General features: G+C 59.5%; 108 protein-coding genes and 1 pseudogene (1 of these 109 only partly in view). 52 read left to right on the top strand and 57 right to left on the bottom strand.

Going from position 1 to position 110,961, the window contains the following annotated elements:
• A protein-coding gene (gene groL / locus ACM6IQ_RS21015) for a chaperonin GroEL (RefSeq protein ID WP_017338536.1) crosses the window boundary here: on the top strand, nt 1-585 show its 3' portion. Its footprint begins 1,032 nt before the window's first position; the window shows 585 of its 1,617 coding nt (coding positions 1,033-1,617); its start codon lies off the left edge, out of view; it ends in the stop codon at nt 583-585.
• Between the two features lie 21 nt (nt 586-606).
• Here the strand turns inward: groL and ACM6IQ_RS21010 are convergent, their stop codons facing one another.
• On the bottom strand, nt 607-1,659 hold the full coding sequence (locus ACM6IQ_RS21010; protein ID WP_414879727.1) for a phosphotransferase: 1,053 nt from the start codon (nt 1,657-1,659) through the stop codon (nt 607-609).
• 260 nt (nt 1,660-1,919) lie between these two features.
• On the opposite strand from ACM6IQ_RS21010, the gene ACM6IQ_RS21005 reads away from it, so the two are divergent.
• The 8 genes from ACM6IQ_RS21005 to ACM6IQ_RS20970 all read left to right on the top strand — a co-directional run bounded on the left by ACM6IQ_RS21005 (nt 1,920) and on the right by ACM6IQ_RS20970 (nt 9,468).
• The gene (locus tag ACM6IQ_RS21005; RefSeq protein ID WP_414879726.1) at nt 1,920-2,807 is read left to right on the top strand and encodes a universal stress protein; all 888 of its coding nucleotides are present in this window, start codon (nt 1,920-1,922) and stop codon (nt 2,805-2,807) included.
• 31 nt (nt 2,808-2,838) lie between these two features.
• Nucleotides 2,839-4,602, top strand: coding sequence for an acetate--CoA ligase (gene acsA / locus ACM6IQ_RS21000; protein ID WP_414879725.1), 1,764 nt, complete (start codon nt 2,839-2,841; stop codon nt 4,600-4,602).
• The gene (gene pdhA, locus ACM6IQ_RS20995; RefSeq protein ID WP_414879724.1) at nt 4,599-5,582 is read left to right on the top strand and encodes a pyruvate dehydrogenase (acetyl-transferring) E1 component subunit alpha; all 984 of its coding nucleotides are present in this window, start codon (nt 4,599-4,601) and stop codon (nt 5,580-5,582) included. The genes acsA and pdhA overlap by 4 nt, the downstream gene beginning before the upstream one ends.
• On the top strand, nt 5,579-6,565 hold the full coding sequence (locus ACM6IQ_RS20990) for an alpha-ketoacid dehydrogenase subunit beta (RefSeq protein WP_414879723.1): 987 nt from the start codon (nt 5,579-5,581) through the stop codon (nt 6,563-6,565). Before pdhA ends, ACM6IQ_RS20990 begins: the two co-directional genes overlap by 4 nt.
• Before the next feature lie 46 nt (nt 6,566-6,611).
• The gene (locus ACM6IQ_RS20985; protein WP_414879722.1) at nt 6,612-7,730 is read left to right on the top strand and encodes a dihydrolipoamide acetyltransferase family protein; all 1,119 of its coding nucleotides are present in this window, start codon (nt 6,612-6,614) and stop codon (nt 7,728-7,730) included.
• Nucleotides 7,731-7,741: 11 nt separating this feature from the next.
• Complete coding sequence (locus ACM6IQ_RS20980; protein WP_017338543.1) at nt 7,742-7,984, top strand: acyl carrier protein; 243 nt, start codon at nt 7,742-7,744, stop codon at nt 7,982-7,984.
• Nucleotides 7,985-8,124: 140 nt separating this feature from the next.
• Nucleotides 8,125-8,685 carry a nitroreductase family protein gene (locus ACM6IQ_RS20975; protein ID WP_414879721.1) on the top strand — a complete coding sequence of 187 codons (561 nt, stop codon included), beginning with the start codon at nt 8,125-8,127 and terminating at the stop codon, nt 8,683-8,685.
• Between the two features lie 177 nt (nt 8,686-8,862).
• Complete coding sequence (locus ACM6IQ_RS20970) at nt 8,863-9,468, top strand: Spy/CpxP family protein refolding chaperone (protein WP_414879720.1); 606 nt, start codon at nt 8,863-8,865, stop codon at nt 9,466-9,468.
• Nucleotides 9,469-9,670: 202 nt separating this feature from the next.
• Here ACM6IQ_RS20970 and ACM6IQ_RS20965 read toward each other — a convergent pair whose 3' ends face one another.
• Complete coding sequence (locus ACM6IQ_RS20965; protein WP_414879719.1) at nt 9,671-10,882, bottom strand: acetate/propionate family kinase; 1,212 nt, start codon at nt 10,880-10,882, stop codon at nt 9,671-9,673.
• 352 nt (nt 10,883-11,234) lie between these two features.
• On the opposite strand from ACM6IQ_RS20965, the gene ppsA reads away from it, so the two are divergent.
• Together ppsA and glgP are read left to right on the top strand one after the other, a co-directional pair.
• Nucleotides 11,235-13,661, top strand: a complete 2,427-nt coding sequence (ppsA, locus tag ACM6IQ_RS20960; RefSeq protein WP_414879862.1) for a phosphoenolpyruvate synthase — start codon at nt 11,235-11,237, stop codon at nt 13,659-13,661.
• 65 nt (nt 13,662-13,726) lie between these two features.
• Nucleotides 13,727-16,228, top strand: a complete 2,502-nt coding sequence (gene glgP / locus ACM6IQ_RS20955; RefSeq protein WP_414879718.1) for an alpha-glucan family phosphorylase — start codon at nt 13,727-13,729, stop codon at nt 16,226-16,228.
• Between the two features lie 15 nt (nt 16,229-16,243).
• On the opposite strand, the gene ACM6IQ_RS20950 is transcribed toward glgP, so the two are convergent.
• The 3 genes from ACM6IQ_RS20950 to ACM6IQ_RS20940 form a co-directional block, all read right to left on the bottom strand.
• A complete protein-coding gene (locus tag ACM6IQ_RS20950; protein ID WP_414879861.1) occupies nt 16,244-16,777 on the bottom strand; it encodes a flavin reductase family protein in 534 nt (177 codons plus the stop codon).
• A gap of 51 nt (nt 16,778-16,828) precedes the next feature.
• Complete coding sequence (locus ACM6IQ_RS20945; RefSeq protein WP_414879717.1) at nt 16,829-17,794, bottom strand: ribose-phosphate diphosphokinase; 966 nt, start codon at nt 17,792-17,794, stop codon at nt 16,829-16,831.
• Between the two features lie 83 nt (nt 17,795-17,877).
• A complete protein-coding gene (locus tag ACM6IQ_RS20940) occupies nt 17,878-18,444 on the bottom strand; it encodes a phosphoribosyltransferase family protein (protein WP_031318863.1) in 567 nt (188 codons plus the stop codon).
• Nucleotides 18,445-18,699: 255 nt separating this feature from the next.
• Here ACM6IQ_RS20940 and ACM6IQ_RS20935 point away from each other — a divergent pair, with 255 nt between their 5' ends.
• The 3 genes from ACM6IQ_RS20935 to ACM6IQ_RS20925 are packed head-to-tail and all read left to right on the top strand — an operon-like array spanning nt 18,700 to nt 20,998.
• A complete protein-coding gene (locus ACM6IQ_RS20935) occupies nt 18,700-19,584 on the top strand; it encodes a universal stress protein (RefSeq protein WP_414879716.1) in 885 nt (294 codons plus the stop codon).
• A gap of 57 nt (nt 19,585-19,641) precedes the next feature.
• Entirely contained in the window at nt 19,642-20,349 is a 708-nt protein-coding gene (locus tag ACM6IQ_RS20930; RefSeq protein ID WP_017338554.1) for a phosphoribosyltransferase, read from the top strand.
• The gene (locus tag ACM6IQ_RS20925; RefSeq protein WP_414879715.1) at nt 20,342-20,998 is read left to right on the top strand and encodes a dienelactone hydrolase family protein; all 657 of its coding nucleotides are present in this window, start codon (nt 20,342-20,344) and stop codon (nt 20,996-20,998) included. Before ACM6IQ_RS20930 ends, ACM6IQ_RS20925 begins: the two co-directional genes overlap by 8 nt.
• Nucleotides 20,999-21,014: 16 nt before the next feature.
• On the opposite strand, the gene ACM6IQ_RS20920 is transcribed toward ACM6IQ_RS20925, so the two are convergent.
• Complete coding sequence (locus ACM6IQ_RS20920; RefSeq protein ID WP_414879714.1) at nt 21,015-22,382, bottom strand: erythromycin esterase family protein; 1,368 nt, start codon at nt 22,380-22,382, stop codon at nt 21,015-21,017.
• 409 nt (nt 22,383-22,791) lie between these two features.
• Here ACM6IQ_RS20920 and ACM6IQ_RS20915 point away from each other — a divergent pair, with 409 nt between their 5' ends.
• Entirely contained in the window at nt 22,792-23,448 is a 657-nt protein-coding gene (locus ACM6IQ_RS20915) for a c-type cytochrome (RefSeq protein WP_414879713.1), read from the top strand.
• A 29-nt stretch (nt 23,449-23,477) separates the two neighbouring features.
• On the opposite strand, the gene ACM6IQ_RS20910 is transcribed toward ACM6IQ_RS20915, so the two are convergent.
• Nucleotides 23,478-24,008 (bottom strand): GNAT family N-acetyltransferase, encoded by a 531-nt coding sequence (locus ACM6IQ_RS20910; RefSeq protein WP_414879712.1) that lies wholly within the window; start codon nt 24,006-24,008, stop codon nt 23,478-23,480.
• 159 nt (nt 24,009-24,167) lie between these two features.
• Here ACM6IQ_RS20910 and ACM6IQ_RS20905 point away from each other — a divergent pair.
• Nucleotides 24,168-24,944, top strand: a pseudogene (locus ACM6IQ_RS20905) (universal stress protein); the annotation flags it as partial.
• 91 nt (nt 24,945-25,035) lie between these two features.
• Here ACM6IQ_RS20905 and ACM6IQ_RS20900 read toward each other — a convergent pair.
• Together ACM6IQ_RS20900 and arcD are read right to left on the bottom strand one after the other, a co-directional pair.
• On the bottom strand, nt 25,036-25,578 hold the full coding sequence (locus ACM6IQ_RS20900) for an Hsp20/alpha crystallin family protein (RefSeq protein WP_414879711.1): 543 nt from the start codon (nt 25,576-25,578) through the stop codon (nt 25,036-25,038).
• Nucleotides 25,579-25,664: 86 nt separating this feature from the next.
• Complete coding sequence (gene arcD, locus ACM6IQ_RS20895; RefSeq protein WP_414879710.1) at nt 25,665-27,158, bottom strand: arginine-ornithine antiporter; 1,494 nt, start codon at nt 27,156-27,158, stop codon at nt 25,665-25,667.
• A gap of 275 nt (nt 27,159-27,433) precedes the next feature.
• Between arcD and ACM6IQ_RS20890 the strand changes: the two genes are divergently transcribed.
• Complete coding sequence (locus tag ACM6IQ_RS20890) at nt 27,434-29,716, top strand: heavy metal translocating P-type ATPase (protein WP_414879709.1); 2,283 nt, start codon at nt 27,434-27,436, stop codon at nt 29,714-29,716.
• Between the two features lie 63 nt (nt 29,717-29,779).
• Here ACM6IQ_RS20890 and ACM6IQ_RS20885 read toward each other — a convergent pair whose 3' ends face one another.
• Complete coding sequence (locus ACM6IQ_RS20885; protein WP_414879708.1) at nt 29,780-30,709, bottom strand: universal stress protein; 930 nt, start codon at nt 30,707-30,709, stop codon at nt 29,780-29,782.
• 271 nt (nt 30,710-30,980) lie between these two features.
• Here ACM6IQ_RS20885 and ACM6IQ_RS20880 point away from each other — a divergent pair, with 271 nt between their 5' ends.
• The 3 genes from ACM6IQ_RS20880 to ACM6IQ_RS20870 all read left to right on the top strand — a co-directional run bounded on the left by ACM6IQ_RS20880 (nt 30,981) and on the right by ACM6IQ_RS20870 (nt 34,368).
• Nucleotides 30,981-32,054 (top strand): NAD(P)-dependent alcohol dehydrogenase, encoded by a 1,074-nt coding sequence (locus ACM6IQ_RS20880; protein ID WP_414879707.1) that lies wholly within the window; start codon nt 30,981-30,983, stop codon nt 32,052-32,054.
• 49 nt (nt 32,055-32,103) lie between these two features.
• Complete coding sequence (locus ACM6IQ_RS20875) at nt 32,104-33,342, top strand: MgtC/SapB family protein (protein ID WP_414879706.1); 1,239 nt, start codon at nt 32,104-32,106, stop codon at nt 33,340-33,342.
• Nucleotides 33,343-33,444: 102 nt separating this feature from the next.
• Nucleotides 33,445-34,368, top strand: a complete 924-nt coding sequence (locus ACM6IQ_RS20870) for a universal stress protein (RefSeq protein WP_017338566.1) — start codon at nt 33,445-33,447, stop codon at nt 34,366-34,368.
• Nucleotides 34,369-34,420: 52 nt separating this feature from the next.
• Here the strand turns inward: ACM6IQ_RS20870 and ACM6IQ_RS20865 are convergent, their stop codons facing one another.
• Nucleotides 34,421-34,984, bottom strand: coding sequence for a GNAT family N-acetyltransferase (locus ACM6IQ_RS20865; protein WP_031318866.1), 564 nt, complete (start codon nt 34,982-34,984; stop codon nt 34,421-34,423).
• A 226-nt stretch (nt 34,985-35,210) separates the two neighbouring features.
• Here ACM6IQ_RS20865 and ACM6IQ_RS20860 point away from each other — a divergent pair, with 226 nt between their 5' ends.
• The gene (locus ACM6IQ_RS20860; protein ID WP_414879705.1) at nt 35,211-36,122 is read left to right on the top strand and encodes a universal stress protein; all 912 of its coding nucleotides are present in this window, start codon (nt 35,211-35,213) and stop codon (nt 36,120-36,122) included.
• Here the strand turns inward: ACM6IQ_RS20860 and ACM6IQ_RS20855 are convergent.
• On the bottom strand, nt 36,112-37,095 hold the full coding sequence (locus tag ACM6IQ_RS20855) for a zinc-dependent alcohol dehydrogenase family protein (protein ID WP_414879704.1): 984 nt from the start codon (nt 37,093-37,095) through the stop codon (nt 36,112-36,114). The genes ACM6IQ_RS20860 and ACM6IQ_RS20855 overlap by 11 nt on opposite strands.
• Nucleotides 37,096-37,119: 24 nt before the next feature.
• Nucleotides 37,120-37,863: a fumarate/nitrate reduction transcriptional regulator Fnr gene (gene fnr, locus ACM6IQ_RS20850; protein ID WP_017338570.1), complete on the bottom strand. Its 744-nt coding sequence runs from the start codon at nt 37,861-37,863 to the stop codon at nt 37,120-37,122.
• Between the two features lie 254 nt (nt 37,864-38,117).
• On the opposite strand from fnr, the gene ACM6IQ_RS20845 reads away from it, so the two are divergent.
• Together ACM6IQ_RS20845 and ACM6IQ_RS20840 are read left to right on the top strand one after the other, a co-directional pair.
• Nucleotides 38,118-40,493: a phosphoketolase gene (locus tag ACM6IQ_RS20845; protein ID WP_414879703.1), complete on the top strand. Its 2,376-nt coding sequence runs from the start codon at nt 38,118-38,120 to the stop codon at nt 40,491-40,493.
• Between the two features lie 56 nt (nt 40,494-40,549).
• The gene (locus ACM6IQ_RS20840) at nt 40,550-41,434 is read left to right on the top strand and encodes a universal stress protein (protein WP_017338572.1); all 885 of its coding nucleotides are present in this window, start codon (nt 40,550-40,552) and stop codon (nt 41,432-41,434) included.
• Nucleotides 41,435-41,463: 29 nt separating this feature from the next.
• On the opposite strand, the gene ACM6IQ_RS20835 is transcribed toward ACM6IQ_RS20840, so the two are convergent.
• The 3 genes from ACM6IQ_RS20835 to ACM6IQ_RS20825 all read right to left on the bottom strand — a co-directional run bounded on the left by ACM6IQ_RS20835 (nt 41,464) and on the right by ACM6IQ_RS20825 (nt 44,502).
• Nucleotides 41,464-41,889, bottom strand: a complete 426-nt coding sequence (locus ACM6IQ_RS20835) for a potassium channel family protein (protein WP_017338573.1) — start codon at nt 41,887-41,889, stop codon at nt 41,464-41,466.
• Nucleotides 41,890-41,955: 66 nt separating this feature from the next.
• The gene (gene ftsH, locus ACM6IQ_RS20830; protein WP_017338574.1) at nt 41,956-43,797 is read right to left on the bottom strand and encodes an ATP-dependent zinc metalloprotease FtsH; all 1,842 of its coding nucleotides are present in this window, start codon (nt 43,795-43,797) and stop codon (nt 41,956-41,958) included.
• A 57-nt stretch (nt 43,798-43,854) separates the two neighbouring features.
• Nucleotides 43,855-44,502, bottom strand: a complete 648-nt coding sequence (locus ACM6IQ_RS20825) for a BON domain-containing protein (protein WP_017338575.1) — start codon at nt 44,500-44,502, stop codon at nt 43,855-43,857.
• A gap of 228 nt (nt 44,503-44,730) precedes the next feature.
• On the opposite strand from ACM6IQ_RS20825, the gene ACM6IQ_RS20820 reads away from it, so the two are divergent.
• The 3 genes from ACM6IQ_RS20820 to ACM6IQ_RS20810 all read left to right on the top strand — a co-directional run bounded on the left by ACM6IQ_RS20820 (nt 44,731) and on the right by ACM6IQ_RS20810 (nt 47,400).
• Entirely contained in the window at nt 44,731-44,985 is a 255-nt protein-coding gene (locus tag ACM6IQ_RS20820) for an Lpp/OprI family alanine-zipper lipoprotein (RefSeq protein ID WP_017338576.1), read from the top strand.
• Between the two features lie 34 nt (nt 44,986-45,019).
• Nucleotides 45,020-45,955 (top strand): universal stress protein, encoded by a 936-nt coding sequence (locus ACM6IQ_RS20815; protein WP_414879702.1) that lies wholly within the window; start codon nt 45,020-45,022, stop codon nt 45,953-45,955.
• A gap of 83 nt (nt 45,956-46,038) precedes the next feature.
• A complete protein-coding gene (locus ACM6IQ_RS20810; protein WP_414879701.1) occupies nt 46,039-47,400 on the top strand; it encodes an MBL fold metallo-hydrolase RNA specificity domain-containing protein in 1,362 nt (453 codons plus the stop codon).
• Nucleotides 47,401-47,508: 108 nt separating this feature from the next.
• Here the strand turns inward: ACM6IQ_RS20810 and ACM6IQ_RS20805 are convergent, their stop codons facing one another.
• Nucleotides 47,509-48,060, bottom strand: coding sequence for a cytochrome b (locus ACM6IQ_RS20805; RefSeq protein WP_017338579.1), 552 nt, complete (start codon nt 48,058-48,060; stop codon nt 47,509-47,511).
• Between the two features lie 209 nt (nt 48,061-48,269).
• Here ACM6IQ_RS20805 and ACM6IQ_RS20800 point away from each other — a divergent pair, with 209 nt between their 5' ends.
• From ACM6IQ_RS20800 to ACM6IQ_RS20770, 7 genes are read left to right on the top strand one after another with little or no spacing between them, the layout of a single operon-like run.
• A complete protein-coding gene (locus ACM6IQ_RS20800; RefSeq protein WP_017338580.1) occupies nt 48,270-48,947 on the top strand; it encodes a thermostable hemolysin in 678 nt (225 codons plus the stop codon).
• The gene (locus ACM6IQ_RS20795) at nt 48,937-50,418 is read left to right on the top strand and encodes an AMP-binding protein (protein WP_414879700.1); all 1,482 of its coding nucleotides are present in this window, start codon (nt 48,937-48,939) and stop codon (nt 50,416-50,418) included. Before ACM6IQ_RS20800 ends, ACM6IQ_RS20795 begins: the two co-directional genes overlap by 11 nt.
• Complete coding sequence (locus tag ACM6IQ_RS20790) at nt 50,415-51,089, top strand: TenA family transcriptional regulator (protein WP_414879699.1); 675 nt, start codon at nt 50,415-50,417, stop codon at nt 51,087-51,089. The genes ACM6IQ_RS20795 and ACM6IQ_RS20790 overlap by 4 nt, the downstream gene beginning before the upstream one ends.
• Nucleotides 51,076-51,885: an SDR family oxidoreductase gene (locus ACM6IQ_RS20785; protein WP_017338583.1), complete on the top strand. Its 810-nt coding sequence runs from the start codon at nt 51,076-51,078 to the stop codon at nt 51,883-51,885. Before ACM6IQ_RS20790 ends, ACM6IQ_RS20785 begins: the two co-directional genes overlap by 14 nt.
• Nucleotides 51,882-52,526: a tetratricopeptide repeat protein gene (locus tag ACM6IQ_RS20780; RefSeq protein ID WP_017338584.1), complete on the top strand. Its 645-nt coding sequence runs from the start codon at nt 51,882-51,884 to the stop codon at nt 52,524-52,526. The genes ACM6IQ_RS20785 and ACM6IQ_RS20780 overlap by 4 nt, the downstream gene beginning before the upstream one ends.
• An 11-nt stretch (nt 52,527-52,537) precedes the next feature.
• On the top strand, nt 52,538-53,200 hold the full coding sequence (locus tag ACM6IQ_RS20775) for a response regulator (protein WP_017338585.1): 663 nt from the start codon (nt 52,538-52,540) through the stop codon (nt 53,198-53,200).
• Nucleotides 53,197-54,564 (top strand): ATP-binding protein, encoded by a 1,368-nt coding sequence (locus ACM6IQ_RS20770; RefSeq protein WP_017338586.1) that lies wholly within the window; start codon nt 53,197-53,199, stop codon nt 54,562-54,564. Before ACM6IQ_RS20775 ends, ACM6IQ_RS20770 begins: the two co-directional genes overlap by 4 nt.
• Nucleotides 54,565-54,623: 59 nt before the next feature.
• Here ACM6IQ_RS20770 and ACM6IQ_RS20765 read toward each other — a convergent pair whose 3' ends face one another.
• Nucleotides 54,624-54,827 carry a hypothetical protein gene (locus ACM6IQ_RS20765; protein WP_017338587.1) on the bottom strand — a complete coding sequence of 68 codons (204 nt, stop codon included), beginning with the start codon at nt 54,825-54,827 and terminating at the stop codon, nt 54,624-54,626.
• A gap of 368 nt (nt 54,828-55,195) precedes the next feature.
• The gene (locus ACM6IQ_RS20760) at nt 55,196-56,032 is read right to left on the bottom strand and encodes an NAD(P)H-binding protein (protein ID WP_414879698.1); all 837 of its coding nucleotides are present in this window, start codon (nt 56,030-56,032) and stop codon (nt 55,196-55,198) included.
• A 153-nt stretch (nt 56,033-56,185) separates the two neighbouring features.
• On the opposite strand from ACM6IQ_RS20760, the gene ACM6IQ_RS20755 reads away from it, so the two are divergent.
• Nucleotides 56,186-56,869: a TetR/AcrR family transcriptional regulator gene (locus tag ACM6IQ_RS20755; protein ID WP_414879697.1), complete on the top strand. Its 684-nt coding sequence runs from the start codon at nt 56,186-56,188 to the stop codon at nt 56,867-56,869.
• On the opposite strand, the gene ACM6IQ_RS20750 is transcribed toward ACM6IQ_RS20755, so the two are convergent.
• The 8 genes from ACM6IQ_RS20750 to ACM6IQ_RS20715 form a co-directional block, all read right to left on the bottom strand.
• Nucleotides 56,866-57,150 (bottom strand): hypothetical protein, encoded by a 285-nt coding sequence (locus tag ACM6IQ_RS20750; RefSeq protein ID WP_017338590.1) that lies wholly within the window; start codon nt 57,148-57,150, stop codon nt 56,866-56,868. The genes ACM6IQ_RS20755 and ACM6IQ_RS20750 overlap by 4 nt on opposite strands.
• Before the next feature lie 294 nt (nt 57,151-57,444).
• Nucleotides 57,445-57,675, bottom strand: a complete 231-nt coding sequence (locus ACM6IQ_RS20745) for a hypothetical protein (protein WP_414879696.1) — start codon at nt 57,673-57,675, stop codon at nt 57,445-57,447.
• A gap of 114 nt (nt 57,676-57,789) precedes the next feature.
• Complete coding sequence (locus ACM6IQ_RS20740; RefSeq protein ID WP_017338592.1) at nt 57,790-58,011, bottom strand: hypothetical protein; 222 nt, start codon at nt 58,009-58,011, stop codon at nt 57,790-57,792.
• 71 nt (nt 58,012-58,082) lie between these two features.
• Nucleotides 58,083-59,123 (bottom strand): DNA topoisomerase IB, encoded by a 1,041-nt coding sequence (locus ACM6IQ_RS20735; protein WP_017338593.1) that lies wholly within the window; start codon nt 59,121-59,123, stop codon nt 58,083-58,085.
• Nucleotides 59,124-59,198: 75 nt separating this feature from the next.
• A complete protein-coding gene (gene modC / locus ACM6IQ_RS20730) occupies nt 59,199-60,278 on the bottom strand; it encodes a molybdenum ABC transporter ATP-binding protein (RefSeq protein WP_414879695.1) in 1,080 nt (359 codons plus the stop codon).
• Between the two features lie 3 nt (nt 60,279-60,281).
• On the bottom strand, nt 60,282-60,962 hold the full coding sequence (gene modB / locus ACM6IQ_RS20725; RefSeq protein WP_017338595.1) for a molybdate ABC transporter permease subunit: 681 nt from the start codon (nt 60,960-60,962) through the stop codon (nt 60,282-60,284).
• The gene (modA, locus tag ACM6IQ_RS20720; RefSeq protein WP_414879694.1) at nt 60,963-61,730 is read right to left on the bottom strand and encodes a molybdate ABC transporter substrate-binding protein; all 768 of its coding nucleotides are present in this window, start codon (nt 61,728-61,730) and stop codon (nt 60,963-60,965) included. It abuts the gene before it with no gap.
• Between the two features lie 265 nt (nt 61,731-61,995).
• Nucleotides 61,996-63,060 (bottom strand): NAD(P)H-dependent flavin oxidoreductase, encoded by a 1,065-nt coding sequence (locus tag ACM6IQ_RS20715; RefSeq protein ID WP_017338597.1) that lies wholly within the window; start codon nt 63,058-63,060, stop codon nt 61,996-61,998.
• Between the two features lie 197 nt (nt 63,061-63,257).
• Between ACM6IQ_RS20715 and ACM6IQ_RS20710 the strand changes: the two genes are divergently transcribed.
• A complete protein-coding gene (locus tag ACM6IQ_RS20710; protein ID WP_017338598.1) occupies nt 63,258-64,241 on the top strand; it encodes an MDR family oxidoreductase in 984 nt (327 codons plus the stop codon).
• Nucleotides 64,242-64,254: 13 nt separating this feature from the next.
• On the opposite strand, the gene ada is transcribed toward ACM6IQ_RS20710, so the two are convergent.
• The 6 genes from ada to ACM6IQ_RS20680 all read right to left on the bottom strand — a co-directional run bounded on the left by ada (nt 64,255) and on the right by ACM6IQ_RS20680 (nt 67,890).
• Nucleotides 64,255-65,298, bottom strand: coding sequence for a bifunctional DNA-binding transcriptional regulator/O6-methylguanine-DNA methyltransferase Ada (gene ada, locus ACM6IQ_RS20705; protein ID WP_414879693.1), 1,044 nt, complete (start codon nt 65,296-65,298; stop codon nt 64,255-64,257).
• A gap of 86 nt (nt 65,299-65,384) precedes the next feature.
• Complete coding sequence (gene alkB, locus ACM6IQ_RS20700) at nt 65,385-66,050, bottom strand: DNA oxidative demethylase AlkB (RefSeq protein ID WP_414879692.1); 666 nt, start codon at nt 66,048-66,050, stop codon at nt 65,385-65,387.
• A gap of 4 nt (nt 66,051-66,054) precedes the next feature.
• Complete coding sequence (locus tag ACM6IQ_RS20695) at nt 66,055-66,759, bottom strand: 2OG-Fe(II) oxygenase (RefSeq protein ID WP_414879691.1); 705 nt, start codon at nt 66,757-66,759, stop codon at nt 66,055-66,057.
• Nucleotides 66,756-67,256 carry a methylated-DNA--[protein]-cysteine S-methyltransferase gene (locus ACM6IQ_RS20690; protein WP_414879690.1) on the bottom strand — a complete coding sequence of 167 codons (501 nt, stop codon included), beginning with the start codon at nt 67,254-67,256 and terminating at the stop codon, nt 66,756-66,758. Before ACM6IQ_RS20690 ends, ACM6IQ_RS20695 begins: the two co-directional genes overlap by 4 nt.
• Before the next feature lie 125 nt (nt 67,257-67,381).
• Nucleotides 67,382-67,552, bottom strand: a complete 171-nt coding sequence (locus ACM6IQ_RS20685) for a hypothetical protein (protein ID WP_162491062.1) — start codon at nt 67,550-67,552, stop codon at nt 67,382-67,384.
• A gap of 35 nt (nt 67,553-67,587) precedes the next feature.
• Nucleotides 67,588-67,890, bottom strand: a complete 303-nt coding sequence (locus tag ACM6IQ_RS20680) for a DUF1883 domain-containing protein (protein ID WP_017338604.1) — start codon at nt 67,888-67,890, stop codon at nt 67,588-67,590.
• 212 nt (nt 67,891-68,102) lie between these two features.
• On the opposite strand from ACM6IQ_RS20680, the gene ACM6IQ_RS20675 reads away from it, so the two are divergent.
• Both ACM6IQ_RS20675 and ACM6IQ_RS20670 read left to right on the top strand, forming a co-directional pair.
• Nucleotides 68,103-68,462, top strand: a complete 360-nt coding sequence (locus ACM6IQ_RS20675) for a hypothetical protein (protein WP_017338606.1) — start codon at nt 68,103-68,105, stop codon at nt 68,460-68,462.
• A gap of 72 nt (nt 68,463-68,534) precedes the next feature.
• The gene (locus ACM6IQ_RS20670) at nt 68,535-68,765 is read left to right on the top strand and encodes a hypothetical protein (protein ID WP_017338607.1); all 231 of its coding nucleotides are present in this window, start codon (nt 68,535-68,537) and stop codon (nt 68,763-68,765) included.
• 12 nt (nt 68,766-68,777) lie between these two features.
• Here ACM6IQ_RS20670 and ACM6IQ_RS20665 read toward each other — a convergent pair whose 3' ends face one another.
• Both ACM6IQ_RS20665 and ACM6IQ_RS20660 read right to left on the bottom strand, forming a co-directional pair.
• The gene (locus tag ACM6IQ_RS20665; protein WP_017338608.1) at nt 68,778-69,059 is read right to left on the bottom strand and encodes a hypothetical protein; all 282 of its coding nucleotides are present in this window, start codon (nt 69,057-69,059) and stop codon (nt 68,778-68,780) included.
• Nucleotides 69,060-69,199: 140 nt separating this feature from the next.
• A complete protein-coding gene (locus ACM6IQ_RS20660; protein WP_414879689.1) occupies nt 69,200-69,388 on the bottom strand; it encodes a hypothetical protein in 189 nt (62 codons plus the stop codon).
• A gap of 280 nt (nt 69,389-69,668) precedes the next feature.
• On the opposite strand from ACM6IQ_RS20660, the gene galU reads away from it, so the two are divergent.
• Both galU and gorA read left to right on the top strand, forming a co-directional pair.
• Nucleotides 69,669-70,508: a UTP--glucose-1-phosphate uridylyltransferase GalU gene (galU, locus tag ACM6IQ_RS20655; protein WP_017338610.1), complete on the top strand. Its 840-nt coding sequence runs from the start codon at nt 69,669-69,671 to the stop codon at nt 70,506-70,508.
• Nucleotides 70,509-70,638: 130 nt separating this feature from the next.
• Nucleotides 70,639-71,997: a glutathione-disulfide reductase gene (gorA, locus tag ACM6IQ_RS20650; RefSeq protein ID WP_017338611.1), complete on the top strand. Its 1,359-nt coding sequence runs from the start codon at nt 70,639-70,641 to the stop codon at nt 71,995-71,997.
• On the opposite strand, the gene ACM6IQ_RS20645 is transcribed toward gorA, so the two are convergent.
• A complete protein-coding gene (locus ACM6IQ_RS20645) occupies nt 71,994-73,004 on the bottom strand; it encodes a DNA-binding protein (RefSeq protein WP_414879688.1) in 1,011 nt (336 codons plus the stop codon). The two genes, gorA and ACM6IQ_RS20645, sit on opposite strands and share 4 nt — an antisense overlap.
• 177 nt (nt 73,005-73,181) lie before the next feature.
• On the opposite strand from ACM6IQ_RS20645, the gene ACM6IQ_RS20640 reads away from it, so the two are divergent.
• The 3 genes from ACM6IQ_RS20640 (at nt 73,182) to ahpF (ending at nt 76,511) form a co-directional block, all read left to right on the top strand.
• Entirely contained in the window at nt 73,182-74,120 is a 939-nt protein-coding gene (locus ACM6IQ_RS20640) for a site-specific integrase (protein ID WP_414879687.1), read from the top strand.
• Nucleotides 74,121-74,258: 138 nt separating this feature from the next.
• Nucleotides 74,259-74,822: an alkyl hydroperoxide reductase subunit C gene (ahpC, locus tag ACM6IQ_RS20635; RefSeq protein WP_017338614.1), complete on the top strand. Its 564-nt coding sequence runs from the start codon at nt 74,259-74,261 to the stop codon at nt 74,820-74,822.
• Nucleotides 74,823-74,945: 123 nt separating this feature from the next.
• On the top strand, nt 74,946-76,511 hold the full coding sequence (gene ahpF, locus ACM6IQ_RS20630) for an alkyl hydroperoxide reductase subunit F (RefSeq protein WP_017338615.1): 1,566 nt from the start codon (nt 74,946-74,948) through the stop codon (nt 76,509-76,511).
• A gap of 149 nt (nt 76,512-76,660) precedes the next feature.
• Here ahpF and gloA read toward each other — a convergent pair whose 3' ends face one another.
• The gene (gene gloA / locus ACM6IQ_RS20625) at nt 76,661-77,182 is read right to left on the bottom strand and encodes a lactoylglutathione lyase (RefSeq protein ID WP_017338616.1); all 522 of its coding nucleotides are present in this window, start codon (nt 77,180-77,182) and stop codon (nt 76,661-76,663) included.
• A gap of 144 nt (nt 77,183-77,326) precedes the next feature.
• Here gloA and ACM6IQ_RS20620 point away from each other — a divergent pair, with 144 nt between their 5' ends.
• Nucleotides 77,327-77,851 carry a DUF4946 domain-containing protein gene (locus ACM6IQ_RS20620; protein ID WP_017338617.1) on the top strand — a complete coding sequence of 175 codons (525 nt, stop codon included), beginning with the start codon at nt 77,327-77,329 and terminating at the stop codon, nt 77,849-77,851.
• 165 nt (nt 77,852-78,016) lie between these two features.
• Here ACM6IQ_RS20620 and ACM6IQ_RS20615 read toward each other — a convergent pair whose 3' ends face one another.
• From ACM6IQ_RS20615 to ACM6IQ_RS20605, 3 genes are all read right to left on the bottom strand, one after another.
• Nucleotides 78,017-78,382 (bottom strand): histone-like nucleoid-structuring protein, MvaT/MvaU family, encoded by a 366-nt coding sequence (locus ACM6IQ_RS20615; RefSeq protein WP_008075430.1) that lies wholly within the window; start codon nt 78,380-78,382, stop codon nt 78,017-78,019.
• A 234-nt stretch (nt 78,383-78,616) separates the two neighbouring features.
• Entirely contained in the window at nt 78,617-80,152 is a 1,536-nt protein-coding gene (locus tag ACM6IQ_RS20610; protein WP_414879686.1) for an EAL domain-containing protein, read from the bottom strand.
• A 115-nt stretch (nt 80,153-80,267) separates the two neighbouring features.
• On the bottom strand, nt 80,268-81,140 hold the full coding sequence (locus ACM6IQ_RS20605) for a LysR family transcriptional regulator (RefSeq protein WP_414879685.1): 873 nt from the start codon (nt 81,138-81,140) through the stop codon (nt 80,268-80,270).
• A 78-nt stretch (nt 81,141-81,218) separates the two neighbouring features.
• Between ACM6IQ_RS20605 and ACM6IQ_RS20600 the strand changes: the two genes are divergently transcribed.
• Together ACM6IQ_RS20600 and hppD are read left to right on the top strand one after the other, a co-directional pair.
• Nucleotides 81,219-82,163 carry a DMT family transporter gene (locus ACM6IQ_RS20600; protein WP_414879684.1) on the top strand — a complete coding sequence of 315 codons (945 nt, stop codon included), beginning with the start codon at nt 81,219-81,221 and terminating at the stop codon, nt 82,161-82,163.
• Nucleotides 82,164-82,412: 249 nt separating this feature from the next.
• Complete coding sequence (gene hppD / locus ACM6IQ_RS20595; RefSeq protein WP_017338621.1) at nt 82,413-83,489, top strand: 4-hydroxyphenylpyruvate dioxygenase; 1,077 nt, start codon at nt 82,413-82,415, stop codon at nt 83,487-83,489.
• A 125-nt stretch (nt 83,490-83,614) separates the two neighbouring features.
• Here hppD and rarD read toward each other — a convergent pair whose 3' ends face one another.
• The 3 genes from rarD to ACM6IQ_RS20580 all read right to left on the bottom strand — a co-directional run bounded on the left by rarD (nt 83,615) and on the right by ACM6IQ_RS20580 (nt 87,212).
• On the bottom strand, nt 83,615-84,496 hold the full coding sequence (rarD, locus tag ACM6IQ_RS20590; protein ID WP_414879683.1) for an EamA family transporter RarD: 882 nt from the start codon (nt 84,494-84,496) through the stop codon (nt 83,615-83,617).
• A gap of 194 nt (nt 84,497-84,690) precedes the next feature.
• On the bottom strand, nt 84,691-85,704 hold the full coding sequence (locus ACM6IQ_RS20585) for an aldo/keto reductase (RefSeq protein WP_017338623.1): 1,014 nt from the start codon (nt 85,702-85,704) through the stop codon (nt 84,691-84,693).
• 197 nt (nt 85,705-85,901) lie between these two features.
• The gene (locus ACM6IQ_RS20580) at nt 85,902-87,212 is read right to left on the bottom strand and encodes an MFS transporter (protein WP_414879682.1); all 1,311 of its coding nucleotides are present in this window, start codon (nt 87,210-87,212) and stop codon (nt 85,902-85,904) included.
• Nucleotides 87,213-87,383: 171 nt separating this feature from the next.
• On the opposite strand from ACM6IQ_RS20580, the gene ACM6IQ_RS20575 reads away from it, so the two are divergent.
• The 4 genes from ACM6IQ_RS20575 (at nt 87,384) to ACM6IQ_RS20560 (ending at nt 93,019) form a co-directional block, all read left to right on the top strand.
• On the top strand, nt 87,384-88,511 hold the full coding sequence (locus ACM6IQ_RS20575; RefSeq protein ID WP_017338625.1) for a sugar diacid recognition domain-containing protein: 1,128 nt from the start codon (nt 87,384-87,386) through the stop codon (nt 88,509-88,511).
• Between the two features lie 171 nt (nt 88,512-88,682).
• Nucleotides 88,683-89,825: a glycerate kinase gene (locus ACM6IQ_RS20570; RefSeq protein WP_414879681.1), complete on the top strand. Its 1,143-nt coding sequence runs from the start codon at nt 88,683-88,685 to the stop codon at nt 89,823-89,825.
• A gap of 339 nt (nt 89,826-90,164) precedes the next feature.
• On the top strand, nt 90,165-91,790 hold the full coding sequence (locus ACM6IQ_RS20565; RefSeq protein WP_414879680.1) for a methyl-accepting chemotaxis protein: 1,626 nt from the start codon (nt 90,165-90,167) through the stop codon (nt 91,788-91,790).
• 41 nt (nt 91,791-91,831) lie between these two features.
• Nucleotides 91,832-93,019 carry a pyridoxal phosphate-dependent aminotransferase gene (locus tag ACM6IQ_RS20560; protein WP_414879679.1) on the top strand — a complete coding sequence of 396 codons (1,188 nt, stop codon included), beginning with the start codon at nt 91,832-91,834 and terminating at the stop codon, nt 93,017-93,019.
• Nucleotides 93,020-93,140: 121 nt separating this feature from the next.
• Here the strand turns inward: ACM6IQ_RS20560 and ACM6IQ_RS20555 are convergent, their stop codons facing one another.
• From ACM6IQ_RS20555 to ACM6IQ_RS20510, 10 genes are all read right to left on the bottom strand, one after another.
• Nucleotides 93,141-94,118 carry a 2-hydroxyacid dehydrogenase gene (locus ACM6IQ_RS20555; RefSeq protein ID WP_414879860.1) on the bottom strand — a complete coding sequence of 326 codons (978 nt, stop codon included), beginning with the start codon at nt 94,116-94,118 and terminating at the stop codon, nt 93,141-93,143.
• A gap of 21 nt (nt 94,119-94,139) precedes the next feature.
• Nucleotides 94,140-95,438: an MFS transporter gene (locus ACM6IQ_RS20550; protein WP_017338630.1), complete on the bottom strand. Its 1,299-nt coding sequence runs from the start codon at nt 95,436-95,438 to the stop codon at nt 94,140-94,142.
• An 86-nt stretch (nt 95,439-95,524) separates the two neighbouring features.
• Entirely contained in the window at nt 95,525-96,529 is a 1,005-nt protein-coding gene (locus ACM6IQ_RS20545) for a sugar kinase (RefSeq protein ID WP_017338631.1), read from the bottom strand.
• Complete coding sequence (locus ACM6IQ_RS20540) at nt 96,522-97,304, bottom strand: sugar phosphate isomerase/epimerase family protein (RefSeq protein ID WP_414879678.1); 783 nt, start codon at nt 97,302-97,304, stop codon at nt 96,522-96,524. The genes ACM6IQ_RS20545 and ACM6IQ_RS20540 overlap by 8 nt, the downstream gene beginning before the upstream one ends.
• 151 nt (nt 97,305-97,455) lie before the next feature.
• Complete coding sequence (locus ACM6IQ_RS20535; RefSeq protein ID WP_414879677.1) at nt 97,456-98,481, bottom strand: LacI family DNA-binding transcriptional regulator; 1,026 nt, start codon at nt 98,479-98,481, stop codon at nt 97,456-97,458.
• Nucleotides 98,482-98,619: 138 nt separating this feature from the next.
• Nucleotides 98,620-99,228, bottom strand: coding sequence for a LysE family translocator (locus tag ACM6IQ_RS20530; protein ID WP_414879676.1), 609 nt, complete (start codon nt 99,226-99,228; stop codon nt 98,620-98,622).
• Nucleotides 99,229-99,280: 52 nt separating this feature from the next.
• Entirely contained in the window at nt 99,281-100,120 is an 840-nt protein-coding gene (locus tag ACM6IQ_RS20525) for an AraC family ligand binding domain-containing protein (protein ID WP_414879675.1), read from the bottom strand.
• A gap of 76 nt (nt 100,121-100,196) precedes the next feature.
• Nucleotides 100,197-100,838: a DUF1345 domain-containing protein gene (locus tag ACM6IQ_RS20520; protein WP_017338636.1), complete on the bottom strand. Its 642-nt coding sequence runs from the start codon at nt 100,836-100,838 to the stop codon at nt 100,197-100,199.
• Between the two features lie 163 nt (nt 100,839-101,001).
• Nucleotides 101,002-104,100, bottom strand: a complete 3,099-nt coding sequence (locus ACM6IQ_RS20515; protein ID WP_414879674.1) for a multidrug efflux RND transporter permease subunit — start codon at nt 104,098-104,100, stop codon at nt 101,002-101,004.
• A 15-nt stretch (nt 104,101-104,115) separates the two neighbouring features.
• The gene (locus ACM6IQ_RS20510; RefSeq protein ID WP_017338638.1) at nt 104,116-105,273 is read right to left on the bottom strand and encodes an efflux RND transporter periplasmic adaptor subunit; all 1,158 of its coding nucleotides are present in this window, start codon (nt 105,271-105,273) and stop codon (nt 104,116-104,118) included.
• A 293-nt stretch (nt 105,274-105,566) separates the two neighbouring features.
• Between ACM6IQ_RS20510 and ACM6IQ_RS20505 the strand changes: the two genes are divergently transcribed.
• Both ACM6IQ_RS20505 and ACM6IQ_RS20500 read left to right on the top strand, forming a co-directional pair.
• The gene (locus ACM6IQ_RS20505; protein ID WP_017338639.1) at nt 105,567-106,268 is read left to right on the top strand and encodes a response regulator transcription factor; all 702 of its coding nucleotides are present in this window, start codon (nt 105,567-105,569) and stop codon (nt 106,266-106,268) included.
• 4 nt (nt 106,269-106,272) lie between these two features.
• The gene (locus ACM6IQ_RS20500) at nt 106,273-107,574 is read left to right on the top strand and encodes an ATP-binding protein (protein ID WP_017338640.1); all 1,302 of its coding nucleotides are present in this window, start codon (nt 106,273-106,275) and stop codon (nt 107,572-107,574) included.
• Nucleotides 107,575-107,612: 38 nt separating this feature from the next.
• Here the strand turns inward: ACM6IQ_RS20500 and ACM6IQ_RS20495 are convergent, their stop codons facing one another.
• The 4 genes from ACM6IQ_RS20495 to ACM6IQ_RS20480 are packed head-to-tail and all read right to left on the bottom strand — an operon-like array spanning nt 107,613 to nt 110,037.
• Nucleotides 107,613-108,380: an anti-sigma factor family protein gene (locus ACM6IQ_RS20495; protein ID WP_414879673.1), complete on the bottom strand. Its 768-nt coding sequence runs from the start codon at nt 108,378-108,380 to the stop codon at nt 107,613-107,615.
• Nucleotides 108,377-108,874 carry an RNA polymerase sigma factor gene (locus ACM6IQ_RS20490; RefSeq protein ID WP_202967131.1) on the bottom strand — a complete coding sequence of 166 codons (498 nt, stop codon included), beginning with the start codon at nt 108,872-108,874 and terminating at the stop codon, nt 108,377-108,379. The genes ACM6IQ_RS20495 and ACM6IQ_RS20490 overlap by 4 nt, the downstream gene beginning before the upstream one ends.
• Before the next feature lie 46 nt (nt 108,875-108,920).
• Nucleotides 108,921-109,451, bottom strand: a complete 531-nt coding sequence (locus ACM6IQ_RS20485; RefSeq protein WP_414879672.1) for a tetratricopeptide repeat protein — start codon at nt 109,449-109,451, stop codon at nt 108,921-108,923.
• A 25-nt stretch (nt 109,452-109,476) separates the two neighbouring features.
• Complete coding sequence (locus ACM6IQ_RS20480; RefSeq protein ID WP_017338644.1) at nt 109,477-110,037, bottom strand: cytochrome b; 561 nt, start codon at nt 110,035-110,037, stop codon at nt 109,477-109,479.
• A 137-nt stretch (nt 110,038-110,174) separates the two neighbouring features.
• Here ACM6IQ_RS20480 and ACM6IQ_RS20475 point away from each other — a divergent pair, with 137 nt between their 5' ends.
• Entirely contained in the window at nt 110,175-110,945 is a 771-nt protein-coding gene (locus tag ACM6IQ_RS20475; RefSeq protein ID WP_414879671.1) for a class I SAM-dependent methyltransferase, read from the top strand.
• Nucleotides 110,946-110,961: the final 16 nt, after the last annotated feature.

Raw genomic sequence — 110,961 nt, 5'->3', positions numbered from 1 at the left:
CGTTTGCAGCAGATTCGAACGCAAATAGACAGTACCACCAGCGATTACGACCGTGAAAAGCTTCAGGAACGACTGGCGAGGCTGTCTGGCGGTGTTGCGGTGATCCGGGTCGGGGCGCCTTCCGAAGCCGAAATGAAGGCGCGCAAGGATGCGCTGGATGATGCCATCTCAGCGACCCGGGCAGCGATCGCCGAAGGCATTGTGCCGGGGGGTGGTCTTGCGTTGCTCAAGGCCGTCCCGATTCTCGCGGCCGAAGAGGCCCGTTATGAAGGCGATGCCAGGACCGGCTTGCAGATTCTTCGCCGGGCGCTGGAAGCTCCGGCCAGACTCATCGCTGAAAATTCGGCAGTGGATGCCGGCGTCGTGATTGCGCGCATGCTCGCCGAACCTGGGAACATTGGCTTCGATGCGTCCGCCAATTGCTATGTCGACATGTACGAAGCCGGCATCATCGACCCGACCAAGGTGGTGCGTATTGCCCTCGAAAATGCCGTTTCAGTCGCCAGTATCTTGCTGCTGACCGAGGCGACCATGACTGATATTCCGGAAAAGGAATCACCTGCCCAGCCGTCTTTCCCTGAATGAAAATCCCGTAGCGGACAAAGCTCATGTGTAGGAGGCTGCCTCGGTCATCGTCAGGTGATTGAGGATCGGGTTTTCGCCGTGCAAATAACTCAGGGCCTGGTGCATCAATTGGACAGCTTGTTGTTTTTTTTCGTATCGCTTGGCCGGATCGGCATGACGTAGCGCTGCCCCCGCGAGGGAGAAGGAGCGCGTGGCAGCCCGCAAAGAAAGGAAAAACGCCAAGGGTTTGCAGTCTTCCTGCGCATCACTGTGGTTGAGGTAGCTGGACAACAGCCGTGCTCCCAGCCTGTTCAGGCCATGGTGTTGCAGGTCCATCAGCACAAAAGCCAGGTCGTAGAGCACATCGATGCAGGCAAGCCGCTCACTGAACTCGATACCATCGAAGAGTGTGGGCTGGCCGTCGAGCAGGCAGATATTGGCCAAGCGCATATCACCATGGCAGCGTCGAACGCGGCCCTCACGGCGGCGACCTTCGAGGCAGCCGGTCAACGACTCCAGCTGGGTCCGGGAGGTGTGAGCAATCGCGGTGACTGTCGCGAAATCGAGGAGAGGCGAGTAGCGAGACATTTCCCGATGATTTTTCTCGATTTCTTCATACAGGTCCAAAATGCGACCGAAAGAAGGGTTGATTTGTGCACTGGCATGAAAGCGGGCGATCTCCGCCCCCAACTGTTCCAGCATCGGTTCAGTCAGGCGTCCTTCAACGGCCATGCGGTCAAACAGCCGATCCTGAGCGAAACGACGCATCACCACGAGCCAGTCAACCACGGGGCTGCAACCATTGAGTGCCAGTTGGCCATTGGTCTGGCGATTGATCGGACACAGGCTCAAGTACAGCGTCGGCGCTGTCCGTCGATTCAACAGTAGCTCTGCCTCACAGGCGTTTTTGCGGCTTTCCAGGCTTAAGAAATCCAGCTCGGCAAACGCCACGGCGCGTTTGAGTTTGTAGGCGCGGTCGGCGTGCAGAAAAATCACCGAACCATGGGTCTCGATACGCTCCACTGGCTGGTTTGACGTGCCGTAGCTGGACGGCCTGGAGAGAAAGGCAATGACCTCGTCTTGCAGGGTGTTCATTCTCGCCACCACGCCGTCTGCGGACTTTTCGGCAGTGTGAAGAAGCGAAGGCCCGCTCCGATTGATATTGATCAAGTACGCTGGAATGAAAGGCTGCGTGTCTCACGGGCCTCACGCCGGTATTTGATATTTATCAACGTCAGGCACATTGCAGCGGAGCAACCTGAATCAACGTTGGTGCTTGGTCCTGCGTGGACGCAATGGCTGAGCCCTACGAGGATCAGCGGCAAGCGTTGAAGCGCTCTGCCTGGAGTCAGACCATGAGCCAGTATCAACATTTGTTACTCATCATCCACCTGGCCCTGCGCCATTCTCCGGCAATCGACCATGCCGCAGCGCTCGCCAGGGCCAGCGGTGCACGTTTGCATATTGCGGCGTTGATCCCGGCGTTGAACCTGTTGTCGCTGCTCGAAGAAGGCGACCGGGAAAAGGCGCGGGAACGCTACCTGCAGGACCATCGTGATTGGCTGAGCGATCAGGCCAGACATCTGCGTGGCAGCGGGGTCGTGGTGACCACCGAGGTGGCTTGGGCTGATGACATGGAGCAAGACATCCTGGATCACGTCAAGGAATTGCAGCCCGACCTTTTGATCAAGGAAATCCAGCAAGAATCAGCGCTCAAGCGCACGTTTTTCACCCCGCTGGACTGGCACTTGCTGCGCCACTGTCCGGTACCGGTTTATCTGGTAGGCGGGACTCACCATGCGCTGCCGCGCAAGATTGTGGCGGCGGTTGATGCGGCGGCGGGTGGGCCTGAGAACAGCGAACTCAATGACCGCATTATCCAACAGGCCTCCAGCCTCGCCATACAGTGTGATGCCGAGTTGCACCTGCTGTTTGCCTGTGACATTAGGGAAGATTGCCTGGAGGAATTGGGCGGGAGCTTAAAACTGTCGGAGCTGACCCAGGGGCTGCGCAAAGAGCTGGAAAAATCGTTCCTGAAATTCGCCGGTCGGTACGGTGTGCCTGCTAACCGGCGGCATTTCATTCTGGGACATCCTGTCTCGGCGCTGAGCGAGTTTGCCAACAAGCACGACGTGGATGTGATTGTGTTGGGCAGAGTCCAGTACCACGGGATGGAGAAACTACTGGGCAGCACGACAGAACATATTCTGTATCAGGTGCCCTGCAGCGTCCTGGCGGTCTAGGGACGGACCGACGACTCAAGGGGGGGCAATCATGCATCCAGCGATCATTAAGAAAACCCTGGCCAACTTGCCGCTAGCGCCAAATTGGCTCGATAGTGTGAAAGCTCGCGAGGCCTTTTCCTGGCAGGTGGAAGCCAGTGCTCTGGCCGGTTTGCCGGGCGGCGGTTTGAACCTTGCGTATGAGGCCGTGGATCGGCATGCGCAGGGTGCGCATCGACGGCATACGGCACTGCGCATTCTTGACCGCAATGGAGGTAGTCGCGACATCAGCTACGCCCAACTGAGCCTCCTGACCAACCGATTTGCCAATGTATTGAAAAAACTGGGCGTGATGCCCGGCGAACGATTATTTGTACTCTGTGGCCGGGGGCTGGAACTTTATCTGGGCGTGCTCGGTGGCCTGAAACTCGGTTGCGTGGTGTCTCCCTTGTTCTGTGCGTTCGGTCCCGAACCCATCGAAACCCGTATGCGTCTTGGCGAAGCCAGTGTGTTGCTGACCAGCGAACCCCTCTACCGGCGCAAGGTCGCGGCCATACGCGAGCGTTTGCCGGCACTCAAACAGGTGCTGCTGTATGACGAAAACGGCGGCGATACGGCGCAGATCGAGGGGACGCTCAATCTGCATCAACTGCTGGCGCAGGCAGATGAAGCCTTCGCCGTTGCCAATACGACCGCCGACAGCCCGGCACTTTTACACTTCACCAGCGGCACGACGGGCACCCCAAAAGGCGTGTTGCATGTCCATGGCGCGGCGCTGACCCACCGCGTCACCGGAAAATACGCCTTGGACTTGCACCCCGATGATGTCTATTGGTGCAGCGCCGATCCGGGTTGGGTGACCGGCACTTCCTATGGGATCTTTGCCCCGTTGTTGCTGGGCGTCACCAGTGTGGTCGAGGGCAATGAATTCGATGCCGAGCGTTGGTACCGGATACTTGAGAAGCAACAGGTGACAGTCTGGTATACCGCCCCGACGGCCATTCGCCTGTTGATGAAAGCAGGCGAAGCCTTGGCGCGCGGCCATCATTTTCCGAGTCTGCGGTTTATTGCCAGTGTCGGCGAGCCGCTCAATCCCGAGGCGGTCTGGTGGGGCAAAGAGGTGCTTGGGCTGCCGATCCACGACAATTGGTGGCAGACCGAAACCGGCGGCATCATGATTGCCAACACGCTCGCCATGCCCATCAAGCCAGGCTCCATGGGTAAGCCTTTGCCGGGTGTCGAGGCGGCCATCGTCGTTCGAGGAGAAGAGGGCGGTCTGGTGTTTCTGGGTGACAACGAGGTCGGTGACCTTGCCTTGAAACAGCCATGGCCTGCCATGTTCCGTGCCTACCTGGGGCAGGAGGAGCGTTACCGTCACTGCTTTGTCGGTGAGTGGTACCTGAGCGGCGATCTCGTGCGTCGCGATGCCGACGGTTACTACTGGTTCATTGGTCGCAGTGACGATGTCATCAAGTCGGCGGGTCACCTGATCGGTCCGTTCGAGGTTGAAAGCTCTCTCATGGAACACCCGGCCGTGGCCGAGGCCGCAGTGATTGGCAAGCCCGATCCGCTGTTGGGCGAAACCGTGAAGGCCTTTGTTTCACTCAAGCGTGGTTTCACTGCCAGCCAGGCCTTGCACGACGAGTTGCTCGGTCACGGACGCAAGCGCCTCGGGGCGGTCGTTGCGCCCAAGGAACTGGAATTTGTGGAAGTGCTTCCGCACACCCGTAGCGGAAAACTCATGCGGCGTCTGCTCAAGGCCCGGGAACTGGGGTTGCCTGAAGGCGATACGTCCAGCATGGAGAGCCCGTCATGAGCCTCCCATCGCGGTCCCAGGACATTGCTCTCGACCTGCTGCGGGACATGGTGCGCATCCGTCGTCTTGAGGAGCGGGCTGGCGAGTTGTATGGGGAGGGCAAGATTCGTGGCTTTCTGCACCTGTACATCGGCGAAGAAGCGGTAGCTGTCGGCGTTCTGCATGCACTGGCAGCCAACGATGCGGTGGTTGCGACGTATCGCGAACATGGCCACGCCCTGATCAAGGGCGTCGCCATGAAGGCGATCATGGCCGAGATGTATGGGCGCCAGGAAGGATGCTCGCGAGGGCGCGGCGGCTCAATGCACCTGTTTGATGCCACGGCACGATTCTTCGGCGGCAATGCCATCGTGGCGGGAGGCTTGCCCCTGACGGTCGGCCTGGCGCTCGCTGAACGCATGCAAGGTGGATCGCGTCTCTCAGCCTGTTTCTTTGGTGAAGGCGCGATGGCGGAAGGGGCCTTCCATGAGTCCATCAACCTGGCCGCATTGTGGCAGCTGCCGATGCTGTTTTGCTGCGAAAACAACCTCTATGCGATGGGGACTGCCCTGGACCGTTCGCAGTCGCAAACGGACCTGTGTGCGAAAGCCTCGGCCTACAAAGTCGATAGCCGGTCTGTCGATGGCATGGACGTGATCGCGGTCTACGAAGCCGCTCGTGATGCGGTTGAACACATCCGTGCGGGGCGTGGGCCTTTTTTTCTGGAGTTCCGCACCTATCGGTTTCGTGCCCACTCGATGTTCGACCCACAGCTGTATCGTGACAAGGACGAGGTGGAGCAATGGAAGACCCATGGGCCGATCCATACGTTCAGTGCACAGCTCAAGGCCGAGGGCCTATTAGACGAGCCCGGATTTCTGGCGATCCAGGCCCAGGTGGACGCTGAAGTAGAAGCCGCCGTTACCTATGCCGAAAGCGGTAGCCTGGAGCCGCTCGAGGATCTGTCCCGCGATGTCTACACCCCAAGGGCGGCGCCATGAGCATTCGTATGAGCTATCGCGAAGCGCTGCGCGAGGCAATACGTGAGGCGCTGCAGCGGGACCCGCGGGTATTTCTGATGGGCGAAGACGTCGGTCGCTACGGTGGCAGTTATGCCGTGTCCCTGGGGTTGCTTGAGGCGTTCGGCCCCGAGCGCATCAGAGACGCGCCATTGTCCGAGCTGGGTTTCGTGGGCGCTGGAATAGGGGCGGCTTTGGGGGGCATGCGACCGATTGTCGAAATCATGACCGTGAACTTCAGTCTGCTCGCCCTCGATCCGTTGATGAATACGGCTGCTGCCTTGAGGCACATGTCCGGTGGACAGTTCTCCGTGCCCTTGGTTGTGCGCATGGCGACAGGCGCCGGACGCCAGCTTGCGGCGCAACACTCGCACAGCCTGGAAGGCTGGTACGCCCATATTCCCGGGCTGAAAATCCTGGCGCCGGCGACCATCGAAGATGCGCGCGGCATGCTCTGGCCAGCGCTGCTGGATCCGGACCCGGTGCTAATATTCGAACACGCCCAGCTCTACAACCTGGAGGGGGATGCGGGCGAGTGGGAGACGGTGGACATCAGCTCCGCCAAGGTACGCCGAACCGGCAAGGACCTGACCCTGATCACTTATGGCGGCACACTCGGCAAGACCTTGGACGCTGCGCAGGTACTGGCCGGGGAGGGCATTGATTGCGAAGTCATCGACCTGCGGGTCCTGCGCCCTCTGGATGACAAGACTTTGATGGCTTCTGTCTGCAAGACCCGTCGGGCCCTGGTGGTTGATGAGGGGTGGCGCAGCGGCAGTCTATCCGCCGAGATCATTACGCGGATCATAGAACAAGGCTTTTTCGAGCTGGATGCACCGCCGGCACGGGTGTGCAGCGCCGAAGTGCCGATACCTTATCCCCGGCATCTGGAAGAGGCGGCCCTGCCACAAGTGTCGACGATCGTCGCGGCTGCTCATGAGCTGTGCCAGGGGACATCAGGGTGAGCGCGATGACGTGGTGTCTTCGAGTATCGCCCCGGGAGGGTCAACGATGATCGAATTCAAATTGCCCTCTCTGGGGGCTGATATGGATGAAGGCACGTTGCTGGAATGGAAAGTCCATCCGGGCGATGTGGTCAAGCCGGGCCAGGTGATTGCCGTCGTCGATACCGCCAAGGCCGCCATCGATGTCGAGTGCTGGCATGAGGGCACAGTGTCGCAACTGCTGATCGATATCGGCGCCAAAGTCCCGGTCGGTACCACCATCGCCTGGTTGTTGGAACCGGGCGAAGATCCGCACAGTGCGCGACGAACAACGACCGCGGCGCCGCTGCTGATCGAAGAGCAGGCATCGTCCGGCAGACGCCCGCGGATATCTCCCGCGGCGCGCAAGCGTGCTGCCGAGCTAGGCGTCAGCACCGCTGATATGAAAGGCCATGGTCCACATGGAGTCGTTACCCTGGAGGACATCGAGGCTGCCGCTCATGTGGCGCATCCGCCGGACCCCGACCAGGCCATGCGGCACGCCATTGCGGCGGCCATGACTCGTTCAAAACGCGAGATTCCCCATTACTACCTCAGCGAAACCATCGCCCTGGATAACGCCATGGCCTGGCTGCAGGCACACAATGCGCAAAGCACAATTCAAGAGCGCCTGCTGCCCGGTGTCTTGCTGCTCAAAGCGGTGGCGCTGGCCTTGCACGACTATCCGCAGCTCAATGGTTTCTGGCTGGATAACGCCTTCAAGCCCGCACTCGATACCGACCTTGGGGTGGCAATCACCCTGCGCCAGGGTGGCCTGGTCGCCCCGGTGCTGCATCATGTGGCAGACGCCTCCCTGACTCATTTAATGAGTGAACTGGCCAGCCTGGTCGAGCGCGCCCGAAGCGGTTCCCTGCGCAGCTCCGAGCTGGGAGGCGCCGGGATGACGGTCACGCAACTCGGCGACCAGGGTGTAGACAGCGTATTCGGGGTGATCTACCCACCCCAGGTGGCCTTGGTCGGTTTCGGTCGTATCAGTGAGCGGCCCTGGGTTAAAGAGGGCCAGTTGTGTGTCATGCCGACCGTCATTTGCAGTTTGTCCGCCGATCATCGAGTCAGCGACGGTCATTACGGCGCACGTTTTCTCGGCGAAGTCCGTCGCTTGCTGCAGACGCCAGAGGCGCTTTGAGGAGAGGACATATGAACCCGCAAATGATCCGCGAAGAAGTATTGAAAGCCTTGAAAGGCATTGCCCCGGAACTTGAAATCGAGCAGTTGCGATCTGATCGGTCGCTGCGCGAAGAGGTTGATCTGGATTCCATGGATTGGCTTCGTTTCATTGAGGCTCTGAATCGGAGTCTGGGAATTGCAATTCCTGAAAGCGATTACCAAACCGTGGACACCCTGGACAAACTCATCACCTACCTGGGGCAAAAGGGATGAGGGTGCCGAGCAGTGGCTGCGGGGCGTTGAATGCTTGCGCTGCCTCCGGTGTAGCGGTTCCGCCTTGATTTGATCTAAATCAACAGCAAGTCCATGCGGGTGGACGACCTTATGAGTGGCCCTTTATCAGGTAGGCACTCATGAACATTGACAAGGCAATCTCCGGCCGGCGCTCTGCGCGTGAATACACGAAGCAAGCCGTTGATGAGAACGTCCTGCGGCGCTTGATCAGTGCAGCTGCCCAGGCGCCCAGCGCAATGAACCAACAACCGTGGGCCTTCACGGTGATTCGCGACCAGGCACTGCTGGACCGGATCTCCCGTGAAGCGAAAGCGTACATGCTCAAGACGATGCCGGCAGGCTTCCATTCCGAGCACTTCCATACGTTGCTCAATGATGAAAACTTTCAGATCTTCTATCACGCGCCTGCACTCATCCTGATTTCGGGAAACGCGCCGAGTCCCTGGATCGTCGAAGACTGTGCACTGGCTGCCGAGAACCTGATGCTCGCCGCGTATGCAGAAGGCCTTGCCACCTGCTGGATCGGTTTTGCGCAGAGCTATCTCAATACGCCGGATGGCAAGCATGCCCTGGGCCTGCCGGCCGAGTGGACGCCAGTGGCCCCCATTATCGTTGGCCACCCGAAATCTGCGCCTGGACCCATCTTGCACAAGGCGCCGGAGATTCGCTGGATTGGCTGATCGCAAAACACTCTACCGTCCACGTCGGCAGCGTCGTCATTGTGCACGGTGGCTGCCACTATCGACCGTCTAGCCGCAGCCTCGTTTGTCTGGCTGTTTTCTGATGTGGATCAGATTGTCCACCTGTCCGGCTCCTAATCTCGAACCATTCCCACCATGGTGTTGAGAAGAACTGAAATGAACAAATCAAGCTTGATCGGCCAATACATGTTGATAGCAGCGAGCGTTTTCCTGTTGCCATCCACCGGCGTCTTCGCCAACCCACCCATGTCACCGCAAGGTGGCATGTCCCATCATTCCCAGGACGTCGATTGGGTCAAACATACGCAGCAGACCCTGGATGATCTGAAAGCCAAGCTCAATCTCAAGCCAGAGCAAATGCCTGCCTGGGAGACATGGGCTACCGGGGTCATCACGGATGCCAATCAGCAACTGGAAATGCACAAGACCCGGCACGACGAGATGGCGAAATCGAAGCAAGCGCTGATTGATGCAACGACGCCGGAAAGAATGGCAAAAGGGATAGAGCGGCTGCGCGCACACACCAACTGGATGCAGGCGAAATTGGTGCGTCTGGATGCTGCTCAGGCGCGGACCAAAACGTTTTATGACGCTCTGGAAACTGAACAGAAAACCATATTCGACCTGTTCTGGGCAGTGATGCATCGCAGGCATGCTGGCTATGGCGGCGCGCAGATGCCAATGCAAATGCCGATGCACATGCCAATGCACATGCCAAAACCGCAAATGGACGGCGACCAGGACCCAACAGACCCGCAGTAGGCGCTGACTGACTGTTCGATTGGGTGAACATCATGAAAATCGACACGGTAAAACGTTGCGCGTAGACAGGGCTAGTCCTATCCCCGGACAAAAAAACCTTCCCGGTTTCCCGGCCAGGGGCAGGGCAGTCAGGGGATTCACTCGCCTTGGATTGGCCCTACCGCTTGCATGGCTTCAGGCTTTTTGGCAGCGAGATGCTCGGTTACCGTTGCCGGTTGACTGGCTCGGTCAGGCGGAGGGCGTCGAGCGCCGTGACCCATTCTTCGTTGGTGGGCTCGACCACCACCTTGACTCGGCTGGCCGGGGTCGAGATCACTGGGGCATTGGCCTGGTTCGCCGTTTCGTCCAGTTCGACGCCCAGATACTGCAGGCCAGCGCACATACGAGAGCGAATCGCCGCGTTGTGTTCGCCAATACCAGCCGTGAACACCAGCATGTCCAGACCACCCAGTGCCGCGACCAAGGCACCGGCTTCGTGGATGAAGCGGCGCAGGTACAGCGCAAGGGCCATGGCCGCGCGAGGCTCAGTGGCTTCGACTTTGAGCAATTCGCGAGGGTCGCTGGAAATCCCGGAAACGCCCAGAAGGCCAGACTCGTGATACAGAATATGGCTGACCCGCTCGAGGCTAAGCTTCCAGGTTTCCATCAGGAAAATCACGGCGCCAGGGTCCAGCGCCCCGCAGCGCGAGCCCATCATCAAACCGTCCAGCGCTGAGAAACCCATGGTGGTGGCGACGCTTTTCAAGTCCCGCATGCCACACAGGCTGGCACCGCTGCCCAGGTGCGCGACCAGTGTCCGGCCACGCGCCTGATCGCCATAGCGCTCGGCCAGCGCAATGGATTGGTAGCGATAGGAAAGCCCGTGAAACCCGTAACGACGCAAGCCGCTTTCCCAGGCCGACCAAGGCAGCGGCAGGATTTTCTCCACGTCTGGCAGGGTCTGGTGGAAGGCGGTATCGAAACACACCACGTGTGGCAGGTCGGGGCGGGTTTGCAGCAGTGTTTCGATGGCCTCCAGCGCAAAGGGCTGATGCAGAGGGGCTAGCGGGATGTAGCTTTTAAGGTCGGCCAGTACCTGCGTGTCGATCAATACCGGTTTGGAGTATTTAATCCCTCCATGCACGACGCGGTGGGCGATGGCCATGATCGAACGGCCTACCAGTCGAGTGTGCAGCCGCTCACGAATATACCCAAGGGCATCGTGATAAGGGTGCTTGTCATCAAGGGGCAGTGGCTGATCGTCGCCGTCGTTTTCGCTGACCACCGAGTTTGGCCCCGTGATGCCGTCGACCTTTGCGCGCCACAATGGTGTGCGAGCCAAAGGGCTGCAGGTCGCGTCGAACAGGGCAAACTTGATGCTCGACGACCCCGCATTGAGGACCAGGATCACTTCACCGGTATCTGTGTCGTTCATGGCAGGTTTACCCGTGTTACAGGCCTTCGCGGGCGGCGAGGCCTTTGTGCTGGCGATACTGCTTGTCGATCCAACGCCTCGCGGCCTGGAGCAAGTCGACGGCGGTCCTGGGGTTGGTAACGGCAAGGAAACTGTAGCGCGTTTCCCTTTGAGGGGGGATGGTCGGACGTGGCGACCCGGACGGGTGTTGCTGCTCAAAGGGCGCTCATTGATCTAGATCAACACCCGCAGACAGCATCAAGCCATAAAGCCTGTATCAAGTTCTATTTGGCGTTGTTGAGCGCTGGCGCGGGGGAAGCGCAGCCCTCAAACGAAAGAGGGCCGCCCCCCAATCAAATGGAGAAACATCGTGATGTATTCACATATCCGCTGGTTCAAAGAGCTGGGTATCAACGATGTATCGCTGGTCGGGGGCAAGAACGCCTCGCTGGGCGAGATGTACCAGAACCTCACGACCGAGGGGGTATGCGTCCCCAACGGTTTTGCCATCACCGTTGAAGCGTATCGTTATGTGCTTGATCACAATAGCGCCTGGCAGCCTCTGCATGCGGCACTGGACGGACTCGACCCCGACAACATCAAGGATTTGCAGGCGCGTGGTGAAAAGGCCAGGGCGATCGTATATGGCTGTTCATTGCCGGAAGATCTGAAGACGGCGATTTTGCAAAGTTATGCCCAACTCAAACAGGAATACGGCGAAAACATTTCATTGGCGGTGCGTTCCTCGGCGACCGCTGAGGATTCGCCACAAGCCTCATTTGCCGGGCAGAACGACACCTATCTCAATATCGCCCGTGACGATGATCTGCTCGATGCCTACAAACGTTGCCTGGCGTCCAACTTTACCGACCGCTCCATCCATTACAAATACGACAATGGCTTTGATTACTACAAGGTCTATCTCGCCGTCGTGGTCATGAAGATGGTGCGTAGCGATATCGGGGCCAGTGGCGTGATGTTTTCGCTGGACACGGAAACAGGCTTCAGGGATGTCGTCTTCATCAATGCCGCGCTGGGACTCGGCGAGAATGTCGTGCAGGGCACGATAGACCCGGACAGCTTCTATGTGCACAAACCCTGCTTTCTCCAGGGTTATCGTGCTGTCTTGAAGCGCAGCCTGGGTAGCAAAGCAAAGAAGATGATTTTTGCCGGCGAGCTCAATACCGGCAATATCGCGGTGGAATACACCAAGAATATTGACACGCCCCTCGAAGAACGAACCCGCTTCTGCATCTCCGATGCTGATGTGATGGTGTTGGCCGACTATGCCATCAAGGTTGAAAACCACTATTCGGGCAAAGCCGGTTTTTACAAGCCCATGGATATGGAATGGGCCAAAGACGGGATCGATGGCCGCTTATACATGGTGCAGGCGCGACCGGAAACGGTGGAGTCGCAAAAGAACGGTAGCGTGCTTGAGATTTACCATCTCAAGCAAAGATCGACAGTGCTGCTCAAGGGTCGGGCGGTCGGTACCCGAATTGGCGCCGGCAAGGCGCGTGTCATCAACGATGCCAAGCATCTGAGTGAGTTTCAACCGGGCGAGGTGCTGGTCTCAGAGAACACGGCACCCGACTGGGAACCTGTCATGAAGACCGCCGCGGCTATCGTGACGAGCAGGGGCGGCCGTACTTGTCACGCCGCCATCGTGTCGCGTGAACTGGGCATTCCCGCCATCGTGGGAACCGCAAACGCGGCAGAGAAAATAGAAACCGGCACACCGATCACCATTAGCTGCGCCGAAGGCGAAACCGGACATGTCTATGAAGGCATTCTGGATTTTGACATTCAGCACACCGATCTCAGCCAGCTGGGACATCCAGAAACGAAGATTATGATGAACCTGGGCAATCCTGATCAGGCCTTTAGTCTTGCCTCGCTACCGGTGGATGGCATTGGTCTGGCGCGTATGGAATTCATTATCAATGAATACATCAAGGTGCATCCGATGGCGCTTGTGCACCCTGAAAAAGTGGATGAAGCAACACGTGAAAAGATCGCTGCCCTGAGTGTTGCTTACAGTGATCCTGCGGATTTTTTCGTCAAGACCTTGGCCGAAGGCGTCGCCACTATAGCTGCGGCGGTGTATCCAAAACCCTGCGTAGTGCGCATGAGCGACTTCAAAAGCAATGAATACGCGACCCTGCTGGGCGGAAAGTATTTCGAGCCGGAAGAAGACAACCCGATGATCGGTTTTCGTGGCGCGTCCCGTTATACCCATAGTGCCTATGCCGAAGGTTTTGCGCTGGAATGCGCGGCAATGAAGCGGGTTCGCGACGAGATAGGCCTGACTAACGTCAAATTGATGATTCCTTTTTGCCGCAGAGTGGAGGAGGGCGAAAAGGTGTTGGCAGCGATGGCCAGCCATGGCCTCAAGCGCGGAGAAAACGGACTGGAGGTCTACGTCATGTGCGAGATCCCCAACAACGTCATCCTGATTGACGCCTTCGCCAAACTGTTCGACGGATTCTCCATCGGCTCCAATGACCTGACCCAGTTGACCCTCGGCGTGGATCGCGATTCGGAAATCGTCGCCTTCGATTTCGATGAACGCGATCCGGGTGTGAAACAGATGATTCGCCTGGCGGTGGAGGGCGCAAAACGTAACGGCCGCCACTCCGGCATCTGCGGACAGGCGCCGTCTGACTATCCCGAGATGGCTGAATTTCTGGTGGAAATCGGCATTGACTCGATAAGCCTCAATCCGGATGCAGTGCTCGCCACGACTCGGCATGTTCTGGCGGTGGAAAAGCGCCTGTCACTCAATCGCAAACCGTAAAACCGTTGCCTCATGGCTCGCATGATCAAGATCCGCAGAACTGCCGATTACAACGAGGTGTCGACGTGTATGCCTTCTTGCCACGTGAGTTGCCGGAGCAACTCTCCCCACTGACCGAGCTCGCACTTAACCTGCGCTGGACCTGGAACCATGCACTTGACGACCTGTGGAAGTCGATTGACCCAGAACTTTGGGAGCGTACCCATAATCCGTGGATGATTCTGCAGAATGCTTCGCAGCAGCGTCTTGACGAACTCTGCCGAGATGCCCATTTCTCGCAGAAACTGGCGCACGCCATCGCAGAGCATCGGCGTTATCTCGACGACTCAGGCTGGTATGCACAGCGGCAAGCGGCAAGCGATTCGGCGCGGATCGCTTATTTCAGCATGGAATATGGTCTGAGTGAGGCCTTTCCGCTCTACGCCGGCGGACTCGGTGTGCTTGCAGGAGATTACCTCAAGACGGCGAGCGACATGGGCGCTCCGATACTTGGGGTGGGTTTGCTCTATCAGGAAGGCTATTTTCGGCAATACATCGACGCGCAAGGCAGGCAGCATGAGGCCTATCCTTACAACGACGCCACCAGCCTGCCGATTCAGCCAACTATCGGCAATGAAGGCGCATGGCTGAAAATCGTGCTGCAACTTCCCGGTCGCACTTTGTATGTGCGTATATGGCAGGCCATTGTCGGACGTACGCGCCTGTATCTACTGGACAGTAACGATCTGCGCAATGGTGCCGCCGATCGCGGTATCACCTCTAAGTTGTACGGCGGCGGCTCGGAAATGCGTTTGCTCCAGGAAGTGGTGCTCGGCATCGGTGGCTGGGCGGTACTGGACGCACTGGGTATCGACGTTGACGTGTGCCACCTTAACGAAGGTCATGCTGCACTGATTGTGCTGGAACGTGCCCGTCGCTTTATGCACAAGACGGGAACATCCTTCTGGGAGGCATGGTGGGCAACGCGTGCAGGTAATGTATTCACAACGCATACGCCAGTGGCAGCGGGTTTCGATTCATTTCCGCCCGCACTCGTTTACAAGTATGCGCGTGAGTATCTCGAGGACTGTCGCATTTCATTGCGCGAACTTCTGGCGTTGGGCCGGCGTGATCCGGCGGACGACGATGAGCCGTTCAACATGGCTTTCCTGGCATTGCGTGGGTGCGCTCAGTGCAATGCAGTGAGTCGTTTGCATGGTGAAGTCAGCCGTCGATTGTTCAGTGATCTTTATCCACGCTGGCCGCTTCATGAGATACCTGTAGGGCATATTACCAACGGCGTCCATGTGCCATCCTGGGATTCAGTGTGGTCCGATCACCTGTGGACTAGCACCTGTGGCAAGGAGCGTTGGCTCGGCACGGTGGAGTCTCTCTCGGGGACGGTCTCCAATAGTGATGATATGGCCTTGTGGACGATGGCCGCCGAGCAACGCCGCGATCTGGTGCATTACACGCGTAACCGTTTGGCATGGCATCTTGGACAGCGTGGCGAGTCACCGCAGCAGGTCGAAGACGCCGCGCAGGTGCTCGATCCCAATTGCCTTACGCTCGGCTTCGCGCGGCGATTCACCGACTATAAGCGACCGAATCTGTTGCTACATGACCCGGAGCGCTTGAGTCGCCTGCTAACCGATGAGCATCGACCGGTCCAGCTGATCATCGCCGGCAAAGCCCATCCCGGTGACGAGCAGGGCAAGCAGCTGATCCAGGCATGGATGGAGTTTGTTCATCGTCCGAATCTGCGAAGGCATGTCGTGTTCCTGGAGGATTACGACATTGAACTGGCCCAGCATTTGGTGCAAGGCGTCGATGTCTGGATCAATACACCGCGCCGACCATGGGAAGCCTGCGGCACCAGTGGTATGAAGGTTCTGGTCAATGGCGGACTGAACCTGTCCCAACTGGACGGCTGGTGGGCGGAGGCTTACCAGTCCAGCTGCGGTTGGGCGATAGGCGATGATGCCCCAAGCGACGATGTAGCCGACGCCGAGTGCTTGTACCGCCTGCTCGAAGAAGAAGTAGTACCCAGCTTTTACACGCGCGACACGCAGGGAATTCCACGAGGATGGGTGCAGCGTATGCGCGCCAGCATGTCGCAATTGGGGCCGCAATTCAGCAGCAATCGCATGCTGCTCGAATACCTGGATGGTTGTTACCAACCGGCGATTCAGGCTTTCCGGTGCCGTAGCAAGGATAAGGCCGGGCTCGCACGTGCGCTTCATGCCTGGCAGAAGGCGGTTGCCTCGGGATGGGACAAAATACATTTCGGCACGGTCGATGCGAAACACGACGGCGAGCGGCTGTACATCAGCGTGCCGGTCTATCTGGGGGAGATCGCCCCGGAGTGGGTAAGGGTCGAACTCTATGCCGCCTTGTGCGATGAACACCCGGCAGAATGCCTGACGATGAACGCCGTCGGGCCCATTTTCGGCGCCATCCAGGGCTATATCTTTTCCATCTCGGTCGCTGCTACGCGGCCCGTGGATTGCTACACCCCACGGGTGCGCGCCTGGCACTCAGAAGCCTTTCTGCCGGCGGAAAATGCTCTTATTGCGTGGCAACGATGACGCCGACCCGCACTCCTAGACACCCTCTGGAAGTTTCGATTGCATCATTTCTCTTCTATCCAGTTTGCGTCCGTCCACGACGAAGGAACCATCCCCCACCGAATGAAGGGTTCGTGTCTCTTTGCGTGAGTCGTCGAGGTAGGCGGCGAGGCCTTCGAGGATAACGATATTGTGTTTCTCGATGATATCGACAACCTTGCATTCGATATTGGCCAGGCATTCCTTAATCAAGGGTGCCCTGACATGTTTGCCTTTCACGGGCGTGAATCCGAATGTTGCGAACTTGTCAGTGTCGGCACCGGAACAGGTTCCCACGGCGATAACGCGATCCAGCAGATCGACGGTCGGGATTGAAATGACACACGCCTTGGTGTTCAGAAGCGCAGCGTATGAATAGTTCCAAGGGCCGGTGGTCATGGCGAAAATCGGTGTGAAACCCATCACCATGGTCCAGGAGATGGTCATGATGTTGTTCTTCTGGCCATCATTTGTGGTGACGAAGACAACCGGGCCAGGTTCCATCAGTGTGAATGCTTTGTTGATGTTCATCTTTTTCAACGGCCGGCACTCCCCATTGTCTTTGATCGGCGCTTCATCTGCTCAGACGGAACCCAATGCGCCATTTTCGGCCAGCAAGCTGGCTATCAGGGCGCTGGTGTCGAGTACGTGCAAGCGCTGCGTCACGCACTCGGGGGGCAAGCGAAAAGGAGGTACGGAGTCAGAGATCGCAACGTGCTCGAATAGCGGCGGCTCGAACAGGTTGCTGCCCGCAGTGAACAAGCCATGGGTCGCCGCTGCGAACAGCCGGGTGGCTCCCGCCTTTTGACAGGCAAGGCCGGCATGCCTCAGCGTTTCGCCGGTACTGATCAGGTCGTCGAAAACAATGGCGGCCTTACCCGAGACTTCGCCAACCAGGAGAGTGCCTGTCAGAGTCGTGTGAGCACGGTGCTTTTCCATCAGCGCACTGCCCACTGAACGTCCCAGTTGTCGTTCGAGGGCCTGACGAAATTGCTCGGCGCGCTTGGCACCACCGGAATCCGGAGACACCGCCACCACCTCGGCGTCGCCGACGAACCTGGCGAAATGCTCGGCGAATAATTCTGTGCACTGCACGTTCCACGCAGGAATGCGAAAGGCATTGTCGAACGCCGCCGGATTATGCACTTCCAGGGCAACCAGGCGATCCACGTGGCAGGCTTCAATCATGGTCGCCAGGTAGCGAGTGATCGTCGGGTCTTGAGGCTGGCTGCGGCGATCTTTGCGTCCGTAGCAGAGGTAGGGCGTTACCGCCTGCACATGGCGAGCGCCGGCATCCTTGAGGGCTGCGCAAAAGAACAACAGGCGACACAACTTATCGTTAGCGCTCTGTCGATCATCTCCATACAACGAATGGAACACCACGACCTCGCGACCGTTAACCGGCTCCAGCGGTCGGCATTTATGTTCGCCATCTTCATAATTGCGCTCTTCATGAAGGGCCAGTTGGCAGCCAAGCCGCTGCGCGACGAAGGCTGCATAGTGCTCACTGCCTTGCAGGGCAAAAAGAAGCGGGCGATCTGAGAGCATGCATCGGCTCCTTTGAGGCTTATCGAACAGGCCTCAACTGGATGGCTAACGTGGACATCAAGTACCTGGCAATCCTTGTGCCTTCATCGGGCAGCACCATGACGTAACACCTCAATGCAGAACTCCATTTCGTAGGGCGGAACGTTGCATTCGACGATGTCATGGGCGGCAACTTGCAGGTGCACGCCGATAATGTCGGCATGGATCGGCTGCTGGCAGACATGCCGGTCAACCAGTACCGCAGTGTAGACCCGACGAGCGCCCAGTTGCGCCAGATAGGCACACGTGCGCAGGAGTGAATGGCCCTCAAACAGCACATCATCGACAACGAGCAGGGTGGTGTTGGCAAGGTCCAGTTCGCCCAGAAGCGGGTTCTCGGTCAATTCCGTGTGTGCATGCAGCACCTTGAGGTCATCGGCATAACGCTTGACCTTCAGGGGGTAAAGCGGCAGCTCTGGCTGGCCGGTCTGACGTGAAAGATGCTGCTGTAAACGCTGTGCCAGCGGCTCGCCACGGCGCTGGATGCCAATCAGTGCCGCTTGAACGGGCGGTAACAATATCGACGCTTGGCGCGCCATGCCCTGCAGTACACCATCGAGTTCATCGCTGTCGTACAAGCGCAACCGCTGACTCGCCAGTAGGGTCGACATAGCCGTCTCCAGTCGAAAACCGATGGACAGCAAAAAATGCTGCCCCATAGCCAACCTAATCCCGCCCGGTTCGGCCCTATTGATATTGATCAAGTCGGGTGAAATGAAATCCCATTCCATGAGCGTTCGTCCGGTGATCGATCTTGCGCAGGGACTTGATATAAATCAACGCCAGGGCGACATCAACGGAGGACTCTGAATCAAACGCTGGTGCTTGATCCGGCGCGTCGAGTCCCACCTGTCTGGAGTCAGATCATGAGCCAATATCAACGCTTGTTACTCATCGTCAACCCGGTCCTGCGCCATTCCCCTGCGATAAACCATGCGGCCGCCCTCGCCAAGGCCAGCGGCGCGAGCTTGCATATCGCTGCGTTTGTAATGCCCTTGGAGATTCTGTCTCTGCTTGAAGAAGGCGTGCAGGAAAAGGCTCGGGAGAGCTATCTTCAGGACCATCGCGACTGGTTGACGAACCAGGCCACCAAACTCCGCGCGCTCGGGCTCGAAATAACGACGGAGGTGACGTGGGCCGATGACTTGGAACAAGACATTCTTGATCACGTCACGGAAATGCAGCCCGACCTGCTGATCAAGGAAGTGCAGCACGAATCAGCGCTCAAACGCGCGTTCTTCACCCCGCTGGACTGGCATTTGTTGCGCGACAGCCCGATACCGGTCTATCTGGTGGGCGGCAGTGGCCATGCCTTGCCGCGCAAGGTCGTGGCGGCGGTTGACACTTCAGATGCCGAGTCGCGAAACACCGAGCTGAACGAGCGGATCATTCAGCAAGCGACCAACCTTGCGTTGCAGTGCGATGCCGAGTTGCACCTGCTGTATGCCTGTGATCTTTCGGGGATCTATCTGTCGGACATGGGAGGGCTGGCGCTTCCAGACATCACCAAAGAGTTGCGCACAACCGAGGAACAATCGTTCATCAAATTGGCCAATCGGTACGGCGTACCCTCTGATCGCCGGCATTTTATTCTCGGTCACCCGGTCTCGGCGCTGAGCGATTTTGCCAGCGAGCAGCAGGTGGATGTGATCGTGATGGGCAGAGTCCAGTACCACGGCCTGGAGAAGCTGCTGGGCAGCACAACCGAACATATTCTGTACCAGGTGCCCTGCAGCGTTCTGGCGGTCTAGATCGGGCAAGGCCAGTTGTAACGAAACGACAGGCGTCATCGCCTGAGGAGGTTTTTCATGAGTCAAAGCCCCTCATTGCAAACCACGTTGAAGGACCGGGTAGAAGCCGGCCAGCGTCTGGTGGAACCGTTGCTCAAATATGCACATCGACCCGATGTCATCATCCTCGCCTTGCCCCGTGGCGGCGTTCCCGTCGCTTATGAAGTGGCCAAGGCCCTGGACGTGCGCCTGGACCTGATGCTGGTCCGCAAGCTGGGCGTTCCATCCCACCCGGAGTTCGCCATGGGCGCCATTGCCAGTGGCGGTATCCAAATCATCAATAACGACGCATTGCAGGCAAACCCGATTACTCCGGCCGCGTTCGATGCCGTGCTCGCGCGCGAAACACAGGAACTGTTGCGTCGTGAGCAGGTGTACCGCGGAACCCGCCCACCCGTGCGATTGAAGGATCAGGTGGTGATCCTGATCGACGACGGCCTGGCAACCGGGGCCTCGATGATGGCGGCAATCCACGCGGCGCGAAAGCAAGCACCGGCTCGCATCGTCGTCGCCGTGCCGGTGGCGCCGCTGGAAACCGTGGAGGCGCTGCGCAGTGAAGTCAATGAAGTCATCTGCCCACTCATTCCCGAATGGATGATGTCGATCGGATACTGGTACTTGAGCTTCCCCCAGACTTCAGACGAAGAGGTTATTGATTTGTTGACGCGGTCCTGGCGGCGAGAGTCTGCTGCCAGTGCCTCGGCTCAGGAGAGCGTCGATGATTGAGGTGCACTATCGGCAGCTGGACGTGAAGGACGTTGAGTTATCAGCCGATTTGCGCCTGCCGGTCAACGCCAGCGCGCTGGTGGTCTTCGTCCATGGCAGCGGCAGCGGTCGTACAAGTCCGCGTAATCAATATGTTGCAGAGTCGCTGGCCAGACGGGGGCTGGCGTCGCTGCTGTTCGACCTGCTCACGGAGCCGGAGCAACGCCTGGACAACCTCACCGGTGAACTTCGTTTCGATATCGCCTTGCTTGCCAGGCGGCTGGTGGAGGTCATCGACTGGGTCAGTCGGGACGCGGAATTGCACGCGCTACGAATCGGTCTGTTTGGCGCGAGCACCGGTGCTGCGGCGGCCTTGTTGGCCGCGGCCTTGCGGCCGGAGGTGGTGCATGCGGTGGTCAGCCGGGGCGGGCGCACCGATCTGGCGGGTGCGGCATTGACCCAGGTGAGGGCACCCACTTTGCAGATCGTTGGCGCCCGGGACCCGATGGTGCTTGAGCTGAATGAGCAAAGCAGTCGTGCCTTGCGGTGTGAACAACAGCTGGAAATCGTGGCGGGCGCTACCCATCTTTTCGAGGAGCCCGGGGCCCTTGAGGACGTCGCCAGACTTGCTGGCGACTGGTTCGAGCACCATCTGCACGGCCCCGACTGACAACTCTGGATCGGTGTCACACGCCAAACGGATAGGTTTCATCTTCCGGTTCGAGTTCCTGGCTTTTTGGCAGCGCCAGTGCTGTCACGGGTTGGGTCTGTTCAATCCAGATCATGGCGTCGAACTGTTCGGCCAACATCGCTTCGAAGTAATGACTGCCACGCTCGGTTTCGGGGCGGTAAATCACCCCGATGGCCCGTTCCAGCAACGGTTTGGACAACACCCGGCGCAGCTCTTTGCGCGTTGGGTCTCGCCAGTCGGTCAATGACGCCGGTACACCCGCCTTGAGGAACTGATGCTCCCAACTGTCCGGGCGAGAGGGCAGGACGTCCTTGATGAGCATGTCGCCGTCCCAGTCATCGGCCGCGGTCACCTTGCCACGGTCGGTGCTCATACCGATCAGCACGGCATCGCGCCCATAGGCACTGCGGCACAGCTGACCGATGTTGAACTGACCCTTCCAGCCCATCTCCGTCGCGGCCGCGTTGCCGATATGAGAATTGTGCGCCCAGACCACGGCTTTGGCTTGCGGGCCCCGGTGCTCAAGCAGTGCACGAAGTGTGTCGAACATGTGCCGGTCACGCAGGTTCCACGAGGCGGTCGACCCTCGATAAATCGCACGGTAATACTGTTCCGCTGCCTGCACCACCCGAGCGTTCTGCGCCGCATTGAAGAACGCCTCGTCGTTCTGGATGAGCCCGGCCAGTTGTTCGGCCAGCATGGCATTGAGCTGGTCGACCACCGGCTGCTCACAGGGCATCAAGCCGCCACGTTCGACGAAGTGGCCATACAACGCGGGATCATCCTGCCATGGGGTCAGACAGCCATAGCGCCGCCGGGCTTCGTGGGCCAGCTTTGGGTCGATCCGGTCCAGATAGCTCAGCACCTCATGAATGGAGTTGCGCAGGCTGTAAACGTCCAGCCCGCGGAACTCGACACGACGTTCAGAGACGAGGGTGTGGTTGTATTGATGCAGCCAGTGGGCGAATGCTCTCACGTCGGTGTTGCGCCACATCCAGGTCGGGAATCGGCTGAAGATGTGACGTTTCCACGCCGAGGGCGCCAATCCCCGGACATACTGGTCGACATGACCCGCGTCCGGCCAGTCCGCTTCAACGGCCACGATGTTGAACCCATGCTGCTCAATCAGCCTTTGGGTGATCGCTGCCCGGGTTCGATAAAAATCGCTGGTGCCATGACTGGCTTCGCCGATCATCACCACCCGCGCATCCGCATAGCGATCGAACATTTCACCAAAGGCGGAGGAATCCAGTGCCGGCAGAGGCTCGGCGTATTGGTGCAGAAGAGGTGCGATGGCGGCCTGGTCAATGCGCCGATGTGAGCCATACAGGTTATCCAGCATGTCTTGGGAGGGTGTGTTCATGACTGTCGTCCCCGCAAAGGTGGGTTACTGCCAGCGGTATTGCGCTTGCGCTCAACCGCCCGAAATCAGTCCGCAGGTCCACGACACATTGTGTTTAAACGCAAGCTTTTGTGTCGCTTCATCACCTGTTTGATTATTCCTACACCTTGATCCAGATGAACAATTGAGTTTCGTCAATAAAGGGTGCAAAGCCTTGAGAGAAGCTGTCTGCATCAAGTATTCGTTGGCTGCCGACTATGATCTGACGCGATGGGCGTTATTCCGAAAGCAGGATTGGAAGGCTCATTTCCCTCTGACCTTGTAAATGGTCGGCGTCTGGCTAGGCTCCAGCCTAGGGCTGTCTTCAGGAGAGGGAATTGAACGGTAGGTGAAGGATGGTATTCATCCGCTAAAAGCAGGGGCGTAGATCATGGAAGCATTGGGTACGAAGAGTATTTTCAACCGCTCACGTCTGACGCTTGCCCTCTGCGTAGGTGCGCTCATGGGCTGCACCAGCACGAGTGAAGAGACATCGCAAACCACGTCGGCCATGTCCGGTATCGCCATGGCGGACCAGGTTTGCGCCCAATGCCATGGACTGACGGGAGAGTCCTTCTCGCCAACATTCCCCAAGTTGGCCGGGCAGCAAAAAGAGTACCTGAAGTTGCAGCTGGCTGACTTCAAGGACCATGCACGCAGTGATAAAACCGGGACTCAGTACATGTGGGGCTTTAACCATCTGACGCAGACCCAGATAGCCGAACTGGCCGACTACTTTTCGAGTCAGAGCCCCATGAAGGCGGATGCAGACACGCCCGATGCCCGCGGTGAATTGATCTTTCGCCAGGGCTTGCCTGAGGCGGGCGTCGCGCAGTGCAGTTCGTGCCACGGTGCCGGCGGTCAGGGAGGTGGCCAGATTCCCCGCGTGGCGGGTCAACATGCCGCTTATGCGAGTCGCCAGATCAAGGTGCTTCAACAGACCGAACTGCGGCCCCGGGACGCCCTGATGAAGAAAAATCACTCACTGTCTGAGGCGGATGCCGAATCTGTCGCCCATTACATGGCAACGCTGGGGGCAAAAAAATAATGGCTTACGCCGACAGCGCTCAAGTCGTTTTACAGGTACAGGCAGTGAATCACTTGGCGGGTATCGAAGGGATCGTCGCGCGTTTCGAAGCCAAGGGATCTGGCCAGGTCGCGCATCGGCGCATTGCTGGAGGCGTCGACCGCATATATCTGGTGAAAACCGTTCTTGCGCGCGGCCGTGATCAAATGTTCCATCAGTAACGTGCCCAGCCCCAGATGCTGCCATTGATCGGCAACTGTCACCATACACTCACACTTATATTCGCCCGTGGTGGCATAACGGCTGACGCCGATCTCGATCAATTGGCCATTTTCGTGGACCAGCGCGATGTATGCCAGGCACTGCTTGTTGCCGGGTTCGTTGACCTGCGCGAGAAAGCGCATGTGCCGGGACTCAGGGCATAGGTGTTTGATGAAGCTGTACTCACGCTCGCGGTCTTTTTCCGTCAGTTGCCGGATCAACACGTGACGACCATCCTTGAGCGCTTCGATCCAGTATTTTCCGGTGACTTTGGCATAGGCTTCGGAAGATCGATCATTATGGTCTTTGACAGTGAGCATGATGCGATCCCTCCCGCCGTCTTCAAAGGTCGGCGCGCAGTGACAAACCACGCGATTCACTTCTTTCTACACCCCTGGCTGCGCCTGAATATGATCTGGATCAGACTCTTATGACAGTGCGCTCAATGCTCCATGGGCGCCGGCTCGATAAAGGCTCGGGAAGAGAACAGAGACGAGGAGGGTGATCAGCGATATCAGCGTCATTATCTCCACTGGAAGGACCAAACACTTCAGCGCCTCAATGCCCAGGGATTGGAGGTGAACGTGCAAGTTGTCTTCACCTGCGATCCACTGCTCGACATCTTGAAATGTGTCGAGGCGCTCAAGCCCGACCTGGTCATCAAGGATGTCACACTGGACCCGGTACTTGGACGGGCGTTCGTCACACCTCTGGATTACCATTTGCTGCGCGGATGTCCCGTTGCGTTACACCTGGTCAACCAGGTCCGTCATGAGTTGCCTCGTCGGATCGTCGCCGCTGTGGACCCGTTCGATACGGTCACACAAATCCATGATGTGAACGATGCCATTATTCAGGCGGCTCATACGCTGGCCGCGCAATGCCACGCATCGCTGCACCTGCTTTACGCCTATGACTTATCGCCTGCATTTAATGGCGATACGCCGCTGATCAGCGGCTGCTGGAATATGGCCTTCATGGATGAGTTGCGAGAGTCCCTTCATCAGGCGTTCAACACCCTGGCTGAGCGCTATGGAATTGCTCCAGAGCACCGGCATTTTTTCATGGGTCTGCCGACGCCGGTGATCAGTGCATTTGTCGATGAATACCAGGCAGACGTCGTGGTGATGGGCACCGTGCATCGTGTGGGCACTCATCGATTCATCGGCAGCACTATGGAGCGCGCGCTGTATTCGTTGCAGGGCAGCATTCTGGCGGTCAGACAATCAGACTCGCACGTCGAAGAGAACAGGTGATCGCGGCGTTGACCCGCGCCTTGCTTCAGCCTTTTTAAATGAACAAAAAAACCCCCGCCGGTTTCCCGGCAGGGGCTGGGCAGCCTGGGATTCACTCGCCTTTGATTGGCACGACTTTATCCGCTTTCATGGCTTCGGGCTTTTTCGGCAGCGAGATGCTCAGCACGCCTTTGCTGAAACTCGCGTCGATCTTCTCGGCATCGACACCTTTGGGCAAGTTGAACACCCGCTCGAAGGAGCCATAGTGACGCTCGCTGAGGTGATAGCCCTTCCTTTTTTCTTCCTTGTCCTCTTTCTTTTCGCCTTTGATGATCAGGCTGCCGTTGGACAGTTTGATCTCAATGTTTTTCTGATCCATACCGGGAAGCTCAGCTGTGATTTCGTAGCTTTTGTCTTTCTCGGAGATGTCCACGGCAGGCAGACCGTGACCGATCAGTTCGCGCCGCCAGAGCGGCTCGACATCGAACAACCCGCGACCGAATGGCGACAGTCCCGAGCCGCGATTGAAGTCTTCGAACAGGTGATCAACCTGCTGCCGGAGCTTTTCCAGAGGGCGCCAGAGGTCTGTTGTCACGGGATGCTGACTGGCTTTGTCGTCGGTATGAACCGGCACTTTTTTTTCACTGTTGCTCATTTTGAATTCCTCCTCTTGGGTAATAGAGGTGGATCGCAAACCGTTTGGCGGTCCACCACGACAGAACAAGCACGCAACACCGGGCCCTACAAGGTCAGTGTCCCGGACCACAGCATCCAGCCGGCAAAGGCTGCAGCCGTCCAGATAATGATTAACAGCCCCGTCTCGGGACCGCTGAGCGGTTGTCCCTGGCGAGCCTTCATGGTGGCCAGGTAAATCAACGAACCGGGGGCGTAGAGCAAAGCGCTGAGCAACATGTATTTAGGCCCGGCGGCATACAGCAGCCACACGCAATACAGCGTCGCGACCAAGGCAATGGCCATGTCGCGCAGTTGCTGGCCTCGGTGGCCGGCGTAGGTCTCGCCCTGCCAGGTCAGTTTCAGCGCGTACAGACCGCTGAACAGGTACGGCAGCAAAATCATCGAGGTGGCCAGGGAAATCAGCGCGAGGTAACTGGCGCTCGAGTACAGCGTCAGCAACAGGAACAGTTGAATGCAGCCGTTGGTGATCCACAGCGCATTGGCTGGCACACCCTGGGTGTTTTCCACGGCGAGTGGCCCCGGCATGACCTTTTCCTTGGCCGGTGTGAACACCGATTCCGCTGCCAGCAATGTCCAGGCGAGCAGGGCGCCACCCACCGAAATGATCAAGCCGATGCTGATGAGCACCGCGCCCCACGGTCCGGCGACCGCCTGAAGCACGCCCGCCATCGAAGGGTTTTTCAAGGCGGCGAGTTCCGGTTGTTTGAGAATGCCCAGCGACAGCAGCGACACCGCAATCAGCAGCAACAGGGTGATGACAAAACCGATGACCGTGGCGCGACCGACATTGGCCCGTTCTGCGGCACGGGCGGAGAACACGTTGGCGCCTTCGATCCCGATGAACACCCAGACGGTCACCAGCATGGTGCTTTTGACTTGATCGAGGGTGCTGCCCAGTGCGGGCGAGCCCCAGAAATCGACGTTGAAGGTTTCACGCTGGAAAGCGGCGATCACCAGGCCGATAAACAGCAGCAACGGAACGATCTTGGCTACCGTGGTCAACGCGTTGGCCCGGGCCGCGGTGCGCATCCCTCTGAGGATCATCCAGTGCAACGACCACAGCACCACGGACGCGCCGGCAATCGCCGCTTTGTTGTTGCCTTCACCGAACAGCGGGAAGAAGTAACTCAGCGCCGCGAACAAAATCACCAGGTAGCTGACGTTGCCGATCCAGGCGCTGATCCAGTAGCCCCAGGCGGAGTTGAAGCCGAGGAACTCGCCGCCTAATGCGCGGGCGTAGGCGAATACACCGTTGTCCAGGGCAGGTTGGCGGTTGGACAGGGTTTGGTAGACCAAAGCGAGCGACAGCATGCCGACGCCCGTGATCAGCCAGCCAATCAGGATCGCCCCGGCCCCCGCACTGGCCGCCATGTTCTGCGGCAGGCTGAAAATGCCGCTGCCAATCATCGAACCGACCACCAGGGCAATCAGCAGGCTCAAAGACAGGCGCTTGGGTTCCACCTTTCGCAAACTGCCTGCAAGGGGTTGTGTGGCAGTCGGCGGAATGACCGGTTGGGTGCCTTGCAGATGCGTAGCCATGGGAGCCTCCACGAAACGAAAGTTTCTGCACACATCGAATGCGATGGTGCGAATGCTGACTCTAATTTCTACGTGTCCGTCCAAGGCGTGTTTGATTCAGATCAGTAAGACGGCATACGCCTGGTTTGTGCTGGTACAACCTGGACTTAGGGTGTGTCCGCCGCCGAAATTCAGGCGCCCCGGGGACACGAAAGACATTCGCGTCCTAAGCTCTACCTCGATGACAGATATTTTTACAGCGAGGCCTGCAAATCGCTTTCGAGGAACTCACTTCGATGCTCAGTAAGTGGCTGGACCCCGTTCTGTTGCTGCTCACCGCACTGACGCTGCTGGCCGGCGGCATTGCGTATGTTGCGCAAGAACCTGATTGGGCATCGAGGTGCTGGGCCGCAGGAAGCCTGGTGATGGCTGCGGTACTGCTCGTTGAAATCGCCCGGCGCCTGGCCCGGCGCGAGGCCGGTGTCGACCTGATCGCACTGCTATCGATCACTGCCGCCCTGGTCTTTGAGCAGACACTGGTGGCGGCGGTGATTGCCTTGATGCTGGCGACCGGACGGACCCTGGAGTTTTTCACCAGGCAACGCGCTGACCGTGAGCTGCGTGCGCTCATCGACCGGGCGCCACGCTTTGCCTGGCTGCAGGAGGAGGGCGGCTTGCGTGAGGTCCCCGTTGAGCAGGTCCAGCCGCATCAAACATTGCTGGTGCGGCTGGGGGAAGTGATACCGGTCGACGGTCGGCTGCTAAGTCCTGCGGCGATTCTGGACGAATCGGCGCTCAGTGGTGAGTCGCTGCCCGTCACCCGTCGAGAAGGTGAGCAACTGCCCAGCGGCGTTTCCAACGTCGGTGCGCCCATCCTGCTGATCGCCACCCGAACAGCCGCACAGAGTACCTACGCCGGTATCGTGCGGCTGGCCGAGGAGGCACGTCGTTCGCGCGCACCTTTCGTGCGACTGGCCGACCGCTATGCCTTGTTCTTCATCCCGCTGACATTGCTGATTGCCGGATTGGCCTGGCAATTGAGCGGCGATCCTTTGCGAGCGTTGGCGGTTCTGGTGGTGGCCACGCCTTGCCCTTTGATTCTGGCGGTGCCGATTGCCTTCATGTCAGGTATTTCGAGGGCGGCGCGGCGCGGGATCCTGATCAAGGACGGCGCGACCCTGGAAGCGCTGGCCGGGGTCAAGCAGGTGTTTCTCGACAAGACCGGCACGCTGACCAGCGGCCATGCCCGCCTGCAGTCGATAGAGGTCAACGGGTTGGGCGATCCGCAACGCCTGCTCGGCCTGGCCGCTTCGCTGGCGCAAGCCTCGACGCATCCTGTTTGCCAGGCAATTGTTGAAGCGGCGCATCAGCGTCAATTGTCGCTCAGTGTCCCGCAGGCGGTAGAAGAAAGCCCAGGCTCCGGGCTTTGTGGGCGCGTCGATGGCGTGCAGGTGCGTTTCGGCACGTTGCCTTTTGCTCACAAAGACGCCGCTGCAACCGACTGGGTCGCCGCGATGCTGCGCCACATGGATTACCTGGCATGCAGCGGAAGCTTCATCGACGTGGACGGGGAACTCGCGGGCCTGCTGGTTTTCTCGGACAAGGTTCGGCGCGAAACGCCGCAGACGCTGCGTCGACTGCGCAATAGAGGCATCGAAAAGATCGTCATGCTCACCGGGGATCGCCTGGAAACTGCGGAGATGATTGCGCTGTCTGCCGGGATTGACGAGTTACGTGCCGGGTTGACCCCTGAGGAAAAAGTGCGAGCTGTACAGCAAGGTTGCCTGCACACCAGCACACTGATGGTCGGCGATGGCATCAACGATGCTCCCGCGCTGGCGGCGGCCAACGTCGGCGTGGCCATGGGGGCGGGCGGTGCCACGGCTTCTGCGCAAGCCGCTGGCGTTGTGCTGTTGGTGGATCGCCTGGATCGCTTGGTCGAGGCGTTGGACATTGCCCGACGAACCCGCTACATCGCACGCCAAGGCGTGCTGGTCGGCATGGGGATGTCATTGCTGGCCATGGCAGCGGCAGCCCTCGGCTATCTGCCGCCGCTGATTGGCGCCGTGGTGCAGGAGGGCATTGACGTGGTGATCATCATTAACGCCTTGCGGGCATTGGGGCCGTCGTGGGAGCTGAGGAAACGAAAGCTTGCCGCAGAGCATATCGATCGCCTGCAAGATGAACACCAGCAACTCGCCGCCGTACTGAGCGATCTGCACCAACTGGCCAATGACTTTGCCCAGCGCCCACTTGCGCAAGCACAGACCGACCTGATGCAACTGGTCGACAAGTTGCAAACATCACTGGCGGAGCATGAACGCGAAGATGAAAACACACTGTACCCGCTGTTGACGCGAAGCATGCCGGGCGAGGATCCGATGTCGGCGATGAGCCACGCACACCGGGAGATTTTTCGCCTTATCCACTTACTGGCGCGCATGAGCAGCGACTTCAGTTCCGCCCCCGCAACGGCATCAGCTGATGAGATTCAGCATCAGCTGATTCGCCTGGATACCCTCGTGCGACTGCACTTTGATCAGGAGGAGGAACTGTTTCGTTATCTGGACTGGCGCTAGACAGGCGAGTCAGGCACAAAACACCCGACTCGTCCCCTGACGTTTCGAACGTCCAGATCGGGTTTATTCCTCAATCAATTCCTGTGGCGAAACCACCCAGACGCTACACGGCATCTTGTACAGCAGATGTTCCACTGTACTGCCGACCAACCTGTCCATGACACGACGCCCGGCCCGGCCCATGACAATCATGTCGATGTCATAAGCGGTTGCGTAGCTGCCAAGCACCTTGGCCGGGTTGCCCATGATCATGTGCTGGCGCTCCGGCGGGATGCCGTTGCGCTCCGACAGTTCGCGGAAGGCATCAGCCTGTGCATCGAACAGGGTTTTGGCTTTGCTGGAAGAGAAAAACGTCGAGCCATCGCGGAAACCGAATTCATCCGCACTGATGGATGAAAGATCATGGGCATAGATGACGTCGAGTTCTGCATGACAGGTGCTCGCCAGTTTTGCGGCATCTTGCAGAATCCTGTCATTGAAACCCTCGTACTGCCCATCGCGATGGAAAGGGTCGACGGCTGCGACGATCTTGTGCGGCAAGGCGTGGCGCATATTGCTGACAAAATGCAAAGGCACCGGGCATTCGCGCAGCAGATGAATATCCAGCGGAGTAAACATCAGGCGTGACAGGAGCGATTCGTGTTCCAGCCCCTTGATCAGCGCCGCCATGGGCTGTTCTTTGAGATGGATGAGGATTTCCTGCAAGGGTCTTTCCACCCAGACCACTTCAGTGGTGACGTGTACGCCGATTTTGCGCAACGGACGAGCCTGGTCTTCCAGCCATTGGCGATGGCGTTCAACGTAGCCCAGTCGCATCTGTTCCAGCGCTTGTTCATTGACCATTCCGGCGGTCGCCAGCCCTTCGAGATAGTCGAACGCCACGATGTGCAATGACGCGTCCGACGCTTTGGCCAGCGCGGCGGCCCGGTCGAAAGCGGGGCTGTTTTCCATCAAGGGCGAGGCGACCAACATGAAACGCGTTTGATCAGGCATGACCATTCTCCCGTGGATAATCGTGCAAGTGCTTGCCAATGCAGCGATGCAATTGGGAAGTGAAGCTTTGCGATGATCATGCGGCCGGTCGGGGAAGGGGGGATTGATCTTTGTCAAACGCGAGGGGCAATGACCCTGTCGCCCGACGTACGGTTATCCGCTGCGTTCAGAGACCAAATTGTTGACCATTGTCAACCTGTCGTCTGGCATCCCGGCGCAGTCTTGGCGGCGTGCTGAACGCTTGCGCACGCAGAACGAAAGAGGGATCACCATGGCGACCATGAAAGCGGCAGTTTTCGTTGAAAAAAACCGGATCGTGCTGCAGGACAAGCCCGTCCCCGAGGTCGGGCCGCTGGATGCACTGGTCCGTATCACCACCACGACCCTTTGCGGTACCGACGTGCACATCTTGCGCGGCGAATACCCGGTGGCCAAAGGGCTGACCGTGGGTCATGAGCCGGTGGGTGTCATCGAACGGCTGGGCTCCCAGGTGCGCGGCTTCGTCGAGGGGCAGCGAGTCATTGCCGGCGCCATCACGCCCAGCGGGCAGAGTTACGCGTGCCTGTGCGGCTGTGCCTCGCAGGATGGCCCTGACACCCGTCATGGCTTTCGCGCCACGGGTGGCTGGAAATTCGGCAACATCATTGATGGCTGCCAGGCCGAGTACGTGCTGGTGCCGGACGCAGTTGCCAATTTATGCCCGATTCCCGACGGCCTCAGCGATGAGCAGGTGCTGATGTGCCCGGACATCATGTCCACCGGTTTTTCCGGGGCGGAGCGCGGCGAGGTGAGCATCGGCGATACCGTTGCCGTTTTTGCCCTCGGGCCGATTGGCCTCTGCGCAGTGGCCGGCGCGCGTCTGAAGGGCGCGACGACCATCATTGGCGTCGATGCCGTGGCCGAGCGCATGAGCGTTGCGCGGCAGTTGGGCGCGACCCATGTGGTCAATTTCAAGGACGGCAACGTCGTCGAGCAAATCATGGCCCTGACCGATGGCCGTGGCGTCGATGTGTCCATTGAGGCGCTGGGCACCCAAGGGACGTTCGAGTCTGCACTGCGGGTGTTGCGTCCGGGTGGCCGGCTGTCGAGCCTCGGGGTTTATTCCACTGACCTGCGCATTCCCCTCGATGCCTTCGCAGCAGGACTGGGGGACTTGAGCATCGTCACCACCCTGTGTCCCGGCGGCAAAGAACGCATGCGTCGCTTGATGGCGGTGGTGAACAGCGGCGGTGTCGACCTGTCTCCCCTGGTGACTCACCGTTTCAAACTCGACGACATTGAAGCGGCTTATGAGTTGTTCGCTCACCAGCGGGACGGTGTGATGAAGGTGGCGATTACCCCGTGAGGAAGGTGATTCTGGCCGGGAAGGCAACGCCTGCGCAGATGACCACCCCATGAATGAAACCCTCGGCATGACGGGAGCAGCGGCGGCGCTGGGAATCGGCATGCTCGTCGGTCTTGAACGCGAGCGGCACAAAGGACAAGGAGAGAGCCGTGCCTGTGCCGGGTTGCGCACCTTCGCGATTACCGCGCTGTTGGGCTATGTGGCGATGCAGGTCGGCGGCGGTCTGCTGGTAGGCATCGTGGCGGTCACGCTGGGCTTGCTGGTCACCGTGGCGTACTGGCGCAGCCTGAGCGATGACCCGGGCGTGACCAGCGAAGTCGCATTGCTCACCGTGTTGGTCCTGGGGGCGCTGTGTAGCACCAGGCTCGAACTGGCCATTGCCATTGCCGTGGTGGTGACGGGGTTGTTGACGTATCGACAGAAACTGCACCACTTTGCCCGTAGCCAGTTGACTGATGCGGAGATGCGCGACGGTCTGGTCCTGCTGACTGCCGCTCTGGTGGTGCTGCCACTGGTGCCTGATCGCTTCATTGGCCCCTATGCCGCCATCAATCTGCGCACCATTTGCACCCTGACGGTGTTGCTCATGGTGGTGGGCGCGGTGGGGCATGTTGCTGTTCGTACGTTGGGTACCCGTTATGGCTATGCGATCAGCGCCATTGCCTCCGGATTTGCCTCGAGCACCGTGACCATCGCCGCTATGGGCCACATTGCCGCCAAGGAGCCGGACAACATCAAGGTCTTGAGCGCAGCGGCGATATTCTCCAACCTCGCGACCTTCATCCAGGTCGGCCTGATCCTGGGCACGGTCGACACCGATCTGTTACGTCATATCTGGGCCCCGTTAATGTGCGGTGCCGCCGCCACGGCGCTGTATGGCCTGTGCTTGATGTTTCCCCGGCCTGCGACCGGCGCGAGCCAACCGATCAAGGTCGGCGGTGCGTTTAATCTCAAGCTGGCCCTGCTCGTCACATTGGCCATGACCGGCATCACTTTCCTGTCGTCGGTGATGCTCAGCCTCTACGGCGAAGTGGGCGTGATGCTGACGGCGACCTTGACCGGCTTTGCCGATGCCCATTCATCGACAGCGTCGATTGCCACATTAGCCAAGTCGGGCCAGATGCCGTTCGACGCCATTGCCGTCCCGACGTTAATCGCCGTCAGCAGTAACTCCCTGAGCAAATGCCTGGTGGCGTGGGTCAGTGGCGGTCGACCGTTCGCCGCTTATCTCATCCCGGGGCAGGTATTGCTGACGCTGGCGATGTGGGCCGGAATCTTGCTGCTCTGAAGGTACATCTCGCGTTGGGCTGATAAAGATCAAGTTGACTGAATCGGGACCGCTCAATCTGTATGCCTACGCAATCCAGAAGGCCGTATGCCGAGGTGTCCAATGTCGCAGACTCAGCGTTTATTGTTAATAGCTCCCTCAGCCATGACCCGTACACCGGCGTTCGACCGGGCCGCGGCGTTGGCGCGGGCGATGCAAATGCCGTTGCACATCGTGGCATTTGACTACTCGCAGGCACTGGCGGTGGCTGGCCTGTTTGCGCCCGAACAAATGAACCGTGCACGTGACGGCTATCTGCAGACCCACCGGCAGTGGCTCACGGAACAGGCCGGGTTGATGAGCAGGCACGGTGTGGAAGTCACCAGCGAAGTGGTGTGGGTGCAGCACCCGTATGAGGAAATCATGCAATTCGTCAACGAGATGCCGTTGGCACTGATCATCAAGGATGCGCAGGAAGAGTCGGCGCTCAAGCGTGTGTTTTTCACGCCGCTGGATTGGCAACTGTTGCGCGATTGCCCGGTACCTGTGCATCTGGTGACCAACGCCCTCAATCCGCGCCCGCACAGCGTATTGGCCATCGTCGATGTGCTGCGCAGCGAAGACCAGGACCTGGTGTTCAACGACCAGATCATTGATGCCGCCACCAAACTGGCCGAGGTGTGTGATGCCCGCCTGGAGCTGTTGCACGCCTACGACTGGACCGCCGTGTATGCCCAGGACATTGGTTTTGGGGCGCTGCCATTGGCCGTCGGCATCTATGAAACCCTGGGCTCGGCGCAGCACGAAGCGTTTGCGGCTTTGGCCGAACGCCATGGCGTACCACCGGAATGTCGGCACTTCATCGAGGGAATCCCGGTGAACAGTATTTGTGAGTTCGCCGCCGACCATCACACCGATGTCATCGTGATGGGGACGGTGCAACACAAGGGACTTAACAAACTATTGGGAACCACGGCCGAGCAACTGTTACAGCGCGCGCCGTGCAGTGTGCTGGCGATCAAGCCGGGCCGGATGCTGCAGTCCTGAGAATGGATCGCCCCGCGATGAAACGTTGGCCGTAACATCGCGGGGCGAGGGTTTACAGGGAAAGACGATGAATGACTTGGCGGCTGTCATCGGGGTCATTGTGTGTTTCGAAGCCCAGGGCTTTGGCCAGGTCGCGCATCGGCGTATTGCTGGAGGCGTCCACTGAATACATCTGGCGAAAACCGTTCTGGCGCGCGGCTTTGATCAAATGCTCCATCAGGAGTGTACCCAGGCCCAGGTGCATCCATTCATCTGCGACCGTCACGGCGCATTCACATTCAAGTCCGCCGGTGGCGGCATACCGGCTGACGCCGATCTCGACCAGTTTGCCGTTGTCATGGACCAGGGCGATAAAGGCCAGGCGTTTGTCGTTGTCGGTATCCATCAACTGATCGAGCAAAGCGCCGGTGGGCTCGTTGATCTGCGCCAGAAAACGCATGTGGCGAGACTCGGGAGAGAGCCGTTTGATAAAGTCGTATTCGCGCTCGCGGTCTTTTTCCGCCAGCGGCCGGATCAATACGTGGCGGCCATCCTTGAGTTCTTCAATCCAGTACCTTCCGGTGACTGCAGCATAGGCAGCCGCCGCCCGGTCATTGTGGTCTTTGACGGTGAGCATGGGGTCGTCCTCCAACGGGTTTGAAAAGGGGCGCGCGGTGATGAACCGCACCGTTCGTTCCTTTCTACGCCGCTGTCGGCGCTTGAATCTGATCTGGATCAGAGACTCGTGATCAAGCGCATTCATTTGTACCTGGTTGACGTAAATCAACCTGGGGCAGGGGGCAGCGGGTGCAGTCTGGGATACCTGCCGGCCCTTGCGAGCCGGTGTCGAATCGAGGTGTGTGATGGGTCAATATCAACGATTGTTGCTGATCGCCGACCAAACCTTGCATCAATCCCCGGCGCTGTTACGTGCTGTCGCCCTGGCCAAGGAAAGCGGGGCGGCCTTGGCCGTGCGAGCCTTTGTCGAACCGGCGCCGGTGGTGCATTTGTGGGAAGAGAAAGTCGATGACGCGAGGTATCAGGGCTATTTGCGCCGCTATCGTCGCTGGGCGGCCGACGAGATGGACCGGCTCAATGACGCGGGGCTGGAGGTGACCGTCGAAGTGGTGTTCACCACCCATCCGCTGCTGGACATCCTCAAGACCGTCGAAGACCTCAAACCCGACTTGCTGATCAAGGACGTGACCCTTGAACCGCTGCTCAAGCGGGTGTTCATTACCCCGCTCGATTGCCACTTGCTGCGCGAATGCCCGGTTCCGGTTCATCTGGTCAACCAGGCACGGTACAGCTTGCCGCACCGCATCGTGGCGGCGGTAGATCCGTTCGATCCCTCAACCCAGATCAGCGGCCTCAATGACAGCATCATCCAGGCCGCCAACGCGTTAGCCCTGCAATGTGACGCGCCGCTGCACCTGCTTTACGCCTATGACTTGTCGTCAGCCTTCAATGGCGACACGCCGCTGGCGGGCGGTGGCTGGGGCGTGGACTATATCGAAGAGCTGCGCGAGTCGTTGCACCGGGCCTTTGTCACCCTGGCGGATCGCTACGGTGTGCCACCCGAGCGTCGGCATTTCGTCATGGGGTTGCCGGTGCCGGTGATCAGCGAATTCGTCGAGCAATTCCTGGTGGATGTGGTGGTGATGGGGACTGTGCACCGGGTGGGCATCGACCGAATGATCGGCAGTAACACCGAGCGGGCACTGTACTCGGTGCCAGGGAGCATTCTGGCCGTGGGGCAGGGCGTCAAGGCGTGAGGACGATGGCACCGTTGAACTGACCCGCCCTTAAACAGGCCAGGGCCTCGTTGGCGTCGTCGAGGGCGAACCGGGTGACGTCGCATTGCACGGGCGTGTGTTGCAGCTCCGCGAAAAACGCGGTGCCGTCTTCTCGCGTCAGGTTGGCCACCGAGCGGACGCAGCGCTCGCCCCACAGCAGCCGATAGGGAAACGCCGGAATGTCACTCATGTGAATACCGGCGCACACCACACAGCCACCCTTGGCCGTCACCGCCAGCGCCGCCGGTACCAGCGCGCCGACGGGGGCGAAAATCAGGCTGGCATCGAGCAGATGCGGCGGCGATTGATCCGAAGGACCGGCCCATGTGGCGCCCAGGGAGCGTGCATAGGTCTGGCTTGCCAGGTCGTCCGGTCGGGTGAAAGCGTACACCTGCTGGCCCCGGCCCTGCGCCACCTGAATGGCCAAATGAGCGGCAGCGCCGAAACCATAGAGCCCGAGGTGGCGTGCATCCTTGACCATTTGCAAGGCCCTGAAGCCGATCAGCCCGGCACACAGCAGCGGCGCCGCTTGCAGGTCCGACAGTGCCGGCGGAATGTGAAAACAGAAACGCGGGTCGGCTACGGTGTATTCCGCGTAGCCACCGTCCAGATGACAACCGGTGAACTGCGCGTGATCGCAAAGATTCTCCCGGCCCGAGCGGCAAAACCCGCATTCACCGCACGTCCAGCCCAGCCAGGGAACGCCCACTCGTTGGCCAATCCAGGCGGGGTCGACGTCAGCGCCTACCTCAGTGACTTCGCCGACGATTTCATGCCCCGGCACTCGCGGCAGCACCGCTTGTGGCAACTCGCCGTCCACCAGGTGCAGGTCGGTGCGGCATACGCCACAGGCCAGGACTTTGATTAATAGTTGGTGTGCGCCAGGTGTCGGGACAGGGCGCTCTTCCCGTTGCAGCGGCTGGCCGGGAACATGCAGAACCATGGCACGCATGACGATTCTCCCGACGTGCAGGTGTTAGCGAGGGGAGCGATGACAGCCTGCGACCAGCTGCTTGAGCCCTTCCATGTTCTGGATTTTGACGTCTCGGCCCGATATTTCTACCAGCCCCTGATCCCGCAGGTGCGCAATGCCCCGGCAGATGGTTTCCAGCCGCAGCCCCAGGTAGGAGCCGATTTCTTCGCGACGCATTTTCAGCACGAAGTCCCTGGAGGAATAGCCACGGATACTGAAACGTTGCGACAGGTTCAGCAGAAAAGCCGCCAGCCGCTCATCCGAGTTCATATTGCCCATCAGCATCAACATGCTGTGATCACGCACGATTTCACGGCTCAGGAGCCGGTTGAGGTTGTGCTGCAGCGACGGCAGGTTGTGGGCGAGCTTCTCCAGTTGCGCGAAGTGGATGGGGCAGACTTCGCTGTCCTCGAGGGCAAACGCATTGCAGGCGTGCTCATCGGCGCTGATGGCGTCCAGACCGAGCATCTCGCCGGGTATGTGAAACCCCGTGACCTGTTCACGACCATCGACGGATAACACGCTGGTCTTGAACGAGCCGATACGAACCGCGTAAAGCGAACGCAGTGGATCACCCGTGCGGTACAACGCGGCACCCTTTTTAACCTTGAAGCGCTGCACGATCAGCGTATCCAGCCGCTCGACTTCCGCGCCACTCAAGCCAATCGGCAGGCACAACTCCAATACGCTGCAGTTGGAACAGGCGGCCTTTAGGTAATGAACTTGAAGTGGACGAGTTTCAGGCATGAGGGGAGACGCCATCTAGGAGTTTTCTAAGCATAGATGGTGAGTCTTCGAGCGCGAACCTCATTGGGGTGATCGCCGAGGTAATCGACGAACGGGGAGGAATCCACGTCCTGCGTGCCAATGTTCAGAGCGTTCCCACGCCATTGAGCTTGATCGTCGGCGATGAGAATTGATGTAAATCAAGTCTTGAGCGTTTCAGGCACCCAGAATCCATGAATGGCGATGGGTAGGCCGGGCCGTTGGCGGAGGACTTCATGAGCGATTTTCTGAGTGACGAGCAACTGGAAGGGCTGGATGCCTATTGGCGGGCCTCCAATTATCTGGCGGTCGGGCAGATCTACCTCAAAGACAACCCTTTGCTGAAGCTGCCCCTGACCCTGGCACATGTCAAACCCCGGCTGCTGGGCCATTGGGGCACGACGCCGGGGCTGAACCTGATCTACACCCACCTCAATCGGCTGATCAAACAGTACGACCTGAACATGCTCTTCGTTGCCGGCCCCGGTCATGGTGGGCCGGCGGTTGTGGCACAGACTTATCTGGAAGGGACGTATACCGAGTTTTATCCTTCGGTGGAGTGCAATGCCAACGGTCTGGTTCGCTTGTTTCGGCAGTTTTCATGGCCTTACGGAATATCCAGCCATGTCTCGGCGCAGATTCCGGGGTCGATCCATGAAGGCGGCGAACTGGGCTATAGCCTGGCCCATGCCTATGGTGCCGCGTTTGATAACCCTGACTTGATCGTCGCTTGTGTGATTGGTGATGGTGAGGCCGAAACCGGTACGCTGGCGGCCAGTTGGCACTCCAACAAGTTCCTCAACCCCGCGCGTGACGGGGCGGTGTTGCCGATCCTGCACCTCAACGGCTACAAAATTGCCAATCCCACGGTGCTGGCCAGAATCAGTGAGGATGAGCTGTCGGCCTTGATGTATGGCTATGGCTACGATCCGTATTTCGTTGAAGGCGATGATCCGGCGCACGTGCATCAGGCCCTGGCCCGGACGCTGGATACGATCGTGCTGAAAATCCGCGAGATTCAGCGCGAAGCGCGTCAGCCTCGGCAGTCCGCAGCGCCGGAACGGCCGCTGTGGCCCATGCTGGTGTTGCGCACGCCCAAAGGCTGGACCGGCCCGAAATTCGTCGATGGTCACCGCGTTGAAGGCACCTGGCGCGCGCATCAGGTGCCCTTGGCCGATTTTCAGCAGGCGATTCATCTGCGCCAACTGGAGGAGTGGCTCAACAGTTATCGTCCCGATGAGCTGTTTGATGCCAATGGTGCCTTGCTGCCCGAAATCGCTGCACTGGCACCGACCGGGCACCGGCGCATGAGTGCCAATCCCCATGCCAACGGTGGCGAGCTGTTGCGGGCGCTGGACCTGCCCCCGTTCATCGACTATGCGGTGAAACTCGAGGTTCCTGGCAGCCTGCGCGCAGAGGCCACGCGGGTGCTGGGCACGTTTTTGCGCGATGTAATGAAAAACAGTCTGCTATCGAAAAACTTCCGTCTGTTCGGCCCCGATGAAACGGCGTCGAATCGACTGGATGCGGTCTACGAGGTCAGCGCCAAAGCATGGATGGAGCCGCTGGAGCCAGACGATGTGAACCTGGCGGCCGACGGTCGGGTCATGGAAATCCTCAGTGAACAGGTGTGCGAAGGCTGGCTGGAAGGCTATTTGCTGACCGGACGCCATGGTTTGCTGTCCTGTTATGAGGCGTTCATCCATATCGTCGACTCCATGGTCAATCAACACGCCAAATGGCTGAAAACAGCTGCCGAGGTACCGTGGCGTAAACCCGTTGCTTCGCTCAATTACTTGCTGACATCCCACGTCTGGCGCCAGGACCACAACGGTTTCTCCCACCAGGACCCGGGGTTCATCGACTTGGTGGCCAACAAAAAGTCGGACGTGGTGCGGATCTATCTACCCCCCGATGCCAATTGCCTGCTGTCGGTGGCTGACCACTGCCTGAGAAGCCGCGATTACATCAACGTCATCGTCGCCGGCAAGCAACCGGAATGGCAGTGGCTGGATATCGATGCAGCCATCCGGCATTGCCAGGCGGGTATCGGTCGATGGGACTGGGCGTGTTGCGAGGAGGGTGATCCGGATGTGGTGATGGCCTGCGCCGGTGACGTGCCAACCCTGGAAACCCTGGCGGCGGTGACTTTGTTACGCGAGTACGTACCGGATGTGCGGGTGAGGGTGATCAACGTCGTGGATTTGATGGTATTGCAGCCGTCGTATCAGCACCCCCACGGTTTATCGGACAGCGCGTTCGATGAGTTGTTTACAGTGGACAAACCGGTGATTTTTGCCTTTCACGGCTACCCGGCGCTCATCCACCGGCTGCTGTACAAGCGCACCAGCCATGAGAATTTCCACGTGCGCGGTTTCAAGGAGGAAGGCGCGACCACGACACCGTTCGACATGGCGGTGATCAACAATCTGGATCGTTATCGGTTGGCGCTGGACGTAATCGAGCGGGTGCCCCGGCTGCACGATCACGTGCAAATCGCGCAATCGCGCTACTGGTCCACCATGGAAAAACACAAGCTCTATCTCATCGAGCACGGGCTGGACATGCCCGAGGTGCTGAACTGGCAATGGACGCCCATGGCAGGTCACTGAATCCGGCGCCCCAGGCAGCCGCTGCAACCGAACACTCACCTGAGTAGAGGTAGATCATGAGCCAGTATCAAAAGTTATTACTCATCATCAACCCGGCCTTGCGCCAGTCCCCCGCGATCAATCATGCGGCTGCGCTGGCCAAGGCCAGCGGCGCAAGTTTGCATATCGCGGCGCTCCTGAAATCGCTGGATCGCCTGTCGTTTCTTGAACAGGGAAATCGGGAACAGGCGCGGGAGAGCTACCTGCAGGAACACCGCGACTGGCTCAAGGCTCAGGCAAGCAATCTGCGTGGCCGTGGGCTCGAAGTCACCACCGAAGTGGCCTGGGCCGATGACATGGAGCAGGACATCCTCGCTCATGTCATGGAAATGCAGCCCGACCTGCTGATCAAGGAAGTCCAGCATGAATCAGTGCTTAAACGTGCCTTTTTCACCCCGCTTGACTGGTACCTGCTGCGGCACTGCCCGATACCGGTATATCTCGTGGGCGGCAGTGGCTTCGGCTTGCCGCGCAAGATTGTGGCGGCGGTCGAAGTGTCGGAGACCGAGTCTCCCGACAACGAACTCAACGAGCGGATTATTCAGCAAGCGACGGGTCTGGCCATGCAGTGTGGAGCTGAATTGCATTTGCTGTACGCCTGCGATATCTCGGCCGGTTTTCTGGCGGACATGGACGGCCTGACCTTGGCTGACCTCACCAAGGCCTTACGCAAAGACCTGGAAAAAAACTTCCTCAAGCTGGCGAGCCGGTATGGCGTATCCGCCGATCATCGACATTTCATTATGGGACACCCCGTTTCGGCCCTGAGCGAGTTCGCCAATGAGCAGAATGTCGATGTCATCGTGATGGGAAAAGTCCAGTCACGCGGAGTGAACAAGCTGTTGGGCAGTACGACCGAACACATTCTGTATCAGGTGCCTTGCTGCATTCTGGCGGTATAGCGGGCTGCGAGCAGTGGTAAAGGAAGGGCTCATTTACGCTTCCAGTATTTCTGCATTTCCAGAAACAGAAAGGACGCGGTCCAGGTAATGAGTACCAGGCCGGTCAGTGCCTGCAGGCCGGTCAGGTACTTGAGATTGCCCACCGGTGAAATGTCGCCGAAGCCGATGGTCGTGTAGGTGGTAAAGGAAAAGTACACACAGTCCATCAGCGAGCCATCGAAATTACCGGTCAGGCTGCCCCAATCGCCGGAGCGCACCATCAGGTAATAGACCAGTGCGAAGCACCAGACTTCAAGCGCATGGGCTACCAGCGCTCCGAATACCCCGACGACAATCCTGAAACGGCTCCACAGCTTGAGCCGCGGCAGCCAATCGTTCAGGCGCAGCAGGCATTCGTAGTGGATTACCACGACGACGATGACCACCAGTGTATTGATCAACGTGACGGCCAGCATGGTGAACCTCCGGCGATAGCGGATGCATGGCGGTCCGCAATAAGCGGTGTCGACAAGACCGGGGCCTCAGGGTGATGTCACGTTCAGGCGGGCGAGTTGCGGAGCGGGTTTGACCGGCATCAGCGCTGGAAACTCTTCGGGCGTCAGTGTCTCCTTTTCCAGCAGCAGATGCGCGCCGGCGTCCAGATCGGCTCGACGACTGTTGAGCAAGGCTTTGGCCCGCCCATAGGCTTCATCCAGCAGGGCACGAATGCCCAGGTCGATTTCCCTGGCCGTTTGTTCCGAATAGTCTTTCTCGCCAACACCTCGCAACTGTTCACCCAGGTAGGTCGCGTTTTGTCGCTCCAGTACCGATTGGCCGAGCTCGCTACTCATGCCAAAGCGTGTGATCAATTGTCGGGCGATATCCGTGGCGCGGGCCAGGTCATCGGCGGCCCCGGTGGAAATTTGGCCATAGGCGAGGTATTCGGCAGCGCGCCCGGCCATCAGCACGACAATCCGGTCCTTGAGCATCTGGCAACTGATGAGGAAGTGATCTTCGGTCGGTCGCTGCAGCGTATAGCCCAGCGAGCCAATGGCGCGGGGCACAATCGAGACTTTATGGACGGGGTCCATGGCAGGCAGGCTGCTGGCGGCCAGGGCATGCCCCATCTCGTGATAGGCCACCACCTGACGCTCGTCAGGGCGCAGCAGGCTGCTCTTGCGTTCAACCCCCGCAACGATGCGCTCCACGGCGGCCGTGAAATCGTTGAGGCTGACGGCTTCGGCACCACGACGAGTGGCCACGATGGCGGCTTCGTTGACCAGGTTGGCCAGGTCTGCACCGGTGAAACCGGTGGTGATGTCGGCGATACGCTCGCCATCGAGGTCGGGCTCGATTTTGATTTTCTGGAGATGGACCTTGAGGATCGCCTGCCGGCCTTTGCGGTCGGGACGATCGACCAGGATCTGCCGGTCGATTCGCCCGGCTCTCAGTAGCGCCGGGTCGAGCACCTCCGGACGGTTGGTTGCGGCCAGCAATACCACGCCTTCACGGGGATCGAATCCGTCCAGTTCTGCCAATAACTGGTTGAGGGTCTGTTCTTTTTCATCATTGCCGCCAAACGCGCCGACGCCGCGCATTTTGCCCAGTGCATCCAGTTCATCGATGAAGATGATGCAGGGCGCCGCCTGCCGCGCTTGCTCGAACAAATCGTGCACGCGGGCGGCACCGACCCCGACGAACATTTCGACAAATTCCGACCCCGAGATCGAGAAAAACGGCACACCGGCTTCACCGGCGATGGCCTTGGCTACCAGGGTCTTGCCTGTGCCCGGCGGGCCGACCAGCAATGTTCCCTTGGGAATGTGCGCGCCCAGACGCCCGTATTTGGCTTTGTCCTTGAGGAACGAAACGATTTCCACCAGTTCGGCTTTGGCTTCATCGATGCCCGCCACATCGGCAAAGGTCACCCCGGTATCGCGCTGGACGAATACCTTGGCCCGGGATTTACCGATACTCATCAGCCCACCGATGCCTTGTTTTTCCGCCATGCTGCGAAACAGGAAATGCCAGATCACCATGATCAGGACAAAGGGCAGCAACCAGCCCAGCAGACCGCTCAGGAAGGTGTTTTCATTGACCCCGGTAAACCCGACTCCTGAGTGAGCAAGGTCGGTTGCCAATGCCGGATCCACGCGCACCGTCGTAAACAGGTTGTGCCCGTCGATGGGATCCTGCAGTTTGCCGCTGATCTGATCCTTCTCGATCCGCAAATCGCTGACTTTTTGCTCGTTCAGCAGTTGCAGGAATTGACTGTATGGAATGCTCTGCACAATACGACGTTCGACAAACAGAAATTGCACGAGGGTGAGCACGACAAACGCAATCGCGAAGTAAGACAAGTTCCATTGGTGGTTCTTTTTCATGGCCTTCGCTCAGAAAGGAGGCAAACGGGCAGATCGCAGGTTCCCTGGGTGATCGGCTCAGGCAAGACGCAAATGATCGTTCACCTCCCTCACGCCTGGCACGGACCAGGCCGCCCGTTCGGCTATTCGACGCTGGCGCCACAAATGAACGTTGCCTTCCAGACTCACAACATCCCCATCGACCTTGACGTGAATCTCCTTGGCGTCGACTTCGGCGTTGCGCTTGAGCGCTTCTTCAATGCGGTGCTGGATATCGACCACATCCACCCGGGGGACGAGGGTGAGACGATTGTCCACGCCAACCACGCCGGACAACTTGCGCACGGCTCGCTCGACGATTTCTTTCTGGTACTGCCAGTCCACTTCACCCTCAAGGGTGATCCAGCCATTCTGCACGATGACTTTAATGTCACCGTCGGGTAGGTCGGCACTCCAGCTGATGATGTTCAAGGCGCGGTTCGCGATGGTGTCGTCCGCTGTACCGGCGCCTTTGTCCAGCCTGACCTGGATTTCTTCGGCAACAGCGCGTACCCCTTTGATGCCTTTTACCGCACGTTCTGCACTGACTTTCTGAGCATAGCTGTTGACGTGACCGGAGAGCGTGACGATGCCATTGTCCACGGCAACGCCAATGCTCGCGGCGTCGATTTCCGGCTTGAATTCAAGTTCTTCCAAAATGGTTTTACGCAGGCTCAGGTCGTTCATGACGGTGTCCTCTGTTGATGAGGTTTGACGGGGCGCACGTGCCCGGTTGGTTTTTTTTACGCCTGAGCGGTGCAAAGACATTGAGCTAAATCAACAAGGCTTCAGTGAGTGCCTCACTCATCGCCAGCGAGCCATTAGTTGACAAAAATCAGAGTGCGCAGGCGATGGCGTCTGATACTTGGGGCAGTTCTCTGAAGGTTTCCAGTCGCGATAAACCGAGGCAAAGTCATGAACAAGCGCGTGTCTTTTGTATTGCTGAGCATTCTGTTGGCAACGGCGGCCGGTTGTAGTAGTCAGCACACCCAGGAAATCGACGCACGATTGGAGTCCGCGGAAAATAACGCCGCGACTGCACGGCTGCGGGCCGATGAGGCGTACCTGAAGGCACAGTTGGCTATCGAGATAGCCAGTCAGGCGCAACGCACGGCCGATGAGGCGAATGTGCGTGCCAGCCGGATGGCCGGCAAGGTGCCACGCCAGTGAGTAGCGATGACACGAAGCGCCGACGAGGTATGTGATGTTGAAGCTCAAACGTATCCTGTTGATTGCCCCCGCCGAAATGACCCGCACGCCGGCGTTTGAGCGGGCGCAGGCACTGGCCTGTGCAACCGGTGCGTTGTTGCACATCGTTGCGTTCGACTATGTCCAGGCGCTGGCGGTAGCCGGGCTGTTTGACCATGATGCGATGGCCCAGGCACGGGAGGGCTATTTGCAGGTGCATCGACACTGGCTGGAGCAGCAAGCCAGGTTTCAACGGTGCGGGGGGTTGCAGGTGACCACGGAGGTGGTCTGGGCGAAATCGAGCCCGGCGCACCTGCTTGAGTACGTAAATGACTTCCATGCGGACCTGGTGATCAAGGACACCCATTATGTGCCAGCACTCGACCGGGCTTTTCACCAACCCCTCGACTGGCGGTTGCTGCGTGATTGTCCGGCTCACTTGCATCTGGTGACTGAGGCCAGGAATCCCAAACCGCTCAAAATACTTTGCACAGTCGATCTGTCTCATCTGGAGGATATGACTCAAGGGCTGAACGACCGGGTGCTCGATCTGGGCTCGACGCTGGCAGCATCCTGCGGTGCCGCCTTGTCCCTGCTGAGCGTTAACAGTTGGTCCGTGGTGGGCGATTCAGCGGTAAGCGTGCCGACCGTGACGCTGGCTCACAGTTTGAGAGACGCGGTCAACGATGCGCAGCAGGAGGCTTTTGAAGCGCTTGCCGATCGTTACGGTATTCAAGCAACACACCGACATCTCCTGACGGGTATCCCGCACACAGTCATTACACAGTTCGCCCGGCAGAATGCCTTTGACATGGTGGTGCTTGGCGCGGTCTATCAACACGGCATCGACAGGTTCGTCGGCAGTACCGCCGAGAGCGTGCTGAACCGGGCGCCCTGCAGTTTGACCATCGTCAAACCCTTGCCCAGGCTCGACGGATTCAGCGACCGGTAACGCTCGCCGTTGATAAAAATCAACTGCACCTGACCCCTGAAGAGCGATCAATGGTGCTCCCCTGAATGTTCATGGAGACGGCCATGCGAATGACATTTCTCGGTGCGGCAGGCACGGTCACCGGCAGCAAATACCTGCTGGAACATCGCGACCAACATGTACTGATCGATTGCGGCCTGTTCCAGGGCTATAAACAGCTTCGGTTGCATAACTGGGACCCATTCCAGCTCCCGGTTGGCGACCTCGGCGCCATCGTGCTGACCCATGCCCACCTGGATCACAGCGGCTACCTGCCTGTATTGGTGCGCAATGGTTATCGCGGGCCGGTGTATGCCACACCCGCCACCTGTGAACTGGTGAGAATCCTGCTATTGGACAGTGGCCGCCTGCAGGAAGAGGCCGCCGAGTTCGCCAACCGGCATGGTTTCTCCCGGCACAACCCGGCATTGCCGCTGTATACCGAGCAAGATGCCGAGCGGGCACTGAAACTGTTACACCCCGTGGAGTTACATCACCGGGTCAACATTGTCCCGGGCATGAGCATTCAGTTTCGTTGTGCCGGGCATATATTGGGCGCGGCAACGGTGGAGGTGATCGCCGACGGCATCACGCTGGTGTGCTCAGGCGATCTGGGGCGGCCAGATGATCCATTGATGTTCGCGCCTGAAACGGTCGAGCAGGCTGATTACTTGCTGGTGGAGTCGACCTACGGCGATCGCAAGCATCCGGTCGAGCCGCCGGAGGCGCAATTGGCCGAAGTCATCACCCGCACCGCGCTGCGCCATGGCATCACCTTGGTACCATCGTTCGCCGTGGGCCGCGCCCAGTTGCTGATGTACCACCTGTATCGGCTGAAACAGCGACACGCGATTCCCGATGTGCCGATCTATCTCAACAGCCCGATGGCCACGGACGTCACCAGTTTGTACCAGCGTTTTCGCAGCGAGCACCGGTTATCCCTCGAGGAATGCGAAGGCATGTGTCATATCGCCAAGTTCGTGCGCAGCACCAAGGACTCGATCGAGCTGGATCGCCAGCGCACGCCGGCGGTGATTATCGCTGCCAGTGGCATGGCCACGGGGGGACGGGTGATCCACCACCTCAAGGCGCTGGCCCCCAACCCGATCAACACGCTGCTGATGCCGGGTTTCCAGGCCGGCGGTACCCGTGGCGCGCAAATTGTCGCGGGCGCTCCTTCGGTGCGCATCCATGGCAAGGATGTGCCGATCAGGGCCGAGGTGGTGCCGATACAAACCCTGTCCGCGCATGCTGACGCCGATGAAATCATGCAGTGGCTGCGCGGGTTCAAGCGGCCGCCCAGACACACCTATGTCGTGCACGGAGAACCCAATGCCTCGGATGTACTGCGCCGACGTATCAGCCTTGAACTGGGGTGGTCGGTTTCGGTGCCGGAATATCGCGACAGTGTTGAACTGGCTCCCTGAGCCGGCTCGGGTAAAGGGTGTGACGAAAATAGAAAAACCCCGGCCGCTTTCACGGCCGGGGTGTTGTAAAACGATGCCTTGCGAAGGTCAATTGACCAGGCATTGGCGCTAGGGCAGGAAGCGTTTGGGCAGCATGCGTGTAAGGGTGTTGTCACGCACCCAGTAGTGATGGAAAACGCCTGCGCAAGCATGCAAGCCAATCAGCCAGTACCCGGCGGTACCTACCCACTCATGCCAGTGTTTCAACTGCTTCGCCATATCGGGGTCGACTGCGATGGGCGAGGGCAGTGTGAAATCAAAATACGGTATCGGTTTTCCGGCAGCACTGAGCATTAGCCAGCCGAGCAGGGGTGTCGCGATCATCAGTGCATAAAGCGCAAGATGGGTCAGGTGCGCCATCGCGGTCTGCCAGGCCGGAGGGCGGGGCGAGATGGGCGGGCGTTTTTGCAAACGAGCGAGTAACCGGACCCATACCAAGGAGAAGATTGCCAGTCCAAACAATGCATGGGTGCCCAGCAATGGGCTCCTCAATGGATGCTGGCGGGGGAGCAAGCCTTTGAGCTCGATACAGGCATAGACGCCGACAAACAGCCCGAGCATCAGCCAGTGCAAGGTGATTGAAAGTGCTGCATACCGCTGTGGTTCTGAGTGTCTTGTCATATAGGGCCTCTTGCGGGATTGTCCTGGCTGCCGAGTCATTCACGCAGCCAGCAACGGGTTTGGCTGCTGAATCGAGTGGCGAGAACTCTGCCTGCCCAGTCTTAAGGCAATCTGAAGACAGCGTTTGCACTGACATGAGTCCACCTTCAGATTCCGTTAAGAAATGCCTTGGATACTTCTCCCACACTTAACCCGGGAGGCGTCTTCCAATGCCCGATTTTGAATGGAATATTCCTCTACCCCTGCGCTTCGGCCACGCCGAAACGCCGACGATGAGTCTGGCCAGAGCGTTGCCTGACACCCTCGAGCGCCCAGTCTTCGAAGCCTTCATTCAGCAACGCTTTCGTAAGGCACACGGCGCCGATATACGTCACTTCATGCCCGAGCTGTTCGGCATGAGCGATGCAACAGGCACGCTCTGCGCGGTTGCCGGTGTGCGCCGGGCCAACGACGAATCGTTGTTTCTGGAACGTTACCTGGACGAGTCGATCGAGCCGCTGATCAGTGCCACTGCCGACCGCCCTGTGGATCGCAGCGGCATCGTCGAGGTCGGCAACCTGGCTGCCAGCGACACCGGCAGTGCGCGAATGAGCATCATCGCCATCACGTACCTGCTGGCTTTGGGCGGCCTGGAATGGGTGGCGTTCACCGGCAATATCGGCCTGGTGAACAGCTTTCATCGCCTGGGTCTGAAGCCCGTAACCCTCTGCGCTGCCGATCCCTCGCGGCTGGGCGATGACCGTCACAGCTGGGGCAGTTACTACGAGAGCAAACCCTGGGTGCACGTCGGCAACATACGCGCCGGCTTCATCCATTTGCGCAACATTGGCATGTTCAATCGCCTGGGGTTGCCATTGTCCATCGAGGAATCCAGCCATGTCGCCTGAACTGCAGCGGTTCAAGCAAACCCTGCGCAGCCATGCCGAGCGCAAGTCCAACGCCATCGCCTTGTGGGGCGATCACCTGAAAGTGGATTACGCCACGTTGTATGCCGAAGTGGTGTATCGCCAGCAGCGCTTGCGCGATGAAAACATCAAGGTGGTTGCCCTGGCGCTGGACAATGGCGTCGACGCCATGCTCTGGGACCTGGCCGCGCTGTTCGAAGGCCTGACCTGCCTGACGTTGCCCCCTTTTTTCAGCCCGGCTCAACGCATCCATTGCCTGGAACAGAGCCAGGCCGGGCTGGTGATTGCCGAGCCGGAACTGGCGGACGAACTGCAAAGCGCCGGGTACGAGAAAAACGGCGAGTTCTGGCGCCGCACCTTCAACGGCCCGAACCGGATGCCGGAAGGGACCGCCAAACTGACGTTCACCTCCGGTACCACCGGTACACCCAAAGGCGTGTGCCTCAGCGCCGAGAGCCTGTTAACGGTCGCACGCGAACTGGATCAAGCGAGCAAACCCGCTGACCCGCAACATCACCTGGCCCTGTTGCCCTTGGCGATCCTGCTGGAAAACCTCGGCTGCTATGCCGCGCTGTATGCCGGCGCCACCTTGAGCGTACCGAGCCAGAAAACCCTGGGCATTCAGGGCGCCAGCGGTGTGGATGTGCCACGCCTGCTCGGTTGCCTGGCCACACGTGCCCCCGAAAGCCTGATCCTGGTGCCGCAATTGCTGTTGATGCTGGTCAGCGCCGCCGAACAAAAAGCCTTCAATCCTTATCCATTGCGTTTTGCCGCGGTGGGTGGGGCACGGGTCAGCGAAGAATTACTGCACCGTGCGCAACGGATCGGTCTGCCGGTGTACGAAGGCTACGGGCTGTCGGAGTGTGCCTCGGTGGTCTGCCTCAATCGGCCCGAGGCCCGACGTCCCGGCAGTGTCGGCCAGCCACTTCCCCACGTAGAGATTCGCCTGGCACAGGATGGCGAGGTGCTGGTCAAGGGCGCGACGCTGCTCGGTTACCTGGGTGAGGCGCCGCACACCGATGAGTGGTGGCCGACCGGGGATCTTGGTGAATTCGACCCTGACGGTTTTCTCTACCTGAAAGGGCGCAAGAAACATCAATTCGTCACCAGTTTCGGACGCAACGTCAATCCGGAATGGGTTGAGGCCGAATTGACCCAGCGCCGCCATATCGCCCAGGCCTTCGTGTACGGCGAAGCCATGCCGCGAAACCATGCGTTGCTCTGGCCCCATCGACCGGATTGCACGGACGAAGAACTGGCCGCTGCCGTCGCACAGGCCAACGAAGCCTTGCCCGATTACGCCCAGGTCCATCACTGGACCCGTCTTGATCAACCCTTCACTCCCGCCAATGGCCTGCTCACCGCCAATGGCCGCCCACGCCGTGACGCCATCGTCGAGCGTTACCGGGCGCAACTGACTGAATCAGCACTTTCCGAGGTATCCGCATCATGAGTTTTTTCGACACGCTGCAAGAAGCCACGCAACAAGAACGCCATACATTGTTCAATCTGCCGATCATCCGCGACGCGCTTGAGGGCAAGGTCAGCCTGGAAAGCTATCGTGCGTTCCTGGCGCAAGCCTATTACCACGTGCGCCACACCGTGCCGTTGATGATGGCCTGCGGCGCCCGTCTGCCGACACGCCTGGAATGGCTGCGTAAAGCGGTGTGCGAGTACATCGAGGACGAATACGGTCACGAACAATGGATATTGGACGATATCGAAGCCTGCGGCGGCGACAGGAACGCGGTGCGCGACGGTCGTCCATCCATGCCGATTGAGTTGATGGTCAGCTTTCTCTACGACCTGATTGCTCGCGACAACCCGGTCGGCCTGTTCGGCATGGTCAACGTGCTGGAAGGCACCAGCATCGCCCTGGCCACCCACGCTGCCGGCAGCATTCGCGATCGACTGGGCTTGCCGGAGAGCGCCTTCAGCTACCTCAGCTCCCATGGCTCCCTGGACATCGAACACATGCAGACCTATCGCCGGCTGATGAACACCCTCGACGATCCGGCGGATCAGGCGGCCGTGATCCACGCCTCCAAAGTGGTGTACACGCTCTACACCGATATGTTCCGTGGTTTGCCGCGCGACGGGGAGAACCTGCATGCGCCTGTCTGAAGCTCGCGTGGTGCTGACCGGCGCCAGCGGTGGCATTGGCCTGGCGATCGCGTCTGCCTTGTGTGCCAGCGGTGCACACGTATTGGCGGTGACCCGGCATCGCGAATCCCTGGAACCGTTGCTGGCTCGCTATCCGCAGCACTTGTGCTGGATCGGCGCGGACCTGACCGTTCTGTCCGACCGGCGCAAGGTGTTGACCGCGGCGGAGTCTATTGGCGGAATCAATCTGCTGATCAACGCCGCCGGGGTCAACCACTTCGCCATGCTTGAACAACTGGAGGACAGCGACATCCACGCCATGCTGGCGGTGAACATCAGCGCGCCGATCTGCCTGACCAAGTTGCTGTTGCCGCTGCTCAAGAAAGCCGAGAGCGCGATGGTGGTGAACGTCGGTTCGACCTATGGATCGATCGGTTACCCCGGCTACGCCAGCTATTGCGCCACCAAGTTCGCCTTGCGCGGCTTTTCCGAAGCCCTGCGCCGTGAACTGGCGGACACCCGGGTCGGCGTTCTCTACGTCGCGCCACGCGCCACCCGCACGAGCATGAACAGCCCGGCGGCGCAGGCCTTGAATGACGCTCTGAAATCCAATGTCGATGCTCCCCAGACAGTCGCCTCGGCGGTGATCCACGCGATTGCCGGCGACCGTCGCGATTTGTACCTGGGCTGGCCGGAGCGCTTTTTCGTGCGCCTGAACAGCCTGCTGCCCAATTTGGTCGACCGAGGCTTGCGCAAGCAATTGCCGCTGATCCGTCGCCTGAGTCAGAAGCCCGATAACGAGAACCTCAAGCCATGAAAAAATTCACCGTTTGCCTGCTGCTCACCGCCCTGAGCCAAAGCGTCTGGGCGCTGGACACCGCTGACCAGCAACGCCTGACCGGCATCCAGCAAAGTTGGGCGCACATTCAATACGAAATGCCGGCCGACCAACGCACCGCAGCGTTTGAAAAGCTCGCGGGCCAGGCGGCTGCGTTTACCCGGGAGCGCCAATCGGTGGCCGAAGCCTGGATCTGGTCCGGTATAGTCAGCAGCAGTTGGGCCGGAGCCCAAGGCGGATTGGGTGCGTTGAGCAAGGTCAAGGACGCGAAGGTCGATCTGGAGAAAGCGCTGGCGCTGGACCCCAAAGCGCTGCAAGGCTCGGCCTATACCAGCCTTGGCGCTCTGTATGACCGCGTTCCCGGCTGGCCCATCGGTTTTGGTGATTCGGACAAGGCCGAGCAGCTACTCAAACAGGCCTTGCAACTTAACCCGAACGGCATCGATAGTCTGTACTTCTGGGGTGATCACCTCTACCGTCAAAAACGCTACGGCGAAGCCAGAAGCGCGCTGCAAAAAGCCCTGCAAGCGGAGCCAAGGCCGGGCCGGGAAACCGCCGATGCCGGACGCCGCAAGGAAATCGAAGCGTTGCTGGTGGACGTGAACAAGAAACTCGACTGACAGGAGTTCGTGTGCGCTTATTACTGATCGAGGATGACGTAGCGTTGGGCGAAGGCATCCATCAGGCTCTGGGGCGAGAAGGTTACACCGTTGACTGGGTGCAGGACGGCAGCAGTGCCTTGCACTCGCTGCTCAGTGAAACCTTCGATCTTGCGGTGCTCGACCTTGGCTTGCCGCGTATGGACGGCCTCGAGGTACTGCGGCGTTTGCGTGACAGCGGCTCGAATTTGCCGGTGCTGATCCTTACCGCGCGGGATGCCACCGAAGACCGTATCGCCGGACTGGATGCCGGCGCTGACGATTACCTGATCAAACCCTTCGACCTGGCCGAGCTGAAGGCGCGCCTGCGAGCGTTGCTGCGGCGCAGCGCCGGTCGCGCCCAGGTGTTGATCGAACACGCCGGCATCAGCCTTAATCCTGGCACCCAGCAAGTCAGCTACCAGGGAGAACCGGTGGCACTGACGCCAAAGGAATATCAACTGCTCCATGAATTGCTCTCGCCACCGGGCCGAGTCATGACCCGCGATCATCTGATGCAGCTGCTGTATGGCTGGAACGAAGAAGCCGAGAGCAACACCCTGGAAGTGCATATCCATCACTTGCGAAAGAAATTCTCAACCGACCTGATTCGCACCATCCGCGGTGTCGGATATCTGGTGGAGGAGCGCCGATGACCTCGATCAGGCGTCGCACCCTGACGCTGATCATCGGTCTGTTGCTCGCTGGTATTACGATGATGAGCGTGCTCAACCTGCACGACAGCAATCACGAAATCGCCGAAGTCTATGATGCTCAGCTGGCTCAGAATGCGCGACTGCTGCAAGGGGTCATGCGTATGCCCATGGCCAGCAGGGAACACTCCGATCTGTATCAGGCCTTCAACAAGGCCTTGAGTGAAGCGGAACCGAGAGTCGACGGTCATCCCTATGAAACCAAGATTGCCTTCCAGGTCTGGAATCCCAAGGGCGAAGTGCTGGTGCATACCGCCAGCGCGCCGTCTTTCGGCACACCCCCGGGGACGCCAGGATTCAGTGATGTGGTGGATCTGAACCACCGTCACTGGCGTGCGTTCATGCTCGAAGACAAACAGAACGGCCTGCGCATCTGGGTTGGCGAGCGAGACGATGTGCGTTCGGACCTGGTGGACCGGATCGTACGCCATACGCTGGGGCCCAATATCCTGGGCAGTTTGTTGTTGGCGTCGATGATCTGGCTGGCGATCGGCTGGGGTTTGAAACCGTTGGTCGATATGGCCGCGACATTGCGTGCGCGGCATCCAGGCTCACTGGAACCCTTGCAACTGATGCCGTTACCTACCGAGCTTGAGCCCATGCAGGCGGCCCTCAACCGCATGCTCGCGCAGATTCAGGAAGTCATGGGGCGGGAGCGGCGCTTTATCGCTGACGCCGCCCATGAAATGCGCACGCCATTAGCGGTGCTCAGGGTCCATGCACAGAACCTGATGGAGGCGGGCAGTGAGGAGGAACGTTGCGAGTCCCTCGAACATTTGATCGCCGGCGTCGACCGTGCCAGCCGACTGGTCAACCAATTACTGACCATGGCTCGACTTGAACCGCAATCAGCGATTCGTATACCCCCCACCATTGATCTGGTCGCCACCGTGCGCGCTAGCCTGGTTCAGATGACCCCCTGGTTGTTGAACAAGGGGCTCGAGCTGGCTTTCGATGTCAGCGACGAAATCGGCCCGGTCAGAGTTGATTCCGCAGCCATCGATATCGCCTTGAACAATTTGGTGACCAACGCTGCAAACTTTTCCCCGGAGCACGGCTTGATCACGGTAAGGCTGAATAAAAAAGCAGATCACTATGAACTGTCTGTCGAGGACGAGGGACCGGGGATTAACGAGGAAGATCGTGATCGGCTTTTCGAGCGTTTCTACAGCCGTGGCAATGATCAGGGGGCGGGCTTGGGTTTGAATATCGTTCAGGCGATCGCCGATCGCCTGGGAGGACAGATTCGGTTAGAAAATCGCGCCTCGAAAGGGTTGTGCGCCACGTTGGAATTCCACTGTTTTTGACGCCGCTGCTTTAGCGCGCGTCTGCGAGTCAGCCCTTGGGACTGGAGCGTCAGAGCCTGTTACTCAGGACCTTCGATGTCCTGTTTCCCGCGCCGCTCGATGCCGGTAGGGCTTCCGGAGTCAACGAGCCTTCTCTCCAGCAGAATATTCTGCAGTGCCTGGCGATCTGCCGGCTCCAGCTGATGCGCTCTTTCCTTAAGCTCCAGCAAGATCGGGCTGGAATAGGTGCGGTAGGTTTTCTCCGCCGTACGAATCGGTGTCATTTAATCCCTCCTTGATCACCTGCACACTCAGGTTGGCGCGTTGCGATGCGTTAGAAATCCTAGTTGAGGAAACGGTTTATCGCCAAAAAAGGATCGCACCAAAAAGGGGGGGATTCTGGCAAACCTTGAGCCCTGGCTGAGCGGTGGTCGTTAATCGCGGATTACCCGGAAGCAAAGGGGATTTGGAAGGTGGCTGGAGACGTGATCTGCGTGACGTATAAAAAGTTTGGGAAAGAATGAAACACCGTACGCAGCGACGGTGTTTCAGTTTGGTTGATCGATGAATAAAAGGACCACTGATAATAAATTCAGTGTGCATTAACCGATGCACACCGATTCACCTCATGGTCGCGCGGAGCGCTTCAATATCACTCTTCGCTTGCCCAGACACCTGTGGCGGCAGTGCGTCGAACATAGTCGCTGAAGTCCCGTGCCGGGCGACCCAGCGCACGCTGTACGCCATCGGCCACAGGTGTATTGCGGCCGTCGAGTATGGTTGTGAAGAGATAAAGCACCAGATCGATCAGTTCGGCGGGTACCTGCGCCTGTTCCAACGCCTGCCGATAGGCGTCCGGCGGTACCGCAACGAACGCAATGCCCCGTTCCGTCTCACGGGCAATTTCAGCGACAGCCTCCGCGAAGGTCAATGCTCGCGGACCCGTCAGTTCATACAGTTGGCCTGCGTGTCCCGGCTTGGTCAGTGCAACGACCGCGATCTCGGCGATGTCTTCCACGTCGACAAAGGGCTCGGCGATGTTGCCGACGGGGAGGGCCAGTTCTCCTTGCAAAATCGGCTCGAGAAAATGGGCTTCGCTGAAGTTCTGAAAAAACCAGCTGGCCCGCAGGATGGTCCAGTCGGCCCCGCTGTTTTGAACGACGCGTTCGGCTTGTTCCGCTTCAATTTCGCCACGCCCCGACAGCAGCACCAGTTTACGCACGCCGCTCTTGACCGCTTGATCGGTGAATGCCTGCACCGTCTCAACGGCACCGGGGACTGCCAGGTCCGGTTGGAACGAGAGGTAGACGGCACGAACGCCATCCATCGCGGCGGCCCACGTGCTTCGATCCTCCCAGTCGAAAGCGGGACTGGCCCTTCGGGAGCCCAAGCGGACAGACACTCCCTGCGCTTGCAATCGCTGAACAATTCGCCGCCCTGTCTTGCCCGTAGCACCGGTAATCAGGATGGTTTCCTGGGAGGTTTTCATCGCGCTCATCTCCATTGATTTAATGTGAGTGTTACTCATGTTTTAAAGATGATAAACCCTCACGTTTTATCGTCAACCGGCAGAATCGCTGAAACCGACGTACGGGCAGTGCTAAGGTGAGGCTATGTCATGTTATTGATCGGGAGCGCACCAGTGCCCAAGAAAGCCACCGAAATCGTCGAACAACCTGCCTCCGAGCCGGCCCGGCGTAATCCCACGCAACAACGCAGTCGCGAGCGCCAGGAGCGAATCCTCGCGGCGGCGACACAATTGACTGCGAGCAAGGGCAGCGATCAACTCAAAATGAGTGAGATAGCTGAATGCTGCGGGATTTCCATCGGCTCGCTTTATCAGTACTTTCCGGACAAAAGTTCGGTCATACAGACCCTGGCAGAGCGCTACAACGCCGAAAGCCGTCGCTGTATCGAAGCGGCGCTGGCGGCGGTTGAAGATGCGCAAGGGCTGAGCGCAGCCTTTTCAGCGCTGCTCGACGAGTATTACGAGATCGTCCTGGCAACACCGGCGATGCGCGACATCTGGTCGGGCATGCAGGCAGACAAACACCTCATGGCGCTGGAGTTGCAGGAAAGCCGGATTGCCGGTGGGCTGTTGGCTGAGGTGATGATGCGGGTGTATCCAGGCAGTGACGCGGGGCAGGTCCAGGCCTCGGCATTTTTGATCTGGCACCTGGGCGAAGCGACCATGCGTCTGGCCATTTCATGTGCGCCCGAAGAGGGGCGCGGGCTGGTCGAGGCGTTCAAGCGAATGGCTTTGCGTGAAATCACCGGGTTGACGGCTGGGACGAAGGGCGTCGCAACCGCCAGACCTGCCTGTTAAACGAAAGGTTGACCAGTAAAGCCCCGAGGCAATCGTTGCCGCCCGTCCATCGCGGTAAGCCGCTCGACCCATTCCACGCGCCAGTCATTGGCGGTGTGAGTGACTTTGGCTTTGCGTGCGGCGCGGCGAGCAGCGTTACGCTGGTCTTTGCGCGCATCCTTGAACGCATCGGTGCTTCGGCAGCTTCTGCATTTCACCCGGGTCAGTTCAGTCGTTGAGGTGAGTTTGCTTCCTTTGTGACCGCAGGCCAGATGCCCGCCAACTTTGAAGTGAGTAACCATCAGACGCCTCCTTGGTGACGTGTAACTGTTGGACCTCCAGCAAGTAATGTCGTTCGGCACGCAAAAAAATGGCCCGCATGCGGGCGGGCCAAGGGGTTCATCAGAAGGAGTAGGTTCACTGTACGGCTTGTTTTGTGAACACTTTGTGAAATGGCCGGGCAAAAAAAAATCCCGGCGCCAGGCCGGGTGGGTTCAGCAGTAATGATCAGCCAAGCAGATGCACGGTGACGAAAATGTCGCCGTTCATGGGCTCTGAATCAGGTCGTGTACGCGTTGTCCGGTGTCCAGATCGAATCATCTGAACCTTGGCAGCGGCGGTTCGACAGGCTTGAGCGAGGACAACGTGCTGCGGATCAGTGGCGCATCCTTCTCGATGTCGTTCAGGCGATCACGAATTCTGAGGGCGGTCGGGTGCCCGCCTTGATGATCGACCCAGTCGGCGATTTCCTTGCACGCCGCGGCCAGGCGAGCCTGGCGGGAATCAAGCAGGGTGAGCAGGGTGGTGATGGACTCTTTTTCGGACATGGCAAACACCTCCGTTCAAGAAACCTGGCAATTGGCAACAAAAAGCCCGCTGGGAGCGAGCTTTCTGCCGATGGGGTCGCTGGTCCCTCAGCCATTTCAGTATAGACCCGGACTTCAGCCTTGTCGGGCCGTCACCTGCGATCGGGCGTTGTATAGACGGCAGGCGCGACGGGCATCTTCTTCAGTATCAAAGCCGTCGCCAATGAAGCCACGGGTGCGGGTATCAATGATGCGATACCAGACTTTAGCGTCGGGTGGTGGATGACCGACTTCCCCGGCGCGGCGACCATGAATGATGATCTTGTTGCAGCGCTGCACAACGAAAATGTCTTCCATGGCGTCACCGGAGCTAATTTCTGTCACATCTACTATAGAAGCCATTCGCGATCGTGCAAAAAATGGACAGGTCAGTTCGTCGGTTGAGACGCCTCGATCATCCGTTCCAGGTACATCGCCAGCCCGACTTCTTCGGCCCTGAGGCCTTTACGGGTTCTGGGTCGCGGTAACTCGGCCAATGCCCCCAGCAGAAAGCCGTCGAGCACCGCCGGGTGGATATAGCACTTGCGACAGACCGCCGGGGTGTTGCCGAGTTGCCTGGCGACGTTCTTGACCATTTCCACTACATGGCGCTTGGCATCAGACTCCGGCTCCCACTGCAACTCGCGCAGCACGGCCAATGCCAGCGCGCTGCCGGCCCAGGTGCGGTAATCCTTGGCGGTGAAGTCAGCGCCGGTCAGCGTTTGCAGATAGGCATTTACGTCGGAGGAACTGACGGTGTGCCGTTCACCGTTTTCATCCAGATACTGAAACAGGTTTTGCCCGGGAATTTCCTGGCAGCGTTTGATGATTCGCGCCAGACGCCGGTCTTTCACGGTGATCTGGTGTTCGACACCACTCTTGCCACGGAACTGGAACCGGATCGCACTGCCGTTGACCTCGACGTGACGGTTGCGCAGGGTGGTCAACCCATAGGAGCGATTGTCCCGCGCGTACTGCGTATTGCCGACCCGGATCAGGGTCGCATCCAGCAAGGTAATGACCGTGGCCATGACTTTGTCGCGGCTGAAACCCGGCGCCTCCAACAGTGTTTCAAGCTGTTTGCGCAGCTTCGGCAGGGCCAGCCCGAAGTCTCGCAGCCGCGAGTATTTATCGGCATCGCGTACTTCCCGCCAGCGCGGGTGGTAACGGTATTGTTTGCGCCCCCGGGCATCGCGGCCGGTGGCTTGCAGGTGCCCGCGCGGGTCGGCGCAGATCCATACGTCGGTGTAGGCCGGAGGGACGGCGAGGGCGTTGATGCGCTTGATCTCGTCCGGATCAGTGATGCGCTGACCCGTGGGTTCGAAGTAGCAAAACTTGCCGCGCAGTTTCTTGCGAGTGATGCCGGGCTGGGTGTCGTCGACGTAGTGCAGGTCGGGCGGCAGCACGTCGGGCAATGCGGAATCGGGCATGGCGGTAATCCTTGGCAACGAATCAGGGGCCGTTACAGCCATTGACCGCACGCCTTTGCAGACGTGCCAGCGGATTTACGCCAGCACCGCCACCGCCTTGATCTGCGCCCAGAGTTGCTGGCCGGGGTGCACGTTCAATTGATCCCGGGAGTAGCGGGTGATCCGTGCCAGCAGCGGCGTGCCGGCCGCGTCCAGCCGAATCAGCACGTGGGCGGCGTTGTCCGCGCCCATTTCACTGACCACCGTCACCGGCAGACGATTGAGAATGCTGCTGTGCTCGACGCTTTGCAGGCTGAGACTGACATCGCGCGCCTGAACCTTGCAGCGAAGTGCCTGGCCGGCGTCCATCGGTGTGTGTGTCACGCGAATGTTCAGCGCGGAGCCCGGTAATTGCAGGGTCAGCAATTGATAGTCCGCGTCATACGTACTGACATGGCCCTCGATCACGACGCCAGCGTCATCGCCCAACGCCAATGGCAGGTCGAGACGGGCCAGGGTTTCACCGATAGGGCCGCTGGCCAGTGCCTTGCCGTGGCTGAGCAGGACGATGTGGTCAGCCAGCCGAGCCACCTCATCCTGGGAATGACTGACGTACAGCACCGGGATGTCCAGTTCATCGTGCAACCGTTGCAGGTACGGCAGGATTTCGCTTTTGCGTTGCGAATCCAGTGCCGCCAGCGGTTCGTCCATCAGCAACAGCTTCGGGCTGGTCAGCAGGGCGCGGGCGATGCCGATGCGCTGCCGTTCACCGCCGGAGAGGTTTTGTGGGTGACGATCCAGCAGATGGCCGATGCCCAGCAGTTCAGTCGCGTGAGCCATGTCGACCCGGCGCAGTTGTTGCGGGATTCGCCTGAGACCGAATTGCAGGTTCGCCAGCACCGACAGATGCGGAAACAGACTGGCTTCCTGAAAGACATAACCGAGCGCGCGCTTGTGCGGCGCGACGAAAATCTTCCTGTCGCTGTCCTGCCAGACTTCATCGTTGATCTGGATAAAGCCCTGTTCTGCCCGTTCAAGGCCTGCAATGCAGCGCAGGCAGGTGGTTTTGCCTGAGCCGGAGTGACCGTACAGCGCGGTGACGCCACGGCCCGGCAGGTGCAAATCCACATCCAGGGCGAACCCCGAGTAGTTCAGTTTCAGACGCGTTTTGATCATCAATCAGCTCCAGCCTGCTCTGGTTTTGCGACTGGAGTAGAGCGCCAGCAACACTGCGAAAGAGAACACTAACATCGCCCCGGCCAGCCAGTGGGCCTGGGCATATTCCATGGCCTCGACGTGATCGTAGATTTGCACCGAGACCACTCGGGTCTTGTCGGGAATGTTGCCGCCGATCATCAGCACCACACCAAATTCGCCAACGGTATGGGCGAAACCGAGAATCGCCGCCGTGATGAAACCCGGTCGGGCCAGCGGCAGGATCACACTGAAAAAGGTGTCCCAGGGATTGGCGCGCAAGGTCGCGGCCACTTCCAGCGGACGGCTGCCGATGGCAGAGAAAGCATTCTGCAGCGGCTGCACCACGAACGGCATCGAGTAGAGCACCGAACCGATCACCAACCCGGCAAAACTGAAGGTCAGGGTGCCGAGCCCCAGTGACTGGGTGAAGTGGCCGACAAAACCGTTAGGACCCAACGCCAGCAAAAGATAAAAGCCAATCACCGTGGGTGGCAACACCAGGGGCAGGGCGACGATCGCCCCGATCGGGCCGCGCAACCAGGACTGGGTGCGCGACAGCCACAACGCAATCGGAGTGCCGATGATCAGCAGGATAACCGTCGTCAGGGAGGCGAGCTTCAGGGTCAGCCAGATCGCGGAAAAGTCGGCGCTCGATAGAGTCATTTAGAGTTGGTAACCGTAGGACTTGATGACAGCGGCGGCTTTCGGCCCCTTGAGGTAGTCAACCAGTGCCTTGGCAGCCGGGTTGTCCTTGCCTTTGTTGAGGATCACCGCATCTTGTTTGATCGGTTCGTGCAGGCTGGCTGGAACGATCCACGCCGAACCGCTGGTCACTTTGCCGTCTTTGTAGATCTGCGACAAGGCGACGAAGCCCAGTTCTGCGTTGCCGGTGGAAACGAACTGGTAAGCCTGGGTGATGTTCTGGCCTTCAACGATTTTGTCTCTGACCTTGTCGGTCAGGCCCAGCCTGGCCAGTACCTGGGTGGCGGCGAGGCCGTAAGGCGCGGTTTTCGGGTTGGCGATCGACAGATGCTGGTATTGATTGTCGCTCAACGTTTTGCCCTTGGCATCGACGTAACCTTCCTTGGCCGACCAAAGCGCGAGGGTGCCGACGGCGTAGGTGAAGCGCGACCCCTTGACCGTCTCACCTTCGGCTTCGAGTTTTAGCGCGGTGGTGTCGTCCGCTGAGAGGAACACTTCGAACGGCGCGCCATTCTTGATCTGGGTGTAGAACTGGCCGGTTGCACCAAAGGAGGTGACCAGTTTATGCCCGGTGTCTTTCTCGAAGTCGGCAGCGATGGCCTGTATCGGCGCGGTGAAGTTGGCCGCGACAGCGACCTGGACTTCATCGGCCTGGGCAGCGCCGATGGCGAACACTGCGAGCAGGCTCGCCAGGCAGATGGGGGCAAAACGTGAGGCACGAATGGTCATGAAACGGCTCCGTGGCAGGCAAGTATGGCGAGGAGGTACAACGCTATATAGCTAAATATATAGCGTATTGCCTGCAAACGGAATGTGCTGGAACTGGATTACATGGGTGACGAATAAATCTCTGTGGCGAGGGAGCTTGTCTGTGGTGAGGGGATTCATCCCCGTTGGGTCGCGCAGCGGCCCCGCTTTTGCGGCCGACATCCAAATATTTTGCGTCTGCTGCGCAGCCGAACGGGGATGAATCCCCTCGCCACAGGTTGTGTGTCTACACGCGCAGCAGTTTCGCCAACCCTTCCTCCGCCAAGCGCCGCGTCAATTCCGCCGTCGTCATCTCTACCCCCAACGTAAATGCCTGCCCGGCCCAAAGGTTGCTGAAATCCGCTTCCCCCTTCGCCCGCAATGGCATCAACGCTCCACCCGCCAATGGAAAGGCCGGTGCCTTGTCGCTCATCGGCCCGAGTTCACGCATGACCCGGTTCAGAATTCCCCGCGCCGGGCGGCCGGTGAAAATATTAGTGACAGCAGTCTCGCTTTCCTTTGCCGTGCGCAATGCCTTGTGATGGGAGGCGCTGACTTTGGCTTCCGGTGTGAACAGATACGCCGTACCCACCTGCACCGCTGAAGCGCCCAACATAAATGCCGCCGCAACGCCTCGTGCATCGGCAATACCGCCGGCAGCAATCACCGGCACTTTCACCGCGTCGACGATTTGCGGCACCAGCGCGAAGACACCCACCTGGCTGCTCAGATCCTCGCTGAGGAACATGCCCCGATGGCCTCCGGCTTCATAACCCATGGCGATGATTGCGTCACAACCGTTTTGCTCAAGCCAGATCGCTTCTTCGACGGTCGTTGCCGACGACAGCACCTTTGCGCCGGTGGCCTTGACGCGATCCAGCAGGGATTTTTCCGGCAGGCCGAAGTGAAAGCTCACCACGTCGGGGCGACATTCTTCGATCACTTCGCAGGTTGCGTGATCGAACGGTGCGCGATTGGACACCGGCGTCGGCGCGTCGAAGTCCACGCCCAGTTCCCGGTAATAAGGTTCCAGCAGATTCTTCCAGTCTCGAGCGCGTTGCTCGTCGGCTGCCGGTGGTTGGTGACAGAAGAAATTGACATTGAAAGGGCGTTGAGTGTGTTGGCGGATCGTCTTCAATTCTTCGCGCAACTGCTCGGTGCTGAGCATCGCCGCAGGCATCGAGCCCAGGCCACCGGCGTTGCTCGCCGCGATCACCATGGCCGACCCGGTGGCGCCAGCCATCGGCGCCTGGATGATGGGCAGTTCGATCCCCAGCAGATCAAGAATTCGGGTGTCTGGCCATTGGCTCATTTGCAAGGTTCTCCGGTGTCACAACAGGAACGGGTTTTGTACCAGCAATGCCGGGCTCACGACCAATCGATTTTTGCATGGGGGGCAATCGCACGGTGATGGGAACACTCGGATTGGCATAAAGTCGGGTACGACAAAATGGTGCAGTGTGATATTTCAACTGCACCACAATGGTGTGATTCGATTAGGAGACGACAATGTTCCAAGGCATTTTGATCGACAAAGACGACAGCGGTTACCGGGCCACACTGCAAGAGATCAATGACGATCAACTGCCCGAGGGCGATGTGACCGTGCGAGTGGCGTACAGCACGCTGAATTTCAAGGACGGTCTGGCGATCACCGGCAGCAGCCCGGTGGTGCGAAAATTCCCGATGGTGCCGGGCATCGATCTGGCGGGGACTGTCGAAGTCAGTGGGCATCCGGACTACAAGGTCGGTGATCAGGTCGTACTCAATGGCTGGGGGGTAGGCGAAGGGCATTGGGGCGGATTGGCGCAGAAGGCGCGCCTGAATGGCGACTGGCTGATTCCATTGCCCCCGGAATTCACCCCTGCCCAGGCAATGGCCATCGGCACGGCCGGCTACACGGCGATGCTGAGCATTCTGGCGCTGGAGCATAACGGCGTGACGCCAGAGCAGGGCGATGTCCTGGTCACGGGCGCCAACGGCGGTGTAGGCAGTTTCGCCATCGCGTTGCTGAGCAAGCTCGGTTACCGGGTGGTTGCGTCCACTGGCCGTACCTCCGAGCACGACTACCTCAAGCAGTTGGGGGCCAGCGAAATCATCGACCGCGCTACGCTGTCGGAACCGGGCAAGCCGCTGGCCAAGGAGCGTTGGGCGGCTGTGATCGACTCGGTCGGCAGTCACACCCTGGCCAACGCCTGTGCCAGCACTAAGGCCAACGGCACTGTGGCTGCATGTGGCCTGGCGCAAGGCATGGATTTTCCAGCCTCCGTTGCCCCGTTTATTTTGCGTGGCGTGACACTGGCCGGGATCAACAGCGTGACCCAGCCCAAAGCCAAACGAGTGCTCGCCTGGAATCGCCTGGCCAAGGATCTGGACTTCGCTTTGCTGCCGCTGATCAGTCACGAAATCGGTTTGAGTGAAGCAATAGAAGCCGCGCCACGATTACTTGCGGGTCAGCTGCGCGGTCGAGTGGTGGTGGATGTGAATCGCTAAAAGATTTGATCTTTTAGCCTTCGCGTTCCAGCAACTGCCGCTTGCGCTCCACCCCCCAGCGATAGCCCGACAGGTTGCCGTCGCTGCGCACCACGCGGTGGCACGGGATCGCTACCGCCAGACTGTTCGCGCCGCAGGCCTGGGCCACGGCGCGCACCGCTTTCGGTGCACCGATGCGCTGGGCGATATCCGCGTAACTGGCAGTGCTGCCTGCAGGAATCTCCCGCAACGCCTGCCAGACGCGCTCCTGAAATGCCGTGCCTTGAACGTCCAGCGGTAAATCCAGGCCAATGGCCGGGGCTTCGATAAAACCGACGACCTTGGCGATCAGTTGCTCGAACTCATGATCGGCGCCAATCAGGTTGGCTCGCCGAAACTTGTCTTGCAGGTCGCACACCAGTTGGTGCGGGTCATCACCCAGTAGAATCGCGCAAACACCGCGTACGCTCTGCGCCACCAGAATGGCCCCCAGTGAACACTGGCCAACGGCGAATCGAATGTCATTGTTCTGGCCTTCCGCGCGGTAGTCACCGGGTTTCATGCCCAGCAGCTGATCCGCCGCCTCATAAAAACGGCTGTTGGAGTTGAAACCGGCGTCATACAAAGCCTCGGTCACCGAACCTCCACCGCTTAGCCGTTGACGAACCTTGCGTGAACGGTGGGCAGTGGCGTAGCCCTTGGGTGTCAGTCCGGTAACGGCTTTAAACACACGGTGAAAGTGAAAACTGCTCAGGCCCGCGACGTCGGCCAGTTCACTCAGCGCCGGCAAATGCTCGGCTGTTTCGATCTGACGACAAGCAGCGGCGACGGTCGCGGCATGTTGCGCGGCGACATCACTTTGATCCTTCGCCGCTCGTTTGCTTGGGCGGTAACCCGCTGCCTGGGCCTGTTCGGCCGTGTCAAAGAACTCGACATTCTGCGGCTTCGGCAAACGCGCCAGGCTGCTGGGGCGGCAGTAGATGCCGGTGGTTTTCACCGCGTACACAAACTGCCCGTCAGCGCGGGGATCCCGGGTGACGACGGCGGCCCAGCGGGGATCGTTCTCGGTGGTTGTCATGGCTTCATGTCCGTTGACCCGTTTGATTCAGAGTAATCAGCCGGCAGGGTTGTTGCACTCCGGGTCTTGCGGTCAAATTCGCGGGCTCATTGTGCGGTACGAAACGTAAAGTTGATCCGTTGCTCGCCCATGCGCCGATGCTGGCCCTCCTTGATCGGCAAGACCCCGTGATAACGCAGGCGATCGACGCCACCCCAGACCACGATATCGCCATGGAACACCGGTACCCGCTGACTTTTGTCGCTGCGTTCAAAACCACCGAACAGGAACATCGCCGGCAGGCCCAGCGACACCGAAACGATCGGCGCTGCGTAGGACGCTTCGTCCTTGTCCTGGTGCAATGACATCTTCGCGCCAGGGATATAGCGGTTGATCAGGCAAGAATCCGGCATGAAATCGGCAAAACCGGCTTCGAGCGCCGCGGCCTGTGCGAGCTCAAGAAAGACCGGCGGCATTTCCGGCCAGGGGGCGTCGGTCCGTGGATCATGACGGGAATAGCGATAACCGCTGCGGTCGGTGGTCCACCCCCATGTGCCGCAACTGCTCATGGCCGCTGACATGGTAAAGCCGCCGGGCGTGATCATGTGCCGAAACGGCGATGCTGCCAGAACCGTCTCGAGCGCAGACAGTAATTGCTCCAGCCAAGGCAGGGCAAAGCCTCTCAAGACGTAGGACTGTTCGCCAATTTGCTCGCGCCGAGGTTGCTGTTCGGGCTCTGGGTCGGCAAACAGATCGAGAGTGATCGGGTTCATAAGGTCATAACGCGTCGTGAAAGATGATGCCAAGGGTATGCCGTTTTCCACTGTGCAGGCGACTCACTCCGTGGCGCAGGGTGACCCGGTAATAGCCGCGAACGCCTTTGACCGGTCGCTGGTTGACGGCAAAGATCACCGCGTCACCTTTTTTCAATCCAATGACCTGGGGGCGCGACTGCATCCGTGGGCGTTGTTCGGTCAGGACAAACTCGCCGCCGGTGAAATCTTCGCCCGGCTCTGACAGAAGAATCGCCACTTGCAGCGGAAAAACGTGTTCGCCGTACAGATCCTGATGCAGGCAGTTGTAGTCCTGTGGCCCATATTGCAGCAACAGCGGCGTTGGACGCACCTGATCGGCGGCGTGGCAGCGTTCAAGGAACGCCGCCTGCGTATCAGGGAAACGGACCGGCAAGTCCATTTGCTCGTACCAGCGGTTGGCGATCGGCACCAGCCGAGGGTAGAGCGATTGGCGCAATGTGGCGATGATCTCTGGCAACGGATAGCGGAAGTATTTGTACTCGCCACGGCCGAAGCCGTGACGAGCCATCATGACGTGCGAGCGGAACGGTTCGGATCGGGCGTACAGCGCACTGATGTCATCGCACGTCTCGCTGCTGATCAGCGAGCGGATGATCGCGCAACCATCCTGATCCAGTTGTTGCTCCAGCGTTGCCCAATCGAGTGCATCCAGAAAGTGCTCGATCATTGCTGCGCCTCGCGTTCCAACAGTTGCCGCTTGCGCTCCAGGCCCCAACGGTAACCGCCGAGGCTGCCATCCTGGCGCAGTACCCGATGGCAGGGCACGATGATTGCCAGCGGGTTCGCGCCGCAGGCATTGGCCACGGCCCGGAACGCTTTGGGTTGTCCCAGTTGCCGGGCGATCTGCTGGTAACTGACGGTTTGGCCGAGCGGGATTTGGCGCAAAGCTTCCCAGACGCGCTGCTGGAAAACGCTACCCGACAGGTCAAGTGGCAAATCGAGCACTGTCAGAGGGTTGTCGAGATAGCGGAGGGTGTGTTCCAACGCAGGCATCAAGCCTTCATCACGTTGGGGCTGGCCGGGAAATCGCCGTGCAAGGTCGCGTTCCAGCGTCTCCAGGTCATCGCCGAGCAGCAACGCGCACAATCCCTGCGCGCTGGCGGCCAGCAGCAGGATGCCAAGGCTTGAAGTGCCGCTGATGAAACGAATCGGGGAAGTAGACATGTTCTGACTCCTTAACCAAAGGTCGAGGTGGCCAGTCTAGGGAGCGTTGCCGGGGTGAACACTCCGGGGCTTGCGGTCGAATTCAACGGATGGAGCAGACATCCACATTGTCGCTCCGAATCCCGTTACAGCGCTTTGCTGACGCTGATCTCGCTGATGACGTCTTCGCTCTGGCCATGAATCGCGTCCAGCGCGGCCCTGGCTTCGGCTTCGGTGCCGTTTTCCAGTTGGGCGAATTCGAAACGGCGTTCGCCGTTGAGTTTGTATTTGATGACGTACTTGGTCGTTTGGGCCACGGTCATACCTGCTTGATAGTCGTGTCGGGCGTCGCTCAGCTCAGTTTCGAGGTGGAGCGGCGGATGATCTTGATCGAGTGAGTCAGGGTCGGTTTGCGGGTTACGCTGATCGGCCGACGGTTGACGGTGTCGATGGTGATGTTCCAGAAACCGGTACTCGGTGCAGTTATGCGGGCCGGGAAGGTGTCGAAAGCACCGCCATGGTAAGTGTGACGGCCGCCATTCTTGAAGCTGCGGAAATTGGCGTCGTTCATCAAGCGGATGTTGCACATTTGGGAGCACTGGATGACGACGATGTCGTCTTCATTGAGGTGCTCGCGCTGGTGGATAAATTTCATGAGGCGCCTCCAGAAGGGCTTTTTCTACAAAATCAAAACGATAGCATGGTCGATTGGCGCAGTTTATCAGCCCGAACAGGTTATTATCCGGTCGTCGGGGTGTGCTTTGACAATTAAAAACAGTTATTCGGAATTCCATGAGCGATAAAAGCAGTGAGCCTCGGAGAAAACCAGCATTTGTGCTGTCGGAGGGTCTTTATCGGAGGTTTTGTATGAAGTGGGGTGCATGGGTCTTGCCGTTTGCATTGGCGATGAGTGGTTGTGCAAGTGTCTCGGAAATCAACGAGTCGCTGCCCACCATGAATGTGATTTCCGGCAAGAAGCCCAATGAATACGCGCAGTGCCTGACCGAAAAACTGGCCAGCAGTCGCGGGGCCCTGCAAGTCGAGCCGCAGGAGAAAGAAGGCGTGCGGGTCATCGTGCCGCAGAAGTTCTCCTCGGGCCCGGCGGCCGTATTCGATATTGAAGAGCGTTCCAGCGGCAGCAGCATCAAGCTGCACGAACGCATTTCCAATGTGCCGTTACGCCCGATGGATGTGCGCAATGCTGCCACAGCGTGTATCTCCGGCTGATAAACTAGCGACAGTCAGCACCGATGCCGCCAAAGCAGCGCTTTGGCGGCATTGTCATTTCTGGAGTCGAGCATGAAGCGAGAGCAGGTACGGGAGCGGCATGCAGAGGGTCAAATCTCTGCTACCCATGTGATTCAGAATCCGGCGGACCCGGGGGAATGGATCGTGTTTTTCAAGAAAAGCGCCGGGCGCAGTTATTTTCTGGTGGATGACAACGATGAAGTCGAATCCTTCGGTCGCCTTGACGACCTGATCGAGACCGTACGCGGTCTCGGGATCAAATTCGCTGAAATTCACATGTAGGGCACAAGCGTCTTACTTGCAGACCACCACCACGCTGCGGTTTTTGTAATTGCCGACATCGACGCCCAGGGTCTTGTCACTTTCCTTGGTTGAAGGTGTGCCGTCAGTGCCAACGATTCGATAGCCGGTGCCGGCGCATGAAGCATCGGCTTTTTCATAGCAGGTGGCCCAGGAGTTGGCTTCTCCCGAGCAATCGATGGTCAGGCCTTGCTGGCCGTTGTTCAAGTAGGTGGTTTCGGAAGTTGCGCAGCCGCTCAGGGCCAATACGGCAAACAGGGGCAAGAATTTAGTCATGTTGTGGTCGTCGTCAGGATAATGGGGCTAAGCCTGTGACAGCGCCGGAATCAAAAGGTTATAGCGAAAGGCCACTTCTTTGCAGGCAAACGCAAAAAAAGCCCTGCGTGAGGCAGGGCTTGGGTTAAGTCAGGTGCTTCTCAGGACTTGTCTTTACCGCGACGCTTAGGGGCCGGGTGTTCGAGCTCCAATACGGACGCTACTTCAATCGCCAACGCTTCGGTCGGGAATGGCCCGGCGATATTCTCGCCGCTGGCGCTGTCTACCCACCACTGGCCGTCTTTCGCCTGATTGATCAGGAACCCGTTGATACTTTTTGCTACCGACATCTATCTGCCTCGTTGGCTGGTTCAATTGCGCAATGATAGCGCCAATTGGACGCAACGGGTGCTGATGGGCGTATGGTGGCGAGAATCTGCGCGCGGCAAATTCGTCGGCGCCGGTCGGAATCTCTGCTATCTATAAAGGGCACAGGAGCGATCTGCGGAACTATCCGCGAGAATATTTCTCTATGATGGCATCGGTTAGCCAGCGCGAGGCATTGTAAGGTGCTCGCGGCCTGATTAGACTGCGCCGAAACTCGAACACACAGCCCTTTCAAGGACTTATATGATCAAGAAATGCTTGTTCCCAGCAGCCGGTTACGGTACTCGCTTCCTGCCAGCGACTAAAGCCATGCCCAAGGAAATGCTGCCGGTGGTAAACAAGCCACTGATCCAGTACGGCGTCGAAGAAGCTCTGGACGCCGGTTTGACCGAAATCTCCATCGTCACCGGTCGCGGCAAACGCGCCCTGGAAGACCACTTCGACATCAGCTACGAGCTGGAAAACCAGATCAAGGGCACCGACAAGGAAAAATACCTGGTTGGCATCCGCAAGCTGCTGGACGAGTGCTCGTTCTCCTACACCCGTCAAACCGAAATGAAAGGCCTTGGCCACGCGATCCTGACCGGCCGCCCGCTGATCGGTGACGAGCCGTTCGCCGTGGTGCTGGCGGACGACCTGTGCGTCAACCTGGAAGGCGACGGCGTGCTGACCCAGATGGTCAAGCTGTACGAGCAGTATCGCTGCACCATCGTCGCGATCCAGGAAGTGGATCCGCTGGAAACCAACAAGTACGGCGTGATCGCTGGCGAGTTGATCGCTGACGACCTGTACCGCGTTCGTAACATGGTCGAAAAACCGGCCCCGGAAGACGCTCCGTCGAACCTGGCGATCATCGGTCGTTACATCCTGACTCCGGACATTTTCGAACTGATCAAGCAAACCGAGCCAGGCAAAGGTGGCGAGATCCAGATCACCGACGCCCTGATGAAACAGGCGAAGAACGGTTGCGTGATTGCCTACAAGTTCAAGGGCAAGCGTTTCGACTGCGGTGGCGCTGAAGGCTACATCGAAGCGACCAACTTCTGCTTCGAGAACTTCTACAAGACGGGCAAGGCTTACTGATAGCGTTTGACCTGCCTGTATTGAAAAGCCACCTTCGGGTGGCTTTTTCATTTTCCGACCCCATATCGTTTGCAGCGCTTGCCCAACGGACGTCTGCGGGTATGCTGTTTGCCTGCCGAGGAGATTGAAAATGGCCTACGATTTTGACCTTTATGTGATTGGCGCCGGTTCCGGCGGTGTGCGGGCTGCGCGTTTTGCGGCCGGGTTTGGCGCGAAAGTGGCCGTGGCCGAGAGCCGCTACCTGGGTGGCACCTGTGTGAACGTCGGTTGCGTGCCGAAGAAATTGCTGGTCTACGGCGCGCACTTCGCCGAAGACTTCGAGCAATCTTCGGGTTTTGGCTGGACGCCGGGGGAGGCGAAGTTCGATTGGGCAACGCTGATCGCCAACAAGGATCGCGAGATCAATCGCCTGAACGGCATCTATCGCAACCTGCTGGTGAACAGTGGTGTGACCCTGCATGAGGGCCACGCCAAAATCGTCGACCCCCATACCGTCGAGATCAATGGCGAACGTTTCACCGCCAAGAACATCCTGATCGCTACTGGCGGCTGGCCGCAAATCCCGGAGATTCCGGGGCACGAGCATGCGATCAGCTCCAACCAGGCGTTTTTCCTCAAAGAGTTGCCAAAACGCGTGCTGGTCGTGGGGGGTGGTTACATCGCCGTCGAGTTTGCCGGGATCTTCCACGGCCTGGGCGCCCAGACCACGTTGTTGTATCGCGGTGACCTGTTCCTGCGCGGCTTTGACGGCGCGGTGCGCAAGCACTTGCAGGAAGAGCTGACCAAGCGTGGCATGGACCTGCAATTCAATGCCGACATCGAGCGCATTGAAAAACTGACCGGAGGCAGTCTGAAAGTGACGCTCAAGGACGGTCGCCAGCTGGAAGCCGATTGCGTGTTCTACGCCACCGGCCGCCGCCCGATGCTGGACAACCTTGGGCTGGAAAACACTGGCGTCAAACTCGACAAGAAAGGTTTCGTCGAGGTCGATGAGCGATACCAGACCGCCGAGCCGTCGATCCTTGCCCTTGGCGATGTGATTGGTCGGGTCCAGCTCACGCCGGTTGCACTGGCCGAAGGCATGGCCGTGGCGCGACGCTTGTTCAAGCCTGAGCAATATCGTCCGGTGGATTACAAGATGATCCCGACCGCGGTGTTCAGCTTGCCGAACATCGGCACCGTTGGCCTGACCGAAGAAGAGGCTCGCGAAGCCGGCCACGACGTGGTGACCTTCGAAAGCCGTTTCCGCCCGATGAAGCTGACCCTGACTGAATGCCAGGAGCGCACGCTGATGAAGCTCGTGGTGGATGGCAAGACCGACAAGGTGCTTGGCTGTCACATGGTCGGGCCGGATGCCGGCGAAATCGTCCAAGGGCTGGCAATCGCCCTGAAGGCGGGCGCCACCAAGCGCGACTTCGACGAAACCATCGGCGTACACCCGACGGCCGCCGAAGAGTTCGTTACGATGCGTACGCCGGTCGCAGGTTAATCGGCCTTGGCTGCGTCTGGCGCTGTCGCAACGACAGCCGCCAGGCGCACGCTTTCATCGAGGCTCGCCTGAGTCTTGAGCAGTTCAACTTCCAGCGCTTTGTTTACCTGCGACTGCTCCTCGACGCTCTGTTTCAACGACTGGCTTTCCAGCAGGGCTGCGCGCAGGCGTTCCTGGAGGAGGGTGCGTTCGCTGTCGATGCGGTTGACCTGTTCCAGCAATTGATCCTGGCGGGTGTGGGTTTGCTTAAGCTGTTCCTGCAGCAGGCTCAGTTCCCGTAGCGTGCCACGGTTTTCAGTCAACAAGCGCTCGTTGTCACGGTGCAGTTGGGTGATTTCATCCTGGCGTACGAGGGCGCTTTGCTGGGCCTGGCGCAATTCCATCTGGATCTGCTGCACCTGGCCTTCGTGGCGTCGTTGCTCCTGTTCGCGCTGCTCTTTGACGGCATTGCGATAGTGCTCAAGCGCATCGCGGGCGTGCAGGTGCTTTTCCTCAAGAGAGCGGATCTGCTCGTCCTTGTCCTGCAAGCGCAACTCGAAGTCCGCCAGCGCCTGGTTCAGCCCGGCGTTGCGGGTTTGCTCGGTCTGCAGCATGGACAGGGTGTTTTGCAGGGTGTCGGATTCCTGTGTCAGCGCCAGGGTTTGAAGCTCGTACTGCTGCTGTAATTCGCCGTTGGCTTCTTGCGCGTCAGTCAGCTGGATTTCCAGCGCTTTTCGTTGTTGCTCGAACTTCTCGCGAGCCTGATCGATGGGCGCCTGCGCCTGTTCCTTGAGGCGTTGCGCGAGGCGCGAGACCAGCCCTGTCAGTTCGTCATCGATGGGTTCAGAGGAGGGTGCGGCGGGCTCGACGCCATCGTCCAGTTCCTTCAAATACCGGTGAATGGTGGTTTTTGAGCCCGTGTTACCCATCTCGATACGTACAGCGTCGATGCTCGGGTGTTCTCCGCGGGCGAGGATAGCCAGACGCGCCGTTTGAACCACTGCTTTGTTTATACCGCCACGAGCCATGTGTTCTCCTACGATTTCGTACTGTGGTACATACCACTAAAGCGGCAGTGTACCATGCATGGTAAAAACTCAAAGAATGTAAATTATTAATACGGGATATACTGGTATTACCCAATGTGATGCGCTTTGGAACGGCTTTAGCGCCGCAAAAGCCGTACGACTTCGAGACGTGAGCCCATGACCGATCTGGATCGCTACCTGCAAGCCGCCACGCGTGACAACACCCGACGTAGCTATCGAGCGGCCATCGAGCATTTCGAAGTGAGTTGGGGCGGTTTCCTGCCGGCCACTGCTGACAGCGTCGCACGCTATCTGGTGGCGTACGCCGGGGAGCTGTCGATCAACACGTTGAAGCTGCGCCTGTCGGCGCTCGCTCAGTGGCACAACAGTCAGGGCTTTGCCGATCCCACCAAGGCGCCGGTTGTGCGCCAGGTCTTCAAAGGCATTCGCGCACTGCACCCGGCCCAGGAGAAACAGGCCGAGCCATTGCAGCTTCAGCATCTGGAGCAAGTGGTTGCCTGGCTGGAGCAGGAAGCACAAACCGCGAAATCACAACATGATCAACCGGCCCTGTTGAGAGCCCGGCGCGATAGCGCGCTGATCCTGTTGGGCTTCTGGCGCGGTTTTCGCAGCGATGAGTTGTGCCGCGTGCAAATCGAACACGTGCAGGCCAGCGCGGGCTCCGGCATCACCCTCTATTTGCCGCGGAGCAAGAGCGACCGCGATAACCTCGGCAAGACCTACCAGACGCCGGCATTGCAGCGTCTGTGTCCGGTGCAGGCATACATCGCCTGGATCAGCGAAGCGGCGCTGGTGCGCGGGCCGGTATTCCGTGGCATCGATCGTTGGGGGCATTTGAGCGAGGAGGGGTTGCACGCCAACAGCGTCATTCCGTTATTGCGCCAGGCGCTGGAACGCGCCGGTATCCCGGCCGAGCAGTACACCAGTCACTCCCTGCGACGCGGCTTCGCCACCTGGGCGCACCAAAGTGGCTGGGACTTGAAATCGCTGATGAGCTACGTGGGCTGGAAGGACATGAAGTCGGCGATGCGTTACGTGGAAGCCAATCCGTTTCTGGGGATGGCGCGGATTTCTGAAAAGCCCTCGGCGGCCTAGATATCGTTTTCTTCTATTAATACTGCTGGCTAATAGCGAAAACCCATCAGCAGCATCAAGTTTGCCAATGAGCCATCCGTGCGTCGAGTGGGTAGAGTTCACTCCATCAACTTCTTAACCCATGACGGAGAGTCACCGATGCCTATCATCAACAGCCAAGTTAAACCGTTCAAAGCTGACGCCTTCAAAAATGGCGACTTCGTAAAAGTCTCGGACGCTGACCTGAAAGGCAAGTGGTCTGTGGTTTTCTTCTACCCAGCCGACTTCACCTTCGTTTGCCCGACCGAACTGGAAGACCTGGCTGACAACTACGACGAGTTCCAGAAACTGGGCGTCGAAATCTACAGCGTTTCCACTGACACCCACTTTGCTCACGCTGCCTGGCACAACACTTCGCCAGCCATCGGCAAAATCCAGTACACCATGATCGGCGACCCGACCCACGCTATCTCCCGCAACTTCGACGTGCTGATCGAAGAAGCCGGTCTGGCTGACCGTGGCACCTTCGTGATCAACCCGGAAGGCCAGATCAAAATCGTTGAACTGAACGATGGCGGCGTTGGCCGTGACGCTTCCGAGCTGCTGCGCAAAATCAAGGCTGCCCAGTACGTCGCTGCTCACCCAGGCCAGGTTTGCCCAGCCAAGTGGAAAGAAGGCGAGGCCACTCTGGCTCCGTCCCTGGACCTGGTCGGCAAGATCTAAGTCTGTGAAAGCATCATCAGGGCGGGTTTCCGCACCTAAGTAAGCTGCAACCGCCCAATAAAAACGCCCGGGCGAGATTCGCTCGGGCGTTTTTTTTCGACACGAATAAAGGAAATCGCCCGTATGTTGGACGCCAATCTTAAAGCCCAGTTGAAATCGTACCTGGAACGGGTCACCCAGCCGATCGAGATCGTTGCATCCCTCGACGACGGTGCGAAATCCCAGGAAATGCTCGAACTGCTGAAAGACGTTGCCAGTCTTTCCACCCAGATTACCCTGCTCGACAACGGTGACGACGCACGCAAGCCATCGTTCTCGATCAACCGTCCCGGTGCCGATATCAGCCTGAGTTTCGCCGGCATTCCGATGGGCCACGAATTCACCTCGTTGGTGCTGGCCTTGCTGCAAGTCGGCGGCCACCCGTCAAAAGCCAGCGCGGAAGTGATCGAACAGATCCGCTCGCTCAAAGGCGAGTTCAGCTTCGAGACTTACTTCTCGCTGTCCTGCCAGAACTGCCCGGACGTGGTCCAGGCGCTGAACCTGATGGCGGTACTGAACCCGAACATTCGCCACGTCGCTATCGATGGCGCGCTGTTCCAGGCCGAAGTCGATGATCGCAAGATCATGGCCGTGCCAAGCATTTACCTGAACGGGGAGATTTTCGGCCAGGGTCGTATGGGCCTGGAAGAAATCCTCGCCAAGATCGACACCAGTGGTGCCGAACGCCAAGCCGAGAAGATCAACGCCAAGGAAGCCTTTGACGTACTGGTGGTCGGCGGTGGCCCGGCCGGTGCATCGGCGGCGATCTACGCCGCCCGTAAAGGCATTCGCACTGGCGTGGCGGCTGAGCGTTTTGGTGGGCAGGTGCTCGACACCATGGCCATCGAGAACTTCATTTCCGTACAGGAAACCGAAGGGCCGAAGCTGGCCAGCGCGCTCGAAGAACACGTCAAGCAGTACGACGTCGACATCATGAACCTGCAACGGGCGACCGCGCTGATCCCGGCGAAAAACCCTGGCGAGTTGCATGAAGTCCGCTTCGAAAGCGGTGCCAGCCTGAAAACCAAAGCGCTGATCCTTGCCACAGGCGCGCGCTGGCGTGAAATGGGCGTGCCGGGGGAGCAGGAATACAAAGCCAAAGGCGTGTGTTTCTGCCCGCACTGTGACGGCCCGCTGTTCAAAGGCAAGCGCGTCGCGGTGATCGGCGGCGGGAACTCCGGTGTTGAAGCCGCGATCGATCTGGCTGGTATTGTCAGCCACGTCACGCTGCTGGAGTTTGACAGCAAGCTGCGCGCCGATGCCGTGCTGCAACGCAAGTTGTTCAGCCTCCCGAACGTCAATGTGATCACCAGCGCACTGACCAGTGAAGTGAAGGGCGACGGCCAGAAAGTGACCGGCCTGGTCTACAAGGATCGCGATTCGGGTGAGTTCAACACGGTCAACCTCGAAGGCATCTTCGTGCAGATCGGTTTGCTGCCGAACACCGACTGGCTCAAAGGCACCGTCGAGCTGTCGCCGCGTGGCGAGATCATCGTCGATGCGCGTGGCGAGACATCGCTGCCAGGTGTGTTTGCTGCCGGTGACGTGACGACCGTGCCGTACAAGCAGATCGTGATTGCCGTGGGCGAGGGCGCCAAGGCTTCTCTGAGCGCCTTCGATCACCTGATCAGGACTTCCGCGCCGGCATAAACCGGATGCCGAAAACACAAAACCCCATGAGTGATCATGGGGTTTTTTGTGTCTGTCGAAAAGATCGCAGCCTGCGGCAGCTCCTGCAAGAGCCAAGTCGTGCGTGATTCTGTAGGAGCTGGCGAAGCCTGCGATCTTTTGACTTTGCTTTACATCGGCGCGGGCTGGATGATCTCGACCCAGTAGGCATCCGGGTCCTTGATGAACGCCAGGCTCTTCATGCGGCCATCGTTCAGGCGCTTCTGGAAATCGCAGCCCAACGCTTCGAAACGCTCGCACGCAGCGACGATATCCGGCACCGAGATGCAGATGTGGCCGAAGCCGCGTGGGTCGGTGTTGCCGTTGTGGTAGGCAAAATCCGCATCGTTTTCGGTGCCGTGGTTGTGGGTCAACTCGAGAATGCCGGGAATCGACTTCATCCACTCGGTACGGGCGGCGGCATCGGCCGGGATCTGGTCTTTATCGACCAGCGCCAGGAAATAGAGGCTGAACTCGGCTTCCGGAAAGTCGCGTTTTTCCACCAGCGAGAAACCGAGGATGCGCGTGTAGAAATCCAGGGACTTGGTGATGTCCTTGACCCGCAGCATGGTGTGGTTGAAGACGAACTTCTGGGTGGCGGTATCAGGTTGGGCGGTCACACCCGGGAAAGTGTTCAATTCGTGCAGGCTCATGGGCCCTCCGGACAATAAGTGGGGCTAACGATGGCGATAATGATACGCAAGGGCGCAGGCATCACCAAACCCAAACCGTCGGCTATTGCCTGACAGCCGGGCGAGGCTCAGACTTTGCGGCTCAATCCGTGAGTATTCATTGCAATGATCCGATTCTGTAAATCGCTGTTCGTTCTGATTGGCCTGCTGTCTGGCATGGCTTGCGCTCATGCAGAGGCGCCGATCGTGACGTGGCCAGATGGCTGGGAAGTTGAAGCGATCCCGCAGGATGATGCCAAGCCTCAGGTCTCCCGCCAGCGCGCAGTGAAGAATGATCAGGGTGGCACGCCGGTGATGGTGATGGAGTTGACCATGACGACAGTGGAAAGCGGTCATCAGGTGAATCTGGAAGGCGTGTTGCTGGAGATGCGCAAGTCGGTGCAGAAGGATTTTCTCCAGGGCGGCTATCAAAGCGTCTGCAACAAAATCCATGCGGCAACCTTGAGTCGGCTATCGGCACTGGAAACTACCTGTACGATCACCCAAAACGGTCGACATGTGCTGTCGCAAACATTGGTCGCCGCAGTGGATGCCGATAAGGCCTATGTTCTTTCGTACGCGGGGCAGGCCGAGGCTTATAAGGCAAGCCTGGATGAAATAGAGGTTGCTCGTAACAGCTTGAAACTTTAGTTAAAGGTTTGCGCGGTCGTGCATTTCGCAATCTTTAGATACCCGAAGGGATTAAGCCCAAAGTTAATCGGCAAGTAGCGAGTTTATCGATTCCAATCGTTGCATCTGGAAGGCGTCCATGAAAAAAGCCCTGCGCAAGGCAGGGCTTTTTTTCACCGCGAGTGCTTAGCCGCGCAGCCAGGAATCAACGGTGGCAGCACCGTATTGTTCCTTCCAGGCTTTCAGGCCGCGGTGGTTGCCGCCCTTGGTTTCAATCAGTTCACCGGTGTGCGGGTTCTGATAAACCTTGACCACGCGGGCGCGGCGGGTTTTAGGCGCAGCGGCCTGTTGCAGGCCGGATTTTGCCGGGTTCGGATCGAGAATGGCGATGATGTCGCGCAGGCTCTTGCCGTAGGTTTTCATCAGCCCCTGGAGCTTTTCTTCGAATTCGATTTCTTTCTTGAGCCCGGCATCGTTCTTCAGGGATTCCAGCTGCTTGAGCTGTTCTTGAAGGGCCTTTTCAGCTGCACGAAATTCAGCGAGTCTGGACAATATCTTTACTCCAATAGTGTGTTTGGCTGATACCAACCGCAAACAAAGCTATAAGCCAAGAGCCTTGAAGCGACTCGGTGATAAATGGCTCGCCTGCCAATCTAGCGCAGGTACGAAAAATTGTAGTAGTTAATGGGCAAAGAGTAAATCCTGACTTTTTCTTCATGTAACAACAGTAGTTTTTTGATTCAAATCGGTGCGCGACCTCGTTTTCTTGACGCATAACGACGCTAGTTAATGGTGACTTAATGCATCAATGAAGTCGGCGCCGGGCATCGGCCGTCCGAACAGATAACCTTGCAAGAAGTTCACACCATGAGCCGTGAGGTAAGCACTTTGCTCTTCGGTTTCCACGCCTTCGGCAACGATGCCCAGATCGAGCTTGGCCGAGAGTTCGATGATGCTGTCCAGAATGTGCCGGGAAAGGGCGTCAGCGCCGATCATGGCGACAAAGCTCTGGTCGATTTTCAGGAAGTCGACGTTGAACTGGCGCAAGTAACCCAGGCTTGAGTGACCGGTGCCAAAGTCGTCGATGGCGATCATCACACCCAGCGCGTGAAGCTGCTCGAACAACTGCAACGTGATAGCGGTGGGCTCGATCAGTTCGCGCTCGGTCAGTTCCAGCACCAGGTGGACGGAGCCCGGCGTAAAGGCACCGAGAAACTCCGTGCAATCCTTGACCAGTTCCAGGTCCTTGCAGTGGCTGGCCGTAATGTTGATGCCGATGTGAAACGGCTCCTCGAACGTGGAAGAGACAGGCCCCAGCCATTGCGCCGTTTGCTGCATCAGTGAGCGAGTCATCGGTACGATCAGGCCGGAGTGCTCGGCAAACGGGATGAACAGGTCAGGGCGCACCAGGCCTTCCTTCGGATGATTCCAGCGCATCAACACTTCGGTGCCGGACCACTTCTTGTTCGTGCCATGCACCACCGGCTGAAAATACGGAACGAACTCCGCCGCCTCCAGTGCACGCTGCAGTTCATGACTGGGTGAAGTCGAACGCTTTTGCACAACATGCCCAATCAGGCCGGACACCACGCCAAAAAAGATCAGCAAGCTGAACAGCGGCGGATACTCGCTGCTCATGTAGCGCCAGGTCTCGCCCTCAGGGAAACCCGCCGCGACAGTGAAGGCGTAACGCGAGGACATCATTTTGCTTTCAGCGACGGGCAGGGCGGGCGGGGCGTCTTCGTGAACCTTGCCGTCAGCCGACAACCAGCTTGGACCGACTTGCAGCATCAGCAATGTCTTACGACCAATCAGGCGCAAGACGTTACTCAAGTGATAACCGTCCAGCGTGCTTAGCGCTCCCTGTTTTCCTTCGCTGAGCCGGTACACCAGCAACGCGGTATTGGGCGTGACGGGGTTGCCGTTCATGAGCCATAACCTGCCTTGGGTGTAGTCCCCGGCGTTGACCTTTTCCTGATAGTCACCAAACAACGAACTGCAATAGAGGTTGTCGTCCCAGACCAGATTCGTCGAGCGCACGAACGGACGGCGGGTGACCTGTTCGCGCAAGGCCAGTTTGACGTCGTTGCAGGATTGGCCGGCCAGCGGCAATAACTCACGAGCGGCCTGGGCGGTGTTGTCGAGCATCAGCTCGAATTGGCGGATGGCTTCTTCGGCGGTCAGTTGGGCGTTTTGCGAAAGTGCACGTTCAGCCTGCCAGTAAAGAATGGCGACCCCCAGCAGTATCGGGAGCAAACCGCTCAATACCGTCACGACAATCCGGGTGCCACGTTTGCGGCGAGTTTTGACAGTCAGTGGCATTCGCGAAACCTGTAACGATGAAATAGGGCTCTCAAATGCTGGCAGGACAACGGCATGCCTCCCATGAAGAGTTCGGTCAGAGGCCATGATAGTTGGCCTTCAAGGCTTGTGCCGTTCAACGCAAGTCCAGACTTGTAGCCAGTTTGATAAAGGCCAGCGCTGCCGGTGAAGACTGGCGCCGGTCGAGCACCGCCAGACCCACCTGGCGAGCGACCGCTGGCAACAGCGGTTTCTTGACGTAGCGATCATCGTGGTGATCGGGCAGTGAACCTTCAGCGACCACCGTCAAGGCATCCCCTCGAGCCACAGTGTCCAGCGTGCTCAGCAGTTGCGAGCAACGGAAGCGAATGTTAGGTGTCAGTCGCGCGGCACTGAATAACCGCGATACCAGTTCCGAAGAACCGGCTTCGGTCAGCACGAAGGGGTCGTGGCACAAATCGTCCAGGCTCACGCTTTCGCGATCCGCCAGCGGATGATCGGCGGGCAGTAACGCGACCATTTGGTCTTCGATCAGTGCGAAGGTGTCGAAGCGCTCCTGGGGCAACACCACAAAGCCGATGTCGATGCGTCGTTCTTCCAGCCACTGGATCACCTGGCGGTCGGGACCTTCATCAATGTGGACCTCGATGCCAGGGTGAGCGGCGCGGTAGTGCTGCAGGATCTTTGGCAACAACTTGATCGACGAGGTCGGACCGAACGATCCGATGCGTAGCGTGCCGCGTTTCATGCCGCGGGCATCGGCCGCTTCCTGACGCAAGGTGTTGGCCAGCCCGAGCATCGCCCGAGCGCGCAGCAACAGCTGTTGGCCGATGTCGCTGAGTTCGACCCGGGATTGATGCCGCCGCAGCAGTTCGACGCCCAACTCCTGCTCCAGAGACTTGAGGGCGTGTGACACCGCAGATTGCGAAATTCCCAGACGATGGGCTGCCGCCGTGAAGCCGTGAAGTTCGGCCACCAGCGAGAAGATCTCCAGTTGGGTGAGGGTCATGAGTGTTTACTCATTTTACGATGATCAAGTATTAGATAAATGATACGTCATATGTTCGACTTCTCAATCCGGGGACTTATGACTGCGTATGAACACAGGGTGCCGGAGCACTCCGAGGTGGCGGTGTATTTCAAACTCGCTGCCGTCACCATGATCTGGGGCGGCACCTTCGTCGCCGGGCGTTTTCTGGCGGACAGCCTTAGCCCGTTGTTCGCCGCCAGCCTGCGATTCCTGCTGGCGAGCGGGGCGCTGCTGCTGTTTTTGCTGGTGGCCCGCGTACCGCTGGCGCGCCCCAGCCCCAGGCAGTGGCTGCAACTGTCGCTGCTGGGGTTATTTGGCATCTTCTTCTACAACCTGTGCTTCTTTTATGGGCTGCATTACATCAATGCCTCCCGGGCGTCGTTGATCGTGGCGCTGAACCCGGCGGTCATCGGATTGGCCTCGTGGCTGCTGTTCAAGGAGCGCTTGAGTCGGGTAAAGGTCGCCGGAATTGCGATCTGCATCGTCGGTGCGAGCCTGGTGATTGTCAGTCGCAACCCGCAATTGCTGGCCGGTCATGCCGATGCGTGGATCGGTGATCTGCTGATTTTTGGCTGCGTACTGAGCTGGGGAGTTTATTCGCTGTGCGCCAAAGGCCTGAATCAGACCTTGGGGCCGATGCAAACCGTGACGTATTCGATCCTGCTCGGCACGGTGATGCTCTGGGTCGTCAGTGCCGTCAGGGGCGAGGTGAGCATCGCGGCGTTGCTCAGCCTGGGGGCGCAGCAATGGTTGAGCCTGATGTACCTGGGTGTTTTGGGCTCGGCACTGGCGTACATCGGCTATTACGATGGCATCCGAAAAATCGGCGCGACCCGTGCCGGCGTGTTCATTGCGTTGAACCCGCTGACCGCAGTCATCCTCGGTGCATTGCTGTTGGGTGAGCAACTGACCCTGGTGATGTGTCTGGGCGGCGGCTTGATCCTGGCGGGGATTTTCCTGTGCAACAAACCCCTTGCGCGAGCAGGGAGAAAGGGGATTTGATACAGAAGACGGACAAATCTGTTTACGCTGTGTAGAATCCGGTTACGCATATAAGAATAATCGTCTTCTGGCAGCAGAAGCCTCGCCCGTATCAGCCTTGGGTCGACAATGAAAAGTTTCGGGTTTCAATTGATCTACGGTGATTTCCTCGCCCGCAGCGTGCGGGGCATCTCCTGTGCGCCACCCGCCGGCTTCAGCATTTCTTGAAACTAACGTTACGTTAATTCTAAAAAATGATGAGGCGCCAAAATGGCAGATTTATACGAAAACCCAATGGGCCTGATGGGCTTTGAATTCATCGAATTCGCATCGCCAACCCCGAACACGCTGGAGCCGATCTTCGAGATCATGGGCTTCACCAAAGTGGCGACCCACCGCTCCAAGGACGTGCACCTGTATCGCCAGGGCGCGATCAACCTGATCCTCAATAACGAACCCCACAGCGTCGCTTCTTACTTCGCAGCCGAGCACGGCCCGTCGGTGTGCGGCATGGCGTTCCGCGTCAAGGATTCGCAACTGGCCTACAAACGCGCGCTGGAAATCGGCGCCCAGCCGATCCACATCGAAACCGGCCCGATGGAACTGAACCTCCCAGCGATCAAAGGCATCGGCGGCGCGCCGCTGTACCTGATCGACCGTTTTGGTGAAGGCAGCTCGATCTACGACATCGACTTCGTGTTTATCGAAGGCGTTGATCGCAACCCGGTTGGCGCCGGCCTGAAAATCATCGACCACCTGACCCACAACGTATATCGCGGTCGCATGGCGTACTGGGCGAACTTCTACGAGAAGCTGTTCAACTTCCGTGAAATCCGCTACTTCGACATCAAGGGCGAATACACCGGCCTGACCTCCAAGGCGATGACCGCGCCGGATGGCATGATCCGCATTCCGTTGAACGAAGAGTCGTCCAAGGGTGCCGGGCAGATCGAAGAGTTCCTGATGCAGTTCAATGGCGAGGGCATCCAGCACGTTGCCTTCCTCAGCGATGACCTGATCAAGACCTGGGATCATCTGAAAAGCATCGGCATGCGCTTCATGACCGCACCACCGGCAACCTATTACGAAATGCTCGAAGGGCGTTTGCCGAACCACGGCGAGCCGGTTGATCAACTGCAAGCGCGGGGCATTCTGCTGGACGGTTCGTCCGAGTCGGGCGACAAGCGTCTGCTGTTGCAGATCTTCTCTGAAACCCTGATGGGCCCGGTGTTCTTCGAGTTCATCCAGCGTAAAGGCGACGATGGCTTCGGCGAAGGCAACTTCAAGGCGTTGTTCGAATCGATCGAGCGTGATCAGGTTCGTCGTGGTGTATTGTCCACCGACTAAGTTGATTCACTGATAAAACTGTGGGAGCGAGCTTGCTCGCGATAGCGCCAGATCAGTCAACATAAATGTTGAATGTCAGGCCCTCATCGCGAGCAGGCTCGCTCCCACATTTGTTTTGTATGTACTTAAGGCCTGCGCTGTCGCATCAGGTGTTTGAACCCTTCAAACACCAACACCAGCACCGCCAACCAGATCGGTATATAGGTCAGCCATTCCCCCGCCTTGATGCTTTCCCCTAGCAGCAACGCAACGCCCAGCAGCAGCACGGGCTCGACATAGCTCAACAGCCCGAACAGGCTGAACGGCAGCAGCCGGCTGGCGATGATATAGATCACCAGCGCCGACGCACTGATCACACCGAGAATCGGGATCAGCAGTGACAGCCACGGGTGCTGGTCAAACACACTGAAACCTTGCTCACCGGTCTGTACGAACCAGAAGGCCACGGGCAGCGTGAGTGCCATGTCCAGCCATAAGCCGCCCAGGTTGTCCGTCGCCAGACGCTTGCGCAGGATGAAGTAGGTCGGATAGCCGACGCACACCAGCAAGGTCGCCCAGGAAAAACCACCGACCTGATACACCTCGTTGATCACCCCGAGGCAGGCGAAAAATACCGCAATCTTTTGCAGATAGGACAGTCGCTCCCCGTAGACCAGTCGGCCGGTCAGGACCATGGTCAATGGCAGCAGGAAATAGCCCAGCGACACATCGAGGCTGTAGCCGTTGAGCGGTGCCCACATGAACAGCCAGAGCTGCACGCCGAGCAGGGCAGAAGAGGCGATCAGGCCAGCGATAAGTTTCGGCTGGGCGGCGGCTCGCTGGACAATCTCGACCACGCGCTTCCATTCCCCGGACACCACCATGAACACGGTCATGCACGGCACCGTCAGCAACATACGCCAACCGAAAATTTCCACACCGCTCAATGGGGTGAGCAGAGAGGTGTAGTAGTACATGACGGCAAACAGCACCGAGGCCGAAACCGATAGAGCGATACCTTTAGACAAACTGTCCTCGCGAAGTCGAAGGTGAAACGGGGGGCGGAGGATACGTGGTTTTGCGGTCGAATATTGTCCGATCGATCAACACCGATCCATTGTGTGCGAGCCTGCTCGCGATGAGTGCCTGACATTCAACATCCCGGTTGATTGATCTGGCGCTATCGCGAGGAGGCTCGCTACCACATTAGGTCTGTGTTGCTTCAGGTATTGCAGGGCTTACGGCCGGATACGAAATGACTCACATCATTGAACCCCGGCGTCGACGCATGCCCCGGCGTCACCAGCGAGTCGATAAACGCTTCGTCCTCCGCCGTGATCTTCACCGCCTGCGCCTTAGTGTAGGCGTCCCATTGTTCTTCGGTGCGCGGCCCGACAATGGCGGAGGTGACGGCGCTGTTGTTCAGCACCCAGGCAATCGCGAACTCGACGATGCCCACGCCACGACCTTGCGTGTATTGCTGGATCTGCTGGGCGATGCGAAGGGATTCCACGCGCCATTCCGTTTCCAGAATACGTTTGTCGGCGCGTCCGGCGCGGCTGTTGGCATCCGGTGTCACATCCGGCGCGTATTTGCCGCTGAGCACGCCGCGCGCCAGCGGGCTGTAGGGCACAACGCCCAGGCCATAGGTTTGCGCGGCGGTGATCTGTTCGGTTTCGGCCTGGCGGTTGACGATGTTGTACAACGGCTGGCTGATGACGGGGCGGTCAACACCCAGCTTGTCGGCAATGCGGATCACCTCGGCGATGCGCCAGCCACGGTAGTTCGACAAGCCCCAATAGCGGATTTTGCCCTGGCGAATCAGATCGCCGATGGCCGACACCGTGACGTCCAGCGGCGTGTTGTGGTCTTCGCGGTGCAGGTAATAGATGTCGAGGTAGTCGGTGCCGAGGCGCGTCAGGCTGGCATCGATGCCGTTGAAGATGTGCTTGCGGCTCAGGCCGCTGCGGTTTGGCACGCCGTCCACCGGGCCGAAACCGACCTTGGTGGCGAGCACCCATTCATGGCGGTTGCCGGCAATCGCTTCGCCGACGATTTCCTCGGAACGGCCGCCGGTGTAGACGTCGGCAGTGTCGATGAAATTGATGCCCTGGTCCCAGGCCTTGTCGATGATCCGCAGGGAATCTTCGGTGCTGGTCTGTTCGCCGAACATCATGGTGCCCAGGGTCAGGGTGGACACCTGCAAACCCGAATGACCCAGCGTGCGATAGCTCATGACGAAATCCTTTTACCGGTGGGAAAGGCTCAATCAAATACCAGAACAACCGCGAGGATCAAAGTGAATTATCGAACATTCCCGAATCAAAAATGTGGGAGCGGGTTTGCTCGCGAAAGCGGTGTGTCAGTCAATATTGAGTTGCCTGATACGACGCCTTCGCGAGCAAGCCCGCTCCCACACTGGATCTGCGTCTATCAGACGCGCAAGGTGCGTGTCATGCGCAATGCCAGCAAACTACCGCAGACAATCACGCCTGCCAGCAGGTACAGCGCGGCGTCGGTCGAGCCGGTGCTGTCCTTGACCCAGCCCACGAGGTACGGGCTAAGGAAACCCGCCATCTGGCCCATGGAATTGATCAATGCCAACCCACCCGCCGCAGCGCCGGCGCTCAGCAGTGCGGTCGGCACCGGCCAGAACATCGGCAGGCCGGTGAGGGCGCCCATGGTGGCGATGGTCAGGCCGAGAATCGCAATGGCTGGCGTGGTGGCGAAGTTCACCGCGATCAGCAGGCCGACAGCGCCCATCAGCATCGGCACCACCAAATGCCAGCGACGTTCTTTGCGCAAGTCCGCCGAGCGGCCGACCATCAGCATGAACAGCGCCGCCAGCAGATACGGAATGGCACTCAACCAGCCAATCACCAGGTTATCGCTGAAACCCAGGTTCTTGATGATCGACGGCAGCCAGAAGTTGATCGCGTACACGCCGCTCTGGATGCAGAAGTAGATCAAGCCAAAGGCCCAGATCGCCGGGTTCTTGAACACCGCCAGCAGCGAGTCGGTGGTGGATTTCGGTTTGTTGGCCAGGTCTTCGGCGTGGTCGGCTTCCAGCACCGAGCGCTCGAACGGCGTGAGCCACTTGGCGTTGGCGTAACTGTCGCTGAGCAGGAAGTAGGCGAGGGCGCCGAGGATCACGGTCGGAATGCCTTGCAGCAGGAACATCCACTGCCAGCCGGCCAAACCACCCTGGCCTGCGGCGAAGTGGTTGAGGATCCAGCCGGAAAACGGGCTGCCGAGCAGGCCGGACACCGGGATTGCCGACATGAACAGCGCCATGATGCGACCACGACGGAAGGTCGGGAACCACTGCGAGAGGTACAGCACCACGCCCGGAAAGAACCCGGCTTCGGCCGCGCCGGTGAACAGGCGCAAGGTGTAGAACTCGGTCGGGGTGGTGACGAACAGCAGGCAGGTCGACAGCGTGCCCCAGACGATCATCATCAGCGCGATCCAGCGGCGCGGGCCGAATCTGGTCAACGCCAGATTGCTTGGCACGCCGCACAGCACGTAGCCGATAAAGAAGATGCCGGCCCCGAGGCCATACACGGTTTCGCTGAATTTCAGTGCGTCGAGCATCTGCAGCTTGGCAAATCCAACGTTCACCCGGTCGAGGTAGTTGAACAGGTAGCAGATGAAAATGAAGGGGATCAAACGCAGGGTAATGCGTTTGTAGACGGCATTTTTTTCGTCAACGATGGCCTGGGTAGCGGCGGCGCTCTGTGACATGGCGGGCTCTCTCTTTATTATGATTTTTTGCGATGCAAAGGGTAACGTTGATCGCCCTGAGAGTCTCGGCCACCCTTATGGTTGCTGTCTTTGTGCCTGAGCACAGGGTTTGTCATCCAGCCCTGTGCGGGTGAACAACCCTGATCCATTACGCCTCCAAGGATTACGCCTATGTTCGAACTCGATCACGACCTGGCCCAGGACATCGTCGACCGGGCGATGGCCATCCTGCCGTACAACGTCAACGTCATGGACAGCCAGGGGTTGATACTCGGCAGCGGTGAGCCCGAGCGGGTCAACACCCGGCACGAAGGCGCGCAACTGGTGCTGGCCAACGGGCGCGTGGTGGAAATCGATGCGCAAACGGCGATCCATCTCAAAGGTGTGCAACCGGGGATCAACCTGCCGCTATTGCTCGACCAACGCTTGATCGGCGTGTTGGGCATCACCGGTGAGCCTGAGCAATTGCGCACCTATGCCGAACTGGTGCGCATGACCGCCGAGATGCTGGTAGGCCAGCGCAACCAGCAAGCCGAGCAACAATGGCGGCGCCAGCGTTGCGACGACCTGCTGGCGCTGCTGCTGAGCGAGGCGGGGGAGTCGCCGCGGCTGATCGATGAAGCGCAGCAGCTTGGGCTCAAACCGCAGATGACACGGGTTCCGTATCTGTTCGAGCTGGGGACGGAACACGGACCGGGGCAAACCGTCGAGGCACTCAGCGCCTGGCTGACCTCGCGTTACCCGGACAGTTGGTGCGTGAGTTCGGCCAAGTCTTCGTTGCTGTGGTGCCGACCGGCGAGCCAGGCAATCGAAAACGACCGGCTGCTGGAAAAGCTCGACGGCCTTGGCTGGAATATCTTGCGCATCGCCGTGGGCGGGCAGGCGGATGGTTTGTCGGGCTTGCGCCGTTGCTATCGGCGGGTCGGTGACTTGCTGGCCTACGGGCGTGATGTCCTGCCGCATTCGCGCTTGCTGACACTGACTCGTTATCGCCTGCCGGTGATGCTCTGGCGGCACCGCAACGACGATGCGCTGGACGAACTGCTCAAACCTCTGCGCAAAGTCATCGCCAAGGACGGTAATGGTCAACTGCTGGCGACCCTGCGCAGCTGGTGCGATCACGACGGCCAGAGCCAGGCCTGTGCCGATGCGTTGGGGATTCATCGCAACAGTTTGCGTTATCGCATGGAGCGGATTGCCGAGCTTAGTGGCGTGGATCCGTTGAGACTCGATGGCATGCTCGCCCTTTACCTCGGCGTACAATTGCTCCCACAAACAGATGCGCCGCACGTGACGTAGGCGCTAGCGTCGATGGTGATCTCAAGAACACCTTCGCCTCCAGCATCAATGCTGACTGGATCACAGGTTTTGTAGAAATGAACAATAATCCTCCCTGGCGCTTGTGCAGCGGACCGGCGTTATTGTTCTGGCCTGCTGGCAGCATGAGGGCCTTGGAACTGGAGAACTCGCATGAAGATCGTCATCGCCCCCGATTCGTTCAAGGACAGCCTGAGTGCCCAGGGTGTGGCCGATGCCATTGCCCTCGGGTTGGGGCAAGTATGGCCCGATGCGCAGTTGGTCAAATGCCCGATGGCCGACGGCGGGGAAGGGACGGTCGAGTCGGTTCTGGCGGCCTGTGATGGCCAACTGCGTCGTACCAACGTCCGAGGCCCGCTGGGCACAACGGTCGACGCCGCGTGGGGCTGGCTGCCACAGAGCCTGACCGCAATCATCGAAATGGCCGAGGCCAGTGGTTTGCAACTCGTTCCACCCGCGCAGCGTGATGCGTGCATCAGCAGCACGTTCGGCACCGGCGAGCTGATTCGCGCCGCGCTCGATGCCGGCGCGAAACGAGTGATCCTCGCGATTGGTGGTAGCGCCACCAACGACGGCGGTTCCGGGGCGATGCAAGCCCTGGGCGTGAAGTGGCTGGATGCCCAGGGCGAACCCCTGGCGCCGGGCGGTCTGGCGCTGGCGCAACTGGCCCGCATCGATCTGAGTGACATTGATCCGCGTCTGGCCCGAGTGCGCTTCGATATCGCCGCCGACGTCAACAATCCGCTGTGCGGCCCTCACGGCGCCTCTGCGATTTTCGGCCCACAAAAAGGCGCAACGCCGGAGCAGGTCGAACAACTGGATCGTGCACTCGGACACTTTGCCGAGCTGTGCGCCCAAGTCCTCAACAAAGACGTACGCGACGAACCCGGTAGCGGCGCAGCGGGCGGTCTGGGGTTTGGCGCCAAGGCGTTTCTCGGCGCGCAGTTCAAGGCCGGCGTTGAAGTGGTCGCCGAACTGGTTGGCCTGGCCGAGGCGGTGAAGGACGCCGACCTGGTGATCACCGGCGAAGGCCGTTTCGATGCGCAAACCTTGCGCGGCAAGACACCGTTTGGTGTGGCGCGAATCGCTCGGCAACACGGTGTGCCGGTGATCGTCATCGCCGGCACGTTGGGTGAGGGCTATCAGGCCTTGTACGAGCATGGCATCGATGCCGCGTTTGCCTTGGCGAGCGGGCCGATGACACTGGAACAAGCGTGCACCGAGGCTCCCCGGTTGTTGTGTGAACGGGCGAGCGATATTGCGCGCGTCTGGCAAATTGCTGCACGCAAAACCTGACCCTGCCATCAAGCCTGGCACCTCTTTGTGGCGAGGAAGCTTGCTCCCGCTCGGGTGCGCAGCAGCCGCCGTTTTTGGGGCCGCTTCGCAGCCCAGCGGGAGCAAGCTCCCTCGCCACAATGTTCTGATCGCCATGTGTTTCATCGGTGAAACACTTGTGCCCCCTTGAAAAATATTTCGCAAATCCGCGCAAAAATCCTCAACTCCAGCCGATACAGCTATCAGGCGCACACAAACCTATTACAACAGTGGCGCCAGCCTGAACGGTGCGCTTCTATGCCCGCCCGCCAGTGATCACGGCAAGGATGCTCGAAGCCTCTATCCCCCGAGTATCGTCCTATGTCCTTGCGTAATCTGAATATCGCGCCTCGAGCTTTCCTGGGTTTCGCCTTCATTGCCTTGCTGGTGATTGTGCTGGGTGTGTTTGCGGTCAACCGCATGTCGATCATCCGCCAGTCCTCGATCGACATGGGTAGCACCCAACTGCCCAGCGTCGGCTTCCTGGGCAATGTCACCGAAAATATCCTGCGCATGCGCATTCTGTCGTTCCGCATTCTGGTCAACCGCGAGCCGGCCAGTCTGCAGGAAGCTGAAACCCGTATCGGCGTGTTGACCGACAAGGCACTCAAGGCTCAGGCCAGCTACGCCGCATTGCCGATGGGCCCGGACGAAGCGGCGCTGTACAAGGAGTTCAGCGCAACCCTGGATAAATACATGCAAGCCCAGCGCGAAATGTTGGACCTGTCGCGCCAGAACAGACTTGACGAGATGCGCACCCTGATCAATACACGGATCAAGGACGGCACGGACAAAATGGGCGAACAGCTCAATCGATTGGTGACTTACAACACCGAGGGCGCCAAAGCAGCAGGGTTCGTCGCCGAAGACAACTACAACACCGCCGTGAACGGAATCATCGGGGTGTCCGTGGTGGCGGCGCTCATGACAGTGCTGCTGGCCTGGCTGCTGACCCGCAGCATCGTCACGCCGTTGAACCGTGCGGTGCAGGCAGCGGAAACCATCGCCGGCGGTAACCTGACCAAAGCCATTGAAATCGATGGCAAGGACGAGCCGGCCCGATTGCTCGGCGCCTTGTCCACCATGCAAGGCAACCTGCGCAAAACCATCGAGCAGATCGCCGGCTCCGCCACGCAACTGGGCGCTGCCGCCGAAGAACTCAGCGCCGTGACCGAAGAAGCGTCCCGCGGCCTGCAACAGCAAAACAACGAAATCGAACAGGCCGCTACCGCCGTCAACGAAATGACTGCGGCCGTGGAAGAAGTGGCGCGCAACGCCGTATCGACCTCGGAAGCCTCGAACCAGTCGACCCAGGCCGCCCGCGAAGGTCGCGACCGCGTGGTGGAAACCGTCGACGCCATCCAGACCATGACCCACGACGTGCAAAACACCTCGCTGATGATCGAAGGCCTGGCGACGCAAGGCCGGGACATCGGCAAGGTGCTGGACGTGATCCGTGCCATCGCCGAACAGACCAACCTGCTGGCCCTGAACGCGGCGATCGAAGCGGCCCGCGCCGGTGAAGCCGGGCGTGGTTTTGCGGTGGTGGCGGACGAGGTCCGGGCGTTGGCGCATCGCACTGCGCAATCGACTCAGGAAATCGAGAAGATGGTCGCCGGCATTCAGAACGGCACCGGCGAGGCGGTGTCGTCGATGCAGCAAAGCAATCAGCGCACCCAAAGCACCCTGGAAATGGCCCGTGCCGCCGGTATTGCGCTGGAGCAGATCACCCAGTCGATCCACTTGATCAACGAACGCAACCTGGTCATTGCCAGCGCGTCCGAAGAGCAGGCGCAGGTGTCTCGTGAAGTCGATCGCAACCTGGTGAACATCCGCGACCTCGCCACCCAGTCCGCTGCCGGGGCCAATCAGACCAGTGCCGCTACCCACGAACTGTCGCGCCTGGCCGTTGATTTGAATGCAATGGTGGCGCGTTTCGTGATTTGAGATAGGGTTGAGGCTAGGAACACGCGCGACTGGAGAAATACATGCGCTACTCAGCCTTGACCCAACGAATCGCCGGCGACGGCGCTGCGGCCTGGCAAATTCATTACCGAGCATTGGAGTTACGAGAGCAAGGCGTCGATGTGTTGCTGCTGTCGGTGGGTGATCCGGACTTCGATACGCCGCGACCCATCGTTCAGGCGTGCATCGACAGCCTGTTGGCCGGCGATACCCATTACGCAGAAGTACGCGGCAGTCGTGGGCTGCGCGACAGCATCGTCACCCGTCATCGGCGGCGCAGTGGGCAGACGGTGGATGTCGATGAAGTGATCGTGATGCCCGGCGCGCAATGCGGGGTGTATTCGGTCGTGCAATGCCTGCTCGATCCTGGCGACGAAGTGATTGTCGCCGAACCCATGTACGTGACCTATGAAGGCGTGTTCGGCGCATGCGGCGCCCGGGTGGTGCCGGTGCCGGTGCGTCCGGAGAACGGCTTTCGGGTTGATCCGGCGGATGTCGCGGCGCTGATTACGCCGAAAACCCGTGCCATGTTGCTCAACAGTCCCAACAACCCTTCCGGCGCCAGCTTGCCGCTGATGCTCTGGCAGGAACTGGCGTCGCTCTGTGTTCGGCACAACCTGTGGCTGATCAGTGACGAGGTCTACAGCGATCTGTTGTACGAAGGCGAGCACATCAGCCCGGCCAGTCTGCCGGGCATGGCCGAGCGGACCGCGACGATCGACAGCCTGTCCAAATCCCACGCCATGAGCGGCTGGCGAGTGGGCTGGGTGATCGGGCCGAAAACCTTGATCGACCATCTGGAACACCTGTCGTTGTGCATGCTGTTTGGCATCCCGGATTTTGTGCAGAACGCGGCGCAAGTCGCGCTGGACGGGAATCTGCCGGAAGTGGCAATGATGCGGGAGGAATACCGTCAGCGTCGCGACCTGGTGTGCGCGAGCCTGAACGCGTGCCCGGGTTTGCGGGCGGTACGGCCGGATGGCGGGATGTTCGTGATGGTCGATGTGCGCCAGACCGGGCTGACTGCCCAGCATTTCGCCGAGCGGCTGCTGGAGGGCTATGGTGTGTCAGTGCTGGCCGGCGAAGCGTTCGGGCCAAGCGCGGCGGGGCATATCCGGATCGGGCTGGTGGTCGATCGGCAGAAACTGGCGGATGCGTGTCGGCGGATTGCGTTGTGTGCGGCGGATCTTCTTGAGGCGCGGCGGGCCTGAGACATTTGCGTTGTCTGTGCGGGCCTCATCGCGGGCAAGCCCGCTCCCACAAGGTTTTGTGAACGCCACAGATCCAATGTGGGAGCAGCTAGCGATAGCTATCTGACAAACTCCAAGTCCCTCAGCCCTGCCACGCCCGCTCATTCACCAGATTCTTCGGCCGCCCACCCGCCAGCGCCGTCAACAGGTTGTCTACCGCACACGTGGCCATCGCTTCCCGCGTTTCATGGGTCGCCGAGCCAATGTGCGGCGTCGCCACCACGTTGTTCAACTGCAACAGCGGCGAGTCTGGATTCAACGGTTCACGCTCGAACACATCCAGCCCCGCCGCGCGAATCTGCCCCGAACGCAATGCCTCGATCAGCGCTGCTTCGTCCACGACTTTGCCCCGTGAAATATTGATGAAGATGGTTTCCGGACGCATCAGCGCAAATTGCTCGGCGCCGATCAATCCTTCGGTTTCAGCGGTCAGTGGCAAGGTCAGGCAAACGAAATCGGCCTGTTGCAACAGCTCCGGAAGGCTGCGGTACTGCGCCTTGAAGCGCTGCTCAATCGCCGGTTTCGGCGAGTGGCTGTGATAGATCACCGGCATGCCGAAACCGAAATGCCCGCGCTGGGCCAGCGCTTCGCCAATCCGGCCCATGCCGATGATGCCCAGGGTTTTACCGTGCACATCAGTGCCGAACTGTGCAGGGCCGATGTTGCGTTTCCACTGGCCGGCGCGAACCATGTTCGCCAGTTCCACCACGCGCCGGGCCGTCGCCAGGATCAGCGCGAAACCGGTGTCGGCGGTGGTTTCGGTGAGGACATCCGGGGTGTTGCTGAGCAGGATGCGCCGCTCGGTCAGGTAGTCGATGTCGTAGTTGTCGACACCCACCGAGACGCTGGCGATGGCTTGCAGATCTGGCGCAAGGTCGAGCAACCCGGCGTCCAGTTTCAGGCTGGCACCGAGCAAGCCTTGGGCGCGGGGCAGGGCCTCACGCAGTTGCGCGAGCCCGTCGGCGTCGAGATTGTCGATCAGCGTCACCTCCGTCTGCTCATGCAGGCGAGCCATCAGCAGCGGCGAAAGTTTCTTGTACAACACAACCTGCTTTTTCATCGTATTCATCTCTGCATCAATTCAAGGATGGGCGGCGGTAGGGCGCGTTACCGCAACCGAGGGACGCTCCCGGTCACTTGCACCGGGCTTGAGGAAAATCGTCAGCACCACCGAAAGCATCAGTGCACCGCTCATCAGCAGGTATGACGCGCCGGGTGAACCGGTGGAGCTGTTCAGGTAACCGACCAGATAGGAACCGCCAAACGAACCCAACGCGCCCATGCTGTTGATCAACGCCATCGCACCGCCTGCCACGTTGGCCGGGAGGATTTCCGGAATGATCGCGAAGAACGGTCCGTACGGTGCGTACATGCAGGCGCCGGCAATCACCAGCAGGGTGTACGACCACCAGAAGTGTTCGGCGCCCAGCGCGTACGATCCGTAGAAGGCAATCGAGGCGATCAGCAGCGGCGGCCAGACGAAGCGTTTACGCTTTTGCAGTTTGTCCGAACCCCAGGACACCAGCAGCATGCCGATGACCGCCGCCAGGTACGGCAGCGCGGAGAGCCAGCCGGCTTCGACCATGTCCATTTGCGCGCCGGCCTTGAGGATCGACGGCAGCCACAGCACGAAACCGTAGACGCCGATGCTCCAGCAGAAAAACTGCAAGGCCAGGATGATCACTTTCGGTGAGCGGAAGGCTTCGGCGTAGTTCTTCACGGCTTTGATGCCGACCTGTTCGGCGGCGAGGGCGCTTTCCAGATCCTGCTTTTCCTGGTCGCTGAGCCACTTGGCCTCGGCCGGACGATCATCGGCCAGACGCCACCAGATAAATGCCCAGAGCACAGCCGGCAAGCCTTCAATGATGAACATCCAGCGCCAGCTGAAATGCTGCACCAGATAACCCGACACCACCGACATCCAGAGCATGGTTACCGGGTTGCCGAGAATCAGGAAGGTGTTGGCCCGGGAGCGTTCGGCGCGGGTGAACCAGTGGCACAGGTAAATCAGCATCGCCGGCATCACGGCGGCTTCGACCACCCCGAGCATGAAGCGAATGACGATCAGCCAGTAGGCGTTGGAGACGATCCCGGTCAAGGTGGCCAGGCTGCCCCAGAGGATCAGGCTGACGAATATCAGTTTCTTCACGCTGTGCTTTTGCGCGTAGATCGCCCCCGGCACCTGGAAGAAAAAGTAACCGAGGAAGAACAGTGCGCCGAGCATCGACGACAGGCCGGGCGTGATCATCAGGTCGGCGGCCATCCCGGAGGCGGCCGCGAAGCCGTAGTTGGCGCGGTCCAGGTACGCCAGGCTGTAGGTGATGAAGACGATGGGCATGATGTACCACCAGCGGCGGGCGGCAAGCGTTGCGGTTTTCATGATGGTGCTCCTGAGCTTGTTGTTTTTGTCGCAGCAGGTAACGGGTTCAAATCTTCGGTGATTGAGCAGGCCTCATCGCTAGCAGGCTAGCTCCCACACTGGATCTGTAGGCGACACAAATCCCCTGTGGGAGCCAGCCTGCTGGCGAGAGCGGTTTCGAATTCGGCGGACATTTCGGAACGGGTCGGCAACCCCTCCATATCCCCCCGACTTTGCACTGCCCGGCTGCCGATCCAGTTGGCGCGCTTCACGGCGTCGGCAAAGCTGTGGTTTTCCAGCAGCGCGCTGATCATGCCGACGGCAAAACCATCACCGGCACCGACGGTGTCGACCACGGTTTCCACGGGCACGCCCGCCACGAAACCTTCATCCAGATGCGTGCGGTAATAAGCGCCGTGGGGGCCGAGCTTGATCGCTACGGCTTCGGCGCCCCGGTCGAGGTAAAACGCCGCGATGTCGGCAGGGTCTTCGAAGCCGGTCAGCAATCGGCCTTCGCTCAAACCCGGCAGCACCCAGTCGGCGAGGGCGGCGAGGCGGTTGGTCTCGGTAATCATCTGTTGCGTGCTGGCCCACAGGCTCGGACGCAGGTTTGGATCGAAGGACACACTGCGCCCGGCCTCGCGCATGCGCGTCATCAGTTCGAACGACATCTGCCGCGCCGTTTCCGATAGCGCTGCAGGAATGCCGGTGGCGTGCAAGTGCCGCGCCTTGAGCAACTCGGGGAGGATGGACTGCGGCGACAAGTGACTCGCCGCCGATCCGCGCCGGAAATACTCGACCATCGGGTCGTCGCCATCGTCGGTGCGCGACTTGAGCTGAAACCCGGTCGGGTGTTCAGCATCGATCGCAACGTTGCTGCAATCGATGCCTTCCTTTCTCAGCGTGTCGATCACGAACCGGCCCAGCGAATCGTCGCCGACCCGGCTCAGCCATGCCACGTTGAATCCCAGTCGCGACAAGCCGATGGCGACGTTGCTGTCGGCCCCGGCAATGCGCTTGTGGAAGTGGTCGACGTTCGCCAGGTCGCCGTTGTGATCCGCGACGAACATGGCCATGGTTTCGCCGAACGACAGGATATCGATCTCAGGCATGAGCGCTCTCCACGCAAGGTTGGCCGAGGCGGGCGAGGGCGGCGACATGCTCGGTGGTGAGCTGCACCAGGTCGTCGCCTTGCAGTGGATATTCCGCGGCCCGCATTACGCCTTGGGCCATGTGCCGCAACAGTTGTTCCCACAGATGCAGGTCGCTGGCGGCAGGCGGTATGGCAACCAGTTTGCCGTCGTCCCGACGCGAGACGGCTTTGCAGTGCACGTAGCCGACATGCCGACCGAGCAGGCGCGCGGCGCTGCTGGCGGACTGGTCCTGCCAATGCCAGTTGCCGATGTCGAAGGTCATGTTGATTGGCAGATGGTGTTGCTCGACCGCCGCGAAAAAGCGCTGGAAGGGTTCGATGCGTCCACCGTGCAAGGTCTGATCGTTTTCCACCAGCAACTGCACGGCGCTTTTGCCGAGGATCTGTGCGAGGGTCCTGAGGTCGCAGGTATCCGTGAAGTAACCGAGGGACACCTTCAGCCATTTGGCACCGAAAGCCTGGGCGCGTTGCAGGGCTGTGGTCAATTGGGGATTGGGTTTCGACTGCCCGGCCAGCCACAGTTCCATCGGCGAGGAATACACGCTTTCGAGGCCCTTGGCCTGTGCGGCATCGGCCAGTTGTGCGGGGTCTTCGATCGTCAGCAACTCTTCGCGCCATTCGATGCAATGGGCACCGGCGGCGTACAGGATATCGACGAAACTGCCTTGGCCGCGTTGGCGAACCAGATCGGCGCCGTAGCTGGAGAGGCTGATGGAAACGGGTGGTTTATGCATTGTTCTAGACCTCTGAAACCGGTTTCATTTTTGTTCAAAAAAAAGGATGAGGTGGTGTGGTGATGGCCCATCGCTGGCAACTAGCTCCCACATTGGGCTGCGAATACGGACCACTGTGGGAGCTAGCCTGCTAGCGATGGGGCCGGTCCATTCACCGACAGTTTCCAAGGGTCGACCCCCGTTCAATCAACCGCGCCGAAAAATCCAGGGTCCGCACCGGCCCGTCATCCCCACGCAAACGCTTGAGCAAGCACTCAAACGCGCTCGCGCCAATCTCGGCCGTCGGTTGGGCGAGGGCGGTGATGCCGCTGCCCACCAGCGGATACCAATCCAGGTCGTCGAGGGCAATCAGACCGATCTCTTCAAACAGGTTGCACTTCAACTCGCGCAACGCATGGGTGGCGGCCAGCGCCGCAATCCCGTTCGCGCAGAACAGCGTCTTCGGGCCGGGGCCGGGTGTATCGAGAAAGGTTTTGAGGTGTGCCGTGAGCTCACTGCCGGTTTCGATCAGCGTCCCGCGCAGCGCCGAACGCTGGGCGATCTGCGCCTTGAAGCTGACGCTGCGTTCGATCCGCGAACTGGTGCCGTCATACGGTTCGCTCACCATCAGCACATCGCGATAACCGCGATCTTCAAGGTGGGCCATGGCGATCTCGACCGCTTGCGGGTTGTCCAGCCCGACCATGTCGCTTTCAAGGTGCTCGACCTTGCGGTCCACCAGCACCAGGGGCATTTCCCGATGCAGTTCCTGCAAGGCGTCGCGGTGGTGGCCGAGGGTGTTCACGATCAGCCCTTCGATGTTGTAGGAGCGCAGCAGGGCCAGGTGCTGGCATTCCTGCTCGTCATCGCGGTCGGTGTTGCACACCACCAGGCTGTAGCCGTGCTGACGGCAGGCGGTTTCCACCCCGTGCATCACGGCAATCGAATAAGGGTTGCGAATGTCGGCGACCAGCATGCCGATCAGGCGGGTCCGCCCGCGTTTCAGGCCGCGAGCCATCTGGTTCGGCTGATAGCCCAATTCGGCAATCGCCTGTTCGATGCGCAAGGCCGTCGCATCGGACAGCAAGGCGCGATCATCGCCGATGAACCGCGACACGCTGGCCTTGGAGACTTTGGCGTGCTCGGCAACATCAAGCATGGTGACGCGGCTGCGTTGGGCGGCGGAGAAATCGTTCACGGGCTGAAACCTTCTTATTGGAGTTATAAGGTTCGTGCGATCGGGATGGCACTGAAACCGGTTTCAGAAGACAGCAAAACCCAATTCACTGTCAAGTCCTGCATCGTCGATTGTCCGACAATGGCCGACGAATGGGATTCAGGCCCAAAGACTCAACCAGGCCGAACCCAACAGCAACAGAGCCATGCAGCGATTGAAACGTTGCATCGCCCGGGGCGAGCGCAACCACTGCGCAGACCCCGCGCCGAGCAATGCCCAGACCCCAAGGCACGGCAGGGATATCAGGAAAAACGCGAGGGACAAATACATCACGTGAACCAGGCGCTCTTCACCGCCCCCGGCAAAGACACTGACCACGGCCAGCGCCATCATCCAGGTTTTCGGGTTGATCAATTGCAGGCCGGCGGCGCCCACCCACCCGAGTCGGGCATCGGTGTCCCGCGCGGTCACGGCTTCGGCCGGGGCGCTGAAGATCTGCCAGGACAGGTAACTCAGCCAGGCCACGCCGATCCACTGCATCGCGGTTTGCACCGAGGGCAACGCGGTCAGCGAGGAGCCGGCGCCGCTACCGACCAACAACACAATGGTCGCAGCACTGGCGCAGGCGCCAAAAATGATCGGCACGGCGGCGGCCAGCCCGTAGCGGGCACTGTTGCTCAACACCAGAATGTTGGTCGGACCGGGCGTGATCGACGCCACGAACGCAAACAACAGGAAGGGCAGTAACGTCGGGAAAGTGGACAACATCGCAGGCAAACTCCGCTGAAGATCGTTGAAGCCGATCTTCACAACCCCGCGATCAACTGTCTGGAAGATTTGAGCAGCGCTTGCGATACAACGCTGGCGTCAGGCCATAAGCCCGTACAAACCAGCGCCCCAGATGGCTCTGATCGGCAAATCCCAGTGCCATCGCCACCGCCGCCGGTTGTTCGCCACGGGCCAGCATTCGCCTCGCCTTGGCCAGGCGCAATTGCACCAGGTACGCGTGGGGTGCCATGCCGTAGGCAGCCTTGAAAGCGCGGGTCAGGCGGAAACGGTCGACGCCTGTTGCGGCGGCGAGTTGATCAAGGCCGATGTCCTCGTGAACATGGGCGTGCAGATACTCCCGAGCCTTGTGCGCCACCAATGGTAAACGCGGGTCCTCGCCGTAACGGACGCGCCAGTGCAAATGAGTGGTGAGGCGTTCGAGCAAACCGTCGAGGGCGGTCTGGCGGACGATTTTCAGTTCACTTTGATGCAGCGCCTGAAATGCTTGGCTGGTGGCATTGGCCAGACGTATGTCGGTGGCCAGTGTCTTGGCGAAGCTCAACTCACTGTTGTCGGGCGCGTTGTCGAAAACAGCGCTGAGTTCGCGCTGCAACCACTGCGGGTCGAGGTACAGCATGCGGTAGGTGAAACCGTCGACCGTTGGCGCTTCGCCGTCATGAATATCACCCGGCTCAAGCAAGAACACCTTGCCCGGCGTGCTCTGGTGCCTGGCCCTCCGACAGTTGAACTGCTGAACCCCTTGTTCGGTGACCCCCACCAGATAGCTGTCATGCCAGTGCGGATCGTAGGCGTGGCCCTCGAAATGCGCGCGCAGCGTCTCGATGCCGGTGTCGGCGTCCTGGGCCAGGTCGATCCAGTTGTGAGTGGTCATGCTGCACCTGTGAGACGGATTGCCGACTTATTTAACGCCCGTGGCGAGGGCGATGCCTAGAACGTTTGTGCACGAATCAGTTGAACAGGCCTGCGGCGATGTTGATCGAAAAGCCGAGGATCGCCGTGTTGAACAGAAAACCGATCAGCGATTGCGCCAGCACAATCTTGCGCAGATCCCGGGTTGCCACGCCGACATCGGAAGTCTGCACCGCCGCGCTGATGGTGAACGAGAAATACAGGAAGTCCCAGTAATTGGGGGTGGTCAGGCCTTCGGCAAAGCGCAGTGCCGGGTCTTTTCCATCCCAGGTGTAGAACAGACGGGCGTAATGCACGCTGAAAATAACCCCGATCAACAGCCATGAACCGATCACGGTCAGCGCGGTGAAACCGTAGTGCAGCAGCTTGCGGGTGGTTTCCAGTTCCCGGCTGCCGGCGAGTTCGAAACCAATGGTCGCCAGGCTCGCAATCGCAGCGATGCACACCACGAACAGCACCATTCCAGCGTTTTCATCTTCGACCTCGGCGATGCGCTTCACGTCCGGCGCTTTGGAGCGTGCAGTGAGCCAGAGCATCAGCAGGAGGTAGGTCCAGACACCGGCGTTCCAGCCGAAGAGAATTTTGCTGATGATCGAGTCGGCCGGAGCCAGAATGCCCACCGCGACGCCGAGCGTGACGGCAGCGGACAGGCGAGGGTGGGTGCGGGGGAGGAGGGGCATTGGAGTTCACAGAGGCAGAAGTCTGCCCACCATAGCCCAGGTAAACACGCTTTTGTAGGCGCTGCCGAAGGCTGCGATCTTTTGAAGTTGCAGAAGACTGCCGAAAGGCAAGATCAAAGGATCGCAGCCTTCGGCAGCTCCTACAGGGGATGAGCCATGTTGGTTAGCGATCTTTATGCCGCTTGCGCACCAGTTTCATCACCACCACAAAAAACACCGGCACAAACACCACCGCCAGTGTCGCGGTGATCATCCCGCCAATCACCCCGGTGCCGATGGCCTGCTGGCTCGCCGAGCTGGCACCGGTGGCGATCGCCAGCGGCACTACGCCGAGGATGAACGCCAGGGACGTCATGACGATCGGCCGCAGGCGCAGGCGCGCGGCTTGCAGCGTGGCGTCGATCAGGTCGTGACCTTCGTCGTACAGGCTCTTGGCGAATTCGATGATCAGGATCGCGTTCTTCGCCGACAGGCCGATGATGGTGATCAGCCCTACCTTGAAGAACACGTCGTTGGGCATTCCGCGCAAGGTTACTGCCAGCACCGCACCGAGTACGCCGAGCGGCACCACCAGCAGCACCGAGGTCGGAATCGACCAGCTTTCATACAACGCCGCCAGGCACAGGAACACGATCAGCAACGACAAGCCGAGCAGAATCGGTGCCTGACTGCCGGACAGCCGTTCCTGCAACGACAACCCGGTCCATTCCTGACCCAACCCTGCAGGCCCTTGCGCGACCAGCCGTTCGATTTCCGCCATGGCTTCACCGGTGCTGTGACCCGGTTTCGGTTCGCCGGAAATACTGATCGCCGGGTAGCCGTTGTAACGGGTCAATTGCGCCGGTCCCTGGGTCCATTTGGCCTGGACGAAGGCCGAGAGCGGTACCATTTTCCCGCTGCTGTTGCGCACATGGATCTTCAGCAGATCGGCGACCTGACTGCGCTGATCACCTTCAGCCTGGACCACCACCCGTTGCATCCGCCCCTGATTGGGGAAGTCGTTGATGTAGGCCGAACCGACAGCAGCGGACAGCACGCTGCCGACGTCGGCGAACGAAACCCCCAACGCATTCGCCTGTTTGCGGTCCACGATCAGTTGCACCTGCGGCGCTTCGGCCAGCGCGCTTTCGCGCACGTTCATCAGGATCGGGCTTTTCTCGGCAGCCGCCAGCAACTGGGTGCGCGCCTGCATCAGCGTGGCATGGCCGAGGCCGCCACGGTCCTGCAAGCGGAACTCGAAACCGCTGGAGGTGCCAAGGCCGTCCACCGGTGGCGGCAGGACCGAGAACGCCATAGCGTCCTTGATCTGGCTGAACGCGATGTTGGCGCGGTCGGCAATCGAACTCGCCGAGTCGTCGTTGCCGCGATCCGACCAGTCTTTCAACGTGGTAAAAGCCAGCGCCGCGTTCTGCCCGCTGCCGGAGAAGCTGAAGCCGAGGATCACCGTGCTGTCGCCAACGCCGGGTTCCTTGGCGTTGTGGGCTTCGATCTGCTCGACCACCTGCACCGTGCGATTCTTGCTCGCGCCGGGCGGCAATTGAATGTCGGTGATGGTGTACCCCTGATCCTCCACCGGCAGGAACGAAGAGGGCAGGCGACTGAAACACAGGCCCAGACCGATCAGCAATACGCCATAGATCATCAGGTAGCGGCCGCTGCGTTTCAGCGCATAGGCGACCCAGCCCTGATAACGCTCGGTCAGTTGCTCGAAGCGCTTGTTGAACCAGCCGAAGAAACCGCCCTTGGCGTGATGGTCGCCCTTGGCAATCGGCTTGAGCAGCGTTGCGCAGAGCGCCGGGGTCAAGGTCAGGGCGAGGAACGCCGAGAACAGAATCGAGGTGGCCATCGACAACGAGAACTGCCGGTAAATCACCCCGACCGAACCCTGCATGAACGCCATCGGAATGAACACCGCCACCAGCACCAGGGTAATGCCGATGATCGCGCCGGTTATCTGCTTCATCGCCTTGCGGGTCGCCTCTTTCGGCGACAGGCCTTCGGTGACCATGATCCGCTCGACGTTCTCCACCACGACGATGGCGTCGTCCACCAGAATGCCAATGGCCAGCACCATGCCGAACATGGTCAGCACGTTGATCGAGAACCCCAGCGCGAGCATGGTCGCAAAAGTGCCCATCAATGCCACCGGCACCACCAGGGTCGGGATCAGCGTGTAGCGGATGTTTTGCAGAAACAGGAACATCACCGCGAACACCAGCACCATCGCCTCGACCAGGGTGTAAACCACTTTGGTGATCGAGACTTTGACGAAGGGCGACGTGTCGTAGGGGATCTTGTATTCGACGTTGGCCGGGAAGTAGCGCGCCAGTTCATCCATCTTCGCCCGCACCAGCGTCGCGGTGCTCAGGGCATTGGCGCCGGGCGACAACTGCACGCCGACGGCGGTGGACGGCTTGCCGTTCAGGCGCGTGCCGAACTGATATTCCTGGCTGCCGATCTCGACCCGCGCCACATCGCCGATGCGCACCGTCGAACCGTCAGCATTGGCCTTGAGCACGATGTCGGAAAATTCTTCCGGGGTCGACAGCTGCCCTTTCACCAGAATGGTCGCGGTGATTTCCTGTGTGGTGCGGGTCGGCAGATCGCCGATGCTGCCGGCCGAGACCTGCGCGTTCTGCGCGACGATGGCCGCGTTGACGTCGGCCGGTGTCAGGTTGAAACCAATCAGCTTCTGCGGGTCGATCCAGATCCGCATCGCCCGTTCGGCACCGTACAGCTGAGCCTTGCCGACACCGTCCAGACGCTTGATCTCGTTCATCACGTTGCGCGCCAGGTAATCGCTGAGCGCCACGTCGTCGAGCTTGCCGTCAGTGGAGGTCAGGGTAATCAGCAGGAGGAAGCCGGCGGAGACTTTCTCCACTTGCAAGCCTTGCTGATTGACCGCTTGCGGCAGGCGTGACTCCACGACTTTCAGGCGGTTTTGCACATCCACCTGGGCCATTTCCGGGTTCGTGCCCGGCTGGAAAGTCGCCTTGATCGTGGCGCTGCCGAGACTGCTTTGGGACTCGAAATACAACAGATGATCGGCGCCGTTGAGCTCTTCCTCGATCAGGCTGACCACGCTTTCGTCCACGGTTTGCGCCGAGGCGCCGGGGTACACTGCATTGATTTCGATCTGCGGCGGCGCGACATCGGGGTACTGCGCCACCGGCAACTGTGGAATGGCCAAGGCGCCAGCCAGCAGGATGAACAGGGCAACCACCCAGGCGAACACCGGGCGATCGATAAAGAACTGCGGCATAAAAAAGCGTCCTGCTTACTGACCAGTGGCCTGGGCAAGTGGAAGAGGGGAATCGTCGATCTGCACTTTCTCGCCGGGCTTGGCGTGTTGCAGGCCTTCGATGACGATGCGGTCGCCGGGCTTGAGGCCTGCGGTGACGATCCAGCGATCGTTTTGCACGGCGCCCAGCTCGACCGGTTGCTGGCCGACCCGTTGATCCGCATCGAGCAACAGCACCTGAGCAATACCGGCGCTGTCACGCTGGATGGCCCGTTGCGGCACGCTGATGCCTTGCTGATTCACCGCTTGCTCCAGCCGCACCCGCACAAAGCTGCCGGGCAGCAAGTCGAGGTCCGGGTTGGGGAACTCGCTGCGCAGGATGATCTGGCCGGTGCCCGGGTCGACAGTGATGTCGGTGAACAGCAGCTTGCCCGGCAACGGATAAAGGCTGCCGTCGTCCTGGATCAGCGTGGCTTTGGCCTGACCCTGACCCACTTCCTGCAACTGACCGGAACGGAAGGCGCGACGCAGGTCGTTGAGTTCACGGGTCGATTGAGTCAGGTCGGCATGAATCGGGTTCAGCTGCTGAATCAATGCCAGTGGCGTGGTTTCGTTCTGCCCGACCAACGCACCTTCGGTGACCAGTGCACGGCCGATGCGCCCGGAAATCGGCGCGGTGACGGTGGCGTAGCCGAGGTTGAGTTTCGCCCGCTCCACGGCGGCCTTGTTGGCGGCGACCTCGGCGGCGGTTTGCCGCACGGCGGAACGCGCGTTGTCGTAGTCCTGGCCGCTGATGGCATTGCCTTCGATCAACTGGGCATAACGCTGCTCTTGCAGGCGCGCCTGAAAGGCATTGGCCTCGGCTTTTCGCAGTTCCGCTTCGGCACTGTCCAGGTCAGCCTTGAAAGGGGCAGGGTCGATGCGAAACAGCACGTCGCCTTTCTTCACATCGCTGCCTTCGTGGAAGACCCGTTGCAAAACGACGCCGGCGACACGGGCGCGAACTTCGGCGATCCGGGGCGCGGCAATCCGCCCGCTCAGTTCGCTGGTGATCGACAGAGGCCGGGCGTCGAGGGTTTCGACGCGCACGGTGGCCAATGGCGCCTGTTCTTCGGCGTTGGAGGACTTGTCACAAGCGCTCAGCGTCATCGCCAGTGCCAGCAGGCTGAGCTTGGCAAGCAGGTTCTTTGACATGTAAATACCCCAATAATGAACTCCCGCATCCTACGGGGAGGCGACGAGGGTAGCGGTGAAGCTTTGTTGGTGCTGTGTGAAATTGTGTAAGGGTTTTACTCAGGCAGGGGTGAGGGCGTATATCCTTCGTGGCTTGATTCTTTCAGCGCTTGTCTTGCTGCCATCGCTAGCAGGCTATCTCCCACAGGGGTTGATGTGAGCACAGGTTTTGTGAACATCCCCTATCAACTGTGGGAGCTAGCCTGCTAGCGATGCCGGCACAACAGGCGCCACTGCACTTTCTGGAAACACCCATGCCCAACATCCTCCTGGTCGAAGACGACACCGCGCTCTCCGAACTGATTGCCAGCTACCTGGAACGCAACGGTTATTCCGTCAGTGTGATCAGCCGAGGCGATCACGTGCGCGAGCGCGCGCGGATCAATCCGCCGGACCTGGTGATCCTCGACCTGATGTTGCCGGGCCTCGACGGCCTGCAAGTCTGTCGCTTGCTGCGAGCGGACTCGGCCACGCTGCCGATCCTGATGCTGACCGCCCGGGACGACAGCCACGATCAGGTGCTGGGCCTGGAAATGGGCGCCGATGACTACGTCACCAAACCTTGCGAACCCCGTGTGTTGCTGGCTCGCGTCCGTACGCTGTTGCGCCGCAGCAGCCTTAGCGAGCCGCAGACCGCCAACGACCGCATTCTCATGGGCAATCTGTGCATCGACCTGTCCGAGCGCACCGTGACCTGGCGCGAACAACTGGTCGAACTGTCCAGCGGCGAATACAACCTGCTGGTGGTGCTGGCCCGACATGCCGGTGAAGTGCTGAGTCGTGACCAGATCCTGCAACGCCTGCGCGGTATCGAATTCAACGGCACCGACCGATCGGTGGACGTGGCGATCTCCAAGTTGCGGCGCAAATTCGACGATAACGCTGGCGAAGCGCGCAAGATCAAGACCGTGTGGGGCAAGGGTTATCTGTTCAGCCGCTCCGAATGGGAATGCTGAGGCGATGTTCAGAATCCTGTTTCGCCTGTATCTGGTGACGATCGTCTCCTACAGCGCGGCGATTTATCTGGTGCCGGACGTGGTGATCAAGGTCTTCCAGGAGCGCTTCGTTACCTACAACCTCGATTATTCCCGCGGGCTGCAAACCCTCATCGTCAAGCAGTTCCACGCCGTGCCCGAGGCACAATGGCCGGCGTTGGCGAGCGAAATGGACAAGGAATTCAACCCGCTGCGCATCGTGCTGACCGGCAGTGACGATCCTGGCTTGACCCCGGCAGAGCAGCAGCGTCTGCAGCGTGGCGAAAGCGTGGTGCGCATTGGCGACTGGGGCTGGCGCACCTTGGCGGTGACACCGTTGAACCCACAAACGGTGGTGCAAATGGTCGTGCCGCCGGACCCGCTGGACGTCAATCTGTTGTACTGGAGCATCAACGTGCTGATCGGTGCGACGATGCTGGCGTGTCTGCTGGCCTGGCTGCGCCCGCACTGGCGCGATCTGGAACGCCTCAAAGGCACTGCCGAGCGCTTCGGTAAGGGGCACTTGAGTGAGCGCACGAAGATTTCCGCCAGCTCCAACATCGGTAGCCTGGCCCACGTGTTCGACACCATGGCGGGCGACATTGAAAACCTGCTCAACCAGCAGCGGGATTTACTCGACGCGGTCTCCCACGAGCTGCGCACGCCGCTGACACGGCTGGACTTTGGCCTGGCCCTGGCGCTGTCCGACGACTTGCCGGCCGCCAGCCGCGAGCGTTTGCAAGGCCTGGTTGCGCACATCCGCGAACTCGACGAACTGGTGCTGGAGCTGCTCTCCTACAGCCGCCTGCAAAACCCGGCGCGTTTGCCGGAACAGGTCGAAGTGTCGCTGGACGAATTCATCGACAGCATTCTGGGCAGTGTCGACGAAGAACTGGATTCTCCGGAAATCGTGATTGACGTGCTGCTTCACGGCCAGCTCGAACGCTTCAGTCTCGACCCGCGCCTCACCGCTCGCGCCATTCAGAACCTGCTGCGCAACGCGATGCGCTATTGCGAGAAGCGCATTCAGATTGGTGTGAAGGTCTGCGCAAAGGGGTGTGAAATCTGGGTCGATGACGACGGGATCGGCATTCCCGATGACGAACGTGAGCGGATTTTTGAGCCGTTCTACCGCCTGGACCGCAGTCGGGACAGAGCGACGGGCGGGTTTGGATTGGGGCTGGCGATCAGCCGAAGGGCGCTGGAGGCGCAGGGCGGTACACTCACGGTCGAGCCTTCACCGCTGGGGGGCGCGCGGTTTCGGTCGTGGCTTCCCACCCCTGCATGAATCAGCGCAATTCCTGAGGCGAGGCGCGACCTGTTTGATCAAGCGCTCAACCGGCCGCGCAGCACCTTCGCCATCTCTTCCAGTTCCGACGCCGGGTTATGTCCGATCAGCATCCACGCATGCTCCATATCGGCCCAATACACCACGTTCATCCCGTGCCGACGCTCGTGTGCGAAGTGTCGGCTGCCGCTGTTGGCGCGGGTGACGCACAGCGCCATGGGGCCATGCGCCGGGTCCAGATAAGTAATCTGGGCGATGGGCATGCCGTCGTACTCGAGGATCTGCGAGCGCTTGAGTTCGACGCGTGGCAGGGCCAGTTCCCCTGGTAAAAGGCTCAGTCCCAGGCGTGCGTCGATGGTGCGCAGTTGCGCACGTTGCGTGGCTTCGTCGTTGGGCAGGTGTTCCAGGGTTTGTGGCACATAAAGCACCATGTAGTCCGCCACCAGACCACGCCAGTTGTTCTTCTGCTGACTCGCCTGCCAGCCCAGGAACAACCGGTCCGCCAGCACACCGCTCACCACCAGGCCGGCCGCGGCGGCAAGAAACCAGCGTCGACTCATCGCCGGCGGGGCTGGCGAGGGCAAGGTGTCGAGCATGGCGTGCAAGCGGTCCAACGGTGCCTGTTGTGTCACTTCCTCGTAGGCCTCCCGGAATGGCAGGCTGCTGCGGGCCAGCCATTGCAGGCGCAGGTTGAGCGTCGAATCTTCGGCGATGGCCGCGTCGATACGGCTGCGCTGGTCGCTATCGAGCTGGTCGTCAAGGTAAGCCACCAGTTGCTCATCCGACGGTTTCGCGTGATCGTTCATCGACGTTCTCCGGTGGTGGGGTTCGGCACGGCGTGCAACGGCGGATACTCGGCCAGTTTCGCCCGTGCAGCGGCCAGTCGGCTCATGACCGTGCCGATGGGCACGTCCAGCACTTCGGCGACTTCGCGATAGGACAAGCCTTCGACGTAGGCCAGAAAAACGGTTTCGCGCTGGGCTTCGGGCAGTGCATCGACGCGCCGGATCACCTGCGTCGCGAGCACGTGGGTTTGCGCGACATGCTCACCGTCGAACGACAAGGCGTTGTCGGCATCCACCAGCCCCTGGCCCTGACGCACCCGCCGCGAGCGCACTTCGTTGAGCCAGATCGAATGCAGGATGCTCAGCAGCCAGCGGTCCATGCGGGTGCCGGGGACAAATTGCCCGGCTCGTTCAAGCGCCCGCACGCAGGTGGCCTGCACCAGGTCTTCGGCGACATGCCGTTGCCGGGACAGCAGCAGGCCGTAGCGCCATAAACGCGCCAGGTGCTGGCCCAGCTCTGCCCGTATTGCCTGATCGCTGGCGATGGCGACCTCCGTCCCGTCAGGTTTTCGATGAATCGTGGATGGCTTCGGCCAGGTCCTGGTATTCCTCACAGGTGTTGCCGCAAATCGATTTGATCTGCTGCAACTGCTCTTGTGCAAGATCCAGGCGGCCTTTGATCACATAAGCTTCGCCGAGGTACTCGCGGACTTGCGCGTACTGTGGATCGAGTTCGACCGATTTCAGGTAATAACCAATGCCCTCGTCGGTGCGCCCCAGTTTACGCGTGGCATAGCCGCGGTAGTTAAGCGCCTTGGCGGTGTTCGGGTTTTTCAGCGTATCGAGCAAGGCCAGGGCTTCTTCATAACGCCCGTCCTTGGCCAGGCGGTAGGCGTAGTCGGTGCGATCGGCATCCGGTACGAGGCTACTGGTCTGCATCACGCATTTCTGCGATTTGCTGTCCCAGACCTGGCCTTTGGGACAATTGGGTTTGGCGGGTTCTTCGTCATCGCCATTGGCCAATGCCAGGGAGCTGGACAATGCAACGGCGAGCAGCAGTGGGGCACTAAAAACAGCAAAACGGCTATTCATGGCGAAGCTCCAGAGATTATTCGTATCAGTCCAAACCACGGCCCGGCAACATGCGGCGCAACGTGTTATCACGCAAGCCGTAATGGTGAACCAGAGCCATGAGCGCATGCAGCCCGGCCAGTATCACAATGGCCCACGCCACCTGTTCATGCAGACCGCCGAACACCGATTTCATGCTTTTATCGAAGGTGATCAAGGTTGGGACATCGAACAGGCCAAAAAAGTTGAACGGTTCTGCCTGGGCCCAGCGAAACAGGAAACCCAGCACGATTTGACTCAGCAACAACGCATAGAGCGCCAGGTGCGCGGTCTTCGCCAGACTATTCATGACGCCCCGATTGGCGGGCGGCAAGCGCCGGCCCCGGGACAGGCGCCAGAGCAGTCGGCTGAGTACGATCACCGCGAGCAGGAGGCCGCAGGAAATGTGCAATGCCTGCAGTTCCTTGCGCAGTGGCGTGCCCTTGGCCAGTTGTTCCCAGACCTGGGCACTGGCGAACAGGCCAATCACCAGCACGGCGGTCAGCCAGTGCAGCATCATGGTCAGGCGGTCGTAACGTATCGGCGAATCCGGGTTCAGGTTGTTCACGGGCGATCCTCATGGGTGATGCCAAGTGAACACCGCAGGGTGAACAATTATTCATTTCTTTCTGGCGGTCTTTTCAAGGAAAGCGCAAATCGAGGCGCTATGCTCGACAGCGTTCGAAGTCGTAGTGGAGCGTTGTCATGAAACAGGTCCATCACTCAGCGGCCGCCGGTTACAAATCGGCTGCCGACACCTACGTTCGCGGTCGCCCGGATTATCCGCCACAAGTAGCCGATTGGCTGACAGACACGCTGGGTTTGAATGCGGATAAATCCGTGGTCGATCTGGGCGCCGGGACTGGCAAGTTCACCGGTCGGCTGGTAGCGACCGGGGCGCTGGTGATTGCCGTGGAGCCGGTGCCGCAGATGCTCGAAAAACTGTCTGAAGCCTGGCCTGATGTTTTGGCGGTAAGCGGCACGGCCACGGACCTGCCGCTGCCGGACGCATCGGTGGATGTGGTGATCTGCGCCCAGGCCTTTCACTGGTTTGCCAGCGGCGAAGCCCTGACTGAAATTGCCCGGGTCCTCAAACCCGGCGGCAAGCTGGGGCTGGTGTGGAACCTGCGCGACACGCGCGTGCGCTGGGTGCCCAAACTGGATGCGATCGTCAATGCGCTGGAGGGCGATACCCCGCGTTTCTACACCGGAGCCTGGCGTCGGGCTTTTCCGCATGCCGCGTTCGGACCGCTGCAAGAGCAGCAATTCAGCCATGGGCATACGGGCGCGCCGGAAGATGTGATTTTCAACCGAGTGCGCTCCACCAGTTTCGTCTCGGCATTGCCGGCAGCGGAGCGGGCGACAGTGGATGAGCAGATGCGGGTGTTGGTGGATGCCGAGCCTGAACTGCGGGGCAAGGACGTGGTGACGGTGCCGTATGTGACGGCGGCGTTTGTGGCGGTGAAAGTCAGTTAGATCGGTGGTGCGGCCA

The organism is Pseudomonas sp. IT-P100 (assembly GCF_949767185.1).
Taxonomy (GTDB): Bacteria; Pseudomonadota; Gammaproteobacteria; order Pseudomonadales; family Pseudomonadaceae; genus Aquipseudomonas; species Aquipseudomonas fluorescens_B.
Note: the sequence above shows the minus strand (reverse complement) of the source record. Positions and strands in the feature narration are given on the sequence as shown.

What these genes read in the sequence shown, in the direction of transcription:
- ACM6IQ_RS20510 (WP_017338638.1), bottom strand. Translation starts at nt 105,273, where the DNA reads ATGTCAAAGAACCTGCTTGCCAAGCTCAGCCTGCTGGCACTGGCGATG.
- ACM6IQ_RS20715 (WP_017338597.1), bottom strand. Translation starts at nt 63,060, where the DNA reads ATGAGCCAATGGCCAGACACCCGAATTCTTGATCTGCTGGGGATCGAA.
- ACM6IQ_RS20680 (WP_017338604.1), bottom strand. Translation starts at nt 67,890, where the DNA reads ATGAAATTTATCCACCAGCGCGAGCACCTCAATGAAGACGACATCGTC.
- ACM6IQ_RS20825 (WP_017338575.1), bottom strand. Translation starts at nt 44,502, where the DNA reads ATGAACGACCTGAGCCTGCGTAAAACCATTTTGGAAGAACTTGAATTC.
- ACM6IQ_RS21005 (WP_414879726.1), top strand. Translation starts at nt 1,920, where the DNA reads ATGAGCCAGTATCAACATTTGTTACTCATCATCCACCTGGCCCTGCGC.
- ACM6IQ_RS20520 (WP_017338636.1), bottom strand. Translation starts at nt 100,838, where the DNA reads ATGCCCCTCCTCCCCCGCACCCACCCTCGCCTGTCCGCTGCCGTCACG.
- ACM6IQ_RS20860 (WP_414879705.1), top strand. Translation starts at nt 35,211, where the DNA reads ATGGGTCAATATCAACGATTGTTGCTGATCGCCGACCAAACCTTGCAT.
- ACM6IQ_RS20870 (WP_017338566.1), top strand. Translation starts at nt 33,445, where the DNA reads ATGTCGCAGACTCAGCGTTTATTGTTAATAGCTCCCTCAGCCATGACC.
- ACM6IQ_RS20585 (WP_017338623.1), bottom strand. Translation starts at nt 85,704, where the DNA reads ATGAGCTATCGCACGCTGGGTCATTCGGGTTTGCAGGTGTCCACCCTG.
- ACM6IQ_RS20920 (WP_414879714.1), bottom strand. Translation starts at nt 22,382, where the DNA reads ATGAACACACCCTCCCAAGACATGCTGGATAACCTGTATGGCTCACAT.
- ACM6IQ_RS20835 (WP_017338573.1), bottom strand. Translation starts at nt 41,889, where the DNA reads ATGCTGGCCGTCACGTTGATCAATACACTGGTGGTCATCGTCGTCGTG.
- alkB (WP_414879692.1), bottom strand. Translation starts at nt 66,050, where the DNA reads ATGAACCCGATCACTCTCGATCTGTTTGCCGACCCAGAGCCCGAACAG.
- ACM6IQ_RS20800 (WP_017338580.1), top strand. Translation starts at nt 48,270, where the DNA reads ATGCCCGATTTTGAATGGAATATTCCTCTACCCCTGCGCTTCGGCCAC.
- ACM6IQ_RS20525 (WP_414879675.1), bottom strand. Translation starts at nt 100,120, where the DNA reads ATGACCACTCACAACTGGATCGACCTGGCCCAGGACGCCGACACCGGC.
- ACM6IQ_RS20785 (WP_017338583.1), top strand. Translation starts at nt 51,076, where the DNA reads ATGCGCCTGTCTGAAGCTCGCGTGGTGCTGACCGGCGCCAGCGGTGGC.
- ACM6IQ_RS20575 (WP_017338625.1), top strand. Translation starts at nt 87,384, where the DNA reads ATGTTCGAACTCGATCACGACCTGGCCCAGGACATCGTCGACCGGGCG.
- ACM6IQ_RS20760 (WP_414879698.1), bottom strand. Translation starts at nt 56,032, where the DNA reads ATGAAAACCTCCCAGGAAACCATCCTGATTACCGGTGCTACGGGCAAG.
- gloA (WP_017338616.1), bottom strand. Translation starts at nt 77,182, where the DNA reads ATGAGCCTGCACGAATTGAACACTTTCCCGGGTGTGACCGCCCAACCT.
- ACM6IQ_RS20645 (WP_414879688.1), bottom strand. Translation starts at nt 73,004, where the DNA reads ATGGCTCGTGGCGGTATAAACAAAGCAGTGGTTCAAACGGCGCGTCTG.
- ACM6IQ_RS20605 (WP_414879685.1), bottom strand. Translation starts at nt 81,140, where the DNA reads ATGACCCTCACCCAACTGGAGATCTTCTCGCTGGTGGCCGAACTTCAC.
- ACM6IQ_RS20840 (WP_017338572.1), top strand. Translation starts at nt 40,550, where the DNA reads ATGAGCCAGTATCAAAAGTTATTACTCATCATCAACCCGGCCTTGCGC.
- ACM6IQ_RS20495 (WP_414879673.1), bottom strand. Translation starts at nt 108,380, where the DNA reads ATGAACGATCACGCGAAACCGTCGGATGAGCAACTGGTGGCTTACCTT.
- ACM6IQ_RS20540 (WP_414879678.1), bottom strand. Translation starts at nt 97,304, where the DNA reads ATGCATAAACCACCCGTTTCCATCAGCCTCTCCAGCTACGGCGCCGAT.
- ACM6IQ_RS20710 (WP_017338598.1), top strand. Translation starts at nt 63,258, where the DNA reads ATGTTCCAAGGCATTTTGATCGACAAAGACGACAGCGGTTACCGGGCC.
- ACM6IQ_RS20930 (WP_017338554.1), top strand. Translation starts at nt 19,642, where the DNA reads ATGAGTCAAAGCCCCTCATTGCAAACCACGTTGAAGGACCGGGTAGAA.
- ACM6IQ_RS20530 (WP_414879676.1), bottom strand. Translation starts at nt 99,228, where the DNA reads ATGTTGTCCACTTTCCCGACGTTACTGCCCTTCCTGTTGTTTGCGTTC.
- arcD (WP_414879710.1), bottom strand. Translation starts at nt 27,158, where the DNA reads ATGGCTACGCATCTGCAAGGCACCCAACCGGTCATTCCGCCGACTGCC.
- ACM6IQ_RS20515 (WP_414879674.1), bottom strand. Translation starts at nt 104,100, where the DNA reads ATGCCGCAGTTCTTTATCGATCGCCCGGTGTTCGCCTGGGTGGTTGCC.
- ACM6IQ_RS20950 (WP_414879861.1), bottom strand. Translation starts at nt 16,777, where the DNA reads ATGAACATCAACAAAGCATTCACACTGATGGAACCTGGCCCGGTTGTC.
- modA (WP_414879694.1), bottom strand. Translation starts at nt 61,730, where the DNA reads ATGACCATTCGTGCCTCACGTTTTGCCCCCATCTGCCTGGCGAGCCTG.
- ACM6IQ_RS20985 (WP_414879722.1), top strand. Translation starts at nt 6,612, where the DNA reads ATGATCGAATTCAAATTGCCCTCTCTGGGGGCTGATATGGATGAAGGC.
- ACM6IQ_RS20555 (WP_414879860.1), bottom strand. Translation starts at nt 94,118, where the DNA reads ATGAAAAAGCAGGTTGTGTTGTACAAGAAACTTTCGCCGCTGCTGATG.
- ACM6IQ_RS20740 (WP_017338592.1), bottom strand. Translation starts at nt 58,011, where the DNA reads ATGGAAGACATTTTCGTTGTGCAGCGCTGCAACAAGATCATCATTCAT.
- ACM6IQ_RS20890 (WP_414879709.1), top strand. Translation starts at nt 27,434, where the DNA reads ATGCTCAGTAAGTGGCTGGACCCCGTTCTGTTGCTGCTCACCGCACTG.
- ACM6IQ_RS20660 (WP_414879689.1), bottom strand. Translation starts at nt 69,388, where the DNA reads ATGTCGGTAGCAAAAAGTATCAACGGGTTCCTGATCAATCAGGCGAAA.
- ACM6IQ_RS20880 (WP_414879707.1), top strand. Translation starts at nt 30,981, where the DNA reads ATGGCGACCATGAAAGCGGCAGTTTTCGTTGAAAAAAACCGGATCGTG.
- ACM6IQ_RS20670 (WP_017338607.1), top strand. Translation starts at nt 68,535, where the DNA reads ATGAAGCGAGAGCAGGTACGGGAGCGGCATGCAGAGGGTCAAATCTCT.
- ACM6IQ_RS20975 (WP_414879721.1), top strand. Translation starts at nt 8,125, where the DNA reads ATGAACATTGACAAGGCAATCTCCGGCCGGCGCTCTGCGCGTGAATAC.
- galU (WP_017338610.1), top strand. Translation starts at nt 69,669, where the DNA reads ATGATCAAGAAATGCTTGTTCCCAGCAGCCGGTTACGGTACTCGCTTC.
- ACM6IQ_RS20695 (WP_414879691.1), bottom strand. Translation starts at nt 66,759, where the DNA reads ATGATCGAGCACTTTCTGGATGCACTCGATTGGGCAACGCTGGAGCAA.
- ACM6IQ_RS20780 (WP_017338584.1), top strand. Translation starts at nt 51,882, where the DNA reads ATGAAAAAATTCACCGTTTGCCTGCTGCTCACCGCCCTGAGCCAAAGC.
- ACM6IQ_RS20845 (WP_414879703.1), top strand. Translation starts at nt 38,118, where the DNA reads ATGAGCGATTTTCTGAGTGACGAGCAACTGGAAGGGCTGGATGCCTAT.
- ACM6IQ_RS20790 (WP_414879699.1), top strand. Translation starts at nt 50,415, where the DNA reads ATGAGTTTTTTCGACACGCTGCAAGAAGCCACGCAACAAGAACGCCAT.
- ACM6IQ_RS20945 (WP_414879717.1), bottom strand. Translation starts at nt 17,794, where the DNA reads ATGCTCTCAGATCGCCCGCTTCTTTTTGCCCTGCAAGGCAGTGAGCAC.
- ACM6IQ_RS20815 (WP_414879702.1), top strand. Translation starts at nt 45,020, where the DNA reads ATGTTGAAGCTCAAACGTATCCTGTTGATTGCCCCCGCCGAAATGACC.
- ACM6IQ_RS20565 (WP_414879680.1), top strand. Translation starts at nt 90,165, where the DNA reads ATGTCCTTGCGTAATCTGAATATCGCGCCTCGAGCTTTCCTGGGTTTC.
- modC (WP_414879695.1), bottom strand. Translation starts at nt 60,278, where the DNA reads ATGATCAAAACGCGTCTGAAACTGAACTACTCGGGGTTCGCCCTGGAT.
- ACM6IQ_RS20900 (WP_414879711.1), bottom strand. Translation starts at nt 25,578, where the DNA reads ATGAGCAACAGTGAAAAAAAAGTGCCGGTTCATACCGACGACAAAGCC.
- ACM6IQ_RS20795 (WP_414879700.1), top strand. Translation starts at nt 48,937, where the DNA reads ATGTCGCCTGAACTGCAGCGGTTCAAGCAAACCCTGCGCAGCCATGCC.
- hppD (WP_017338621.1), top strand. Translation starts at nt 82,413, where the DNA reads ATGGCAGATTTATACGAAAACCCAATGGGCCTGATGGGCTTTGAATTC.
- ACM6IQ_RS20485 (WP_414879672.1), bottom strand. Translation starts at nt 109,451, where the DNA reads ATGAATAGCCGTTTTGCTGTTTTTAGTGCCCCACTGCTGCTCGCCGTT.
- ahpC (WP_017338614.1), top strand. Translation starts at nt 74,259, where the DNA reads ATGCCTATCATCAACAGCCAAGTTAAACCGTTCAAAGCTGACGCCTTC.
- ACM6IQ_RS20820 (WP_017338576.1), top strand. Translation starts at nt 44,731, where the DNA reads ATGAACAAGCGCGTGTCTTTTGTATTGCTGAGCATTCTGTTGGCAACG.
- ftsH (WP_017338574.1), bottom strand. Translation starts at nt 43,797, where the DNA reads ATGAAAAAGAACCACCAATGGAACTTGTCTTACTTCGCGATTGCGTTT.
- acsA (WP_414879725.1), top strand. Translation starts at nt 2,839, where the DNA reads ATGCATCCAGCGATCATTAAGAAAACCCTGGCCAACTTGCCGCTAGCG.
- fnr (WP_017338570.1), bottom strand. Translation starts at nt 37,863, where the DNA reads ATGCCTGAAACTCGTCCACTTCAAGTTCATTACCTAAAGGCCGCCTGT.
- ACM6IQ_RS20810 (WP_414879701.1), top strand. Translation starts at nt 46,039, where the DNA reads ATGCGAATGACATTTCTCGGTGCGGCAGGCACGGTCACCGGCAGCAAA.
- ACM6IQ_RS20550 (WP_017338630.1), bottom strand. Translation starts at nt 95,438, where the DNA reads ATGAAAACCGCAACGCTTGCCGCCCGCCGCTGGTGGTACATCATGCCC.
- ACM6IQ_RS20580 (WP_414879682.1), bottom strand. Translation starts at nt 87,212, where the DNA reads ATGTCACAGAGCGCCGCCGCTACCCAGGCCATCGTTGACGAAAAAAAT.
- ACM6IQ_RS20935 (WP_414879716.1), top strand. Translation starts at nt 18,700, where the DNA reads ATGAGCCAATATCAACGCTTGTTACTCATCGTCAACCCGGTCCTGCGC.
- ACM6IQ_RS20805 (WP_017338579.1), bottom strand. Translation starts at nt 48,060, where the DNA reads ATGACAAGACACTCAGAACCACAGCGGTATGCAGCACTTTCAATCACC.
- ACM6IQ_RS20505 (WP_017338639.1), top strand. Translation starts at nt 105,567, where the DNA reads ATGCCCAACATCCTCCTGGTCGAAGACGACACCGCGCTCTCCGAACTG.
- ACM6IQ_RS20570 (WP_414879681.1), top strand. Translation starts at nt 88,683, where the DNA reads ATGAAGATCGTCATCGCCCCCGATTCGTTCAAGGACAGCCTGAGTGCC.
- ACM6IQ_RS20475 (WP_414879671.1), top strand. Translation starts at nt 110,175, where the DNA reads ATGAAACAGGTCCATCACTCAGCGGCCGCCGGTTACAAATCGGCTGCC.
- ACM6IQ_RS20610 (WP_414879686.1), bottom strand. Translation starts at nt 80,152, where the DNA reads ATGCCACTGACTGTCAAAACTCGCCGCAAACGTGGCACCCGGATTGTC.
- ACM6IQ_RS20875 (WP_414879706.1), top strand. Translation starts at nt 32,104, where the DNA reads ATGAATGAAACCCTCGGCATGACGGGAGCAGCGGCGGCGCTGGGAATC.
- ACM6IQ_RS20765 (WP_017338587.1), bottom strand. Translation starts at nt 54,827, where the DNA reads ATGACACCGATTCGTACGGCGGAGAAAACCTACCGCACCTATTCCAGC.
- ACM6IQ_RS20980 (WP_017338543.1), top strand. Translation starts at nt 7,742, where the DNA reads ATGAACCCGCAAATGATCCGCGAAGAAGTATTGAAAGCCTTGAAAGGC.
- ppsA (WP_414879862.1), top strand. Translation starts at nt 11,235, where the DNA reads ATGTATTCACATATCCGCTGGTTCAAAGAGCTGGGTATCAACGATGTA.
- ACM6IQ_RS20865 (WP_031318866.1), bottom strand. Translation starts at nt 34,984, where the DNA reads ATGCTCACCGTCAAAGACCACAATGACCGGGCGGCGGCTGCCTATGCT.
- ACM6IQ_RS20965 (WP_414879719.1), bottom strand. Translation starts at nt 10,882, where the DNA reads ATGAACGACACAGATACCGGTGAAGTGATCCTGGTCCTCAATGCGGGG.
- ACM6IQ_RS20545 (WP_017338631.1), bottom strand. Translation starts at nt 96,529, where the DNA reads ATGCCTGAGATCGATATCCTGTCGTTCGGCGAAACCATGGCCATGTTC.
- ACM6IQ_RS20925 (WP_414879715.1), top strand. Translation starts at nt 20,342, where the DNA reads ATGATTGAGGTGCACTATCGGCAGCTGGACGTGAAGGACGTTGAGTTA.
- ACM6IQ_RS20665 (WP_017338608.1), bottom strand. Translation starts at nt 69,059, where the DNA reads ATGACTAAATTCTTGCCCCTGTTTGCCGTATTGGCCCTGAGCGGCTGC.
- ACM6IQ_RS20750 (WP_017338590.1), bottom strand. Translation starts at nt 57,150, where the DNA reads ATGGTTACTCACTTCAAAGTTGGCGGGCATCTGGCCTGCGGTCACAAA.
- ACM6IQ_RS20600 (WP_414879684.1), top strand. Translation starts at nt 81,219, where the DNA reads ATGACTGCGTATGAACACAGGGTGCCGGAGCACTCCGAGGTGGCGGTG.
- ACM6IQ_RS20735 (WP_017338593.1), bottom strand. Translation starts at nt 59,123, where the DNA reads ATGCCCGATTCCGCATTGCCCGACGTGCTGCCGCCCGACCTGCACTAC.
- ACM6IQ_RS20500 (WP_017338640.1), top strand. Translation starts at nt 106,273, where the DNA reads ATGTTCAGAATCCTGTTTCGCCTGTATCTGGTGACGATCGTCTCCTAC.
- pdhA (WP_414879724.1), top strand. Translation starts at nt 4,599, where the DNA reads ATGAGCCTCCCATCGCGGTCCCAGGACATTGCTCTCGACCTGCTGCGG.
- ACM6IQ_RS20940 (WP_031318863.1), bottom strand. Translation starts at nt 18,444, where the DNA reads ATGTCGACCCTACTGGCGAGTCAGCGGTTGCGCTTGTACGACAGCGAT.
- ACM6IQ_RS20855 (WP_414879704.1), bottom strand. Translation starts at nt 37,095, where the DNA reads ATGCGTGCCATGGTTCTGCATGTTCCCGGCCAGCCGCTGCAACGGGAA.
- ahpF (WP_017338615.1), top strand. Translation starts at nt 74,946, where the DNA reads ATGTTGGACGCCAATCTTAAAGCCCAGTTGAAATCGTACCTGGAACGG.
- ada (WP_414879693.1), bottom strand. Translation starts at nt 65,298, where the DNA reads ATGACAACCACCGAGAACGATCCCCGCTGGGCCGCCGTCGTCACCCGG.
- ACM6IQ_RS20770 (WP_017338586.1), top strand. Translation starts at nt 53,197, where the DNA reads ATGACCTCGATCAGGCGTCGCACCCTGACGCTGATCATCGGTCTGTTG.
- modB (WP_017338595.1), bottom strand. Translation starts at nt 60,962, where the DNA reads ATGACTCTATCGAGCGCCGACTTTTCCGCGATCTGGCTGACCCTGAAG.
- ACM6IQ_RS20675 (WP_017338606.1), top strand. Translation starts at nt 68,103, where the DNA reads ATGAAGTGGGGTGCATGGGTCTTGCCGTTTGCATTGGCGATGAGTGGT.
- ACM6IQ_RS20620 (WP_017338617.1), top strand. Translation starts at nt 77,327, where the DNA reads ATGATCCGATTCTGTAAATCGCTGTTCGTTCTGATTGGCCTGCTGTCT.
- ACM6IQ_RS20560 (WP_414879679.1), top strand. Translation starts at nt 91,832, where the DNA reads ATGCGCTACTCAGCCTTGACCCAACGAATCGCCGGCGACGGCGCTGCG.
- ACM6IQ_RS20970 (WP_414879720.1), top strand. Translation starts at nt 8,863, where the DNA reads ATGAACAAATCAAGCTTGATCGGCCAATACATGTTGATAGCAGCGAGC.
- ACM6IQ_RS20910 (WP_414879712.1), bottom strand. Translation starts at nt 24,008, where the DNA reads ATGCTCACTGTCAAAGACCATAATGATCGATCTTCCGAAGCCTATGCC.
- ACM6IQ_RS20690 (WP_414879690.1), bottom strand. Translation starts at nt 67,256, where the DNA reads ATGTCTACTTCCCCGATTCGTTTCATCAGCGGCACTTCAAGCCTTGGC.
- ACM6IQ_RS20640 (WP_414879687.1), top strand. Translation starts at nt 73,182, where the DNA reads ATGACCGATCTGGATCGCTACCTGCAAGCCGCCACGCGTGACAACACC.
- ACM6IQ_RS20915 (WP_414879713.1), top strand. Translation starts at nt 22,792, where the DNA reads ATGGAAGCATTGGGTACGAAGAGTATTTTCAACCGCTCACGTCTGACG.
- ACM6IQ_RS20990 (WP_414879723.1), top strand. Translation starts at nt 5,579, where the DNA reads ATGAGCATTCGTATGAGCTATCGCGAAGCGCTGCGCGAGGCAATACGT.
- ACM6IQ_RS20885 (WP_414879708.1), bottom strand. Translation starts at nt 30,709, where the DNA reads ATGCCTGATCAAACGCGTTTCATGTTGGTCGCCTCGCCCTTGATGGAA.
- ACM6IQ_RS20745 (WP_414879696.1), bottom strand. Translation starts at nt 57,675, where the DNA reads ATGTCCGAAAAAGAGTCCATCACCACCCTGCTCACCCTGCTTGATTCC.
- ACM6IQ_RS21010 (WP_414879727.1), bottom strand. Translation starts at nt 1,659, where the DNA reads ATGAACACCCTGCAAGACGAGGTCATTGCCTTTCTCTCCAGGCCGTCC.
- gorA (WP_017338611.1), top strand. Translation starts at nt 70,639, where the DNA reads ATGGCCTACGATTTTGACCTTTATGTGATTGGCGCCGGTTCCGGCGGT.